Raw genomic sequence first — 112,811 nt, forward strand, 5'->3', positions numbered from 1 at the left:
CTTAACGGCTTCGATGAACCAGAAATCCTCCGTTGCTCAAACCCCAAATCTGTCCGGTAGGCGCTGACGTCAGACATGAAGATGAAGGGGGTCGATGTCATGTCATCGGGGCAGATCAAGGAACGCGCTTCAGTACTGCAAAGTAAGACACAGAAACCTGTGCGCTTCGAGATATCCGAGGGCACCTGTGCCTCTGTTCAGAAATGGATGAAAGATGAACTCATGATCCGTTCGGAATATCTTTGGCCTGGCAGAATCCACATCTCAACGCGTCAAAATGCGCGGATTGTTCGAGACTGGGTCTCATCGATCGGCGTTGAAGCAAGCACATACGGAATCCATTCAATGAGGCGCACAAAAGTCACCCAAATCTACAAGAAAACCGGCAAACTTAGATCGGTCCAGCTCTTGCTAGGCCCCGCCAAGATGGACAGTAAGGTCCGGTACCTCGGCGTCCAACTCGCGGGTACCTTGGCTATTGCCGAAGCCATTGAGACTAGTGCCAATAGGTTGCATTCGTAGGCGGCCCAGACTGGACGAGCGAAGGTGCGCATATTGATTCCACGTGTTTGATCCGGCTTTAAGAGTGGATTCCACTTACTCGAGTTCTCAGGTAATACGAAACTATGGATATCGTCGTCGTTACGACCATCATCACTTCTCTTTTTGTTGTAATCGGCGTGGCAGAACCGCTGGCCGCGCGAATGCGCCTGCCTTACAGCGTTATCCTCGCCGTCCTGGGGATAGTGATCGGGCTTGGAGCGACGTTCTTTCTCGACACAGACCTGACGGATGCATTGAACCCGGGGGCGCAGGCAATTATAGATCTGCCGATCCGGTCGGACGTCTTCCTCTATGTTTTCCTGCCTACGCTGCTCTTTCAGGCGACACTCGGCATGAACCTGCGCAGGATGCTGGATGACTGGATGCCCATCCTGATGATGGCCGTTGTGGCAGTGATTGTCGCGACCCTCTCTATTGGCTATGCGCTGAGTTGGGCAAGTGCGCTGCCGCTGGCCGCCTGCCTGTTGATCGGCGCCATTGTGTCAACAACGGATCCCTCGGCAGTTGTCAGTATATTCCGGTCGATTTCGGCACCGCGCAGGCTGTCACGAATAATCGAGGGCGAAAGCCTTCTTAACGATGCTGCTGCTGTGGCTCTGTTCGGGTTATTCATGAGCTTTGTCATGCTCGGAAGACCCAATCCATTGCTAAGTGAAGCCGTGGGGCAGTTTCCGCTGTTGATCGCAGGCGGAGCACTCACTGGTTGGCTCATGGCGCGCATGGCGGTTTGGACGATGGCTTTTGTCGACCGCTGGGAAATGGCGCAGATTTCCATTTCCATCGCGCTGCCATACCTTGCCTATATCGTTGCAGAACAAAGCGTTGGGGCTTCGGGTGTCATTGCGGTGGTGGCTGCGGGGCTTACGCTCAACCTCACAGGCCCTGGTCGTTTGTCACCGGTCGCCTGGACAAATCTGCAAGAGGTTTGGGACCTTCTGGCACACTGGGCCGGCGCGCTGATTTTTATTCTTGCCGCATTGCTGATACCGCGATTGCTGGAAGAGGTGCGACCGTCTGATTTTGGCTTGCTGGTTGTGGTGGTTTTGGCCGCCATGTTCGCGCGGGCGGCAATTCTGTTCGGGTTGTTACCATTGCTGACAGCAATTGGACTATCGCCCGCTGTTGAACGCCCCTATCGCACCGCAATACTGTGGGGTGGGCTGCGTGGTGCCGTGACGCTGGCTCTGGCTCTGGCAGTCACCGAAAGCACACACATCCCGCTTGAGACGAAGCGCCTGGTCGGCATTCTGGCCACTGGCTTTACCCTGTTTACACTGATTGTTCAGGGTACAACCTTGCGCATGGTGATCACAAAACTGGGGCTCGACAGGCTTTCGCCGCTTGATACCGCCCTGTCGCGTCAGGTGGTCGCCGTCGCCTTGCAATCGGTTCGCGAGGACGTGTCCCGCACAGCAGAAAACTATAACCTGACGCACGATATCGTCAGGAACGAAGCCAAACAGTTTAGTGAACGCCTAGACGAGGCGGTAAAGGCCGCCGAAGACAGTGCGCAGATCCTGGATCGTGACCGGGTCACGCTTGGTCTTATTGCGCTGGCCGGTGCAGAGCGGGACTCTGTTTTGGCCAGGATGCGGGAACGCACCATGTCATCGGTTCTGAGTGAGAAGATTCTGTCCGATGCGGATCGGCTCATTGAAGGCGCACGGACTGGCGGACGGATCGGCTATCAGCGCGCATCAAATCGGTCGGTCGTTTACGGCAGATCTTTTCGGATTGCCGTGTTTCTGCACAACCGGCTTCGAATTTCGTTCCCACTCACGCGTATCACAACGGACAGGTTCGAAAGATTGCTCATGCAACGTCTGATCCTGCAGGATCTAGATGGGTTCGTCCGCGGCCGCATCCGCCGGATCCATGGCCGCCGGGTTGCGGAATTGCTGGATGAAGTGTTGGCGCGTCGATCCGAGGCAGTTAAGACGGCGCTTGAAGGCCTGCGACTGCAATTTCCCGGTTATGCCGAAAAGTTAGAGCGACGATTCATCCAGCGAACCGCGCTGCGCCTTGAAGAACGTGAATACGCGGTCATGCGCGAAGACGGCCTTGTGGGCGAAGAACTTTATTCTGTGTTGATGCAGGAAGTGGCGACACGACGTACGTTATCTGAAGGACGTCCGAAATTGGACATCACTCTTAAAGGACGGGATCTGGTCCGGCAGTTCCCGCTATTTTCCGATCTCGACAAGTCTTCGCTTAGGAAACTCAGCCGGGCGCTGCGGACCCGATATGCGAACGCGGGTGATACCATCATTTCCAAAGACGAATTCGCCCAGAGTGTATTCTTCATTGCTTCCGGGGCGGTGGAAGTGGAACTCGGCCGGCACACCTCGCGGCTGGGTCGTGGCGAAATGTTCGGGCAATTGGCCATGTTATTGAAACGGCCGCGTCGCGTAAATGTGCGGGCATTGGCACCGTCGACGCTGCTTATGCTCGACGAGGCAAGTTTCCGACGCTTGCTGCGGCGAAGCAAGGCCATGCGAAACTCTGTCAAGATGAGCGCTGACAAGCGCATGATCGACCCCGCGGTGTTGGATCTGGATGAGGCCGAGGTATCCCCTGAAAAAGGGACCAAATCTTGAGAGGCTCTCAATTGGAAAGGAGCCGCGAAATCAAAAGTACTGGTTCACGGGCACCAGTCGGGTCCTGTTTTGTTGAACGTCTACTCCAGTCAGAGGTTTGTTCCCTCGAAAAACCCGTCACTACCCTCAACATCTTGTACAATCAGCGGCAGGTCGCAGCAAGGAGCGGAAATTGGCAACGGCCAATCACCGAAGACATAGAAAAATGGGCTTCGCCTACCCTGCCAAACCAGCTTGGCGCAGACCAGAGGCAATGTGTTCCCAATCCGACAAATTGCGCCACATCGGTTGAAAGCCACCGGCCAGAGCAATCAACGTGTTTTCCGGAACTGCCATCCCGCGGCTTGAAAACTCCTGATGGCGGTGTCGAACAAAGGCTTGCAACGAGGACTCCGCCTCTTTTTGTCGGCCCGAGTGCGCGTAGGCTGCCACTAGAAACGCAGCAGCCAATGAGTTCAGCCGTGCTTCGCCAATCAGCTTGCTGACAGCGTCATCATATCGACCCAAAAAGAAATATACCTGTCCGATAATCCAATCGAGAGAAGGCGGGTGCAGGGGGTCAAGTCGCATGGCCTCGACAACTATTCCATGGGCCTTTTCATGCTGCCCCAACAACAGAAACCCATATCCGCACCAAGCCATCGATTCCGCTTCATTTTCGATCAATGACAGTGTCTTTTGAAACTGCGTATCGGCCTGATCCCAGAGGTCCGCGCATAGGTACGCATATCCAAGTTGGTCTTGAATATAGACGTCCTTGTTGTCCAAAGCCGCGCCCTGACGCGCGATTTCCAATGCCTGGGAGGGGGCATCGGCGTCGGCAAGACCGAGCCAAAGGTCGACGACATAGGTGTCGGCCAGATACATATAGATCCGCGCGTAATTGGGATCGATGGCCAGCGCTTTTTCAAAATATCCCTTGGCTGTGGCGTTGTCGGCGGCGTTCAACCCATCTCTGAGTGCTTTCCCTCGAAGCAAGAGTTCGTATGCCTTCATCTTGTCTGTGGGCTTGTTCAAGACATTGTTGGCCACGTCGCTTTGGACCCGACCTGGAAGAACCGCGAGGACGCTTTGGGTCACCTCATCCTGAACCGCAAAGATGTCTTCCAGTTCGCGGTCATAACGCTCGGCCCAGATATGTTTTCCAGAGTCAGCCGCGATCAGCTGAGCCGAAATGCGCACTCTGTTTCCGACTTTTCGAACACTGCCTTCGACAAGGTATTGTACCCCTAACTTTGCCGCGATTTCACCAATCTCCAGATCTGAGTCCCGGAACCGAAACGACGAATTGCGCGCGACCACAAACAAGGTCCGAAAGCGGGACAATCCGGTAATGATGTCCTCGGAAATGCCGTCGCTGAAAAACTGTTGCTCGGCATTCCCGCTTACGTTTGAAAACGGTAAAACCGCGACTGAGGGCTTATCCCGTCCAGTTTGATTTGGCTCGTATTTCTCAGAACCTTCATGTGCCAAATGGTATATTTTGACGGGCTTTGTTATGTTTTTGAGGTGCTGGGCACCGCCATCTTCAAAGGTTTCTTCAATCAGGTTTCCCAGGCTTTCATAAACTATAGAAGAGATGCAAACACCGCCCACTTTTGCTGCGGCTTCCAGGCGCGACGCCAGATTGACACCGTGCCCATAGACATCGCCCTCATCAACAATCACGTCGCCCAGATGCACTCCGATGCGCAGTTTTATCGCTGAGTTTTGAACCGTCAGTTCTTTCTGGATCTCGATGGCACACCGAACAGCATCCACGACTGAGGGAAACTCAACCAATGTGCCATCCCCAATCAACTTGATCACCCGGCCTTTGTATTTGCTGACTTTGGGATCAAAAACACATTCGCGATGGGTCTTGAGGTGCATCAATGTGGCATCTTCGTCTTCGATCATCATCGAAGAGTATGCAACAACGTCAGCGGCGAGTATGGCGGCGAGTCTGCGTTCCAAAAATGACACCTTTGGTTGGGAGGTCATATTCAACTTTGGAAAAGATCATAACAACACCTTTCTGGGAACATCGCGCAAATACAGATTGCCGAGGTATTTAGCGGATGGAGTGGGTGGCTCTTGTTCCACTGGCGTCGCGATGCGCCATACTACAGTTGTCTTGGACTGCTCGGAAAGGAGCCACCCAATGACGGTTAAAACAGCTGGACTGGATCTGGCCAACGACGTGTTCCAGGTTCATGGATTATCGGCTGCTGGCTGCAAGATATTCAACAAGAAGATCAAGCGCCCGAAGCTGCTTGCGTTTTTCGAGACACTTCCGCGCTGTGTTGTCGGCATGGAAGCCTGCGGCTCCGCCCACTATTAGGGCCGTGAACTCAGCAGGCTGGGCCGTGACGTCCGCCTGATGCCAGCAGCCTATGTCAAACCCTATGTAAAGCGCGGCAAGACCGACGCCGCTGATGCCGATGCCCGGCGCCTGATGCGCATGCCGGGCGTCGGCCGTATTACCGCCTCCGCCATCGTGGCAACCATCGGGAATGCTAAGCAATTCAGGACCGGCCTCGACCTTGCAACCTGGCTGGGGCTGACCCCGCTCAACAAATCCAGCGGCGGAAAGGAAAAGTTAGGCAAGATCACTAAGAAAGGCGACCGATACATCCGAAAACTCCTGATCACCGGCATGACGTCACGGGCGCTGAAGGGCAGGAAGCATCCGGAGCGCCTGGATAATCTGGGTGATGCTGACAAAACAACAGGAATACCGGCAGCCGACCGCCTGACAAGGCCGACCTGCCCAGAGATGCAAGACGTTTGATGTGATGATGCGGACCTAAGTCAACCAAAGGCCAGGACACTCCGACCAACGTCGCGACCCAAACTGAGGTCATTTAGTGGCACTTTTTCCCTTGTATTGCCCAATGGCTTGCAGGCGCGGCGAATGTCGGCAAAGTCCGCGTGTCGGGAATTGAAGAGCCTCGTTGTGAGCGGCCTATTGGGTCGTTTCTCGCCTCTGCATGTTGCAATACTACCGTTTCATTGTGTTAGCTGGTTAATGGCATCGCTGATGGAACTTGTCAGTCGGTTCAATTCTGCGAAACATGCATTACAAGCATGCGCATATTTGACGCGCATATTTCATAGCGATACAGTGCGTGCATAGGGAGAGCAATACAATGAACGCTCAAACGCGAAAGCCCACGAATCTGTCGCTCGATAGCGCGTTACTGTCTGAGGCCAAAGCGCTGAAGGTAAATCTGTCCCGCGCGGCCGAGGAGGGCGTGCGCGCCGCAGTCATCGCAGCAAAGTCTGAGCGCTGGAAAGCCGAAAATGCTGCAGCACTCAGAAGTTCCAATTCATATGTTGAGCGGCATGGTCTTCCGCTGGAACGTTACAGGCAGTTCTGATGCCAAAATACGACGTCTACCCTAATCCATCCGGCGATGGCTACCTTCTGGATGTCCAGACCGACCTCCTAAGCGATCTGAATACGCGTGTTGTTGTGCCGCTGCTACCGAAGTCAAACGCACCAAGGCCAGCGGCACGTCTCAATCCGGTTTTTGACATTGATGGTGGTCCAGTCGTCATGGTCACACAATTCATGGCCGCAGTACCGGTTGGAATTCTAAAGTCCCAAGTATGCGACTTGAGTGACGAGTTCGATCAGATCACTGTCGCGGTCGATATGCTGATGCAGGGATTCTAGCATGGTATGACCTCAATGTTGGTCAGGTTCTCTGATCGTCACCGTTCAATTTCGAGGATGGCTGCAGTGAGCTGCACCAGGTTCAAATGCCTCATACTCGGTAAAGGACGGGGCCGCATTTGCGGTTTCTAGGAATTTAGCCTCGGTGAGTTAAGATTGTGGCAGTAGGTGTCGGTACTTAGCAACTCGTTTATCAGAGACCGCCAAAGCCGGTCGGAGAAGGAATTATCAAGGATGTTCAGTCAGTTTTGATCTGTAGCCTGGGGAATGCCGGACGTCCTTTCAAAGCCTTGTTTCATTGGAGTCAACGGTGAGTTTCCAAGAAAAAAATGGACTCAATAATCTCCTGATGTCATTTTGAGATTGTGGGCGGCATGTCTATTTTAGCACGTACTGGTTTTCCCAACCGGATTTTAGAGGGGGTATTGAGTGTGATGTGCCGCCCCACGAAACCCCAAAAACAGCGGTCAGCGTGCTCGGGTTTCTGCAGAGATTTATGATCTTCTAAAAAATTGAATCAGGAACAGGATACATGGCATGAGGCGAGTTTATTGCCGACTTCTTGGACATAGATGGCTAGTTCGTTTCGCCGGAGGCGCGTCTGTTCATCAGTGTGCGCGGTGTGGTGTCGCCGGTGATGCGTATGGCAATGAAGTTCGCTGAACTTACCGCTCGCTTCGCCTTATCCTACCATATTGTCCATTGCATGAGTTGAAGTTGTAGCCGGGGTGGATTCACAAACGAAGTGCAATTATGCCTTGATGTTGGTCAAAGAGAGTTAGTCCGAATTCGGGCCGACATTGGCCGCAGAGAAGTTAGCTGAGCATCACGGCTTCACGTGAGACATTGCGCAATTGGATGGTGGAAGATTGAAGCTGGCTATCTCGCAAGCAGCGCCGAACATTCCATCAACCGCGCCTGCAGCGGGAATGCTAAGGTGAGTTGATCCAGGTCGACGGCTCCGATCACCCGTTAGTTCGAGGATCGTGGCGACCCCTGCACCCTTCTCGTCTTCATGGATGGCGCGACCAGCACCTTGATGGAACTTTGCTTTGTGAAGTCAGAAAGCACCACCAGCTATTTCGATATGCTTGAAAGCTATCAGTATAAACATGGCCGCCCGGTGGCGTTTTACAGCGACAAACACGGTGTTCCGTGTGGCCAGAAAAGATGCCAAGGGCGGCGCTGGCATGACCCAGTTCGGCCGTGCGCTAAATGCGCTGAATATCGAGATCCTGTGTGCGAACAACTCTCAGGCCAATGGCCGGGTTGAACGCGCCAACCGCACGCTCCAGGATCGACTCGTCAAAGAGTTGAGGCTAGCCGGTTTGAAGTGCGCTGGGAAGGCCGGGCCCTGCCCTATCGGATCTTCGAAATGGACCAACGTGTCACCCACGCCGCAGTCACTGAGAACAAGCGGTTCGGGGCTGTGCTGGCGCATATCAAGGAGATGCAGGAACAAGCTCCCCAAAACCCAAAGTGAGGACAAATTCCGAAAAGATGGGTTACAGCCCAACGGCAGTAAGCCCGGTCAGCCACCGAGAACACGGGCCAGTAGAAGGACGGCACCAGAACCTGAGTTTGTGCAAAAATAGCAGCTGCGCAGAAGACAGCGCACCCTACAGGTAAGCTTGAAGCCAACGCCAATAACCTGATTGGCTCTGGCTTCTTCAAACTGACTGCATCTAAAATAGTAATAGAGCCACCACATCAGTCACTTCGTTTTTCCCTCTCACTTCAATAGAGTAAGGTGGAATTACGTCATTGATGTCACCGGCAATGCTGTCCCACAGCGCATCCAGATTGTGCCCATGCCAGTTTGGAGCAACAAGCGCAGCCAGCAGTATCGTAAATACGTCATCAAAACTTCCTCCGCACCTCATTCCTCCAAAGACTTTGGTTTTCCGGGGCAAACTGGATAGCAAGCAGACGCGATTTCGTAAAACAGCTGCAATATTCCCTGATCATGTCGCGTTGTCGCTTGACAGGATGGCTGCATGCGGCCTGATCAATTCAGTTCGCCGAATCTATGATGAAAACGTCAACGATTTCCGGACAAAACCTTATCGCGGTGGCCTAGCTCTGCCGCACGATCGTGAACCGCTTTCTGACTAAGCACAGGACAAACCTATGATCCAAGACAACCCTGCCCTCATCGAGGCCGTACGCGGCCGGTTCGCCCATGTCGGCACCTGTCCCTTTCAAGGCGAACGCATCTTTTTTGAGAATGCGGGCGGAGCACTGACATTGAAATCCGTCGCTGAAACCTCGGCTTTTTATGCAGCAATCCCGGACAATCCGGGGCGCATAAATCCTGCAGGTCAGGGAACCCAAGGCGTCATCAACAAGGCCAAAGACGACTTGGCCGTGTTCATGAACGCATCTTCTGGGCAGTTCTTCGCAGGTGAAAGCGGAACCGAGCTGCTGTTTCGCATGATCCGCACCGCGTGTCTGGTCGCCCCCAAAGGTGCAAAAGTGATAGGTTCATCAATCGAGCACCCGGCCACCCGAAGCGCAGCACGTCGCTGGGCTGAAATCGCCGCGCTGGAGTACGTTAATGTGCCCCACGACAACGACGCCGGATTGGTTACGGCCGAGGATTATTCTGCGCTGATAACGCCAGATGTCGCAGTGGCAACGATCCTGCATGCATCGCCCGTGACAGGCATGGGCATGGACGTAGCCGCGATTTCCGCGGCGATCCGTGCTGTGGCACCGGATTGTTTGATAATCGTCGACGGCATTCAGCATGCGGCCCACGGGCAACTGGACCTGGGCGCCTACAATGTCGATGGCTACGCGATTTCACCTTACAAAGTGTTTTCCCGCCACGGATACGGCATCGCCTGGATCTCCGACAAACTCAGCGCTTTGCCACATGACATGTTGATCGACGCACCCGCAACCGGGTGGGAGTTCGGGACCCGCGATACGGGATCGTATGCAACCGTATCAGACGTAGTAGCGTATTTTGACTGGCTCGGTGGCGAAGTTTCGGATGAGACCGAGCCGCGCAAACGGATCGAGGCTGCGGGCCGAGCCATTCACGCCTATGAAACCCACTTGACCGATACTGCTATCAACGGCACCGGCAATCTGCCAGGGCTGCGTGATATGGATCACGTGACCATTCTGGCAGGCGCCGATAACCCGGCACGCGAAGGGCTGGTGTCAATCGTGGTCGAGGGTCATGCATCCGAGGACGTGGTCGAGACACTGAATCAACAGGGCATTCGCACCCATACTCGAAAGGCTGACCACTATTCCGGCAACGTTCTTACACCGCTGGGCCTGTCGGATTGTATCCGCATTTCTTTTTGTCACTACAACACGGAACAAGAAATCGCGCGGTTGTTGGGGGCCATCAAAGTTATGGGCGAAAGCAGTTGACCAGATCCGATTTGGTCGTAGCAAACGGTTACATAGATGGCGGTTCTCAACCCAAACCTGCAACGGGCTTTTGCAGAGTTACGAAAAAAGCGTCGCGTTGTTCCGACACCGCGGCCGGAGTATTTCCGCATGCCGCGGCTTTTACGTTGTCCACCAGTTGCCGGTTCACGCCGTGACCCGTTGTCCCCAGATTGATTGCTTCGCGCCAAATCGCAGCATGCAAGAGATTGACCACGTATCCAGACACTTCTTTGTTGTCGTGCCTAGGTTTTCATAGAACGATTGAGCTGCCTCAATGACCTCGTAGGCGGTTTTGTCATTCCCCAGAACCCCGACCAGCGGCATCAGGTGCGGGGGTTCGAACAGGCACCCCAAAACAAAGCGGCGGGTTTTTTTTCAGCCCTGTTGCATCTATCCCAGCGTCAAACCCAAGGCTGGGCTGGCAACCAACGCATCCAGCGGGATCCAGATGATGTTGTCCTACAACCCTTCGGATTCTGACCCGCGCCCGATCCCTTGCCGGCCACCGGTAGCCAGCGCTCGCTTTCTTACCAATCGCATCAGCGTACACCCAACACAAGACGCGCTGACGTGTGGGTATCCAAAACAGGGACCGATATGTTGCAAGCCGCGCCTTTGCCTTTCAATGCGGCCCATTACCTTTCCGTCGCGGGCATCTCATGCTTCTTAAACTAGGTCTTTCCGCAGCGCAGTTGAGACGTCATTTTCATCGCCATCGAAACATCCTTGGTCAAAACTGTTGAAGCCAGATCATAGCGCCTGGCGTTGGCGATCCGACGAGCGTTTTTCGCCTCGCCAATGTGCGACGGGGTGACAAGAGGTCCGAACACCTCATTATACGCAATCTCCGCATTGTTGTCGGCATTCACTGCGACCGTCGGCGGGTAGAAGAATCTGGCCCGTTCGCCCAGCTCGCCGCCTATCGCGATTTCGGATCGTTTCAGCCACGGCATCAATATCGGCATCGACCCGTTGGCCCGCTCATAGTGCAGACAATCCGACAAACTGCGTGCCCGATCCAAACGGATATCCCAGCAATACAACGTGGGCGTTTTTTTGATGTATGTTTCGAACGCCCAGTTCAACCGGCTATGCGATATACCAGCCCTCATGCAAATCTCGGGCGATGGTATCGGATCTTCCAGATTAGTTTCCCTAGCCGGATTGGCCGCCCTGAGCTCGGCGGGAACCGATGTACCCAAATATTCGCCGAGGCGCTGCCGCCACAACATGAAACCCGGTTTTCATCAATCACCAACAGGTTTTCGACCACTTCAATAACCGAGTAAAACTCCTGAAAGCCATCAATATGTTCCTAGTGACCGGTCGCCCGCCGCGCATTCAGAAGTCCGGACCGCGCCGGCATGAATGCCCTCATGTCCAGCTTGTTAATACCACTACGATGTCGGCCACATCAACGTCACCGAAGACAACCCTTCTTTTCCCTGCACCATTGCTTGCGACACAATTGCCGCCTCTCTCGGCCAAGAAGCCTCTTGAAAACTAGGGCTTGCCATCCAATTTGTTGGTCGCGCGAAACAGATCGGCAAACACTATTGTAGCGGCCAGATCAGGCCGGACGAGACCGCAAAAATCACACGGGCAGTAAGGTCTGAGATGTTTGCCACCTGGTCTTCGCCTCAATTGCACTACGTAGAGATAAAGAGAGTATCACTTCAGTCAACGCGCAAGTCAGATGTCGATAAGCCATTGCCAAAACACCGATTGCGATCTTGGTCGGCGGTATATGGACAATCTGCAACGAGATGTATTTCCACTATTGGGACATCAGTCTAGGATGCGCGCAAATACTAGCCCATTCGAAACCTGCGCAACAAAAACGAGAAGCTTCGTTCGTGAATATTAAGAACCACATGGCAGCACAGCCAAGACGTGAAATGCAATCTGCGCGCAACCAGGGGATCACATTCCTGGCGCTTGCGTTTTTGTTCAGCATCTTCGTCAACTTGTTGATGTTGACCGGACCTTTGTTCATGTTGCAGGTCTATGATCGCGTTCTTGGGTCCCGAGCGGTCGAGACTTTGGCTGCGCTGTTTCTGCTGGTGGCACTTTTGTACGGCCTTATGGCCATGCTCGATTTCGCGCGGGGTCGAATCGTGGCGCGTTTCGGCGCACGGTTTCAATCGCAGTTGGACGAACGAGTCTTTGATGCGACCCTGCGCCGATCTCTACACCCGCGCGCGCGGGCTGCACCCGCAACAGCGTTGCGGGATCTGGAGTCCATCCAAAACCTGTGTTCTTCTCCAGTTCTGCTGGCCGTCATGGACATCCCTTGGACGCCTATCTTTATCGCGGCAATTTTTCTGTTCCATCCTCTTCTGGGCTGGCTGGCCGTTGGTGGTGGCTCGCTTTTAGTTGTGATCGCGTTGCTGAACCAAATACTGACTCGTCGCAAAGTCGCCTTGGCTCAATCAGCGTCGGCAAAAGCCAACATCTTTTCCGAACATGCCCGACAGGCAGCCGAGGTCGTACACTCGCAAGGCATGCAAGAGGACATCACGCGTAGATGGCAGCGTCAACGAACAGACGCCTTGCAACAAACAATCGCCGCCAGTGACTGGACCGGCAGCTTTACGTCAGTGACGAAATCGCTGCGGCTGTTTTTGCAATCTGCAATGCTGGCGCTTGGGGCTTTGCTTGTTCTGCGCAATGAATTGACCCCCGGCGCGATGATCGCAGGTTCGATCCTGCTGGGTCGTGCTTTGGCACCCGTCGAGCAGGTTGTTGGGCAATGGGCTGTCGTTGAACGCGCCCGAACGGCGTGGAACTCGTTGAGCCAGTTTCTGGATGCCACGCCGCCAGAAAAACAGCGCACCAAGTTGCCTGTGCCCCAAGCCCGGCTGACGGCCAAGGGTCTGACGGTCATCCCGCCTGGAGCGGATACTCCAACCCTCCGCAACGTCTCATTGAACCTCGAGCCCGGGCGGGCACTTGGTGTAATCGGAAAAAGCGGGTCAGGAAAGTCCACTTTGGCCAAGGCGCTTCTGGGTATTTGGCGTCCTGCAGCAGGCGAGATCCGTCTGGGAGGCGCAACGCTGGATCAGTACGATCCAACTGATCTGGGCCAACATATCGGATACCTTCCGCAAGAAGTTACGTTGTTCAACGGAACTGTCGCCGAAAACATCGCGCGTATGTCGGAAGACCCAAACCCGGAAGCCGTTGTAGCGGCCGCCAAAAAAGCCAATGCGCATGAGCTGATTCTGACGCTGGAAAAAGGCTACGATACCATTCTGGAAGGCAATGACAGTCAGCTGTCAGGCGGTCAGAAGCAGCGGATCGCGCTCTCGCGCGCGTTGTACGGAGACCCCGTTTTGTTGATTCTGGACGAACCGAACTCGGCGTTGGATGCCGATGGAACCGAGGCGCTGAACGCCGCTGTCCGCGATCTTAAGGCCGCAGGAAAGTCTACGATCATTATGACTCACCGTCCCCAAGCGATCTCGGAATGTGATGATCTTGCGGTGGTCGAACGGGGACAGGTTGTCAGATCCGGCCCAAGGGATGAGGTTTTGGGTGCAGTCGTTCAAAACGCCGGATCGATCAAGCGCAACCTCAGCAAGGCTGGCAACTGATGCAGGACAAAACAAATAGTCAGCGCCCCGTATGGCGCATAACCATCCCTGCCCTGGTCGGATTTACGGCCCTTGGCATCCTTGTTGGCGGTTTGGGTGTTTGGGCAGTCAACACGCGTTTGGCCGGGGCCATTATCTCTCAGGGCATTATCGAGGTCGAAAGCAACCGTCAGGTGATTGAACACCCCGACGGCGGCGTTGTTGGTGAGATTTATGTGCGCGATGGCGATGCCGTCACCAGCGGCGAGTTACTATTGCGATTGGATGATACGTTTCTGTCGTCCGAGAAAACCATTGTCGAAGCCCAGCTGTTCGAACTGCTGGCCCGCCGGGCACGTTTGGAAGTCGAGCGCGATGGCGCAAATGCCGAAGCTTTGGCCACCCGGTTGGCTGAGATTCAGCAACAGGAAAACATCGACCCTGATCTGATCGCCGGTCAGCAACGCCTGTTCGAGGCGCGATTGAATACATTGGACCAGCAAACTGAGCAACTGGGCAAACAGACCGTTCAAATCGAAAGCGAAATCGACGGTACCGAAGCGCAGCTTGTCTCGCTGCGGCGTCAGGTTGAATTGATCCAAACCGAACTGGACGATCAGCAAAGCTTGCTTCAGCGCGGCCTTACCCAGGCCAGCCGTGTTTCGGCCCTACAGCGTGAAGAGGCCAGCCTCACAGGGGATATCGGTCGGTTGGAAGCTGCCGCCGCGCGCCTAGGAGGCCAGATATCAGCGACCGAAATCTCGATCCTTGAGCTTGAAGCAACACGGCGAGAAGAAGCCATCACGACCCTGCGTGATATTCAGTCCCAGATTGCTGAATTGGCCGAGCGCCGTCTGTCGCTGGACACCCGCCTTTCGCGACTGGATATCCGCGCCCCAGTTTCGGGAACGGTGTACGGCAGTCAGGTCTTTGCGCTGCAGTCCGTGATCCAACCCGCGGAACCTATGATGTATCTGGTACCGCAGGATACGCCCTTGGTCGTCGCCGCGCGCGTCGATGCAATTCACGTGGACCAGTTGCATGTTGGTCAGCCCGTATTGTTGCGGTTTCCCGCGTTCAATCAGCGTGAAACGCCTGAAATTGACGGACAGGTTATGAATGTCTCGGCTGATACGTTTACCGACGAAAACACCGGCCAGACGTTCTATCGCGCCGAAGTCGTTCCACAAGACGGGCAAGTTGATCGTCTGAAAGGGCAGGAACTGCTGCCCGGTATGCCAGTGGAAACGTTGATCAAGACGGACGAACGTACGCCAATGTCTTATTTGGTCAAACCACTGGCAGATTACTTCAACCGGGCGTTCCGAGAGTGACCGCCCGATCGCACTAAGGCGCTTCGAGGTTGCCCAGCAGGATCGAGGTCATGTCGGTGACAATCACGCCATCCACAGCCACCACATTGGCCCCGGTATCATAAGAAACGTCGGTGCGCGTGATCCCTGAAAGGTCCGCGTCACTGTCGATGAAAACCCATTCCGGGCGAACGGCAGTCGGCTGTCCGACTGCCACTTGCAGAATCGACAATGCATCGAGCGCATTCACCGAACCATCCCGGTTGAAATCTGCCGCGATCAAATTCTCCGGCGAGGCTGGCCCCCATGTCGGGTCCAGACCGACCGAGATCCGCAAAACCTGCAGCGCGTCCAATGCGTTGATGTCCTTGCTCGCGGTAGAATAGGTCTTGATGACGTCGAATTCACCCTCGAAAGTGCCAGACGGTAAATTCAAATCGAACCGCCCATTGCTGTCTGCACGAGCACTGACTGTGGCTCCGCCATTTGGGGTGAAGCTGATTTCAGCGTCACTGAGGCTGGGGTTGGCGGTTTCTGAATTGATTGAGACATCCCCTAAAACCCCATCGGAACTGCCCGGCTCAAGCCCCCCGAAATCGCCGAAATCGACGGGAATGTGATCGGGGCCGCCAAAACCCTCGCCAAACACCTGAGCACTGGTCAGCGGACCACCAGTGGCGGAAATCACGTTTATCGTCTTGTTGAGGTACTCAATCCGGGCGCCCTGCGCCGTCGCGGTAAAGGTCAACTGTCCAGGCGTTCTGAGCAGCGGATAATCGAACATATCCAACCGGTCGATACCAGCCTGAAAGTCCGTGATCGTGGTGGTTTCCGCTCCGTATTGCATGACAAAGATGTCCGCACCCGACCCACCCGACATTGTGGTCGCGGCAGAACCGGCAATCAAAATGTCATCCCCGGCCCCAGCAATAAGGGTCGTTGGAAGAATATTACCGCTGAGCATATCGTTACCAGCTGTACCGTTAACTGTTCCCAAGCCACTACGCACGACACCCAGTTCTGCGACATCCACCGTTAGTTGGGTCAGCCCCGCATCCTGTTGCGAAGCGACCAGAATCTGTAGCTCATCACCGACCTGCGCGACGCTGAACGAACTCACATTCTGCAAACCGCTTTGAAGCGTATCGGCAAAACTGTCCAAATGCACCAACTGTCCACCGGGCGTCATGGCGAACAAGGTTATTCCATCATCGCCACCACCCGCGACAACGAACACATGCCCGTTGATCTCGACCACAGAAAGGTCCTGAACCGACTCGAACCGTGTGTGCAGCGAATCCAGGGCATGGTCGGTTGGAATTAGACGGCCATCGGCGGCTAATTCCATGACACTGAGGGAGTTACTTTCAGCCCCCGCGACCACCACCCAGGACTTGCCATATGCCTGTATCACTTCAACCGCTGTGGGCGTCGCGATTCCCAAAGTCGTCAGGGCCTCGCTGTTGTCTACCGCTGTTATGGCTGCGGTTCCCCCGTCAACCCTGTAAGTCGAGACAGTGTTGCTGGCGCCGTCGGTCGCAATAACAAAGTTGTCTGCGCCAATGCTCAATGACTGCATCGAATCAGATCGTGCCACGATCACGCCCGAGGACGTCAATGTGCCGTCCCCATTCACGGTATAGGTGACAATCCGCCCGGTATCTTCATGCGCCATCATCAGCAGATCGCCGGACCCGGTCGACAGTTTCACCAAGGCCGAAATGTCACCGCCGCCGGTCAATATCCCGGTTTCCCGCAAGGATCCAACGGTCCCATCCGGGTTCAAATCATACCCCACCAGCCCATTTGCCGTGTCGATATCCAATACGAGCTGATCACTGCCACCAAACGAAACCGGAGTCCCCGTGCGGCCCACCTGAAACGTGATCGAACCGCTGAAATACTCGGTATCGACCAGTTGCGGAACCGCGCCATCGACAAGCTTCCTAACAGCAACACCGCCGCCGGGGCCGGTCAAACTGTACAGATACGTGGTCCCGTTAAACGTTTTTAAAGCCGTATCACGGATACCTGAATCGAGCGCTGCGCTCCCTGTTGCAACCACGCTTTCGAACTGAAGCATCATACCAAATCACCCCACGCCAAACTTGGCAATGACTGCAGGATGATCCGATGCCCGGCCCGACACCAAAGCGGAATTGTGGTGAAAACGAGGAGTTCGGTTTCAGTTTGACACAATTTTTCCTGGTCCGACCGCATGAGTCACAAACGCGAAAGACTGATGAACAAAACCTGGCCCACCCAGGCGGACACAGACATCACATGTGAGGGTAAGATGACCAAAGAACATGATCCCAAAGCCAAAACTGCAGAACCCGGATCAGACAATGGTCGCAGGGACCACATTCGCCGGTGGATTGATGGCAAAATGCGACGCTGGGTTGGGCGCGGTATTGCCGGGGGGCTTGGTTCGACGCTCATGGCGCTACCCGCCTTGGCGCAGGCAACGATAGAAGAGCTTTACGCCTATCAGTTTGCAGAAACGATTCCCGGCGTACAGTCAGTGAAGCTGCTGAAAAACGGGGATGTTCTGCTGAAGATGATTGATGGCAGTACAATGATTGTCGCTGCGGAAAACGTTCAGGTTCTGGACAGTGGCGCGATCATGATCGCCGAAAATGCCGTGAGTGAAATTGCGCAATTCAGTCTGGCTGCCGAAGCAGGTGGTGCCGCTGCGGCGGGCGGCGGCATCAGTGGCGTCGGGGCTGCATTGGGCGGATTGGGCCTGGCGGGGGCCGCCGCTGCGGGGGCCGGCGGCGGCGGTGGTGGAGACGATGGTGATTTTCAACCCGCGCCGCCTGCACCGCCTCAGGTTTTGAACCTCGCGCAGGCACAATCCACAGCACTCAGCAGTACAGAGGCGAATATCAGGGTTCCGGATGGAACCGAAACAGTGGAACTTAGGATCGGGTCTTTGGTCAAGTCCGTGCCACTCAATCCCGATGGAAGTTGGAGCATTTCGCTGACAGCTGTTGAAGCGGCCGGTCTGCCACAAGGCGTTCAGAACGTCACGGTTCGTCACTTGGACAGCGGCGGGCGAGAACTTTCGGTAGAGACCGTATCTTACATCATCGATACAGTACCCCCTACTCTGACAATTTCCGGATTGTCGGACGGTGCGGTCATAAATGCGGCGGAAAGTGCAACGGATCTGACCGTCTCCGGAACGACAAACGCGGAAAACGGTCAAACCGTGACGGTCACTCTGAACGGCGGCACATACTCAGGCACCGTAGCCGACGGGCAATGGGTCGTCACCGTGCCTGCCAGTGATCTTGCCGCGTTGCCGGATGGGGAAACCATTGTGTTGACCGCAGATGTTTCAGATATGGCGGGGAACCCGGCAGCACAGATCAGTGACAGCATTGAGACAGACTTTACGGCACCGACCATAACTTTGGATCCTCTCCCCGTCGACAAAATCGAATTGGTCGACGTTCAGAACGATATGGAGCTGAGCGGATCGACAACAGCAGCTGATGGCCGGACAGTTATGGTCGAATTTGGGGGGCAATCCTATTCGACGACCGCCTCTGACGGTAGTTGGAGCGTCACTATTCCATCCGCTGATCTTGCAAATCTGCCCTCAGGTACTCCTGTGTCGGTAAGGGTCGTTGTCAGCGATGAAGCAGGAAACAGTTCGGTTCCGGCAACGGCCTCGGTTCCGGTGGATCTGACTGGCCCCGCAATTTCTATATCGCCCCTGTCGGTTGGGTCCGCCTTAAACACCGTAGACGTTGGTTCGGATTTAACGGTTTCGGGAATTACCGGGAACGTAGAAGACGGCCAGCAGGTAACAGTCATGTTGGACGGTCAGAGTTACACCGGCGCAGTATCCGACAACAGCTGGTCGGTGACCATCCCAGCGGCCGACCTTGGAGCATTGGCAGACGGGGGCACATTAACCATCACCGCAAATGTATCCAATACGGACGGGCTCGCAGCCAACCAGGCGAATGCACCCGTATCCAAGGATGTCACTGCCCCAACCTTGACCATCGACGGATACTCTGATGGTGCCGTCCTAAATGCCGCTGAGCGTGATACGGACCTGACAATCACGGGATCAACTGATGCAGAGGACGGACAGACCGTAACCGTATCGTTAAACGGCCAGGATTATACTGGTACCGTCTCTGGTGGCGTCTGGAGCGCGACTGTACCCGCGGCAGATTTGACGGCACTGTCCGATGGCGCAACAATCCCGGTGATTGCAGACGTGACAGATGCCGCCGGAAACCCAGCGCTGCAGGCAAGCGGCAGTTTTGACACTGATTTCTCACCTCATTCCATCACCATCACCAATTTGTCCGACGGCCCGGTCATGAACTTGGCGGAACGCGGCACGGATCTGACGGTCTCAGGCGCATCGGATGCCCCGGACGGCACCACCATCACCGTGGAAATCGTCAGGGCAGATGGCACTGTAGACCTGAGCAATACCACTACGGTCAGTGGCGGCACCTGGACGTTGGTTTCGCCGGCGGCCGGTCTAAATGGCCTGCAAGACGATGAAATTTACAGTGTGCATGCGTCGGTCTCAGACACGGCTGGAAACAGCGCCAGCGCGAGTGCTGGGTTTAGAACAGACTTCACAGCACCGACTGTGACGATCAACCCATTGGCTGTCGGATCGGTTCTGGATGTCTCCGAAAGGGGAGGCGATCTGTCCATCTCAGGGGCGACATCGGCGGAAGAGGGGCAAACAGTCACTGTCACGTTGGATGGCCAATCGTATACGGGTGCCGCTACTGGTGGCACTTGGTCGGTCACCGTACCCGCGGCAGATCTTTCCGGATTGGCGGACAGTACAAATTTCCCCATTTCGGCAACGGTCAGTGACCTGGCCGGCAATAGCGCCAGTCCAGCTACCACAACGCTCGCTACGGATTTCCGACCGCTGTTAGACCTGAATTCTATAGGGACGAACAACTCAGTTTCACTCGGCGACGCGCAGAGTTCTGGCATTGTTGTATCTGGAACATCCGTTGGCCTCGCCGCTGGCCAAGCGGTGAATGTAACACTCAACAATAACTCTGTCTGCACCGCTACTGTCGCAGCCGATGGCACCTGGTCGCTTGCAGTTCCGGCGTCAGATTTCACAGGTATTTCAGCAGGTGATGACCTGAACTTTCAGGCTCAGGCCACGGTTTCGGGCGGCCCTGATCCTTTACCGGCAACCGGTGAGGCGACTGCGCATGTACCGGGCGCATATGTCATTGCAGAAGCGGATCAGAGTGGTTCGACTATCACGTACCAAATCTTCGCAGACGCTGACCGCGACGTTTCCAGCGGGCTAGCGATGACGATCGAGTTGGGATTTGATCCGTCAGTTGTGACCTTCGACGCCGGATCCGATGTTGGGAACGGGGCTTTCGGTCTGTATCTGTCCAACCCGGTTGGGGGCTCCGTGGTCAACTTTGCAGGTGTCGCGACCAGCTTTACGGATCTGAACCAACCGTTGGTGACATTCACCATGACCGTTCAGGACCCCAGCAAACCGGTTGAACTGTCGCTTACCACCCCGGATGGGGGGCCGACGACCGTCGTATTCGGCACTGATGGAAATGACACTTTGGTCGCCAGCGATGTGGACAGCTTTGTTCGTGGTCAGGACGGCGACGACGCCATCAATGTCTCGGACGCGGGTCGCGACGTCGTTGTGTTCGAAGCCGCCCCTGCGGCCAACGGGGTAGACACGATCACGGGCTTTTCACTCGGAGCGGCAGCGGATGTGGCAGATGCGTTGATGTTCAATGGCCTCGATCACTCTACCTTGCGCGGCGATGGCACGGGCATTGAGACATTAAAAGTAGGCGGCGCGGTTGGTGCCAACACGGGCGTCATCGGCTTAACCACAGTTCTGGCCGACCTGTCGACCAATACAATTGAAACTGCAGTCGAAAGTTTGACGGGACTTCAGGCGGGTGACGAGATCTACGTACTCGCGACAGATGGAGACGATAGCGTTCTGGTCAGGGTCGACTATTCCTCCCCGACTGCAGCCACCGTTGAAACCATGGCGCAATTTTCGGGGTTAGACGATCTGAGCGGATTGAGCGCGGACAATATCCTGATCGCCGACCCGACCGGAGCAACGGCTTGATCAAAACATGGACTGCCGTTTTTCGACCGGCAGCCACTCCATACTCAAAGGATCAAACATGGCAGAGAACGGCCTGTTTCCAGTCACATATGAGCGGCACGGTGACAAATACTGGAAGCGTTTTTCATCTTACCACTTTGCGGAAACCCAGCAGGCTTGCTCAATTGTCGAGACAGAAATTCTGCTCGTCGCGGCCACGTATCCGGTAATGTTTCGCGAAACCGGGGGGGAAATTGAACCTATAGCACTATTGTCATTGAACCCCGACGCGCCAACCCCTTTTGTGTCCGACGATGGCCGATGGTTGGCCGCCTACATCCCGTCTGGGTTGCGGTGCCCGCCATTTCAAGCGGGTTTACCGAGTAAAACGGGTTGTGATCCGCAACTTCTGGTCGATGAATCTTCTGGTCTGGTCACCGATGCTCCGAAGGACGAACCGTTCTTTACCGATGCTGGTGAGTTGACCGCTGAACTTTCAAACGTCCTAAGATTTTTCCAAGCACGAGAGGCCTCGGCCAAGGACATAAGGTCCGTGTGTAACGTCATTCAAGGGATGGGTCTTTTCGAACAAATGGCAAGCTACGATAACGTCGCGCTGCCGGCAGGGTTTCTGGTCCTGGATGCCCGACGCTTGAAGGCTCTTTCGCAGGCAGAGAAACTCGCATTGTTCGATGTCGGTGCAATTCAATTGCTGCACGCCCATCAAGTATCACTTTCGCACATTTCTTGGTTGTTGCAGGCGCAAGAGCAGCTGACGAAGCCCAAACTTCAAAGCCAATATACCGAAAATTCAGACATTTCGCGTTTCCTCACCGCCATGGCACACGCGCAAAATGACGAATTTTTCATGGCTGGTGAGGTGTGAAAATGCCTCTGATCTCCTGCAACTCTGGCCTAAAGTATCTTGCCTGTTTGTGTATTCCTTTGATGGCGGCCTGCGCACCTCCACCCGACCTTACGGGCGTAGAGGTTTCTCTGTCAGCAGGTTCTGTCGGGGTTGGCGCGCAGCCCCCCCTTCCACGTCTGACGCAAAGCGAGTTTGGTCAACGGGTGCGGGCGGCTGTCGAAACCAACCCAAACCTCGCACAAAGCGCGACACGACTGGAAATCGCAGGCGCTGACGAAAATGCGGCCAAGGGTGCTTTTCTTCCTCGCGTATCAATGGGAATCAATGCGCGATCACAGCGTGTGAATTCCGATATTGCAGACTTCACCCCGTATCTGCGCGTTTCGCAACTCGTCTATGACGGAGGCGCTGCGTCGGGCGAACTGGCTGCGGCTCAGGCTCGCGTCCTCGAAAGCCGGGGCGGTCAACTGCAAACCGCTGCGGCGCTGGCCCTTGCCGCAATCGAAGCGTATGTTGTGGTCCTTGATCGACGCAAGATCCTGGAAATCTCAGCCCAGAATGTTGAGGTGCACGCCAAGATCGTGCGCCAGATCACCGAACGCAGCACGCAGGGCGTGGGCTCAAATGCAGACGTTTTGACCGCACGCTCGCGCATGGCAGACGCGCGAACGCAGCTTGCCGATGCAGAGGCTCGGACAGACAGGGCGGAGGCACAGTACCAGGAAGTCTTCGGACGCCCACCGGGGGCACTTACCGCTCCGGTCGCTGCGCCCAAATTGGCCAGAACGGATTCGCAAATCGTTTTGGACAGCCCACAAGTACGGCGTGCGAATGCCGCTTTGATCGCTGCAAAGGCCGAGCAAACTGCAGCCATTGCGCGGCGACAGCCAGGTGTAGAAATCGCGGCATTTGCAGATCGCGATGACAGCAATGATGCAAATTTCGGTGTCGACCTGTCCGTAAACTATGAACTGGACAGCACCGGTCAACGTAAGGCTGCCATAGCTGCTGCCCAAGCTCAGGTGAAAGAGGCCGAATTCGCCCGTGAGACGTTAATTCGAGAAATCCGCCGCGAGTTAGAGTTCATCCGGTCAGATCAGGACGCGGGAGCGGTTCGCCTGCAAGCGGCTCGTTTAGCTGCCCAGGCCAACGCCGAAAGCGTGGAAGCTGCGCGGGCCCAATTCACTATCGGCCGACGCAGCTTGGTCGAGATACTGGATGCACAGCGAGACTATGTGAACGCGCAGCAAAGGCTGATTTTGGCGGAACAAAGCTTCTTCCTCACAAACTACGCCGCCCTCAGCCTGACCGGGGACATTCTGGATTATCTCGGTATTTCAATTGCAAACACAGGTGAAGATTCATGGCCGCGTTGAACCCTTTGGCACCTAAACAAGAGCTTTCTCCGTTGGAAATTTGCCTGCGGCACGTCGCCTCGCATCTTGGTCGCTCAATCACGGTCGGGGCACTTCACGCTGCGCAATCCGGCACAACAGGTCATTTGAGCCAGCGAGATGCAATTGAGGTTGCCCGCCATGCCGGGTTGCAGGCGGGATTTGGGTCGCGAAGACTTGCGGATTTCGATGACACACTGGTCCCAGCAATTTTTCTGTTGGACGACAATAAAGCAGTTGTATTTCACGGGCGTACCAAGAGCGGCCGTTTTCTGATTTTCGACCCTGAGATGGGTGAAGGCATCGGTGAGGTTGAAGAAACAGTTTTAGGGAAAAGCTACACCGGCTACGCACTTTTGTTTCGGCGCAGCCACAATGAGGAAACACCAGGTCGAAACAGGACCGCATCCGGGCATTGGTTTTGGTCGGCCATGTTGGCAAACCGCTGGTCCTATGCGCAAGTGGTGCTTGCCGCAGCGGTAGCGAATTTTTTGGGTCTTTCCACATCCGTTTTCATCATGGTCGTCTATGACAGGGTTCTTCCGAATGAGGCGACGGAATCCCTTATCGCACTGACCGCAGGGGTTGGTCTTGCCCTTTCTTTCGATTTCGCCCTCAAACTCTTGCGCGCTGGCTTTATTGATCGGGCCGGGCAAAAGGCAGACATGTTTATGGGGCGGCGCGTTTTTGACCAGGTTTTGAACATCAAAATGAAATCGCGGACCGGATCGACCGGTGCTATGGCCAGCACGATCCGCGAATTTGAAACTCTGCGCGAGTTTTTTACATCGGCAACTCTGGTCGCACTCGTGGACCTGCCCTTCATCGCCCTCTTTTTACTGGTCATTCACCTCGTTGGTGGACCTCTGGCGCTGATACCTGCCCTTGCCGTTCCGATTGTTTTGATTGCGGGCCTGGCAGTGCAACCAATGTTATCGCGTTTGGCCGAAAAAAGTTTTGCGGACGGTCAGTCAAAACAATCCGTACTGGTCGAGACCGTTTCCGGTCTTGAAACCATCAAAACAACCGCAGCGGCAAAACAAATGCGGGCGCGATGGGAAGATGCTATCGAGCGGCAGTCCTCTCATGGAATCCGCAGCCGGACAGTTACCCAATTCGCATTGAACCTGACAGGATTCACGCAACAGGCGGCGCAGGTCCTGATTGTTTTCTTCGGCGTGTTCCTGATCACTGAAGGGCAGGCAAGTATGGGTGCGTTAATTGCGTCTGTAATGCTGACTGGACGCGCGCTGGCGCCACTGGGGCAGCTTGCCCAGACACTCACACGTGTGAACCAGGCGCGCAGCGCGTATCGCAATCTGAACGCTTTGATGCAGGCGGAAAATGAGCGGCCGGAAGGACGCAACTGGATCAGTCGACCACATGCAAAAGGCCGCATTTCTTTCAAAGATGTGCATTTTGCCTATCCTGAACAAGCCGATGATGCCCTTTCAGGTGTCTCATTCGACATAGAACCGGGTGAAAAAGTTGCCATTCTGGGCGCGATCGGATCCGGGAAAAGCACCATCGCGCGTTTGATGCTCGGTTTATTCGAGCCGAAGACCGGTTCGGTAATGCTGGATGGGGTCGATATCCGTCAGATTGACCCCGGCGACTTACGTCGCAATGTCGGTTCAGTTTTGCAGGACGTTTGGCTTTTTTCCGGCTCAATTCGCGAAAACATTGCCAGCGGTGCGATCCGGCCCATGGATCAAGATTTGATCAGAGCGGGCCACGTGGCCGGGGTTGAAGATTTTATCGCGCATTGCCCCAACGGCTATGACCAACAACTGGCAGAACGTGGCGAAGGAATATCGGGCGGCCAGCGTCAAGCCATCGCGCTGGCCCGCGCGCTGATTGGACGCCCACCAGTGTTGTTGTTGGATGAACCGACCAGTGCAATGGATGTGAAGACCGAAGCCGAGGTTATCAAGCGTCTGAAACAAGAAACCAAAGACACCACAATGGTTATCGTCACACATCGGACCAGCCTGCTTGATCTGGTCGACAGGGTCATTGTGGTCGAACGCGGCCGGGTCGGCGCAGACGGTCCAAAAAGCATGCTGACCCAGCGCGCGCGCGCAACAGGGAGGCATCTGAATGTCGCGGCATCCTGACCTTGCCATGATGGCAAGAGAAATGCGGGGGAAATCTCCGTTGGGGGGATCTCTCCTGTTGCTTGTTATCCTTGCCTGCCTCGTCTCCGCCGGGCTTTGGGCCTACATGACGGAACTCGACGACGTGACCCGCGTGGATGGCCGGATTGTGCCGTCGGCGGACGTGCAGCTGATTGAGGCAACAGAACCCGGAGTATTACAATACTTGCACGTCGCGGAAGGGCTGGTTGTCGACAAGGGAACGCTGTTAATGGAGTTCGACACAACGCAGATCGACAGTCAGTTGAGCCAGGAACAACAGCGCGCATTTGGATTGACGGCTCGTGCCCAACGATTGCAGGCAGAGATTGACGGCACCCAGCTTACTTTCTCAAAAAAGCTCATTGAAGGCGCGCCAGAAGTGGTCAAATCCGAAACTGCTTTGTATCAGGGCCGTCAGGCGGAACTGGCCGCTGAAATTGCCATTCTGGAGCGACAGCGTGAGCTGCGCCAGCGCGAATATGAGGAAGGGCTGGTAGACCAGGTGACAGCCGAAGAGACGCTTGGGATTCTGGCCGAAGAACGCGCCATCATTACCCCCTTGGTAGAAAAACGGATGGAGCCTGCGACAACGCTTTTGTCGCTGCGCCGCAGTTCCGCTGAATGGGAGGGTCGCAAGGTCCGTGCAATTGCAGTAACCAACAGGTTGAAAACCGGACTGGAAGAAATCGACGATCGTATTCAAGCCGCACATAGCAGGTTCCGGAGCGCAGCGCTCACCGACCTTGCGGTCTCGACAGCCGAACTCGCGGCACTTCGGCCGTCCTTACCGGCCTTGCAAGACCGCGCGGATCGCGCACAGATCAGATCACCCGTGCGTGGAATCATAAATCGCGTTCACCGGACAACGATTGGCAGTTTGGCACGCAGCGGTGAAGAACTGATCGAGATTGTTCCATTGGACGACAGGCTTCTGGTCGAGGCCTATGTTCGCCCCGAAGATATCGCGTTTCTACACGCAGGCCAGCCGGTTAAGGTGAAAATTACGGCCTATGATTTTGCGCGTTACGGCGCGCTGGACGGTGAGATCACCCGCATAGGCGCGAACACGGTGACAAGGCCTGAACGCAATGATGAAGAGGTCTTTGTCATCGAAATCCAGACACGTCACGCTATTTTGGACGCAAGCGGCGTAGCCGTCGAGATCATCCCGGGGATGATTGCGGAAGTGGATATCTTATCAGGCAAGAAAACGGTTCTAGACTACCTTTTGCAACCCGTAATCAAGATCAAAGATCGCGCCCTGCGTGAATAATCAAGCGCTGTGTGAAACGCAGGATCAGCGATTGTACCGCGAGTTTTTTGAGTGAACAAAGTCGGCTTCTTGGAGGGCACACCTATCCCGCAATCTCGGCCAACACCCGAAATCCGGTTGTTGAATTGCTAGGGTAACTGGCGTTTTAGAACTATGTTAGCAACTTCAATTGTAGTGGTTCCTATGTGATCTGACCGTTGGCTGTTTTTCCGGCAGTGTCTGTCCGGTCAAGTTTGGTACAGAAACTTTTCCTTCCAGATCTCTTGCCCTTGACCTTGATTTGGAATGGCGTTTGTGGGGTATGGCTGCTCCCGGTACGATTATGGCGGCCTTCGTTCGATTAATGTTCCATGCCCGGCACGATCAAGGGTCCGATTTCGATGACCAGCACCAAACAGATGCCTTTATGCAAAAAACAGTCGTTACGGCAGAATATCTGATACCTTGCTGAATCCCGTCAGATCGAAACCAAAGGAGATTGGATCTCTTGCTGTGTTTTTACTTTCGATCGTAAATTGCTTACCCGCCCGCATCGCAGACATCCACTCTGTTGAGACAGCGGAACGAGCAAAGCAGCCTTGAGCCTCGCAGGTCAGAAACTGCAGACGGGCGACTTCGACGTCATCGACCTTTGCGATCACCCCCTCGGAAAACAGAAGACCAAACGGCAAGGTCAGCACGGCTTCGGTCTCATCTTTCCTCGCAGGCTTCACGAACGCAACGGAGGTAAGCCTCTGGTTGTTTTCGGTCAAAACAATACTCTGGGACATTTCACAGACCAGTTCGGTTCCGTTGCCCGGATTTCCACAATTTACCGACCACGGGAGTGTGCCTTTCTCTTGCGCGGCAAGAGGGTGTGTCAAACCCAGTGAGATTCCTAGCGCGCCAAGCCAAATTTTCATACTGCCGTCCCTCATTGCTCAAAATTGTACCCCAAGGCCCAGACCAACCTGGAGAGCCTTGGTTGAGTCCCCGAACATATGGTCCAGGCTCAGATTGATAAAGCTGCTGTCATCCAACGCATACAGCCCCAATCGCGCCGAAACCAGCCCATGGGCGTCTCCGATAAAGCTGGTATTCGCAAACCCACCATCAGCCGCGCTTGCACCTGCAAAACCGGCGCTTACTGATACTGTGTCGTTCGACGAGATGATGGCGCCGGCGCGGAAGCTTACGCGTAGCTTTTGAGAGGCGCTGAGAATCTGTTCTGTCCCGATCTCAAGCGATGGGGTCAGGGAGTAGATCATCTCGCTATCATCCTGCAGGACGATCCCCGAAAGAGTTGCATCACCGTTGCTTTCTGTCGCCAGACGGGTGGCGTCAACAGCGATCTCGGGTCGCAGATAAGAACTGCCACCGGCAAATCTGTGATCATAGGCAAAACTCAACCGCAGGTTCTGCTGGTTCATCTTGTGCTTGATCGAACTGACGCCAACGGTGTTAACCACGTTTCCGTTGGGCAGCACACCACTGATCCCACCGGACCGGTCGGAGTCATAGTCTGACCAGCCGGCTGACAGCATGGCCGCGAACTCCCACGGGCCGGTGTATTTGGTCAGCGAAGCACCCAGATTGAACCGGTCACCGGTCGCATTGTACTGCGAACCATTCCGCAGGCTTATTTGGTCGTAACCCAACGCGAAACCGGCATAGAGCTCATCCCCAACCGGCAAACGGACACCGGCAGACAGGTTGGTATTGTTGATGTCCAACTCATCGTAGATACCAGTCTGCTCGCGGTCGTAGAAAGACCTTCCTCCGGAGAACCAGACACAATTGCGTGGATCGTCTCCGGCTTGGTAATCGGTAAACCGCTCGCAGTTATGCAGTGCGTTTGCGAATACCCGGGTGCCGTAGTAGGCATCAACTGCATCCGCAGCGTAGTCGGCCACAGTGAATGCACCGATTGCCGCGATGACATCAGCTTCGGAGGTCATGTTCCCGATCAGGGCGAACAACTCACCTTGCGCAGCGGAGCCCTGCCCATTCAGCACCTGGTTGATGTAGTCACCAACGGCCGCCTCGTTCGCGTTCATGTTCGCGGTCGAATAGTCCGGAGTTATCACCAGATCAATCGAACTGCCGTCCGATGTCGAGCCGTTCAAGCCAATCGAGTAATCCAACACTACTGTGTCCTGAATCGTTGTACCCGCATCCGCAGCTGTCCCATTCGGGTTGACGATGACTAGAGGTAACGCCCGTTGAAGCGTATTGAGCCGTGGTGTCAGTGTGCCGCCCATTGTGGCGTCACCGCTGACATTAACCAGATCGCTATTGCCACCCGATGCACCCGTGGTGAGGAAATATACGTCGAAGGTCGAGGATGCCGTCGCACCAAAGGCTAGGCTTCCCGTCAGGTTCGTGGTTTGGCTGACGTTACCGGTAAAGACAAAGTCACCCGACTTAACAGTCGGCGTCATGTCCGTATTCAGACCCCAGTTCGCCCCCAAAACAAAGTCGCCATTCACTTGCATCAACCCAGAAGCGCCCAGATTGATCGTGTCCAGCGCATAAAAGGCGCCCTGTTCCTCGACGGTCAGACCGTTGGTACCCGCGCCAAGGTCCAGATTGCCCAGTGCCTTACCCGCCAACGAAATCTGTTCATTGCCGTTTCCGCCGTTCACCAACTGGTTATTCCCGGCGAGAAGCACTGTGTCCTTGGACAAAGTCAGCGCGTTGTTCGCGCCGCCGTCCACAACGATTGATGCAATTGCGTCTGCTTGCCCGGTCCCGCCCATGACGACGCCATCGAAGCCAAGCGTGATTGCACCCGCTCCGTCGCGCCCTTCGGATTGGGCCAGAACGCCGATGCCGCCTTCGCCCACGGACAGGATATTGCCATTCAGCGCCATGTCGATGGTGCCACCGGCCCCAGCACCACCCGCAGATCCACGGAAAGCCGCATCCACCATGCCACCACCACCACCCAGTGACTGCGCCACAACACCAATCGCGTTTTCACCGGTGGTGACGATATTACCGTTTTGGGTGAACGTAATGTCGCCACCGTCACCACCATTAGCAGGCGAGAGATTCACTGTGATTTGGCTTGCATCCAAATCTGTAGAGACCAGACCGCCGCCGCCGCCTATGCTTTGGATTACGAAACCATGCGACCCAGAGCCGCTGGTGGTGATGCCCCCGATATTGGTAAGACCAACAGTTCCGCCGTCACCGGTTGAATCGTCTTGTGCACCCAAAGTTACATCCAAACGTCCTAGTCCAGCAACAACGACCTCACCGCCACCCGCACCAATGCTTTGAACACTCTGACCAAATGACCGATCACCCGTAGTGGTAATGTCTCCGGCCAGAGAGAGGTCGATATCACCGCCGTCATTGCGGAAACTTGGGTCGGAACCCAGGATCACCGAAGCAGCTTTGTTTGTATTCGCGGTGCCAGCGCTGTTCAGCACAAGCTTACCACCGCCGCCTCCGATAGACTGCGCTGCACCCGCCGAGGAAAATGCGCCGTCTGTGCCCACATCTCCGGTCCGGCTGCCGGTCACGTCGCCGCCACTGGCGTCATCCGTGTTAATCGCACCCAGACGTGCGGTGATGTCGATACCGTCACCGTCCTGAACATTGACGTTGTTCGCTGATATACCACCACCACCGCCAACGCTCTGCAGCATCAAGCCGGTCGAGCGGTCGCTTGTCGTCGCGATATTGCCTGTATGTGATTGCGCGACCTGACTGCCAGCCATGTCTGAAACTTCATCGCCACCCAAAGAGATGTCGCTGATATAGGAAGTGCCGGTTCCTCCAGCGCTGGCAGTTTCGGTGGTGAAATCGACTGATGTTTCGGAATTACCACCACCGCCATTCACGGACTGAGCGAAAATAGCCTCGCTACCTGTCCCATTCACAAGAATGTCCCCGGTCGAATTGACGGTAACGGTTCCAACGGACCCAGTGGCACCCTCACGCGCACCAAGCAATTGCGAAACCGTGTAGTCCAGCGCCGAGACAAGAGGGGATGACACCGAATATCCGGCATTTCCGCCGCCGCCTCCAACAGATTGCGCAAAGATGCCAAACCCGTTTTCTGCATTCACGACAATCGCGCCTGTATGGTTGACTGTGACGTCTCCGCCATCTGAGCCGTCCCCGCCCGATCCGCCGATGGCGATCTTCGAATAAGATTTGCCCGTCAAGGTGTTCTTGAGGTCATTTACATCCATCGCAACAGCCAACCCGCCATTGCCGCCACCGCCGCCAACGGATTGCGCCATGATGCCGTATGCACCCGCGCCATCAACCCGGATGTCACCACTGTTTGTTACGTCCACGTTGCCGGCGATGTTGCCGCTGCCTCCGGAACCGCCAATATTCAACTGCGCGGTCGGAGAACTGCTGCCGCCCGTCTTCAGTCGCAGCGTCCCAGTGATCGAACTTCCACCATTGCCACCACCACCACCGATGGATTGGGCGAAGATACCATGCGCGGCTTCACCAGTTGTCACGATCGTCCCTGCGTTGGTCACCAAGACGTTGCCGCCCGTGCCCCCAGTACCACCCGATCCGCCAAGACCGAATTGTAGTGCCCGCCGCGTGCTGGCCTCAGCCCCGCCATAGCGCCCGTCGACCGAGATCGTAGAGCCACCATTGCCGCCGCCGCCACCGACGGACTGCGCAAGGATGCCATGGCTCTCCTTACCGGTGGTGCGGATAGTGGCATCAGCTTCATTGACGACAGTTACGGTGCTGCCAGACCCGCCAGTACCACCCGTGCCACCAATCAGAATGGCATTTGTCGTTGCTCCGTCCGAGGACCGGCCCAGAATGATGTTGCGCACCTGTTGCGCATCGCCACCCCCGCCGCCGACGGACTGCGCGTAGATGCCAATGGACTTGTCGCCCGTCGTCTGGATTAGGTCCCGATTTGTGACGGAAACCGCTGCAGACACTGCTCCGGTTCCGCCAGTGCCACCAATGGACAGCGTCGCTGTGTTCCCGATGTCTTTGCGCAAGCTGATGATGCGGTTTTCAACCAAACCACCCATACCGCCACCACCGCCAACGGATTGAGCGAAGATGCCATGAGCCATCGTGCCCTCGGTCGTGATGATCCCATCGCTGACTACGGTCACGGTGTCCGAAGTCATGCCGTCGCCGCCTGTGCCGCCGATGTTAACCGAAATTGTCGTGCCGACCGTCGACGGATTGACCACGGCTTTGATGGTGTCGAGGTTCGATTGACCCGCCTGAACCATGCCGCCGGTGCCACCCGCGCCACCGATAGATTGCGCCATCAAACCGACGGAACGATCACCGAAAGTCGCAATTCGCGCGGTGTTGGACACGTCGACTTTGCCGCCTACACCACCTGTGCCTCCTGTGCCGCCAATGGAAAGCGCAACAGACGTACCCTTACCGGCTGAATTGCTGGCCTTGCCACCATTGCCACCGCCACCACCAACGGACTGGGCAAACACGGCGTGAGCATCCGTCCCCTCAGTAACGACTGTTCCGGCGACAACTGTCGTCACCTCGCCCGCTTCGCCACCAGTGCCTCCTTCAAGCCCGACTGACAAGCTGGCTTTGTTGCCCTTGCTGTCGCCGATCTTGGGCGTACCTATGCTGACTGATGTCGAGGACGAATTGCCGCCGCCGTTACCGATGGACTGGGCGAAGAAGCCGTATGAACGGTTACCAGCAGTGCGGACGATGCCATTCGAGCTTGCATAGACATCGCCACCGCTTCCGCCGGTACCACCGGTCCGACCGATTTGAATATTCACGTTGCCGCCATCTACAGATGTCGAGGCAGAGTTGTAGCCCGCATTGCCGCCGCCGCCGCCAACGGATTGGGCAAAAAGGCCATGAGAGTCCGCGCCGCTGGTCGTGATGTCCCCGGTATTGCGAACATCGACCGAACCGCCGATACCGCCCTCACCCGTACCGCCACCGACAGCCAGGCCAAAGCCCTTGTTGGTCGCGTCTGAGGCCAGTTCGTACGTCATACCAAGGTTCAAAGCCGCGTTGCCGCCGCCTCCACCAATGGATTGACCAAAGACCCCGTGGCTGCCGTCCTGCAGCGTAACGATGTCACCATAGTGATCGATATCCACGGTGCCGCCGTCCCCGGCCGTTCCAGCATCACCGCCTATGGCGATAACAGCCGACACGCCGGTTTTATTGCCGGAGGAGTCGGCAGGGTTCACCTTGCCCTCCAACTCATCGAGAACGGCGTTGTAGTTGGCAATTACCGAGTCATCGACGCCCGTGTTGGTGGGCGTTTTCCGGTCAGTTGAATCGCCGGTTCCGCCATTGCTCTTGCTTCCGGTGGTTTTACTGATGCCCACAACCGCGTTGATACCGGCATCACCGCCGCCGCCGCCAATGCTTGAGGCTTCGATCCCGTGCGAACCGGCACCGTCAGTCGTGATGGTACCCGCAGCCGCAGCCGCGGATCCACGCGCAACCGTGACATCGCCTGCATCGCCGCCGCCACCGCCAAAGCCGCCGATACCCATAGCAATTGGCGAGCTGTCTTTCGTGCCGACGAAGGTCGCATTAATCCCACCGGTGCCGCCGCCGCCGCCTATGCTTTGGGCAAAGATACCGCGCGCGTGATAGCCATTTGTCGAAATATTTCCAGATTGCGTAACTGAAACACCACCAGCGTCAGCACCGGTACCACCGTGGCCACCCAGACCGCCCACAATGCTCAGATCGGTTTTACCGTCGGAGTTGTTAGAGTCGCCATAATTCAGCTGCCCGGTCACGTTCAACGCGCCGTTACCACCACCGCCGGCGATGGACTGCGCCAAAACACCGTGCTTCCAGTTACCTGCCACCGAAACGGTGCCGGTATGGCCCACGGTCACATCACCCGAAACATTGCCGTCGCCGCCAAAGCCGCCGACGCCAAAGGTAACCGAAGGGATCTTGCCATCTTTGCTCAGCGCAATACCGCCCGAAACGTTCAGACCGCCGTTACCACCCCCGCCGCCAATGGACTGTGCCATCAAACCAGCTGAGCCATCCGTATCCGGTTTTTCTTCGTTGAAGACACCCATATCGATGAACAAACGTTCGAGCCCGAAGGACGAGGCCAGCTCTTCGGTGTCGTCGACAATCGTGTCGCCGAGGAAATCGCGCAGCTTGTCTTCAAATGTTGTCGTATCGGGAATAGAGATATCGTCCGGGTTGGTTGTGACTGTGATGTCAGCCTGCGACGTGACCGTGACGTCTCCTGCCTTGCCGCCGTCACCGGCGAAACCCCCAACACCAACAATCAACGAGCTGTCGGATACGATACCACCCGACACATTCAGGCCGCCATTGCCGCCACCGCCGCCAAGGGATTGGGCCAACAGACCGGATTGGCCGGTTCCGTGCGCCCTGATCGTGCTGCCTGCGCCGATATTCACATCGACATTCCCGGCATCACCGCCGCCGCCGCCGAACCCACCGACGCCCACGACCACCGCATAGGACTTGCTGCTGTCCGTTTGGCCCGCACCTGGCTTGCCGCTGATCGCGATACCGCCGGAGACATTGGTGCCGCCATTGCCACCGCCACCGCCCAGCGATTGCGCGATAATACCGCTGGCGCCTTTGCTTTGGTCGACGGCAAATGTGCCGTCGGGTTGCCTGACCATCGGAACGGCCTGAACATTGCCGGTGTAGTCCAGATCAACATTGCTGGCATCGCCACCCGATCCGCCAAAGCCGCCAACACCAGCCGCGACCGAAAAGATTGTGTCCGACCCCGAGGGCTTTGTCAGCGCCAGAGAGCCCGAAATATTCACGCCGCCTGTGCCGCCACCACCACCGAGGCTCTGCGCAAATACGCCATGTGACCCGTCGCCAGCCGTGACTACATCACTTTCCACATCCAGTGTTACCGCCCCGGCATCGCCGCCACCGCCGCCAAAGCCACCAAGCCCCAAAGCAACCGCCGCGCCGGATTTGCCTGTCAGGTTGACAGCACCCGAGACGTTGAGGCCGCCATTGCCGCCGCCGCCGCCAACGGATTGCGCCATGACACCGATGCTGTCCGCCCCTATTGTGACCACCGAGGTTGTGCCGCTGCTATCTGTGCTGGACCGCAGGGTGCTGATCACGTCACCGGCGTTACCGGCCCCGCCCCCGAAGCCACCCACGCCCAGACTGACCGAGCCGCCATTTTCCTGACTAATGCCCAACGAGGCCGAGATATTCGTGCCGCCATTGCCGCCACCGCCACCAAGGCTCTGTGTCAGAATACCTGTGCTGCGATCGCCGACGGTGCCAACACCGCCCGTAACAGTCGACTGAACCAGGGCACCGGCATTCGCGCCACCGCCACCAAAGCCGCCTACGCCGATACCTACGGCCGCATTGGCCGACCGAGACAGGGACAACGCGGCTGAAATGTTGGTGCCACCATTGCCGCCGCCGCCGCCAAGGCTTTGTGTCAGAATCCCGACCGAGTCGTCTCCTGTTGTTACAACACTGCCGGTGACTTGTTGCGTGACATTGTCTGCATTTCCGCCGTCACCTCCAAAGCCACCAACACCAATCCCGAGACCACCTGAATAGTTGCTGGCCACCGAAATCGCGCCGGAAATATTCGTGGCACCGTTGCCGCCGCCGCCGCCGAGGCTTTGGGCAATAATACCAGCCGAGCGTGTGCCCGAAGTGCTGACATTGCCCGAGAACGTATTGTCGACGGCCCCACTGGTACCGCCGCTACCGCCAAAGCCGCCCACTCCGATTCCTGCAGCACCGGACCCAGTGCGCGCAATGCTGAGCGCACCCGAGATGTTGACGCCGCCATTGCCACCGCCTCCGCCAACAGACTGAACCAGAACGCCGGTTGCGTTTTCACCGCTGGTGGTAACGTCGCCGGTAACCGAACCAGTGGCCGCACTTGCATTACCGCCGTCACCGCCGGATCCACCGATGCCAACGCCAATAGCACCGCCGCCGGTGCCCGAAATATTCACGGCCGCAGAGACATTCAGCCCTCCGTTACCACCGCCGCCCGCGGCGGACTGGACCAAAACACCGCCCGAATTGTCGCCGGCCGTTGTGACATCACCCACAACCGTGCCGTCGGCCGTATTGGCATCACCGCCACTACCCCCGCTGCCGCCAAGTCCGACAGACGCACCACCACTGCCGGTTCCGGCAACCGTGACTGTGGCAGAGACGTTCATGCCGCCGTTGCCGCCACCGCCGCCAAGGCTTTGAACTATGAAACCGCCGGACTCGTCCCCTTGCGTCGAAACGTTGCCGTTCAAAGAGGCCTCAGCCGTTCCTCCGTCGCCGCCCGTTCCAGATGCGCCGCCCAGACCAACGGATGCGCCACCCGATCCCGTACCTGCCGCGGCAACCGCGACTGAGATGTTCATTCCGCCATTACCACCTCCGCCGCCGACGGACTGCGCCAGCAAACCGGTCGAGGTTTCGCCCAACGTCACAAGGTTCCCGGTCACGTTTGCGGTTACCGCTGAGGCATCGCCGCCGCCGGTTCCCCGACCACCTAGCCCAACGGCTGCTGCGCCAGAACCTGTGCCCGCGCCGCCAACTGAAGCCGAGACATTGAAGCCGCCGTTACCGCCGCCGCCGCCGATGGATTGGGCAACAACCGCGCTCGATTGCGCGCCTTCGGTTTGCACACTGTTCGCAACGGTCAGACCAACGACACCGCCGGTGCCGCCGCTACCGCCAGACCCGCCCAGTCCGACACTGATCGCGCCTGACCCGGTGCCCGCACCTGCCAAGGCAGGTGAAATGTTAAAGCCACCATTGCCGCCGCCGCCACCAACGGACTGTGCCAGAATACCAACTGAAGCATCTCCCTTGGTCACTAAGTTGGCCGTTGTGCTCGCGGTTACCAGGCTGCCGTCGCCGCCGCCGCCGCCTGAACCTCCTAGCCCAACCGAAACTGAACCCGCTCCGACGCCTGCACCTGACAGGGTTGGCGAGACGTTAAAGCCGCCGTTACCGCCGCCACCGCCAAGGGACTGCGCCACAAAACCGCCAGAGGCAAAGCCGTCGGTCAGAATGGTACCGTTCGACGTCAGTGTCACGTTGCCGCCATTGCCGCCAGTGTCGCCTGACCCGCCGAGCCCGACGCTGACGGCTCCGCTACCAGTTCCTGCACCTGACAGAACCGGAGAAACATTGAACCCGCCATTGCCGCCGCCGCCGCCGATGGATTGCGCCACTACGCCCGAGGACTGATCACCACGGGTTTCGACCGAATTGTTCGAAGTTGCGATGACGGTGTTGCCATCTCCCCCGCCAGCACCATCGCCGCCAAGGCCAACCGAAACTCCGCCCCCGCCAACGCCAGATCCCTGGACCGAAGCACTGACGTTGAACCCGCCATTGCCGCCGCCGCCGCCGATGGATTGGGCCAGAAACGCCGTCGCCGAGTCGCCCTGAGTCAGGATTGTCCCGCCGGAGGTCAGAGTGACCGCGCCGCCATCGCCGCCTCCAGCTCCGTCGCCGCCAAGCCCCACGCTAACTGCACCGGACCCGACACCGGCGCCTGCGCCTGTGCCCGAGACGTTGAAGCCGCCATTGCCGCCGCCGCCGCCAATGGACTGAGCGACTACGCCGGACGACCTGTCCCCAGCCGTTACGATTGCATCCGTGGTTGTCAGATTTACCGTGCCACCAGTTGCACCTGTGCCGCCGCTGCCGCCCAGCCCAACTGAAACGGCACCGCTGCCCACACCCGCGCCCGCGAGTGAGGCGCTGACATTAAAGCCTCCATTACCGCCGCCGCCGCCGACGGATTGCGCCAGAACCGCTGTCGAATCCGCACCAGTCGTGCTGACAGTTCCGGTAACCCGACCAGTCACTGAACGACCGATCCCACCGCCGGACGCGTCGCCGCCCAAGCCAACCGTAACCGCGCCGCCACCAGCGCCTGCACCGGCTACCCCGGCGGTTACGTTGAAACCGCCATTGCCGCCACCGCCGCCGATAGATTGGAATACGACACCGCTGGAATTGTCGGAAAGCGTGGTCACGTTGCCCACGACCTGTCCTTCAACAATGCCGCCATTGCCACCTGTTGCACCGCCGCCGCCAAGTCCGACACCAATCGAACCAGCGCCTGCACCGCCAGCGGCCACACCGGCCGTCACGTTGAAACCGCCGTTACCACCGCCACCGCCGATGGACTGGATCACAACACCTGTCGAGCGCAGACCTTCGGTGCGGACATCACCGTTGACAAGAACACCGGTCACGCTGCCGCCGATACCGCCGCTGCCGCCTTCGCCGCCAAGCCCGACACCAACGGTTCCTGCACCGGCTCCGCCTGCGGCCAGACCCGCGGCGACACTGAAGCCGCCATTGCCGCCACCGCCGCCGATGGACTGAACTACAACAGCACCAGAGTCATCGCCCCGCGTTGTGACGTTTGCGTCAACCTGTGCGGTTACTGCGCCGCCGTCACCGCCACCGCCGGCTTTGCCGCCAAGGCCCACACTGACAGACCCAGCAGCCGCCCCGCCAATATCGGCGCTCGCGCCGACGCTGTAGCCGCCATTGCCGCCGCCGCCACCCACGGACTGTGCGACAACACCGCTGGAAAATGCTCCCCTGGTTTCGATGTTTGTCCCGCCTGCAATCAGGGTGACGTCGCCGCCGATCCCGGCACCGCCGCCATCTCCGCCAACACCCACGTTGATCCCAATTGCCGCCACGCCGCTTGCGCTGACACCGGCTGCAATACTGCCACCGCCATTGCCGCCGCCGCCGCCAACGGACTGTGCGATCAAAGCACTCGAACTGGTTCCCGTCGTTGTGATGTCAGCCTTGGTATAGACCTGCACATCGCCGCCGTCGCCGCCACTGCCAGCCTCACCGCCGATACCAACAGAGACATTGCCGGAAAACAGCGCCGAGGCACCACCGGTTGCCGCCACAGCCAAGCCGCCATTACCACCACCGCCGCCAACGGATTGAAACAGCATACCGGTCGAGCGGTTGCCGGTTGTGACAACGGTGCCTTCAAACCCCGCAGCCGTCGGAGAGCCACTGCCGTCAAACTGGCCGACCGTGACCGTGCCGCCTTTGCCACCCGTGCTACCATCGCCGCCGACACCAACTGCCAAAGAGCCCGAAACCGGGCCGCCAGACACTGCAACAGAAACCGCATATCCACCATTGCCGCCTCCGCCGCCAACGGATTGCAGCATGACGCCAATTGCATCGTCGCCACCGGTCTGCACAGATGCAGACCCGCTGCCGCTGATTGACACATCGCCGCCGTCGCCGCCACTGCCGGCCGAGCCACCAACCGAGACCGAAGCCGCTCCAAAGGCACCGACCGCTACTGAAACAGCGCCGCCGCCATTGCCGCCACCGCCGCCGACGGATTGTGCGAACACACCAGTGGAGCGATCGCCTGAGGTTTGAATTGCAGATGGCTGACTGCTGTCGGTGTTCGACAATGTGACGTTCACGTCGCCGCCCTTGCCTCCGGACCCGCCATCGCCGCCGATGGCAACGCCCACGAATGCGCCGACCGCTCCGGAAGAACCGCCATTGCCGCCACCACCGCCGATGGACTGGGCCAGAATGCCCATCGCATCGTCTCCGGTCGTGGTAATGATCCCGTCATTGACGATGGTCACAGTTGATCCAGCGCCACCGCCGCTGCCGTTTCCGCCAACGGATACCATTCCTGCGGACGAGCCACCGTCGCCGCCACCGCCGCCAATCGACTGAGCGATGATTCCGCGCGCGCCGTCGCCCCCGGTCTGGATTTGTCCGTAGTTACTGACGCTTACTGCAGCTCCTGTGCCTCCTCTTGACCCGGTGCCACCGATTGCGACCAACCCGTATGAGTTCGCACCCGTGCCACCACTGCCGCCAATAGATTGCGCCATGACCCCATCGGCACCTTTGCCTGAGGTCAGAATGCTGCCGCTGCCCTGAACCGTCACGCTAACGGCGCTGCCGCTGCCACCATTCGATCCGACCCCGCCCAGAGACAGCGAAACCAGGCCACCACCTGTTCCGCCAGACCCACCGCCGCCGCCAATGGACTGCGCCACAATCCCGCGCGAAAAGTCTCCCTGTGTCTCAATGGCGCCAGCATGGGAAACCGTGACCGTCCCGCCGTTACCGCCGTTGTCGGCACCGCCGATCAAGGACACCAATAGGTTGCCGCTGGTCCCTGCGGACCCACCCGAACCCCCAATCGACTGTGCATAAATCCCGTTCGCATAGTCGCCGGTTGTCAGAATGCTGCCGGTTGATGTGGTATTGACTGTCACAGCACCGCCGTTGCCGCCATAGCCGCCGTCACCTGAAGATCCTACCAGGCCCCACTGCGAGCCGCCATTTCCACCATTGTTCGAAACGCTCAGTGCATAGATACCATCTGCGGAATCTCCGGACGTCGAAATCTCACCTCTTTGCGTGACGGTCACGTTGCCGCCATCCGCTGAATGCCCGCCAGTACCACCGCCGGGGGCGGCGAACCCGCTGCCGCCATTCCCAGCCTCGCCACTTCGACTGAATGCGAAAATGCCATAATTGCCACTGCCCGAGGTTTGGATTGTGCTGCTGCTGGACTGTGTCGCGTTGACGGTGCCGCCCTTGCCGCCATCGCCGCCATCGCGTCCGTCCCAGAAGCTCAGGTAGGAATCACCACCGTTGCCACCATCGCCGCCGACGCTACCGATCTGCCACCCTATGTTGCTGGTGGCGTTGACATCACTGCTAAGGGTCTTTGTTTGCGTCGGACCAGTTGCGCCATTGCCGCCTGAGCTAGGCGGTACAACCAACGCGCCGTCACGGCCATTGCTCCCATCCTGACCATAGACAACTTGGTTCACGCCGTTCGGTCCCGACACATCTTCAGGTGGTGTCACCGCACCTGGAGTCCCAGAGCTGTTGAAATTGCTATTGTACTGCGACAGCGTCAATTGAGTGGACAAACCGGCCGTACCGGATGCTCCGGAATTGCTAATTTGAGCCGTTGTTCCTGAAATGGATACAATTTCGAATGCTAGCGGAGGATTGTCGGAATTGTAGATTGTGTCCCCGGCATCTTTGACTAGGAAAACGTATCCATCTGCTGTCTCTACAAATGCTGTTGTTCCGGCTGTGGGCGTCGAGGCCGGGTCGACAATCAGTGCGCTGACAGTGGTATCCATACCTGTCACCGGGTTGGCCACCGTGTCGCCTACTTTCGAGTCTGCCGTGGGCGCTGCGAATAAAGGTGTTGAAATTAAAGTATAAAAAGAAACAGCCAGCAGCAAACTTGACTTCTTGGACACCCTTGCACCCCACATACGACTTAGTCACAACACATGGGGGCAAACCGCGTTCGCGCAGAACGGCAACCTACAATTCGAATTTCCCCATCACATATCGGAATAAAATAAACACAAGATTAAGGCGATAATTCGAATTAAATTCGCTCTGTTGGAGTTACTCCGCGCTCATTGCCAAAATGCAACATTGAGTCTCAAATCATTACTAAAAATTTATCGGAAGTGTTTTGCACGCAAAAAACCCTTTCTGACACAATTCACGACGGAGATTCACTCTAAGAAATCAGCAGGGCAACTCGGTCGGTGCCGTCACGCTGACCGTCGTTTAGTTGCACATGTTGGCAATTGTGCATTGATGACTTCGATGAATTTTTCGTTAGTCTGCTACTTGCGCTATCGATTGCCTCGTTAGGACAACACTCACACGGTGTGGCTCTCTTTTTTGCTTCAATTCGAGCCTGCGTGAAGTAGAAGAGATGATACTACGCGTAACCAGCGCGCCCTTGCGATGTCTTGAATAATGAAGTTGTTATGAACCCCTCCGAACGCAATTATCGGATTTGGCGCGTGATCGGTCAGGCTGGAGCGTTGCGCTGGCCTAGGGTGATATCTGGCTTGAAACCCGCACTCGGGCCCTGACTCTCGGCCGGATGGGTAATGCCGATGCTCCGGCACTGGAAAACTACGAGATTCTGGATGTTGGTCTGGAAGACGGACCATTGACCGAACTTCTGCGGTCCAGGGGATTGATCGTAGCGGGACGTGAGGAATAGGCAGGCGTTTTGCCCGCCTAGTCAGACGAGGACGCGACATGGCTATTGCCGATGGATGGCGCGCAAACCCAGATCAACAACTGGAGGCACGACTATTATGAAAACAGGTCATATTCTTCGCTCGGAAACTTGACGCTGAACGTAATCGTGGCCCAACTAACCGAAACCCGAAAGGCCGCATGAATACCTGACCGGAAACCGGGAGAGGTCAAAGCCAACCGTGCACTAACTTTCAATTTGAACCGCTCAAGTGGCGCTGCTCCTTGCCAATTGAGCAAGCCGCAGAAACAGAGGGAGTCCGGGTGTGAACTGACTTTTTCATGCTATGTTGACGCCTCAATAAATTTGCACCCACCTACCGCGAACTCGCAGATAGCTTTCATCCAATCCCGTGGGGAAGTGGCAGCCTTTCAAGGAAATCACTCAGAAACCTGCTCGCGATTGATTAACATCAACAAGCACCAAGGCATGCGTTTACCTCTACCTCAGTCAAAAAACCGCGACACGACCGGAACAGCGCCCTGTCTTTTTGTGCGGCAAGTCGTCGTTTTGACCAGTGCTTACCATTCAACATCGCCCAAAAAAATATATCCGGCACCATAGATAGTTTTGATCAGGCGAGGGTTTTTGGGGTCTTCGCCCAGTTTGGTCCGCAACCTGGAAATTCTGACATCCATCGCACGATCAAAACTGTCGCCGGCAGCACCACCCAGAGCATCTTGCATCTGAGTGCGGCTGATCAATCGCTTGGGACTTTCCAGAAACAGCTTCAGAACTTCGCCCTCTGCATGGCTGAACGGAGTTTCGGCACCGGATCCGTCTTCTAGGATGTAGCGATCAAAGTAGGCCGTCCAGCCGTTGAAACGTGCCACGTCAGATTGTGCGGTCTGCGCCTTGGGGGATCGCAACCGCGCCCGAATGCGTGCCACAACTTCGGCCGGGTCGAACGGCTTGGTAATATAGTCATCCGCCCCCAGTTCCAGACCGGTGACGCGATCCTGTACCTGCGCACGACCAGAAATGATGATGACCGAAGCCCCCTGCTCCAATGCCAGCCGATGGACCAGTGCCAACCCATCTGTATCCGGCAGGGACAAATCAACCAGACATACGTCCGGCGTAACCCGTTTGAGCGACGCTTCGAATTCCCGCGCGCGCGCAAAGCTCTGGGTGCGAAACCCTGCTTCTTCAAGCGCGTCGGTCAGAATGCGCCGTATCTCGGGCTCATCATCGACAATGGTTACCAGCGGTTGGGTCATCAGGCAGCCTCGTCACGGATCAGGGCAGACAGTTGCGCCCGGGTGAAGGGTTTCCGCAGCACCGGCGCGCGTTTCAGCGCCTCGCGATACAACGGATCGGAATAAGGCAAGGATGTCATAAGGATACGGGGCAACGCGGGCTCCAGTTTTGCTAAAAGATCCAAACCCGTCTCCTGCCCTTCAAGGCGAATATCGGACAGCACCAAAGCAATGTCTTTGACATCTTTTGCCAGGGTGATGGCTTCGTCACAAGACGTCGCCTCAATCACTGCAAACCCGATGTCGACCAACATATCGCGGAACTGACTGCGCAGATCGTCGCTGTCTTCGACCAACAGAACCAACCCTTCCTGTACTGGCAGGGCTGCTCGGTACGGCAGTCGCAAAATGACCGATGCACCTGACGGAGTATTGCGCAAACTCAGGTCGCCGCCGGCCAGCTTGACGGTGTCGTAGACCATCGGCAGACCAAGACCCGACCCTTTGTCGCCTTTGGTTGTGAAAAACGGGTTCAACGCCTTTTCCAATGCATCTTTCGAAAACCCGGGGCCAGTGTCTGACACTGCGATTTCGGTCCATATCTCACCAATGGTATGGGCGCTGATTGTGATCTGGCCGGATTCTCCACAAGCATCCCGCGCGTTCAAAACCAGGTTCAGCAAGGCGTCCTGAACCATCCCGGGATCCAGCATCAGAGCTTTGTCCGGCAACGTATTAACCACCGACAAGCCGACCCCGCGCGGCAGGGATGGAGAGGCCAGAATGCGCAAATCCTCAAGCAATCCGCGCATGTCCGTCGCTTTGGGTTGAGGTGTCCGGTTACCCGTCATATCGGCGATGCGATTCAACAGTTGCCCACCCCTGCGCGCTGTCTGCTTGGTAGCGTCAATCAGCTCACGAGCATCTTCCGGCAAATCCATCTTTTCCAGCCTGGACTGCATGCCCAGAATAATGGTCAAAAGGTTCGAGAAATCATGCGCCAACCCGCTGGTCATTTGTGCGGCCATCGCGCGGCGACGGGTTTGTTGCAGCGCGACGCGCGCTTGCGTTTCCTCAGTGATGTCGACGGACATGATGTAAACACCACCTTCGCCATCAGGTGTGAAGGATACGCGAATGCGCCTGGAATCCTGATCCTCGGTAAATTCGAAAACAGAGGTTTCTCCGGCATAGGCCTTTTGCAGATGCGCCTGGACCCGTGTAAAAGCGGCAGAGCCCAAAGCCTTAGAAATATGCATACCCAAAATCTCGGACGGGCGACCTGGCATGACCGAGTTTAGCCGCCGGTTGGAGTAATCGTAGCAGCCTTTGGCGTCCAGATGTGCAATATGGGCCGGCATCATCTCGGTCGTCATACGGGTGCGCGCTTCGATCTCGGTCAATTGGCGTTTGGCTTCTTCCAAAGCCGAGTTTGTGGCCGCCAGTTTTCTGTTCGCTGCTGACAGCTCTTCAGCCCGGTCGAACAACTGACCAGAAAGCTCCTCGGAACGGGCGCGCAACAGCGCCTCAGCCTGTTTCGTATTGGTGATGTCTGTATAGACCGCCACCCATCCGCCTTTGGGCAAGGGGGCACCTTCAACCGAAATAACCTGACCATTGGCCCGAATGCGTTCGATGTAATGAGGTTCGAATGTCAGCGCCTGATTGACGCGCAGATCGACAGCCGCTTCGACATCATCGACATCGCCGTATTCGCCACTGGATGCGAGGTGCCGGATTGTGTCGCTGAACAAGGCGCCGGGCTGTACAAGATGGTCCGGCAGATCAAACATCGTCTGAAACGGTCGATTGCTGACCACCAGCCGAAGCTGGCTGTCATAAATTGACAGGGCCTGGCCGATCAGATTCAGACCAGCCGTCGTCATGGACTTTATCTGTTGCTCGGTTATTTCCAAATCCATCCTCCCCGCGACACATGCGTAACACTGGATCTGTTACAGGTGTAGAGGGCAAGAGCGCGACAGGTTGGAAAAACGGGTCGCACATATTTTGCGATCAATACCTGGATTTGGTCTTGGGACCATCCGCCGTAATGGAATCCAGAGACAGTGTATGATCCATATTTTGCATCCGATGGCGCAACATTTGTCTGGATAGGCGCATCAAGACCGACAAATATTCGGGATCATTCGCCTTGTTCCGCAATTCTCCACCATCCTGGTGATCAAACAGCATGGGCAGAAGGTCTGCAGCGAACTCGACCAGAGTGAAACGCTCATCCCTCAGGATGCCCAGACATGAATCGCTATTACCCGTACCCAAAACCTGCTGCCAGATCGTAGGTTGCTCTGGTTCGGCAAAATCCAACTCGCTGAAGGAATAGCTGCGCCAATCGTCAGGGATTTGCCCTTGCATCAGCGGCAGCAACGATCGACCGTCCATGGAATTTGGGATCGGCTGGCCGATCCAATCCAAAATAGTCGGCGTAATGTCGATGGATTCCGTCGGTACCGAGATCACCGACCCGGCATGCGATTGATTGTTGGGGTCCCTAATCATCAATGGCGTTTTATAGGCGGCGTCAAAGACCGCCATCTTGCCCCAGCTGTGTCGGTCGCCCAGCATCTCTCCGTGGTCCGCAGTAATGACAACCATCGTGTTGTCGTATTGGCCACTATCCTTCAGGAATTGGACGACACGCCCGATGTGATGGTCAACCTCGGTTGCGAGACCCAGATAAACCGCGCGCAGCGTTTGGATGTTTTCAAGCGTCGGCTCAACCCCTTCAAAGCCCAAAACAAAGTCACCGGCGGACGTATTGTCAATTGTCGGGCCAATAAACGGATGCATCGCCCGTTCATCCATCGGATCAGAGAACCCTGCGGGCCGAGGCAGGGTCGCTGGGTCATACATATCGTTGTAGGGTGCCGGGGCGACCAATGGCGGGTGTGGTCGAATATAGGTCAGATGGGCAAACCAGTCTTGACCAACATAAGGCGCCATGCTGCTCAAGAACACGTCCGTCAGAAAGGCTGTATCGCTGTCTTCAGCCCGGTACATCGCCGGGTCATTCAACCGGGGTTCACCCCCATCCGGCGCGACCGGCTTGTGAACATCCCAGTAATCCTCGAACGCATAGCCCTTTTGCATCAGATGTCCGCGCCAAGGATAGGATTCCTCCAACCGCATTTCGAGGACCTCATGAAACCCAGCCATTGGGTGTTCATAGGATTTCAGGATCGGATCGTTGTGGTCATGTACCCTAGGGTCGGCGGATGTATCCGTGTATCCAAACAGCATGGGCAGATAGCCGGCTTTGCGCATTTCGGTCGCGATGTTCGGGGTGTCATGCCGCAACGGGGTTCCATTGCGAACCGATCGGTGGTTCATCGCATATTGCCCGGTCAGGATTGACACACGCGATGGACCACAGGGGTTGGTCACCGAAAAATGCCGGTCAAACGTCACCGCCTCGTCCATGAATGCACGCAGGTTTGGCAGATCGACATGGGCCGCTAAAGCGCCGTTCAGACAGTCGGCGCGCAACTGATCTATGATGATGAACAAAACATTCTTAGCGTGCCGCATTTCGCTCTCCCTGATTCCACGTCAGTGGCGCCAGAGCGAACTCTGTCTTGGTTCGCAGAACCCCGCAACACCTGAGTCACGACCCATCGGATTTTCGCCCGGCGCGCCCATGCAACAGAAGCAACAGATTTATTTGAAATGATCTTGCGCCGGTCGGCCCAGTTGAGCGCAAAACCAACCACAACCACGACCTTCGTGTCTGGAGATGTCACTTAGACGCTATTGAGCGCCAATAAATACAACACAGTTCGCAAAAATCCGTTGCAGGTCAATGTCCTTTGCCATCACATACGCTCATGACGCAGCCAGTGATACAGTCGGACCGTGACGCCAACGGCGTTTACCTGCGGGTTTCGGGTGATTTGGTGACTCAATCCCTGGACACGGTCGAAAAAGCGTTTGAAGAGTTTAGCGCTGACAGAGACGAACTAACAGTCGATCTTTCGAAGGTCGGAGCACTGGATACCGGTGGCGCATGGCTGATTGCCGATGTTGCACGGCGCGCAAAGGCAAGTGGCGCGATCGTACATTATGAAGGGTTAAAGCCCGCCCATTCCGCTCTTTTAGAGACCGTGGCGGAAAACATTCCCGACGACCCCGGTGTGGCAACTGAAAAGCGCAGTTTTACCGACTGGGTCGCAAGTGTCGGGAAACGCACCGCCCAGGCCGGAAAAGACATGCTATCCCTGCTGGGCTTCCTGGGTCTGACGCTGCATCGCCTTGTCCGTACAATTCTAATGCCGCGCCGTCTGCGCAAAGCGGCCTTGGTCTCGCAAATGGAAGAGACCGGACTCAAGGCCATCCCGATCGTTGCCCTTATGGGGTTCCTGATCGGCGTCGTACTGGCCTTTCAGGGCGCAACCCAGCTAAAGCAGTTCGGCGCCGAGATTTTCGTGGTCGAATTGATTTCGATCTCAGTTTTGCGTGAGCTCGGCATTTTGCTGACAGCGATAATCGTTGCGGGGCGTTCAGGATCGGCTTTTACCGCCTCGATTGGCTCGATGAAGGTTCAGGAAGAGATCGACGCAATGCGCACGTTGGGTTTGGACCCAATCGAGGTGTTGGTGATCCCGCGTGTTGTTGCCCTGTTGATCATGCTGCCGATCCTTGGTTTCATCGCCGACCTTGCCGCCCTTATCGGCGGCGGATTGATGAGTTGGATTGACCTGGGTGTTAGCCCGGGCATGTTCGTCACACGCCTGAAAGAGAACACCGGTATTTGGCAATTCGCCATTGGCATGATCAAGGCCCCCTTCTTTGCTTTGGTCATCGGCGTAATTGCTTGTTGGCAGGCCATGCAGGTCAAGGGGTCTGCCCAATCCGTCGGGCAACGAACCACGGCTTCGGTTGTGCAATCCATCTTTCTGGTGATCGCTTTGGATGCTTTGTTCTCGATCTTCTTTTCGGTGATGGAGGTCTGAGTTGGACGGTACGACGCTGGAACAAACTTCTAAATCCGACGCTCAACGCGAAGCGGTTATCCGCGTTCGCAATCTTACAAACCAGTTCGGTCCGCAAGTTGTACATCAGAACCTAAATCTGGATGTGTGGCGTGGTGAAGTTTTGGGCATTGTCGGCGGATCAGGAACTGGCAAATCGGTTCTGCTGCGCACGATTGTGGGCTTGAACAGACCCGCGGCGGGCAGCATCGAAGTGCTGGGTGTCGACGTATTGAACGGCCCAGAGCAGGAACGCCGCCGGATCGAGCGCCGCTGGGGTGTTGCCTTTCAGGACGGGGCGCTGTTTTCGTCGCTGACGGTTTTGCAGAACGTGATGGCCCCACTGCGCGAACATACGGGGTTGAGCGAAAGCCTGATGTGCGCGCTTGGTAACCTGAAGATCAGCCTTGTCGGATTGCCACAGCTCAGTTGCGGTAAACTGCCTTCCGAATTGTCCGGCGGGATGCGCAAACGCGCCGCCCTTGCCCGCGCCTTGGCGTTGGACCCGGAAATTGTGTTTCTGGACGAGCCAACCGCGGGTCTCGACCCAATCGGCGCGGCTGCGTATGACGAGTTGATCGGCGAATTGCAGCATGCATTAGGCTTGACGGTCTTTATGGTCACGCATGACCTCGATAGTCTTTATGCCATTTGCGATAGGGTCGCAGTGCTCGCAGAAAAACGGGTTCTGGTTGAAGGTCCGATTGAAGAAATGACCAAAGTCGACCATCCTTGGGTTCAAGAGTATTTCACCGGCCCCCGGGCCCGCGCGGCGCAAGAGAAGGGGCAGGACAGGTAAAGGCTATGGAAACCCGGGCAAACTATATCCTGATCGGCGCGTTCACAATCGCGGGCATCCTTGGTGCCTTCGGGTTTTTCCTATGGCTCGCGAAATTCGAGGTGTCGCGCCAATACGCATATTATGACGTTCTGTTCGAAAACGTATCGGGCCTCTCCTCCGCCGGTGGCGTAAGTTTCAATGGCTTGCCCGTTGGTCAGGTGATCTCGTTGAATCTTGACGAGGACGATCCGTCAAAAGTGCGCGTGAAGATTGAAGTTGATGCCGACATACCCGTCACCGAAGATACCATCGCGCAGCTACAATCTCTGGGTGTTACAGGCGTCAGTTATGTTGAGCTGACGGGTGGCAAAAGCGGTGACAAACCCTTACCCGAAAACAGCGTTATCAAAAGCAAGCGCAGCGCGATTCAATCCTTGTTCGAAGGCGCCCCGAAAGTTCTGGATGAGGCGGTTACCCTGCTTGAGAGTCTGAATTCGGTCGTTGACGACAAGAACCGCCAATCCGTCAGCGAAATATTGGACAACCTGGCTTCTGCATCCGGTAGGCTGGACAAAACGCTGACAGATTTTGAAAGCTTGTCCACCGACCTTGGCGGCGCTGCCAAGCAACTGGGCAACTTTACGACGCGGCTTGATAAATTGGCCGACACAGCCGAAACCACCCTGACGACAGGGACAGACACACTCAAAAGCGTAAAAACTGCATCCGAGTCCGCAACGGAAACACTGAACAGCGCCAAGACAACAATTGAATCGGCCGATCGCATAATACAGGACGACGTGAAACCATTTATCGATCGAGCCTCAACATTGGCAGAACGCCTGACCGGCCTGTCCGACGAAGGCAGCGTTGCCTTGGCGACCGCGACCGAGACCTTTGTGAATGCAAACAAAACACTGGGGTCGATCACGGCAGCGATGGATACAGCAAACACCACATTGGCTTCTGCGGAACGCGCTTTTGACTCGGCCAATGAAGTCATCAACAAAGACGTCGGCGCAGTTATGGACGATATCCGCAATGCCGCCAATCAGGTCGCCACAACGGTATCCAACGTCACAAGCAAACTGGACGAAATTTCAACCGATATTCTCAGCGCATCGCAATCTGCATCCGAGTTGCTGGGCACCATCGACGGCATCGTTCAGGACAACCGACGGCAATTGTCCGACTTCCTCCGCGTCGGCCTGCCGCAATTCACACGTTTCGTAGAAGAGTCGCAACGATTGGTAATCAGCCTGGATCGGCTGGTGGACAAGGTCGAACGTGACCCGGCACGCTTCTTACTGGGAACCCAAGCTTCGGAGTTTCGCCAATGATCAGGCTGTTTCTTTTGGTTCTGGCGTTGGTGTCGCTGGGCGCATGCACCGGGTTGGGTACGCTGAGGCAGGCCTCCAAGCCAAACGACCTGTATCTTTTGACGCCGAAAAGCACCTTTTCGTCTTCGTTGCCGCGTGTGCAAAAACAAATCGTTGTACAGGAACCGACGGCTACGGCCGCGGTCAATACCGATCAGATCGCTGTTCAGCCAACCCCATTGCAGGTGCAATATCTACCGCGCGCCAGATGGGTTGACCGTGCACCGCTTATCGTACAGGCGCTGTTGGTCGAAAGCTATGAAAACAGCGGCAAGGTGGCCGCTGTTGGTCGCTCAACCGTGGGTCTGCGCGCCGATTATGTCATCGTTCCGGACCTGCGCGAATTTCAGGGGTTCGTCGTCAGCGATGTTGAGGGGACAAAAACCATTCGCGTCGAAGTGCGCATGAACATTAAGATCATTGATGAATTCGAAGACAAGATCATCGCGTCCAGTTCATTTCGGGAAGTTGTTGCCTCTGCTAGCGATGCGACGCCTGACCTTGTGAAAGCCTTTGACGATGCTTTGGGCAGGACCATGCGCGACGCCGTAGAGTGGAGCGTGCGCCGGATCAATACACATGCGGCCAACAACCAAAGATCGTATTGACAGGACACGGGCGCTGCACAACGCAGCGCCCCATTGCCCGCTGTTACCTTGACAACGTTTGCGCAAGCCGCATGAGCGTGGCGGCTTCGGCCCTATACCCAAAGGGATCTTCGCCACGCGCCGCATTTGCCAATCCGATCGCATCGTCGTAGGACCAGTTCCCCAGATACTCTGCACCGCGCAATAACTGCCCGAATCCGGCGACAGCATAGGAAAAGCGGACATCGTCTGTAGCCTCGCCCTGCGTCGCAGCAATGGGCTGTTCGATCAACTGGCTCTGGTCGGACCCCGGCGTTTTATAACGCAGTTTGAAAAACCCGATCTCTTCCGAACCATCGCGCACCGTTTGGGCACCATAGCGCAACGGGTCGTTCAGGATGGCGTCTGAACCAACAGGCGTGACCTCGTAAATCGCCGTGACCGAGTGGCCTGCGCCGATATCGCCGGCGTCCACTTTGTCATTGGTGAAATCTTCCCGACGCAACGCGCGCGTCTCGTATCCGATCAGGCGATATTCGGCGATTTGTGACGGGTTGAACTCGACCTGAATTTTGACGTCGTTTGCGATTGGGAACAACGCGCCGGTCAACTGGTCCACAAGGACTTTTTGGGCCTCGCTCAGCGTGTCGATATACGCGGCCTGACCGTTTCCGTTCTGGGCAAGTGCCTGCATCGTGGCATCGTCCAGATTACCCCGGCCAAAACCCAAAACACTCAGAAACGTACCGCTGTCTCGTTTTTTTGCTATGAAGTCTTTCAGCGCATCAGGATCAGACAAGCCGACATTGAAATCCCCATCCGTTGCCAGGATAACGCGTGTAACCTCACCGTCGGAATCCATGCTTTCGGCCACCTGATACGCCTGTTGCAACCCGGCCTGGCCTGCGGTTGAACCGCCTGCTTCCAACTGGTCGAGCGCGCCCAGGATTTTGTCTCGTTCCACGGCCGCAGTGGGTTCCAAAACCTGTCCGGCACTCCCTGCATAGGTCACGATCGAGACCTGGTCCTCATCTCGCAACTCTGACAGCATCAAACGGAACGATTGTTTTAACAGAGGTAGTTTGTTGGCATCATGCATCGATCCCGAGGTATCGATCAGAAAGACCAGATTAAGCGGTGGTCGATTCTCAATCTGCGGCAATGCCCCTTGGATACCGATATGCACAAGCTGAGTACCCTCATTCCAAGGGGTCGGCGTTACCGTGATCGTCGGCCGGAACGGCGCGTCCTCTTCTGGTGCGGGGTAGGAGTAAGGAAAATAATTTACCATCTCTTCGACACGGACGGCATCCTTGGGTGGAAGCTGACCGCGCATAAGAGAGGACCGGACGATCGAATATGAGGCCGTATCGACGTCAATTGAAAAGGTGGAAACAGGCTCTTCACTGGTGACTTTCAGAGGATTGGCTTCAGCGTTTGAAAACACCTCGGTATCCGGGAGGGGCAGAATTCCCACCTCTGGTTCAACCATCATATGAGTGGCATCGCCCGAAGTGACGCCAAGTCGCGCAGTGTTTTCAGCAACCAAGCCCGAAACGCCTTGCTGAGGGGCGGCCGCTTTGGATCGCACGGGCGCGGCATACTCTTCAACAACGACCGGGGCCTCAACGACGGGTTCTTCCAATGCGGCAGAATCTGCTTCGGGTGCGGGCGCAGGGCTTTCGCTGCGCGATAGTGGCTGCACAACGATGTCGCGGGATTGCGGCACGAACATAATCAGCGCAACAGCGGCAATTGCGGTTGTCGCGGTTAGGGCGCCGCGATGGGACAAAGCATTCAACATGGATTTCGCTCCTTCTGTCATGCGGGCCATTGGGCCTCGCTTAACAGTCGGACGCATCGCAGCATGCGATCCTTGGCTGTGTGCAAAATTTTTCTGAGCCCGTTTTAAGTTTTGCGCCCGCCGTTCGGCATCTGGTGCCGGCGTCGCAGCATCCATCAAGGCTTTGAAGTCATCAAGATCATCGGTCATTGTGCCAATTCCTCTTGTCGTAGGGCGCGCAGACGGTTGCGAATGTCGGACATGCGCCAGGACACGGTGCCTTCGGACACACCCAGAACTGCAGCAGCTTCGGCGTGTGTCATTTCATCCTCTAATGTCAGGGCCAGAGTATCTTGCAAATCGGGTGGCAGAGACCGCATGGCGCGCTGCAACCAATCCATTGCTTGGGCCGTCTCGGTCGCTTCTGCCCGTCGCAATTGCTCCACATCACCCCACCCTGCGGCAGCGCGACTGTGACTTGCTTGGCGACACCGAGCGTCCTCGGCCGCGTTGACGACAACGCGATAAAGCCAAGTCGTGAACTTGGCCTGCGCCCGAAAGCCTGCAATTTTGGTGGGCAGCGCCGCACAGATATCCTGTGTGAGATCCTCAGCCTGATCAGCCCTTCCGGTCAGGCGAAAAGCCAGACGAAAGACCCGGTCGTAATGGCGCTGCAACAGATTCGCAAACGCGTCAGCGTCCCCGTCCGCAGCGGCCCTGGCCAAGTCCTCATCCGATGTTTTCATACGCATCACACTGAGTATGACGGATCGAAAACGTCAATCCTTGGCCATATCACCAAAAAAATTAAAAGCGGTCCGCCGAGGCAAGTTTCCAATCGGCCGCGTAGTCGGACGGTATTGTGTCTGTCAACAAAACGCCCTCGTCGATAAGGGTATAGAGTTCGGCATAAGACCGTTCCCGCTCGTCTGCCGTACGGCGGCGGATATCTACCGGGTGAAGGTCCGACACCTTGTCTTTGCCCATAGCGCCCAAAAGTTCGCGGAAACTTTCCAATGTCGCATCGTGAAAGCGGTGTACGCGCTGGCGTTTTTGCGGAACATTGACCGCCCTGCCCCGTATCGGGTCCTGAGTGGCCACGCCGGACGGGCAGCGGTTCGTATTGCAATGCAGCGCCTGAATGCATCCTACGGCAAACATCATCGCGCGCGCCGCGTTGCACATATCTGCCCCCAGCGCGAATTTTTCGACCATATCGTAGCCGGTGGCTACCTTGCCTGAGCAGATGATCCGGATCTTGTCGCGTAAACCCACACCGCGCAGGCAGTTGTTGACGAAAATCAGCGCCTCGTTCAGCGGCATGCCCAACCGGTTGGTGAATTCGACCGGGGCAGCACCGGTACCGCCTTCGGCACCGTCAATTGTGATGAAGTCCGGCAGGATTCCTGTTTCCAGCATCGCCTTGCAAATCGCCATAAACTCGGACGGTCTACCAATACAAAGCTTAAATCCGATAGGTTTGCCGCCAGACATTTCCCGCAGATGTTGCACAAAATGGATCAGCCCTGTCGGACCTTCGAAGGCCGAGTGAATGGGCGGAGATATTACGTCCTGATGTTCGGGTACGCCGCGAATTTCGGCAATCTCCTGATCCACTTTTGCGGCAGGCAGCACCCCGCCATGCGAAGGTTTGGCCCCCTGCGACAGCTTGATTTCAATCGCTTTGACAACGTCCTTTTTTGCCTTTTCGGCAAACAGGTCCTTGTCAAAACCACCCTCGGGCGTGCGGCAGCCGAAATAGCCTGTTCCGATCTGCCAAATGATGTCGCCACCCTCGGCCAGATGGTGCGGGGACAGGCCGCCCTCACCCGTGTTATGCGCAAATCCGCCGTCCTTGGCGCCGCCGTTCAGTGCCCGGATCGCATTGGCGCTGAGCGCCCCAAAGCTCATGGCGGAGACGTTCAGCCGCGACGCACTGTATGGCTGCGTGCATTGCGGGCCACCCAGCATGATCCGTTCTTCGCTTTCATCCACATGCTTGGGCGCAAGCGAGTGGTTAGCACGATGATATCCGACTGACAGGACGTCGTATTGCGTACCAAAGGCCTGCGTATCCACCTGTCCTTTGGCCCGCGAGTAGACAAGTGATCGTACGATCCTATTGAAAGGGCGGCCGCTTTCGTTGGTTTCCACAAAATACTGCCGGATTTCCGGGCTGACGAACTCCAGCATATACCGGAAATGCCCCAGGACCGGATAGTTGTTCAGCACGTTGTCTTTGGTCGTCAGCATGTCGTAAAGGCCGATCACGGCATATGGAATGAGCACCACCAGCAACCAATGGGCGGGCGGCCAGAAAAAACCCCACAACAGGGTCAGCGGCAGACACACATATGCAATGAAGTAATAGAGTCTGCGTACAATCATTCGTGCTCTCCCAGGGTCGCGTGCTTTCCGGCCTGCGGTAGCAGCCGAGGTGTTCGCCAAACGTGGGGCAAATCGCTGTTAGATTGCAAGCGATTGTGCCCGCCTTCACGCAAACGGGCGAAGATGTGAAATGTAGTCCGGAAATTGGTCACGGTTGATCCGGGCAACGCCAGCTATTATGCCCGAGGAAACGGGATAGGGGCAGGACGGCAGGCTGTGACACAGAAACGAACGCATGTTCGGACCACGGCATTGATGTTCGGAGCCGTGTTCATTGGCGGCGCAGTTGGGTCGCTACTGCGCGAGTTGTTCTCGGTGAATATACCGGGTGCCGGTTTTCTGACGCAGACCTTTGGCATCAATATCGTGGCCTGTTTCATACTGGGGTGGCTTTATTCGGTGCGAAACCGCGTCCATGCCCATGTTCTGCATCTTGGTGCTGTCGGCTTTTGTGGTGGCCTGTCGACCTTTTCCTCATTTGTTGCGGAATTGGAGCGGTTAGCCTTGTCCAACATCTGGATCGCAGCCTCAGCCGCCGCGTTGGAAATCGTCGCGGGACTGGCAGCAGCCATTCTGGGTGAGGCTATCGGAAGACGCTTTTCTCCACCAAGGGCGACCGAATGAGCGAATTGTTCCTGCACGCGATGTTCGGATTGGGCGGCGGTTTAGGGGCCGTTTTGCGCCACTGGATCGCACTGCGGATTGTTCATGACCTGCCGTTTTCGACCCTGATCGTAAACGTTCTGGGTAGCCTGCTGCTGGGTTTGTGGATCGGATACCTCGGAGGATCAAATGAGATGGGCGAAGAACAAAGACGCCTTGTCTTTGGCTTTTGCGGAGGCTTCACAACCTTTTCCAGTTTCGCCTATCAATCGTTGGAGTTAAGGCGTGAGAGAACCATCGCGTTGGCTGCGGGCAATATACTGCTAAGCCTGGGTCTGTGCTGGGCGTCCCTGGCTTTTGGCCTGTTCCTGATGCGTTAATGTGCGGGCACTGACGCCTGCGTTCCCGGTTTCGGTGCCTTACAGAAGAGTAGCAGCGGAATGGTTGCTAATGCCAAAAGCCCAAGGTTGTTGAACACGGTCAGATACGAAATCAATTCAGCCTGCTGCGCGATTTCCTGCCCAAGAATGGCTGCCCCCTCTGCACTATCGGGCGTTAGGTTCAAGGGCGCAAGGTAGGCTTGCGCGGCCGGGTTATAGGGCGTCACGTTTTGGCTGAGAACAGCTGTGTTTGTCTGAAGCCCACGAACGACCCAAGTGCCCACCAGAGAAATACCAACCGATGACCCAAGCTGGCGGGTCACATTGAACAGGCCGGATGCTTCGTCCTGACGGGTCTTCGAGATGCTCTCGAAAGCCAGAATCGACATTGACACAAACACCAGCCCCATCCCCAGACCACTTACTGCTCCTGGCCATGCCAATTCCCAAAAACCTGCATCCATGTTGAGCCTGCCCATCATGAAATTGCTGACGGCCGTCAGAAACATGCCCAAACCAGCCAGAACGCGCGGGTCAAAACGCGTGACCAGAACTGCGCCGGTCAAGACCATCGACAGCCCTGCGGCGACGCCTCGCGGTATAAACAGATGTCCGGATGTGATGACCGGATAGTCCAGCAGATTCTGAACGAAAGTCGGCAGGATCGCGATACCTCCAAAAAGGGAAATCGCAAATCCGGCGATAACCAGATTACACAGCGCAAAATTGCGATCCGCGAAAAACCGCAAATCGACTACCGGTTTCTCGGTGGTCAGAACATGAATGATGAACCCAAGCGCGCCCAAAATCGACGCGATGACTGCAACCTGAATGACCCGTGATGACAGCCAGTCCTTGGTCTCTCCCTGATCCAGAACAAATTGCAGGCAGCCTATGCCAATGGCCAGAAGAGCAAGGCCTTTCCAATCGATGCGAACCTCTTCGGTTTCGTCATCCGGCAACTCTCCGGCCAACAAAAGCAACGCCATCGCGGCTACCGGCAGGTTCACGAAAAATACCATCCGCCACGAGAAGTATTCGGTCAGGATCGCCCCAACTGTGGGCCCCAACACCGGGGCGACGACGACTCCCAAACCGAAGACCGCCATCGCCTGCCCACGTTTTTCACGGGGATAGGCGTCGAATAGAATGGATTGGGACAACGGGATCAGAAACGCCCCGAACATGCCTTGGGCCAAGCGAAAGGCGACGATGGTCTCAAGGCTCCAGGACAGCCCACACATGACCGACATCGTCGCGAACCCGGTCACAGCGGTCAGGATCAGACGTCGACGGCCGACACGGCGGGCGACAAAGCCCGTCAGTGGCATGACCACAACGGCCGACACAATATAACTGGTCAGTATCCACGTGGCCTGATCGGTTGTTGCGCCGAACGCTGCCTGAATATGGGGCAGCGCGACATTGACGATTGTACTGTCGAGCACCTCAAGAATAGCGCTGAGGACAACAGCAACCACAATCACCGGATTGATGTGGCCTGCTGCCGGGGATGTCATTTTTGGGCCTGCGGTGTGGTATCCACGGTCACCTTGCTACTGCCACCCACCCGCAATGGGGCATCCGTAGGATCAAGTTCAACCCGCACCGGAAAGCGCCGCGTGACCTTAACCCAATTGCCACTGGCATTCTCGGATGGCAGAAGCGAGAATGTATCCCCCGACCCCCGCCCGATTGACGCAACTTTGCCCGTCAGGGTGACGCCCGGCATCATGTCGATCTTTACCGTGACCTGCTGACCCGGACGAATGCGCGGCAGTGATGTCTCTTTGAAATTGGCGTCCACCCACCAATCAGAGGACTCAACGATCGAAAACTGCGGCGCGTTAGCTGAAACCGACGATCCAGGCCTGAGGGTCAGGTTGGCGATCCACCCATCTGCCGATGCGAAAATCTTGGTCCAATTCTGATTGGCCTGTGCAATTTCCACTTGGGCTTGCGATGACAAAATATCATCCTGTTTTGCCGCTAGACCGCTTTGCAAGGCCAATAGAGCGGATTGGCTTGTGGTAAGCTGCGCCGCGGCGCGCGCAAATTCCGAACTGGTTTGATCCAGTGACGCCTGCGCCAGATCACCATCTGAAAACAGCGCCTTAGCACGTTCCAGATTGCTCTGAGCCGTATTGTAGGCCGACTGCGTGCTGTCGACCACCGCTTGTGCAGCCGCGATCTGTGTACTGTAAGACTGCGCCTGCTGCACCGCGCTGTCGAGGTTGGCCTTGGCCTGATCGACCGAAGCTTTGAATTGCGTATCGTCGATCGTGAACAGCAAGTCCCCGGTTTTGACCGGCTGGTTCTCAATCACAAGCACTTCGGCAACCTGACCGGTGACCTGTGGCGCCACGTAGATGATGTTCGCCCCCACATAGGCGTCATCGGTCGAAGGGTATCGTTCCTGATGGCGCCAGTACAACAGCAGCCCGATGGCAATTGCGCCCAAGATGACCACCGCGCCAACGACCTTAAGAGATTTCATGAACCAGCCCCCTTCATTTGGCTTGGCCGAACGTCACATTGGAAACGTGTGCATCCGAACCGCCAGATTACCCATGATCCAAACAGTTCCAAGAATGATGATCAGCAGCACCATCGTGGAAAACAGGATAAGGTCCAGATCTTCGCGGCTGCTGCGACGTCGATCGATGTGCAGGAAATAAACCAGCTGTACGATCAGCTGAGCCAATCCGAGCAGGCTGATTGCAAGGTAAACGCCCTTTGTCTCAATGCCGAAACGGTAAGCGATTCCAAATACTGCAAAGGTCAACAATAACGACCCACCATAACCGATTACATAGCGACGACGCTCGCGGCGATGCATTTCGCTGCGCTTATCCATAGGTCAGCCCTCCGAAATAAACGACAGTGATGATGCCAATCCAGATCAGGTCCAGAAAGTGCCAGAACAGCGCCAGCCGTACCACGCGAGACATCAGCAAATCGGTAAGGCCAAAAATTCGTAGCTGAATACCCAGCACGATCAACCAAATGCACCCGGCCGTGACGTGCAGACCGTGCAAGGGCACCAACCCATAGAATGCGGACAAAAACCCACTTCGCTGTGGGATACCGCCCTTTTCCGCCATCGCCATGAAGTCGCGGATCTCCAGAACCAGAAAACTGAGACCAAGAACCAGAGTCACGAAGAACCAGAATACGATCCGCCACCGCGGAAGGTTGTATTTGAGCGCAAGCATCGCCAGACCCACGGTAAGACTGCTGGTCAAAAGGATCAGCGTCTGGGCAAAGACGCTTTTCAGGTCGAACAATTCGTGCGGCCCCGGTCCGCCTGCCTGTGCGTCGATCATCGTGATGTAGATCGCGAACATCAGCCCGAAATAGACCAGATCGCTCATCAAAAAGACCCAAAACCCGAAGGTGACGACTTCGCTAGCTTTGTCGGCACTAGCGTGCCGCCGCCCAAGGTTCAGGCCGGGATAGCTGTGGGTAGGCGCGCGTTTCATGTCACGGCCTCCAGATCAGGGCGGGCCAACCCGCGATTTTCCGGGGCTGTTTCGTGATTGCGGTCAACAGGCGTAGAATTATGAACCAGATCCAACCAGGCTTCGTGCTGCTTACGTACCTCGTCTGCCGGAATGACCCGTTCTGTTTCGGCCTTGAACGTCCATGCGATAAAGGTCGCGAGCATAAAGATTGTCACCAGCGCCGCCAGCCACCAGATCCACCAGACCAGCGCAAACATCCAAACCCCGCTGAGCACGCAGAGACTGAAGCCTATGCCAGTGTTCAGCGGAACCGAGATATCCTCATAGGCATCAGGCGACGGGTACGCGTTGCCGCGCTCTTTCGCGGCAGCAAAATCGTCACGATCGGTCACATGGGGGATGATGGCAAAATTGTAGGAAGGCGGCGGGGCCGGGATAGACCATTCCAACGTATGCGCATCCCACGGATCACCGACCGGAACGCGTGCCTTTTCCCGATCACGGATACTGACCCACAGTTGCACGACCACCGACAGCAAAGCCGCCAATATGATCAGCGCGCCGACGACGGCTACAATCATGTACGGGTGGAAGCTGGGGTCCTCCCAACTGAATGACCTGCGTGGCATTCCCATCAGGCCGACGAAATACAGCGGCAGGAATGTCAGCATGAACCCGACGGTCCACAACGCAACCGAGACGCGGCCCCAGAATTCGTTCAGGCGGAACCCGAAAGCTTTGGGGAACCAATAGTTGTATCCGGCAAGCAGTCCGAACAGCACACCCGGCAACAGGACATTGTGGAAGTGGGCGACAAGAAACAGCGTGTTGTGGACCTGATAGTCCACTGTTGGGTTTGCGAGGATCACACCGGAAAGCCCGCCGATGACAAACAACATCAAGAAAGATAACCCGTAGAGCATCGGCACCGAAAACCGGATGCGCCCGCGGAACAGGGTAGCCATCCAGTCATAGACCTTCACGCCGGTCGGGATAGCGATCAGCATTGTCGCGATGCCAAAAACGGCATTGATCAGCGCGCTTTGACCCATGGTGAAGAAGTGGTGCAGCCAGACAGTGAATGACAACACCGCTATCGACATGGTGGCGATAACCAGCGAGTTGTAGCCATACAGGCGCTTGGCCGAGAATGTTGCGAAGACCTCAGAGTAGATACCGTAGGCCGGCAGAACCAGCAAATAGACTTCGGGATGACCAAACAGCCAGAACATATTGGCATAGTTCATCATGTTGCCGCCAAGGTCGTTGGTGAAAAAATGAAAGTCCAGATACCGGTCCGCTGCCAGCATCAGTGCGGCAACGCCCAGAGGCGGCATGGCAAAGACAATCAGGATCGAGCTACAGATGATTGTCCAGCAATACATCGGCAGCCGCATGAATTTCATGCCAGGTGCGCGCAACTTATAGATCGTGACCGCAAAATTGATGCCCGTCAGTGTGGTTCCGATGCCTGAAACGACAATGGCCCAGATCCAGTAGTCCGGACCGACACCAGGGTTGAACGCCGCACCAGTGTACGGCGGGTATGCTGTCCAGCCGCCAGTCGAAAACTCGCCCACCACAAGCGAGACCATCAGCATCATCCCGGCTGAGACGGTCAGCCCAAGGCTGATTTGGTTCATCACGGGGAAAGCCACATCGCGAGCGCCGATCATCAGCGGTATCAGGAAATTCGCAAGACCGAACACAAATGGTACGGCGACGAAGAAGATCATGATGGTCCCGTGAGTACTGAAGAGCTCGGCAAAATGCTCGGCCTCTAGAAACCCGTCGCCCGGCCCTGCCGCCTGCTGCGCACGCATTACCACGCCTTCCAACACACCGCGCGCCAGCATGACGATTGCAAAGACGATGTACATGATGCCGATCTTCTTGTGATCCGCACTGGTCAACCAATCGCGCCACAATGGTCCCCAAAGACGAAACCAAGTTAATGATCCGACGACGACGATGACACCGACGATCACTATCGCAGCAGCCGTGTTGGCGACAATCTCATTTGTGTTGGGATTCTGAATAAGCCCTGTGATCGGAAACGCGTCCCAATCCAAGCGGCCGAAGAAGCCAGAACCATTGGTGGTCATTGCTGCGCCTCCCGCCCGAATTCTACCGTCCCTGGCTGCTGGTCGGCGGTCAGAGCATTGTTGCCGTGATACCGATGCACAATTGAATGAAACAGGTTGCTGTCCTCCAGCGTGAAATACAACGCGTTATCTGGCATTTGCGCGGTTCCCAACGCGGCCTGCACCTCGTCCCGATCCGTCCGCATGGCCAAAATGCGATAGGTCTCGTCATTCAGCGCAATGCCGTTGCTGCGCACCTTGTCGACCCATTCGTTGAATTCCTCGACGGACATGGCAACGGTTTGGAACTTCTGTTTGGTGAACCCGCGCCCGTTATACTGGGTGTTCTCGCCCTGCATTGTTGCAGCTACATCCGAAACGACAAGCAATTCCGTAGTCATACCGGGCATTGCGTAAATCTGGCCTGCCAAAGCAGGGATCATGAAGGACTGCATCACAGTATCGGTCGTCAGCGTCATTGCGACCTGCTGTTTGACGGGGATGCCAAGCTCTCCGACGCTGGCGATGCCAAGATCGGGGTAGATGAACAGCCATTTCCAATCTAATCCGACGACCTGAACGTTCAGCGCAGGCATTTCGCCAAAGCGATCCGAATATGGATCCAATCGGTGGGTCGCTTTCCACAGATAGAAGGACAGCAGAGCAACGATCAGGACCGGCACGCCCCACATAACGAACTCCAACGGACCGGAGAAATCCCACTTGGGCCGGTATGTGGCTCCGCCTTCTTTGCGTCGCCGATACCGAATGGCAATCAGCGGCACCAAAACAAGAACCGGAACAACCGCCAACAGGATCAGGACAGTTGCGCGGAAAAGATGCACTTTTTGGACTGCAGCAATCGGACCTTGTGGGTCCATGAAACTGTCACTTGCACAAGCGGCTTGCGCCGTAGCAGAGAGAGCCACAGCGACAATCACAACTTGCATCGCCTTTGGTGACATTCGGAATAGGGCCACGCCTGATTGTCCTCCTAAAGCAATCTCTCGCGCCAACTATCAGCAGACAAATGAAATTTCTCAAGGCTTTTTCCCAAATAGGTCGGTGCTCTGCCACCGACCCTGATCAACGGTGGGAATAGGAGCAGACAAAACCACGGGACAACCGCTGTTGACTTGCGGCTTTGACCAAGCCAGACCTTAAGCGATGCGATGGATCATGTTCGTCCTGGGTCTTTGGTGCCTGTCCACAAGCGCAACCGCACAAGATCGTGCTGCGGTTGAAAAACAATTCCAGGCTTGGCTGCAAGAAACCATCTGGCCAAAGGCCAGAGCCAAGGGTGTTTCCAGGCGCACGATGCAGCAGGCCTTTGACGGTGTGACGCTGAACTGGAAATTGCCGGATCTGGTGCCTCCGGGGCAACCGAACAAAACCCCGAAACGGCAAAAACAGGCTGAATTTGGCTCCCCGGGTCGATACTTCAACGCGGGCTCCGTTCAGGGCGCGACATCCGTCGGGCGGCAGATGGCCCGGCGACACGCCGCAACCTTGGCGCGCGTCGAGGCCGAAACAGGCGTGCCCGCCCGCATCATTCTGGCCATCTGGGGTCGTGAGAGCGGCTATGGGCAAGTTCCCATTCGACACAACACCTTCCAGGTGCTGGGCACCAAAGGGTTCATGAGTACCCGCGCTGACTATTTTACCAAAGAGCTGATCGCGGCGCTGCAAATCGCCGAAGCGGGCGATGCACCGCCGGGCACAATGAAAAGCAGCTGGGCGGGCGCTTTGGGCCAACCGCAATTCATGCCCTCCAATTTCCTGACCTATGCGGCCGACGGGAACGCGGACGGGAAAGCTGACATTTGGACCTCAGCCGAAGATACAATTGCCTCTATCGGGAACTATCTGGCGCAGCATAGCTGGAGGGCCGGGCGCGATTGGGGGTTCGAAGTCGTTGTTCCTGACACCATATCCTGCGCGCTGGAAGGTCCTGACCAAGGCAGACCCATTCGGGACTGGGCCGCAATGGGAATTGCGCGCGTGTCAGGCAAGCCGTTTCCAAAACATGAACTGGCCGGAAAGGGGTATTTGATGATGCCCGCGGGGCGGAACGGCCCTGCCTTTGTCGTCACACCAAACTTCTATGTCCTCAAGGAATACAACAAAAGCGATCTTTATGCCTTGTTCGTTGGACATGTCGGAGACCGCATTCAATATGGCGTTGGCGATTTCACAGGACGCTGGGGCAAGATCGACGCCATGTACCGATCCGATATCGCTGCCATGCAGCGCACACTGGAACAACAAGGACACGACGTGGGCGGAGCAGATGGCCTACCGGGTTTCAAAACCCGTCGCTCGATCGGACGCTGGCAAGAATCGATCGGCCAGGCTCCGACCTGCTTTCCTGATGCGGGAATGAAGGCCAGCCTGGAACAGTAGCGATTCGCCCTGATCCAGATACCACTCAGCTGTTTGACCCGACGGAAACAACCAAACGAAAATCGGTACCCTTCACGAAAGTGTCACGAAGCCTCCGAGTTTCAACATAAAATTTCCACTGCACCCCCGTTTCCATTCACATTCCACCTCTGGTTGCCCAATTTTAAGGCAAAGGCTTTAACCTTTTTTGAAATAATGCCACGTTCGACATCAGTGAAAGGCGACTTTTGCAAACACGTTCCCGACTGCAAACCGAAAGACTGCGACGCGGTGTTCATTGCGATCTGAAAAAGCAAAATTCGAACCAGTCCCGGTCTCTTTCTGGGTCGGACAAACATGGTGGCCCTCAGCCATCCTGAAGGGATGCGCGTGGGTTGCTTGATAAAAAACGGGAGTTGAAAAACATGAACAAGTATATTCGTACATCTCTTGCGGGGCTATTGACCTCGACCATGATAACCGGTGCTGCATTTGCCGCCGGAACCCATCCGACTACCGGCGAAGCGTTGGCGGATGACCAGACCTTTACCTATCGTATTCTGGACGAACACAGCTCGGTCGATCCTCAAGTTGTTGAGGATGTTTCCGGCGCCGAGATCGTGCGTGACCTGTTCGAAGGCCTGATGAACCAGGACGAAGACGGCAATCTGGTCCCCGGTGTTGCCACCGGTTACACCACCAACGACTCTAAAGACGTTTACACCTTTACCCTGCGCGACGATGCGAAGTGGTCGAATGGTGATCCGGTAACCGCCAGCGATTTTGTTTTTGCCTGGAAACGTGCCGTCGATCCCGCCCTGTCCTCGCCCTATGCATGGTTCATGGAACTGATGTCGATCGAGAACGCATCTGAAATCATCGCAGGTGACAAGTCGGTTGACGATTTGGGCGTCAAAGCCATCGACGACCACACGCTTGAAGTGACGCTCAGCGCACCGCTGCCGTACTTCCCGCAAATGACCACGCATTCGACCACTTTCCCTGCCCCGCAGAAAGTTATCGAAGAGTTTGGCGACGCCTGGACCAAGCCTGAAAACATCGTATCGAACGGTGCATACGTCCTGACCGAGCATCTGCCGCAGGAACGTTCGGTTCGTGAGCGGAACGAAAACTACTGGGATAACGACAACACGATCATCGAAAAAGTCGTGGCACTGGTCATCAACGACGAAAACGTCGCGCTGACCCGTTATCTGGCAGGTGAGCTGGACCGCACAGAAGTTCCCGCAGGTCAGTTCCCACGCTTGCAAAAAGAGCACCCGGAGGAAGCAATCAGCTTCCCGCGCCTGTGTAACTATTATTACACGTTCAACCTGTCCGATGGTGGCCCCGAAGCCTTCAAGGACCCGAACGTCCGTCAGGCGCTGTCCCTGGCAGTTGATCGTAAGATCATCACCGAGAACATCATGGCAGGTGGGCAGCCGCAGGCTTATACCTTTGCCCCGGCAGCAACCGCTGGCTTTGACGTTCCAGACGTAGAAATGGCGTCGATGTCTCAGGCAGAGCGTGACGAACTGGCCAAGGAACTGCTAGCCGCAGCTGGTTATGGTCCCGACAACCCACTGAGCTTTGAGATGGTTTACAACACCTCGGAAGCGCACAAAAAAGTTGCCGTGGCCCTGAGCCAGATGTGGAAGCAAAAGCTGGGCGTCAATGCCGAGCTGGCCAACATGGAATGGAAGATCTTCCTGGAAGAACGCGGAAACCAGAACTTCGATCTGGCCCGTGGCGCATGGTGTGGCGACTATAACGAAGCGTCGACCTTCCTCGATCTGCTACAGTCGGATTCCGGCTATAACGACGGCAAGTACAACAACGCCCGCGTTGATGAACTGCTGTCCGAAGCCAAAACCTCTGACGATGCCGCTCCTCTCTACACCGAGGTCGAGCGTATCATCGCGCAAGAGACGCCCGTTATCCCTATCTATCACTATGCTGGCGTCTACATGATGGACAGCGATGTCGGTAACTGGCCGGTCAAAAACGTAGAGCAGAACTGGTATTCCAAGAACCTCTACAAAACCGCCGAATAATCTTCCTTAGACCAAGCTTTGCCCCGGAGTTCTTTCCGGGGCAAAGCCAATAATGGGGGCATGAAATGCTTGCCTATATCGTCCGGCGATTGCTGATCGCCGTCCCAACGATCCTTTTGCTGATCGTTGCAAGTTTCTTTCTGATGCACTTCGCGCCAGGTGGACCATTCACCTCGGAACGGCCACTGCCGCCCGCGGTGCTGGCCAATATCGAGGCGCGGTACGGTTTGGACCAACCGCTGTGGAAACAGTTGTGGGACTATCTGTACAACATCGTCGTGCATTTTGATTTCGGCCCGTCCTTTAAGTTCAAGGACCGGGACGTTAATGACATCATCGCGCAGGGTTTCCCGATCTCGTTGACCTACGGTTCGCTGTCCTTCCTGGTGGCAACAACCGTCGGAGTCGCGCTGGGGATTGCCGCGGCGATCAAGCACAACAGCTGGATCGACTATTTCGCTGTTGGCTTGGGTATCGCAGCGCAGGCGCTGCCGAACTTCATCATGGGTCCGATCCTGATCCTGACCTTCACCTTGTGGCTGGGATGGCTGCCGGGCGGTGGCTGGAATGGCGGCCAGTGGCCGTACCTGATCATGCCCGTTATCGCGCTTGCGACCTCATACATGGGGTCCATTGCGCGGATCACGCGGTCATCGATGCTTGAAGTTCTGAACTCGAACTTCATCCGCACGGCTCGCGCCAAGGGTCTGCCGACAAGAACCGTGATCTGGCGCCATGCACTGAAACCAACCTTGCTGCCCGTCGTGTCTTATCTGGGTCCGGTTTTCGTCTACGTACTGACGGGTTCGGTCTTTGTGGACATCTATTTTTCGACCGGTGGACTGGGGCAGGCCTATGTGGGGTCCGCGCTATCGCGTGATTACGCGGTGCTGTTGGGTGTCACGATCCTATATGGCGTCCTGACCGTACTCGTAAACCTGCTGACCGACCTGGCCTATGCCTGGTTCGATCCGAAAATCCGTTACTGAGGGGCTGGCAATGCTTGGTAAATCACAAAAAGCCGCCCACCTGGCCGAAGACATCACCGATTACACGGTCATTCAGGGGCGTTCACTCTGGCAAGACGCACGGATGCGTTTTGTTCGCAACAAAGCCGCCATGGCGAGCCTGTTCATTCTGGCGATGATCGTGTTGTTCACGATCATTGGCCCCTACTTTGCCGTTTGGAGCAACGAGGAAATCGACTGGAACGTCATGGGCGACGTACGCGGCATGGGAATGCCGTCCGCAGAGACTGGACATTTCTTCGGCGTCGACGATCTGGGGCGCGATCTATACAGCCGCATCATTCAGGCGACGACGACATCGCTGCTGGTGGGTCTGATCGGTGCCGCAACCGCCCTGATCGTCGGTACATGTTACGGTATTGCCGCAGGGTATATCGGTGGCCGCACCGATGGTGTGATGATGCGCTTCGTCGATATCCTGCTGGCCATTCCGGCAACTCTGGTCATCATCCTGTTGCTGGTTGTCGCGGGTCGATCATTCGTCATGCTGTTCATCGCACTTGGTGCGGTTGGTTGGCTGACGATGGCACGAATTGTCCGGGGGCAAACCCTGACCCTGAAGAACCGAGAGTTTATCGAGGCCGCACGTGCGGCTGGGGTCAGCGAATTCACCATCATGTATCGCCATATACTGCCCAACCTTCTTGGCGTGGTGATTGTGTATGCTTCGCTTCTGGTGCCAGAAATGATCCTGACCGAAAGTTTCATCTCGTTCCTCGGCCTTGGGATTTCCGAACCCTATACCTCTCTGGGTCGATTGATCGCCGAAGGGGCCGGGACGATGGGCTATGGCACGCTGTGGCAGTTGTTGTTCCCACTGACATTCTACGTCGCAATCATCATCACCATGTTCTTCATAGGTGATGGCTTGCGCGACGCTCTGGACCCGAAGGATCGCTGATATGAGCCTGTTTTCCGTAAAAGACCTGAGCGTCCAGTTCAACACCGCCGACGGTGTTGTAGAGGCCGTCAAAGGCATCAGTTTTGACATCAATCCAGGCGAATGCCTGGGCATCGTGGGCGAAAGTGGGTCCGGCAAAAGCCAGACATTCATGGCCGCGATGGGCCTGCTGCCACCTGCCGGGCAGGCAACCGGTTCCGCCATGCTGAACGGTCAGGAAATTCTGAACCTGCCGGTCAACAAGCTGAACCAGATCCGTGGCGACGATGTCGGCATGATCTTTCAGGATCCCCTGACCGCCCTGACCCCGCACCTGCGGATCGGTCAGCAGATGCGCGAAGTTCTGCAGGTTCACGAGGGGCTGCAAGGATCGGCTGCTCGGGCGCGCTGTCTTGAATGGCTCGAACGTGTGCGCATCCCTGAGGCTAAACGGCGTCTGGATCAGTATCCACATGAGCTGTCGGGCGGCATGCGCCAGCGGGTCATGATTGCAATGTCCATGTTGTGTAATCCAAAGCTGTTGATCGCGGATGAACCGACAACGGCGCTGGATGTGACCGTTCAGGCAGACATTCTGGACCTGATGGTACGCCTGCAAAAGGACGAAGGCACCGCGATTGCGCTGATTACCCATGACATGGGTGTCGTGGCCCGAATGTGCGATCGCGTTCAGGTCATGCGGCTGGGTCAATTCGTTGAGGCCGGCGAGACGCGTGAAATCTTCCGGGCGCCCAAACACGACTACACCAAGACTTTGCTGGCCGCGATGCCCCGCATCGACGCCGGTGACGCACCCAAGGCGCTGGAAAAAGTCGATGAGCCGCTGCTGAAAGTCGACGACGTCAAAGTGCACTTCCCAATCCACGTCTCGGGCGGTTTGTTCGGGCACAAAGTACCTTTGAAAGCCGTCGATGGTGTCAGTTTTGACATCCGCAAGGGCGAAACATTGGGAGTCGTGGGCGAGTCTGGTTGCGGAAAGTCCACTCTGGCACGGGCCGTCCTGCAGTTGATCGAACCCAGTGCGGGAAATGTCAGTTGGCTGGGTCATCCCATTGTTGGACTTAGGAGGTCCGAGTTGAACAAGTACCGCAAGGACTTGCAAATCGTGTTCCAGGACCCGCTGGCCAGCCTCGATCCGCGGATGACCATCTCGGCCTCAATTGCGGAACCGCTGAAGACCTATCGCCCTGACCTGACTGAGCGGGAGCGCAAGAAGCTGGTCGCCGAAATGATGGAACGGGTCGGCCTGAAGGCCAACATGATCAACCGCTATCCGCACGAGCTTTCGGGCGGTCAGAACCAGCGCGTCGGCATTGCACGGGCGATGATCAACAAACCCAAGCTGATCATCTGCGACGAAGCAGTGTCCGCGCTGGACGTGTCAATTCAGGCGCAGATCGTGGAATTGCTGCGCGAGTTGCAGCAGGAGTTCGGTCTGTCGATGATCTTCATCAGTCACGACCTGTCGGTTGTACGAGCGGTATCTAACCGGATCATGGTGCTGTATCTGGGCCGGATCGTGGAACTGGGCGACGGAGAAGTGATCTGTTCTGATCCGATCCACCCCTACACCAAATCGCTGATCTCGGCCGTGCCAATTCCGGACCCGGACGTGGAGCGCAGCCGCACGCGCCTGAAACTGCCGGGCGAACTGCCCTCACCGATGGATCCGAAAGCCGCGTTGCGTTTCCTCCCAAGTCGTTTGGCGGCCGGTGAGAATGACTATGTTCCTCTGTTGAGTGAAGTGAAGCCTAATCATTTTGTGGCCGAGCACGACCCGCTCGAGGCGATCATGGCAAAGGCATAAACCCGCCTGCTCCGAAGCAATTCACAGCCTTCGGGGCAGGTTCGTTTTTTGGGTGTTTCAGCGACTCAGTTTGTCTCCACATTGCATCCAATATGCACATTTTCATCCATTTTAACCCTAAACTGGCAACCTCTAAGGCTATGTCATAGCCAGCATGTGCAGAGCATTTTGACTTCCGATTTCAACGGTGGCACGATCTCTCCAAGTTGACCGACTTTGCCTAATTGCGTTGATTGTTCTAATCGCGCGCAATATGAGGTGGCGTCGACAAAACACTTTCATACGGACAAGACTTTTTGCTGAGAGGTAGCATGGCACGTAAGGTCACAAAGGCGATTTTTCCGGTTGCGGGTCTTGGTACTCGCTTTCTGCCCGCGACAAAATCGGTACCTAAGGAAATTATGACCCTGGTCGATCGCCCGCTGGTTCAATACGCAATCGACGAAGCTCGGGCGGCCGGGATTACCGAATTCATTTTTGTAACGTCCCGCGGAAAGTCAGCGCTTGAGGACTATTTTGACCACAACCAAATCCTTGAACAAACGCTTAAGGAAAAAGGCAAAGACGACCTGTTGGAAACGCTAAATGCGACCAACATGGAAAGCGGGGCTATCGCCTATATCCGGCAACACAAAGCTTTGGGTTTGGGTCACGCCGTGTGGTGCGCACGCCGCCTGATTGGAGACGAACCATTTGCGGTCATGCTGCCCGACGACGTCATCGCAGGGGAAAAGCCCTGCTTGCAGCAGATGATAGAAGCCTATGAGGAAACTGGCGGCAATATGGTTGCCACCATGGAAGTTCCCCCGGAAAAGACAAGCTCTTACGGCGTTTTGGATGTGGGCGATAACATCGGAACAGCGGTGCGCGCGCGCGGCATGGTCGAGAAACCGAAACCCGAGGAAGCACCGTCCAATCTGGCAGTAATCGGTCGTTACATTCTGCGCCCATCGGTTCTGTACAACCTTAATCAGAACAAGCTGGGCAGTGGCGGCGAGATTCAACTGACGGACGCAATCGCCGAAGACATCAGAAACGGTGTCCCGGTTTTCGGATACAAATTCGACGGCCAGCGGTTTGACTGCGGGTCCAAAGCGGGTTTCCTGCAGGCAACAGTCGCCTTTGCGCTGGCGCGCGATGACCTTCGAGAGGATTTGCAGAAATACCTGCACGACGTTGTCGCCACGGGTCAGGCAGCTCAGTAACCAGGGATGACGGCCTCGAAGACGAGGTAAACGGTATCGTTTAAAGGGCAAACTGCGGGCATTGCAGTTTGCCTTTTTCTTTCGGTGTGGATGAAAGGCCCAGGGGGCGATTGGACAGCCCTTCACTCAGCCAGAATATTGGCACGACATTAACCGAGCGTTCTTACCGGTCAGGTGGGATTCATGTGAGGCACGGCAGTCTGGCGCGCAACGCAATTGTCGATCCGACAACCAACGGAGAATGCCCTTTGTCCCAAAATTCGCCCAAATTGAACCTGCCATTCCTGCAACCTTCGCAAGCGCAAAAGCACATCACACATAACGAAGCCCTGAGACGCCTTGATCTGATCGTCCAGCTGAGTGTTGCGTCTACCAATGCCTCAACCCCGCCCGCAGTTCCGGCACAGGGTGAGCTTTATGCCCTTGGATCGACACCCATCGGCGATTGGTCGGATCATGCCGGAGACCTTGCAGCCTGGTTGGACAATGGCTGGCATTTTATGACCCCCAAATCCGGCTGGCGCGCGTGGGACCAAGAGAATAACCGTCTGACAATTTGGGACGGGTCAGCATGGATCGAACCCCCGACTACAACGCAGAACCTGCCAGGCATCGGAATCGCCACCGGGTACGACACGACCAACCGTCTGTCGGTGCGCGCTCCGGCAACCTTGCTAAGCCACGAAGGTGCCGGGCATCAACTGAAGATCAACAAGGCAAATGCCGATGAGACCGCATCCCTGTTGTTTCAATCCAATTGGACCGGGCATGCCGAAATGGGTCTGTCCGGCAGCACGGGCTTTTCCATCAAGGTCTCGCCGGATGGGAACAATTGGTTTGAGGCGTTGAGCTTTGATCCAGCGTCCGGGGTGGCCTCTGGCACGGCCGTGCAAAACAGCGCAGAGGACACAACAGCGGGCCGCCTGATGCGGGCTGACTATGGGTATGGGCCCGGAAATCTCTTAGGGGCGGTCACGCAAAGTGGCGGAACCCCGACCGGCGCTGTGATTGAGCGAGGAGCCACACCAAGTGGTGATTTCGTCCGGTTTGCTGATGGCACCCAGATTTGCACCGCTACACTGGATGCAACGACCTGCTCAAACACCGCAGGTGCACTGTTCGCAAGCTCGTCGGAAGCATGGGATTTTCCAGTTGCCTTCGCGGCCGGCACGAACCCGGCACTCAGCGGCAGCGGGGGCGCGATCAGCAGGTTCATGGGTTTTGATGAACCGTCCGAAACTCAGGTCGTGTACAAAGTTCTTTCGTCTGCTTCTGACGCGACGGTTTTACCACCAACGGCGATAGCTATTGGCCGCTGGTTCTGATCCGCCAGACTGCCCGGGTCTTTGTCCGGGCGGTCACTTCGCGCGAAGTTCTGCCTCGGCTTGCTCCAGAAACCAGGTATAGGTTTCGCGAATCCCGTCTTCGATCCCGATAGTCGCGCGCCATCCCATGTCGGCCAGCCGGGAAACATCCATCAGCTTCCGCATAGTACCGTCCGGCTTGCTGACGTCTTGCGTAATCCGCCCGGTGAACCCGGTGATCTTTGCCACCATCGCCGCCAGTTCCGCGATCGAGATATCTTCGCCACATCCCACGTTGATATGGCTCAGCATGGGTTGGGTATTTGCCTCATACGCAGCACGGGGCAGGTCCACTACGAACAAAGACGCCTCAGCCATGTCGTCAACATGCAGAAACTCGCGCCGGGGCTTACCTGTGCCCCAGATGACAACTTCGTCCAGCCCATCCCGCTGTGCCTCGTGAAATCGGCGGATCAGGGCGGGCAGAACGTGGCTGTTTTCAGGGTGAAAATTGTCACCAGGTCCGTACAGGTTTGTCGGCATCACGGAACGATAGTCCACGTCGTGCTGCCGATTGTAGCTTTCACACAGCTTGATACCGGCAATCTTTGCCACGGCGTAAGGTTCGTTTGTCGGCTCTAGCACACCGGTCAGCAGGGCATCTTCGCGCATTGGCTGCGGCACTGCTCGCGGATAGATGCAGGAACTGCCCAATTGCAGCAGGTTTTTGACTCCCGCAGCAAACGCCTGATGTATCACGTTACACTCAATCATCAGGTTTTTGTAAATGAAATCCGCTGGGTAGGTGTTGTTGGCGTGGATACCGCCGACTTTGGCCGCTGCAAGAATGACAACGTCCGGCCGCTCGGCCTGCATGAAATCGGCGACAGCGGCCTGATTGGTTAGATCAAGTTCCGCATGAGTCCGTGTCACAAGCTCCAGTGACTCACCTGATGCTTGGCGGTCTTGCAAGCGACGCAGGATTGCGCCTCCGACCATGCCGCGATGCCCGGCGACGTAAATCTTGCGCATGCCCCCGGCCTCAGCCATTTTCCAGTGTGACCGGCAATTCGTAACCATGCTGTTTCAGCAAGGCATGACGTTTGGCTGTCTTCAGGTCCTCGGTGATCATTTCAGCGCACATCTGCTGAACCGTCAGTTCCGGCTCCCAGCCCAGTTTGTTTTTGGCGTTCGATGGATCGCCAAGCAATGTTTCGACTTCTGCCGGGCGGAAATATTGCGGGTCGATGCGCATGATCACGTCACCAGGTTTCAATGCAGGTGCACTATCGCCTTCGACGGACTTGACAGTGGCAACTTCATCGACACCTGTGCCTGAGAATTCAAGCGTCACACCCAGTTCAGCGGCGGACCATTCGATGAACTGACGCACCGAATACTGTACACCCGTTGCAATAACGAAATCCTCGGGGGCGTCCTGTTGCAGCATCAACCATTGCATCCGGACGTAATCCTTGGCGTGCCCCCAGTCGCGCAGGCTGTCGATGTTGCCCATATACAGGCAGCTTTCCAGACCCTGGGCAATGTTGGACAAACCACGGGTGATCTTGCGCGTCACAAAGGTTTCGCCCCGGCGTGGGCTTTCATGATTGAAAAGGATGCCGTTGCAGGCATACATGCCATAGGCTTCGCGATAGTTGACGGTGATCCAATAGGAATACAGCTTGGCCACCGCGTAAGGTGAGCGTGGATAAAACGGCGTTGTTTCACGCTGGGGTGTTTCCTGGACCAACCCGTACAGCTCGGACGTAGACGCCTGGTAAAAGCGCGTGTTTTTCTCAAGACCCAAGAACCGGATCGCTTCAAGCAGGCGCAGAGTACCTATCGCATCGACATCTGCTGTATATTCCGGCGATTCAAAACTGACCGCCACGTGGGACTGCGCGCCAAGGTTATACACCTCGTCCGGCTGAACCTCTTGAATGATGCGCGTCAGGTTCGATGTGTCACTTAGGTCACCGTAATGGAGGTGCAGGCGCGGATTGGGCACATGCGGGTCCTGATATATGTGGTCAATACGCTGTGTGTTGAATGAAGACGCACGGCGCTTGATCCCGTGAACTTCGTACCCTTTTTCCAGCAGAAATTCGGCAAGATATGATCCGTCCTGCCCTGTAATACCAGTAACCAATGCTGTTTTTGTCATAGCCGAATTCCGAGAATATCTGATTTGCTTTTTTGCAGCCTCTGAAACAGCAATAACCTCCTGAATGCAACCCTGCGCCGCGGTCGGGCTTTGATTTCACATGAGTTGACCGACGCCTGCGCAAATAGTTTTAGGTCGACGCGTACAGAGGCACCGATCCCTTTGCGCCTTCCGAAAGCGCTTTGCTCTGATCGCTGCGAACCTTTTCATACAGCGCTAGCGCATCGGCAGAAAACAACTCGGTTGGTGGCTCAACGTGAACAAAGTTGCTTTGGCCGTCCTGCCCGCGCGCGAGCATGGCATAGTCTCGCTCTGCAACCAGCTGCTTGGCATTCGGGTTGAGATAACGGATAGCAAGACCAATTCGCCGGTCACCCGATTGATTGGGACCCGAACCGTGGATCGTCAGCCCGTGATGCAGGGACATCTGCCCTGGCGCCAATTCGATGTGGGTCTTGTCTTCCTCGGCGACATCCACTGCAACCTCTTGTCCGCGCGACAGAAGATTGGTGTCTGAATACGTATCGTTATGCGGAAGGATCGGGTTCTTGTGGCTGGCGCGCACAAAATCCATGCATCCACTTTCGACCGTTGCCGGCGAAAGCGCAATCCAGGCGGTGACCTGATCCGGGGTTTCGCCCATCCCCCAATAGGTCAAGTCCTGGTGCATCCCAACGGTGTGGGCGGTGTGGGGTTCTTTGACGAAGAACTCGGCGGACCAGACCATGATGTCCGGCCCTAGAACACCTTCGACCACATCCAGAACACGAGGATTCATCGCGACCTGCGCCGCCAGCGGCATCACCAGATGCGCATTGACCCGTTTGTAAGTGTTCAGCGGCAAGGGCAGGTCTGCGCCAAGCCATTCCCGCTCGATCCGCTCAAGCTCAGCACGGGTTGCGGCGGCCTCGTTTTCGGAAAAGATGGTTAGCGGGAAAAGAAACCCATCCTCCCAATATTTGTCGGATTGCGCCTGGCTAAGTGCGACGTCGCGCGTTGGGGTGCTTTCTGACATCTGGCATACCTTTTTGACAACTTGCTTTCCCAGAGTTTTTACCCTGCGCTGCCCGCAGGGCGCTTATCCTATCTGCGACGATAAGTTCAGCTTTGCCTTTGGGGCAAGTCACCTCGCGTTTCATTTCTGACACGCTTTCGTGCTTTCAATACGCCGGCCTGATCCACGCTGATCCGACCCCGTGATTGGATCGAGGGCACCCCCTGCCCCCCCGGATCAAAAGAGTCGCACGTACGCCAAATACCGTAGTTCCCATTTCAGCATCCCAGCTGTGCAAAGACACCTGTGCTGCCCGCATTCACCAACCCGCCACCATCGCCGCAGCGGATAACACGGGTGTTCGGGTCTATCATCTCGGGCTGATCGCTATAGGCGATCAAACCGCTTCCCAGCACCGTATACAGCCCGCTGGGCTGGGGTTCCGAGAAATAGCCTTGGACCTGAACAATGCCGACCGCACCGGAGAACAGCCCGAATTCCAGACGCTCGGCCTCGATCCCTTCGCGTGTTGACTGCCCGACGACCCGGACAAGATCACCCGCCGACAGATGTTGCGGCTCAAGCCCACTGACAACGCTTGCCCCGATCACAGTCCGGTCCTGGGTGTCAGACCCAAGATATGTGCCGGACAACCGCGCCTGATGCCCATTGCTTGTCAGTTTTTCAATGTGTGAAGCGCGCACTGACTGACCTTGCCACAATCCGCTGATAGCGACCCAATCGCCGACCTGAATGTCTGCACGCTGTTCAAACGCAACTTCGGTCCCAAGAACCGATATCCTGCCGTCCTGCACGCTGGACACTGGTCCGACCAGCGGCAGGACCTGACGGATGTGTTTTGCGTGCCACCCACCATTTTCCTGAGTTACAACAACCGCAACGGTATGACCCGGCTTCAACTCGCCCGCAGTGATCAGAGGAACCGAGTCGGCAACCGGCATGTGGCCATCGAACAAAATATGCTGCCCATTTACATGGATGCTGCCCAGATGGGTGATCGTGCCCACGATACCGGTGCCGATAATGCCACCTTCACGATCAGTTTCACCTTTGTCTTCGGCCTGAATCGGAGCAGGCAGCCAAGACACCATAAAAAACGCCGCGAGCACACGAAGAAACACACCCATGCCTACTCATCCTCTTTCGTGTTTTTACTTGGCGCATTTTGCGGCGAGGGCAGGACAAAAGCGCCCGCTGCAAATCGACCACTGTGATCGCCATTACTGTCTTTATCCTGCAGCTCGCGGGCCAAGGAATTGATCTCTTGCAGCAGCCTTTGCGCTCTGTCTGACGAGAGTAGACGCAACTCTTCAATCGATTCTGACGACAGATGAGAATACCGCACCGCACGGTCAAAATTGCGTAGGGCATCCGGTTCTGCCAGCAGGTTCTGTGTTGCCACTGCCAAATGCGCAGACAGCGTCGCCTCGTAGGCCGCCACTTGTTCAGCGCTGCCAGCAGAAGGAAGAAAGGCTTGGGACAATAGACGAAGATTGCCTTTTTCGACCAGTTCCACGTTCTTTTGGTCGATCAAGGTTTCCAGAACAGTACCTGGGGCCATGTCCACGCGCGCGCGCCGCACCAGATCATCAAATCCCGGTCCAGTCTCGTCGTCTTTACGGCTCAGAATCCGAGGCGCGCCCAATTCGTCCAGAAATTCGGGCGTCGTCGACCAAAAGCTGATAACCAGTGCCGCCGCATTACAACTGCGTTTCAAAGGGGCATCATCGTCGGTGTTGCGCAGCCTTTTGACATCCTTGCGATGCAGGCCCGTCAACAGGCTGGCGCGGCTGTCGCTTAGCTTTCCATCTGTGCTTTGCTCAGCTGCCGTCAGCAGGGCTAGTTTGAGCGCTTCGGTCGCGGTGCCAAGCGTGACCCCATGCGCAACCATTGCCTGCGCCAGTGGGACCAGCAACGCAGACAGGGCGGTTTCAAGAGGAGGTTTGGGATCATTCGACATTTGGGAACTCGTCACGGATTGGTAGTTGATAACATTTTCCTAGAATTAACGAATTCAACGCTTTCGTGTTCAAAATGTGATCGAATGTGATCTTTAATGGGAATTTTTCCCATTATCACTAAGGTGTGACCCCTTCTTGAACTGGAGAATGCCATGCACCTTATCGCAACCGATCCCCAGACAAACTACCCCCCCCTGTCTCAAACCGATTTAACCCGCACAAAAAAACCGGGTGCGTTGGACGCGCTCAGCCCCGAAGATCAAGAGCTGTTTCTATCCTTTGGTTGGGGCCCGCAGGTTCCACCACGCTATGCCACCATCGCCAACGCGCTGCGCCAGTCGTTGCGAGATCAACCCGATGCCACCGCGGTGGAATGCGCGGACCATAACCTTAGCTACCGGGCGCTGGACGAGGCCTCGAACCGATTGGCAAATGTCATGCGCGCCCATGGCGTGAAACGCGGCGACGCGGTGTGCCTGTTCCTGCATCGTTCGGTCGAGATGGTCGTAGGTATCGTCGCCGCCATAAAGCTTGGGGCCGCCTATATTCCGCAGCATGTTGGTGTCGCGCCGACGGAAGCATTACGCCATGTTGCGAAGGTAACTGGTGCAAAAATAATCCTCAGTCTAAGCGAACTGACAGACCAAATCCCCGTTGGATTGGATCAGACCCTGATCACAATTGATACGACGATGTTTGACCCGATGCTGGACGCACCGGCCCCCGGCCCTGCCTATCGGGCCAGCCCCGACGATTTGGCGATGATATTATTTACGTCCGGCACAACCGGCGTTCCAAATGGCGTACAGGTCAACCATCGGAACCTGGCCAATATCTTGCTGACCGCCCCCGGGGATCTGGGGATGCGACCGGGCTTGCGGGTCGGACAGATCCTGTCGATCTCATTCGACATGGCCGCGTGGGAGATCCTTGGCGCTTTGTCCAATGGCGCAACTTTGGTGATCCGTGGCAAATCGATTCAGGAAACGGCCGAGAAGGTGGATGTGCTGATCGCCACGCCTTCGATCCTGAATGCGCTGGACCAGACCCGCTGCACGCAGGTCAAAGCTGTCGCCGTAGCGGGCGAACCCTGCCCCCGCCCGCTGGCCGATCGCTGGTCAACCAAATGCACTTTCTACAATTCCTGTGGTCCGACCGAGACCACCATCATCAATACGGCCGAACCGCATCACCCCGACAAACCGGTTCTGTCGATCGGGCGCCCGACACCGAACAACACGGTCTATGTTCTGGACGACAACCTGCGCCCTTTGCCCATCGGCGAAAAGGGCGAGATGTGGGCTGGCGGCGATTGCGTCACAGCCGGTTACCTCGCCAACCCCAAACTGACAGCCGAGCGTTACCGACCCGACCCATTCCGGCCGGGACATATGATGTTCCGCACCCGTGATCTGGGACGCTGGACGAAGACCGGTGAGTTAGAACATTTCGGGCGCGTTGACGACCTAGTCAAAGTACGGGGTTTTCGGGTTGAGCTGGACGGCGTTACATCCGCGCTTGAGGCCTCGCCCTGCTGTCAGCAAGCGGTGACGTTGCAATATGACAGCCGCAATCTGGTCAGCTTTATCTCACCGTCGTCGGCCTGCCCCAAGCAGGCGGCGCAATCCGTCTCGGATCGCTTGCCATATTACTGCAGCCCCGCCGTTGTGGTCCCGATGGACACGCTGCCCCGCACTCCGCGCGGCAAGTTGGACAAGCGTCTACTGCTGGATCTCGCGCGCACCCATATCGCGACAACTGGTGCGGAGTTGAACTGATGACGACGCAGACGACAAATCTTGACACAGGTGGCCTGAACTGGCGGCGGGTGACCCGCCACCCGGCCCTGATGGAATACCGCCGCCTGGTAATGCTTGTTGCATTGGTGAATCTGGCCGTCTTTGGGTTTGGATTGCGCGATGGGACTTGGTTCGCTGAGAATGCATTCACGCTCGGTCCGATTGCGGATATGGCGCTGATCAACCTCAGTGTTGGCATCCTGATCCGACAACAGCGGGTGGTCAACGCCCTGTTCTGGCTGGCCACACGCATTCCCACATCATGGCCACTTTGGATCCGTTGGAGGGCCGGCAAGGTTTTCCACTTTGGCGGGTTGCATTCCGGCGGCACCGTCACTGGGACCATCTGGTTCGGCTTTCTTCTGTTTGCGATGATTTGGAACCGCTCCAACGGCGCCGCCGTGCCTTCAGACCTGACACTGGGCCTGAGCGCCACAATGATTGTCTTGATGACATTGATGGTGATTTCAGCCCTTGGCCCGATCCGCGCGCGGTTTCACAATGCGTTCGAGAAAACGCACCGCTTTATCGGCTGGACGGTTTTGGGATTGTTCTGGGCGCAAACGATCTCGATCACAAAGGACATGGGGGGCATGTTGTTGCACAGCCCGGCCTTCTGGATGCTCTGCCTGATCACCCTGTCGATCCTGTCCCCTTGGCTGACCCTGAAACGCGTGAATGTCCGGATCGAAAAGCCGTCGAACCATGCGGTGATTGCGCAGTTTGACTATGGAGATACTCCGTTCCCCGGCAGTTCGAACGCGATCAGCCACACCCCGTTTGGCGAGTATCACTCATTCGCCAATATCCCATCCCCGGACCAGCCGGGTTACCGATTGGCCATCAGCCGTGCGGGCGACTGGACCGGGCGTTTTATCGACAATCCGCCCAAGAAGGTTTGGGTCAAGGGTATCACCACATCAGGTGTCGCACGGATCGAAGTGTTGTTCAAAAAGGTGGTGTATGTGGGCACCGGTTCAGGCATCGGACCAATCCTGCCGCATCTGCTGGCCAAGGATGTGCCAAACCGTCTGATCTGGTCCACCCGCAGCCCGCGCAAAACCTATGGTGACGCGCTGGTGGATGAGATCGAGGCCAACACAGAGCAGCCTTTGATCTGGGACACCGACGAAGACGGCAAACCTAATCTGTCGGCCCTAGCCATGCAAGCCGTTCGCGACAGTGGGGCTGAGGCGGTCATCGTGATCTCGAACCAAAAGCTGACCCGCAAGGTAGTGCATGACATGGAAAGCCTTGGCATTCCCGCCTATGGCGCAATTTGGGATAGCTGATCATGTTTGAGACAATTGAAACCGAAACACGGGGGCGGGTCGCAACGATCCGCTTCAACCGTCCCGATCAGCTGAACGCGTTGAACACTCAACTCATGAACGAAGTCCTGGCCGCCGCGACCGCGTTCGACAAGGATCCCGGCATCGGCTGCTTGATCCTTATGGGCAGTGATCGTGCTTTTGCCGCCGGGGCAGATATCGGCGAGCTTGCGGTGCAAACCTACGCAACTATGCAAGCAAGTGACTACTTTGCCGAATGGGATAAGTTTGCAGCGCTTCGCCTGCCCAAGGTGGCGGCGGTCAGTGGCTATGCCTTGGGCGGTGGATGTGAAGTTGCGCTGATGTGTGACGTCATTCTGGCCTCGGGCACTGCCAAATTCGGCCAGCCCGAAATCAAAATCGGCTGCATTCCCGGCATTGGTGGCACGCAGCGGCTTACACGGCTGATCGGTCGTGCCAGAGCTATGGACATGATCCTGACCGGGCGCATGATCGACGCGTCAGAGGCCCTGCAGATGGGCTTGGTCAGTCGGGTTGTCACGCAGAATACCCTTTTGGACACAGCACAAGAGGTGGCCGAAACCATTGCAGATTACGCTGATGATATCGTCAATATGGCGCGCACCTGCGTAAACATGGCCGACCAGAGCACACTTGAATCGGGTTTGCGGTTCGAGCGGCAGATGTATCACGCGCTTTATGGATTGCCGGCCCAACAAGAAGGCATGAATGCCTTTCTGGAAAAGCGAAAGCCACAGTTCAGGCGCAGGACTCTGTGATCTTATCCCGCATCGTCAATCACCGCTCGGAAAACGAGCGGTGATATGACCAGTCTTATCGCTTCAGTGCGTTTTCCCAGCCGTGCTATACTCAAAGTCGGAAACCTTGCGGGCCATGGATTCAGAGTCCACAACCAGGTTCGCAAAGATCGTTTCGACCCATGACAAAGCGCCCGAAGTCAGCAAGAACGTCTCTGGGATGACGATCCATTCGCCGATCCACATACCACCCGAACGTTCGTGTTGATGGGTGGTGAATTCACCGATTTGCTCGGCCCGCTGTCGTCCAAGCCGGGCGACGGCCTCTCCGAATTCTGACGCGCGCTGGTTCTGTTTGTGCGCCATGGCCGAAGACGCGCCTTTACCGGCTTCATGCACCTCGGACCATTCGGAAATATCCGATGAGGACAACAGGTTTACATTATGCGAGATCTTGCAAAGCGTCGCACACAGCCCTCCCAGCGCAGTTACAACATCGGCAAGCCCGTCACGGGCGTTTTGCCAATGGGGTTCCACCATGTTCAGACCCAGGGTGGCTGCAACACCTTCCTTGATGCGATGCCCGGTCCCGTTTTCGTAACCGCGCAGATCGCCAACGGGGCCACCAATTTGGACATTCAGGCCGCGAACGCCTGCTTCTTCCAACGCTTGTGCCCGCCGCTGTAGTTCAACTTTCCAGACGGTCAGTTTAGTTTCGGCCCGAATGGGCAAGGCATGCTGTCCATTCGTGCGACCGATCATGATAGTATCACCAAGCTGATCGATGTGTTGCTCAATAGCGGTGGTCAGTCTTTGCAGTCCGGTCTGGATGTGCTCCAGACCGATCTTCATTTGCAGGGCCAGAGCGGTGTCCATAATGTCCTGCGTTGTCGCCCTATAGTGGACCTTTTCCGCATGGTCGCCGACCTGCCTTCGCAATTGTTCGACAAGACCAACGATCGGGCGCCCGACAAGCATCATGTCTTCGTGCAACCGCTCGGTATCCAGATTGCAGACTGACACCGCATCCAACGCATCTGCAGCCTCTTGCGGGATTAGGTTTTCCAACGCCTGGTGACGGGCCAGTGTCTGTTCAACCTTCAACCAGGCCGAGATCGTGGCGTGTTCCGACCAGACGGACCGCATATCGGCGCTGGAAAAGCAGTCGCGATAGAGGGAGTGCTCAAGCATCTTCTAATGCTCCCTTCGCGATCTTGCGCTCTTTCATGATCCCGCGGATACGGTAGGCAATTGCCCCTGCGCCGATGACCAGGAAGGCCAAAGCGATCGGACGTTCAACGAAGATCAGGGCGCCACCCTCCGACATCAGCAACGACTGACGGAATGTCTCTTCAGCACCTTTGGCCAGCACGAACGAAATGACAAATGCCGCAACGTTGAAGTCGTATTTCCGCATCAGCCATCCGGCAAAGCCCGCGCAAGTCATGACTGTGACGTCAAACATTGATCCACGTGCAGAATAAGCTGCGACAAACGCGGTCAGGAAGATCAGCGGGTACAGGACATTGGTCGGGATCTTCAGGATAATTCGCGCAACCTGAGTGGCACCGAAGTAACCGATCAGACCATAGGCCACGATACCCAACATCCCGCAGGCGAACAGTTTGTAGACCAGTTCTTTGTCGGTCAGGAACAGGGTTGGTCCGACCTGGATGCCGTGGATCAGGAAAACACCCAAAAGGATCGCACCAATTGTCGAACCCGGGATGCCCAGCGTCAGCAGCGGGGCCATCGACGGACCGGACACCGCGTTGTTTGCAGCTTCGGGTGCTGCGACACCTTCCAGCGCGCCCTTGCCCCACTTCTCGGGATTTTTGGCGCGGCGTTTGCCTTCACCGTATGAAATGAAGGCCGCAATAGCTGAACCCAGACCTGGCAGCACACCGATGCCTGCACCGATGAAGCCACCGCGGAACGCATGGGGCAAGCAAGGTTTGTACTCTTCCCATGTCAGGCTGTTGCCGTCTTCCGTGCTTTCATTTTCTTTGGTTTCACCGGTTGCCTTGCGGCGCGTTTCCAACTGGGCAAAGACCTCTCCCAAAACGAATACACCGATCATCAGGGGCACAAGGCCAATCCCGTTGGACAGGTCGAACGAGCCAAAGGTATAGCGCTCTTCGCTTGAGATTGGGTCCAATCCGACCATGGCGATCAAAATACCCATCAGGGCAGATGCCAATCCTTTGACGATTGAGCTGCCGATGACCGAACCGATGACCACGAAGGCTGCAAAGTAGATCGCAAAGGTTTCTGGCGGGCCAAGCTTCAGGGCAATAGCCGCAATGAAACCGACACCGACGACCAGCAGGATATCCCCCATGAGGTCACCGATGACTGATGATATGGTCGCGACCTTCATCGCCTTTCCAGCCTGCCCAGCGCGCGCAAGGGGATAACCGTCAATCTGTGTCGCGGCACTGGCCGCAGTGCCCGGCGTGTTGAACAGAATTGCCGCGATCGATCCGCCATAGCGACCGGATTTACCGATCACATACAGGAAGGCGAGCGCGAATAGTGGCGACATGTAAAAGGTGATGGGCAGCAGCATGGCAATCGCTGCCGATGCGGTCAGACCGGGCGTGGCCCCAACGACCATGCCCACAGCTGCGGCCAACACGATGGCAAACAGCAAACTGGGGTCGGTTATGACCGAAAGAAGTGCGGGAAAAATTTCCATGACGATTTACCCCTGTATCCAGCTGAGCAGGTCAAAGACCTCGCCATAGGGCGGGTACACACCAAGCAGCACAAAAAAGATGAGGTGGAAGATCAACGGGCACAGAACGACGGAAACCGCCAGACCGATCCAGCTGCGAACTCCGAAGAAGTACAAAACGACCGGCGCAGCGATCGCTGTTGGCAAAAGATAACCAAACCAGCGGAATGACTGCTGATAGATTAGGGCGATGATGAACAGACCGATGATCTGCAGGGTTGCGCCGTTATCCTGTTCCTGACCGGTATCGCCAGCCGGTTGACGGACGGCACCTAACAGTAACAGGCCGGAAAGAAACAGCAGTGCGATGGATGCTGAAAATGGTACGATGCCAGCCCAGGTATCCCCTGGCGAAGCTGCTGGCACTTGCCAGGCGCCCCAAATGGCAACGATGGAAATAAGGGCAAGCACAAGGCCTTCTGCATAGGCGCGCATATCGTTCCTCCCTGATTGCGTTAGATACAAAAAGGCCGGGGGAAGAATATCCACCCGGCCCCGAGGACTTTAGTTGGTCAGACTTTCGACCAGGGGAGCGGCGTCCTCTTTCATGGCGGACAGCGTTGCTTTGGCGTCCGCACCATTCTGATAGACCGGGCCTGTTCCGCGCGAGGCCAGCAGTTCGGCAAATTCGGGTTTCGCGGCGATCTGCTCCAGCGCAGTTTCCATCGCGGCAACGACCTCGGCCGGTGTGCCCTTCGGGGCGAACACGATCACCGGCGAAGAAACAGCGGCAAACGGGATGCCCAGCTCACCAAACGCAGGCACGTCCTTCATGATGCCATCACGTTCTTGGCTGTTGACCGCCAGGGCGCGAAGCTGCTCTTCAAACCCGGCCAGTTGCTGAACACCTAGGAAACCAAAGTCAGCCTGTTCACCGATCAGTGCCGCACGGGTCGGTCCGCCACCTTTGAACGGTACGTCCTGAGCTTCGATGTCGTTACTGGCCAGAAAGCCCATGCCGCCAACGTGGTGGAAGCCTCCGCGACCCGAATGGGCCCAACGCAGTTGACCGGGGTTGGCTTTGGCCGCGTCGATCACGTCCTGAACGGACTCGAACGGGCTGTTCAGCGGCACCATCAGCGACGTTTGCAGCTGACCGACCTGAGCAACAAACTCAAAGCTGTCCAGCGCATCTATATCGGTGTCACGTGTCATGGTCGACAACAGGAACGAACCGCCCGAAGTCATCATCAATGTATAGCCGTCAGGGCGTGCACCCACGACCGAGTTCGCACCATTCAGACCGCCCGAACCGGGCTTGTTCACGACGACAACTGGAACGTCCAGAATGCCTTCGGCTGCTGCCGAAATAGCGCGGGCATAAGCGTCTGTACCGCCGCCGGCTTTGTAAGGAACAACCAGGTTGATCGGACGTTTCGGCCAGTCGGCTGCGAAACTTGCTGTTGCTGTTGCAGTCACGGTTACTGCCGCCAGAACAGCAGTGAGAATTGTTCTACGCTTCATAGCATCCTCCCTAAGATGCGATCAAAATTAGCTTAAATTCAGTGTTAATAAAAATGCAAAGATGTTATCTTATCTTGCAAAATCGTAAAGAGTCCGCCTAATGAATATCAAAGCCCTTCGCGCCTTTCGTGCAACCCTTTCCGAAGGAACGCTCGTGGCCGCATCCGAAATCCTGCACCTGAGTCAGCCTGCAATCAGCCGACTGATTTCCGGGCTTGAGGCAGAATTGGGCCTGACCCTGTTTGACCGCAGTGGCCGCAACTTGACGCCGACACGTGAAGGTTTGGCGTTCTACCGTGAAGCGGGGCGTATCTTGGACAACCTTGATGAAGTGCCCCGCATCGCTGCAGAGATCAAAGCCGGACGTACAGAAACACTGCGCGTGGTCACGATGCCGCGTATCGCCCGGGCAATTTCGGCCCCCGCACTTGCGATGTTTTTGCAAGCCCACCCTGATACAAACGTAACCTTGGATATCCGGGCGCGGCGCGAAGCCAGCAAATGGCTTGCCGGACGTGAATATGACATCGGCATCGGGGCATTGCCGGTCGAGCATCCGGGCGTCAGGACAAAACCCCTGCTGCGGGTCCGGGCGCAGGCTGTTTTGCCTGTTGCGCATGCATTGTCTGATCGCAAGTCGGTAACCGCCACTGATCTCGCCCGCGAGCCGGTCATTCGACTGATGAACGGGCTTCTATTACGCGAACAGCTTGATGACATCTTCCGGTCTGCGGGCGTCAATCCCAGACATACCTGCGAAGTCGCGGCGTCCCAGCTTGCCTGTTCGCTTGTCGCGGAAGGCGCCGGTATAACCATTGCTGACGAGTTGGTCGCAGCACAGGAAACAAAAGAACGTCTGGCCCTGGTTCCGATCGCACCGGAGCGGTGGATGACCTTTGGCCTGCTGTACCCCGCGACGCAGGAGAAATCACAGGCGCTTCAGGATTTTGAGGATGTTCTTTTTTGGCAGGCGTCCGAGCTATGCAAGAACAGCCCAACATTAGCTCTTGCCTGACAGTCCATGTCAGGCGGATTCACGTCCATGTCCCATGCCCCGCCTAGGCCAAAGCAACGATTGCAACAGATCCGATGCTCAAGCATCTTGAAATCTCCGATCCACAATCATTCATCGGCTGCGCGAATTGCGTGGCGCAGCTGGCGGACACCAAAATGAAGAAGTTGAGCGCAATCGTTGCAGACTGCCGGGTCATCAATTTACCCGATAACAAAAGCAGGCGGCTTCATATGACCAACTTGATGAACAAGCACGGCATAAGTTTTTCATTTTCAGAAGGCAGCACCGGACAAAGCCATGCCTTAAACTGCGCCCGCGCCCACCTTGCAGCGTTTGAGTCAATCAAAACGCTCCCGGCATTGTTTCTGGAAGATGATGTCTCCGCGTTGACCGAAGACCTGACCATTTCCGAAATTCCAAAAGGTACGGACATTGTTTATTTGGGGGTTTCTCCCTTCGGCTGCTTTCCCTGGACACGTCGCTATGTTCAACGCTTCGGCCACCGCGCGCATTACAACCTTGCACTCGCTTCGACTGAGAACAGTAATTGGCTGAGGCTGCATTCTATGGCTGGCGCAATAGCTATTCTCTATATGTCACCAGCAGGTCTGGAGGCGTGGCGAAATTCCATGCGGGCAGCCATAAAACGGAGCAAGCCGTTTGATGTGTTCACTGCCTACAAGATGACGTCCCTGAACGTTTATGCACCTCACCGCCCCGTTTTTTACGAAGAACCCAGCCTGCAGCGCCCTCTTAAGAATGTTACACCTGATCAAAGGCTGCGATGGACAACAAAACCCTTGTCGCCAGTCAAAGAAGGAACAATCGTTACTGCGCCGACCAAAGGCGGGGCAATGCGCGTTCGGGCTGAAGTGTGCGGAGATAACCGTCTTGAATGGTCATTGCTTCAATGAGGTCGGAAAAGGGGTATTCTCAAGTTGCTGGCCACGCAATGTCAGTGTTGTTAGGTACGGTGCGCCTGCTGATACCACCTTCGACACAACGCCTAAACCCACAGATTGCAACCAAGTCCGAGTGCCAAAGCCTTGGCATGCCCCTTTGCAAGGAACCCAACGTCTTTTCAGTACAGCGTTGCAACCGATTGCAAATCTAACGCAATAAGGCGTAGTATTTTCCCATGAATTTGACTGAAAGCCATCCCCGAACCTATCGGTGCCAGCCATGAGTGTGACCCTCAAAGAAGTGGCCGCGCTGGCCGGTGTATCCCGCTCTGCCGTGTCGCGGACCTTTACGGAAGGCGCGTCCGTCTCACCAAAGACACGTAGCAAAGTGGAAAAGGCTGCAGCCGAACTGGGGTACAGCCCGAATGCCTTGGCTTCTTCGCTGACAACCGGACGCACCAAGTTGATCGGGTTGATTTCCAACAACTTCCACAACCCCATTTTTCTTGAGGTCTTTGACCAGTTCACCCGCGCCCTGCAGGAACGCGGCCTGCGTCCGCTGATTGTGAACCTGACCGATGAAACTGAGCCGACAAACTCGGTCCGGATGCTGCGGCAGTATTCTGTGGATGCTGCCATCGTCGCTTCATCTACCTTGCCCCCCAGCTTTGCCAAGGCGTTCCACGATGCAGGTGTTCCGGTTGTACACACTTTCGGTCGATCAGCGACGTCGCCAGAGGTACATGTTGTAGGCATCGACAATGTTGAATGTGGGCGCATGGCCGCGCGCGAACTGTCGTCGCGGGGGTATCGTCGAATCGGCTATCTGGGCGGCCCGAAAGATGCGACATCGTCGATGGATCGGTATCGCGGCTTCATGGAAGAACTTGAAAAGCACTCTGAACTCGAAGTGACGCATTGCTTCGCAGGCGCCTATTCATTTGAAGCCGGGCGAGAAGAAATGCTTCAGCAACTGGCGGATGGCCCTGCAGAAGGGTACTTTTGCGGCGACGATATTCTGTCCATAGGTGCCCTGTCCGCATTGTCCGATCACGGGCTGAAACCGGGCAAAGATATCGGCATCATCGGCCTGAACGACATGGAGATGTCGCGCTGGGAAAGCGTGGACCTGACGACGATTCATCAGCCGATCAAGCAAATCATTACCGCCTCCGTCGATCTGGTCGAAGAGATGCTGAAAGACCCCGAGCGTTACCCCGAGGCCCGTATTTTCCCCTGCCGTGTAATCGAGCGGGGCACACTGCGACCCCGACCCTGATCAGCGAAACATTGGCGGGCGCGCGTCCATCCATGCCCCGTCATTTTTCGCCGAAGCCACTGCGGCATGCACGGCTGCAATCGACCGCACTCCGTCGGCAGGTGTCGGCAGACCATCACGCGCCTCTCCGCGAATAGCATCGGCAAGATCGCAATAGATGTTGGCGACGGCCAGCGGGAACCCTTCGGGATGGGCGATCGCCACACGGGACAATCGTTGCGCATCATCGTGAAGACCGCCTTCGCCTTTTTCGATGATCTGCGTGCGGCTACCTACAGGCGTATAGATCAACTGATTGGGCTGCTCGGACGTCCAGCGAAGACCTCCGGTTTCGCCAAAGACCTGAATGTCAAACCCGTGCTGACGCCCAATTGCCACCGAAGAGGTCCACAAACGCCCGACAGCACCGCCTTCGGTCCGGAAGTTGACCATGGCGTCGTCCTCAAGTTCGCGGCTTGAAATGGTCGATGCCATATCGGCAGACAGGGACTTAACTTCATCGTCACTGATGAAGCTGGCCATGTGAAGCGCATGGATACCGCAATCTGCGAACTGGCCAGACACACCCGCCATCGCCGGATCATAGCGCCACCGCACCCGCGGGTTATCGGCGTCAGTCGCGTCACCATGGTGGCCATGGCTGAAATTCGTCACAACCAGGCGAACCTTGCCAATATCCCCGGCGCGAACCATCGCACGCGCCTGGCGCACCATCGGATAAGCAGAGTAGCAATAATTCACCGCACAAATCTTGTCCGAGGCCTCTGCAACGCGAACGATCTCTTCGCCCTCTTCCACGGTCATTGTCATTGGCTTTTCGCAAAGCACATTGAACCCGGCTTCAAGGAACGTTTTGGCAATCTCAAAATGGGTGGAGTTCGGAGTGGCGATGGTCACCAGATCAACCCGGTCGGGGCGGTCCTTTTCCCCGGCCAGCATTTCCTGCCAGTCGCCATAGGCGCGATCCGACGCCACTCCAAATCGTTGCGCATATTCTCGCCCAACATCGGGTCGGTGATCCAAAGCACCCGCAGCGAATTCGAACATCCCATCCGCCAACGCCCCCAACCGGTGTGCGGGTCCGATCTGACTGCCTTCACCACCACCAATCATGCCCCATTTCAGCTTTGCCATGGTTCTCGTCTCTCTTAGATGATCTCTTAGTTTTTGTGTTCAGACAGTGCTGACGTCCTGCCACTGCCGTTGCTCTGACGATTTCAGCGCGGCGGCAAGGACGCAGTTGACCTCATGCCCATCACGGAATGTGGGCCAAATCGTTTTGCCCGTATGAATGGCCTCAAGAAAATCTTTGGCCTCGATGATGATCTGGTCCTGATAACCTGTTCCATGACCGGGGCCCTGACAGAAAGGTTCATAATCGGGGTGCGCCGGACCCGTCAGGATCTTGGTGAAGCCCCTTTCTTCCTCTGGTCCTTCGCGCCGATAGAGCCACAGGGCGTTCTGATCTTCCTGATCGAACCGGATCGCGCCTTTGGTGCCTGTAATTTCATAGGCATAGCCCATCTTTCGTCCCGTCGCGATCCGGCTGACATAGATATTTCCCATCGCGCCGCTGGCAAAACGGCACATGATCTGCGCGTGGTCATCATTGGTGACAGTGCCGCCTGGGCGTTCACTATGAACCGTTTCGACTTCGGCCATAACCTCGACAATCGGACCGATCAGGGCCAAAGCACCGTTGACCATATGTGGGGCAAGATCCCCAATTGTACCGTTGGCCATTCCGGACGTTCGCCATGTAGCCGGAGCGTCGGGGTCGGCATAGAAGTCCTCAGTATGCTCGCCGCGAAACCAGGTTATGTCCCCCAATTCACCGTTGGCTATCAACTGACGGGCAAACTGTGTTGCGGGCGTTCTGACGTAGTTGAACCCGACCATATTGGTGACGCCCGTGGCTTCGGCCGCGGCAACCATTGCGCGCCCATCATCCAAAGAAGATCCGAGGGGTTTTTCGCACAACACAGGCTTGCCCAAGGCTAACGCGGCCTCTGCAATCTGTCTGTGCGTTGTTTGAGGCGAGGCAATCACGACAGCATCCACTGCCGGGTCATTGACCAGCATAGACCAATCCGAGGTCGCGCGACGAAAGCCGTAAGCCGCGCGGTATCGCTCGGCGCTTTCGGGCGTGGAGGCGCAGATCATCTCAAGTCGTGGCCGCAAGGCTGTGTTGAACACTGCGCCTACGGCTGACATCGCGACTGAATGAGCTTTGCCCATATAGCCACCGCCGATTATTCCAATTCCGATTTCAGGCATCTGCAACGGCTCCGAACAATGTATTTGCAACCGGTTGCAAAATCAGTATCGTGTGAATCGATTCAACGCAAGGACCAACGATCCTCGCCAGCCCATTTTTGCCGGAGGACATGACGTGAGCGCTTTGATAGACGGTATCAAAGGAAACCGGTTCGCGGTCTTTGGACGCGCGGGCATGGACCTGTATGCCGATCCCGTTGGTGTTAAAAGCGAAGACGCCGACACGTTTCACGCCGATCTGGGCGGTTCATCGGCAAATATCTGCGCGGGGCTGGTCAAATTGGGCAGCCAGGCATCCTTGATCACTTCGGTCTCAGATGATGCGGTTGGCCGCTTCTGTCTGAATAAACTTGCTCACTACGGTGTAGACACGTCCTATATCCGCGTCGTCGGTGGTGAATACCGCATGTCTCTGGCCGTTTACGAAAGCCGGATCGAAGAATTCCAGAACGTCATCTACCGCAACGGCGCAGTCGACTTTCAGGTGACCGAGGATGACATGGACAAGGTCGACTACGGCAAATTTTCAGCCGTGATATCTGCCGGAACGGTGTTTGCCGCTGAACCCTCGCGCAGCGCCACGTTTCGCGCGTTCGACAACGCCCGCAAGGCGGGGTTGCCGGTGATCTTTGACATAGACTACCGCCCCTACAGCTGGCCATCACCGGAGGTCGCCGCAGAAGTCCTGTCTCGCGCAGGCGAAGCAAGCGATCTAATCGTCGGCAATGACGAAGAATTTGGGTTCATGGCAGGCGACATCGACAAAGGCTTCGCCAAAGCCAAGGAGTTGGCGGCGAAACCGGGCCGGATCGTGATCTACAAGATGGGCGAAAAGGGCGCGGTCACTTTGCTCGATGATCAGGAAATCGAAACCGGCATCTATCCCGTCACAGCAGTCAAACCCAACGGTGCTGGCGACAGTTTCATGGCTGGCCTGCTGGCCTCGATCGCCGCTGGAAGCGAGCTTAAGGATGCGGCTATGCGCGGCTCAGCCTGCGCCTCAATCGTAGTGTCCAAGCCCGGCTGCGCTCCGGCCATGCCAACAACTCCGGAACTGGACGCATTTCTTGCCGCCCATCCCGGCCCAACGACATAGGAACCTCTCATGCACATCGCTCCCTATGACAATCAGAACAAACCGATCGTCGACGCCGATGATCCAACGGTTCCGCTGAATTACTTCAACATCGTCAAACTGAAAAAAGGCGAAGCGTTCGAGTATCAGGTGCCCGGTTATGAGACGTGTATCGTACCTGCCACGGGCAGTGTCGATGTCGATGTAGAAGGCGAGCAGTTCGCCAAGCTGGGCAAGCGGGGCGAAGACGTCTGGGATGGGGATCCGGAAGGCGTTTATGTGCCGGTCGGCGCTAAGGTCCAACTGGTCTGCGTGTCGGATGAAACCGAAATCTTCATAGCGGGCGCCAAGTACGACAAGGTACTGGTTCCGTTCGATGTGCGTGAACACGACCTTGTGCAATACGGCAGCGACGACACGAAAACTCATCGCAAAATTAAACACATCCTCGGCCAGAAACAGCACGACAAAGTGGGTCGTCTGCTGATCAGTGAGCTGTTCACCGTGGGTCAGGGCGGTTGGTCCGGCTTCCCCAGCCACAAGCATGACACGAACCGTCTGCCCGACGAGACGCGGCACGATGAGACCTACAATTTCCGTTTCAAACCCAACTGGGGATCGGGCCTTCAGATGTTGCAGCGTGAGGACAACGAACCGGGCGATGCGTACCACATCGTCGACGGCTCAACGATCTGCATCGACAAGGGGTACCACCCCTGCTGTGTTCTGCCGGGATACGAGATGTACTATTTCACCATCCTGGGCGGTCTGACTCAGCGTTCGCTGGTTCAGTACTTTCAACCAACCCATGCCTATCAGGTCGAGACCATTCCGGGCATCAAAGACATGATTGCCAAATTCAAATGACCCTCGCCACGCTCAAAGACGTCCTCACCCCCGCATACGAAAACGGCTACGCTGTTGGCGGGCTTGTTACGCTGGGATGGGAGGATATGCGCGCTTATGTAGCCGCAGCCGAGGCTGAAAATGCGCCGGTGATCCTACAAGCCGGCCCAAGCTGTCGCGAGCACACACCCCTGCCTGTTTTGGGTAAGATGTTTCGCTTCCTGGCGGAAAGTGCCTCGGTTCCGGTCGTGGCCCACCTGGATCACGGTTATACATTCGAGGACTGCAAGATCGCATTGGACAGCGGGTTCACGTCGTTGATGTTCGACGGATCGCGTAAGCCATTGCAGCAAAACATCGACGAAACAGCAGCCATTGCAGAAATGGCCCATGCGGCCGGTATTTCCTGCGAAGGTGAGATCGGCTTTGTCGGCTATTCCGGCGGCGAAGGATCGAACGGGACAGACCCAAACGAGGCCGCGCAGTTCGCTTGTGAAAGCGGCGTGGACGCAATGGCCATCTCAGTCGGAAACGTTCATCTGCAACAGAACAAAGAAGGTGGTTTGGATGAGGTCCGCATTGCCGAAATCGACGCTGCGACAAGTGTTCCGTTGGTCATTCATGGCGGCTCTGGCGTGCCTGTGGAACAACGCAGCCGGTTGGCGCGGGAAACGTCGATCTGCAAGTTCAATATCGGGACAGAACTGCGCATGGCATTTGGCAACGCGCTGCGCGAGGCAGTCAACCGAGACCCTGACAGATTTGACCGCGTGACGATCCTGAAAGAGACCCACGACCCGGTTGAGGCGGCAGCCCGCATGGTCATTCGGGCCTTTGGTGCCCCCGCACAAAGGTAGGCATGGGCGTTACGCGTCTCGCTCCATGATCCATTCAACTTCGGGGGCCGGAACAAAGCGCCACTTGCGCAGCGGTCCGGCCATAACGTTCAGATAATACATCTCGAACCCATAAGGTGCGCCGCATGGGTGATGACCGCGGGGCACGCAAACAACATCGCCATCGGAAACAGCCATAGTCTCATCTAACTGCCCATCATCGGTATAGACACGCTGAATCCCGAACCCATTCGCCGGGTTCAGACGGTGGTAGTAGGTCTCTTCCAGATAGGTGATCCGCGGAAAATCATCTTCATCGTGTCGATGGCTGGGATACGATGACCAATGCCCGTTTGGCGTAAACACTTCGGTCACCAGCAAGCTGTCAGCATAGTCCTCATTCTCCATCGCTATGTTGTTGATATAGCGCGTATTTACGCCCTTGCCGCGCTCGGTCAAAGTAATGCCTTCGGGGCCGATGCGTCGCGCAGAGTGACCACTCTTGCCCGGGGCTGTACACACTGCAATCACGCAATCCGTTTCGGCTGTGGCCGTCCATTCTGTGCCGTCCGGCAGATAAAGACAGTGCGGCGGCGTCTTCTCAAAAACGTTCATCCGATCGCCCAGAACACCCCAGTCCCGCTCAGCTCCGGCGATGCGGGCCTTGCCCTCGACCATGACCAGAATGACCTCGCGATCACCCGTTGCCTCGGCCACTGTATCGCCTGCCCGAAGGTGGTAAAGCCCAAACCCCACATAGCGCCACCCGGCACTGGCCGGAGTGATGTCATGCACTTTACCTCGACGCCCAAAGGGCTTTTTGAGTAGGTCAGCCATGTTTTCTTCTCCGTATTGGGCGAGTTTGACTAACCCGCCCTTATTGTCTCAGGCGGCTTGCCTTGATTGCAGTGCCGAGAACGTCTCGGCCAATTGTGTTTCGGTCCAGCCTTCAGACACAGCACGACGCAGAATATCGGCCTGACTTTCCGGGGCGTTGCCACCTACGGGCGGGTCCGTATCCAGATTGGTTGGGAAGGGATACCCCTCGGCTGTGGCAGCAATGGCCGCGTCCAATTCGGAAGCGACCAACGCGCCGCGCTGTTTCAACGCAACAAGCGATGGAAACACCACCTCGGACATAGACCGTCGGTCAACAACTTCCATTGCGCGGCCAAAGGCGGATGAGATTTGCAGCAGGTTCGCCATCCGGTCGATATCCGCACTGCGATTTTCACCAGCCGCATGGAACAGTGCCGGGTTGAAGAACACAGCATCCCCCTTGTCCAGCGCCAACTGGATATAGCAGTCTTCGAAATGCGCGCGGTGGCCCTCGTCATGAAACGCCAGGTAGCCCGGCGGATAGAGCTGTGAGAACGGCAGCAGTTTGGTTGGCCCGCTTTCGACCGGCATATCGCAATGGGCGACCGCCCCCTGCAACGTCAGTGATGCCGTGACCAGATGTGCATGTGCGGGGTAGCGCGCAGCACTTTCTGCGCTCTGAAATCCAAGGTGGTAATCCCTGTGCGCCTGCTGCGCTTTACCGCCTGGACGCACTTGATTGATCTGTGCCGTGACCTGATAGTTTGGCCCCAACCACGCCTCGCAGGCTGCAGCAACAGCCGTGTTCCCGAAATAGAGGGCAAAGCCCTCGGGGTCGCGCAGACATTGCTTTTGCAGGGCGTTCCAGATCCGATCATTGGCCCCGGACGCCGCAAAGTGGTCACCCTCTCCCGCGCCGCTTTGTCTTTCGTCAACTATGATCTGGCGAAAGACATCGGTTGCGCGGTCTATTACGGACGTATCGGCGAACGCACGTTTCAGAACGATCACGCCCGACGATTTGTCCAACACATGTCCCCACTCGGCCAGCAGAGCCTTGCGCTTACCTACGTTTTCCAGCGCAGGGCGCAACTCGTCCATGTCATAAACTGGAACGTTCTTTTCGATCGTGGTGGCGTACGGGACGACATCGGCTGTAAGGTTCTGCGAGGTCAACACCTTGAATTCATCCAGATCACAGGATTCCCGGTCGAAATAGCCGACAAAACCTAGCTGCTGATTTACCATGATCTTCTCCTTTTCATGGCTTCGGTGTTAACCCCGTAGGGAGATTTGTTACGACTGGACCTCCAATCCTGCCTGTCCACAGACGTCGAGAATGTGCTCGTAGCCTTTCTTGGAATATTCGTATGGCGGAGCCTTGGCCGGGTCCTGTTCGGCCTCCACAACGATCCATCCGTTGTAATCCAAGGATTTGAGCGCATTCGCCACGGCCTGAAAGTCGATACACCCGTCACCTGGTACGGTGAATGCTCCGGCGACGACCGCATCGAGAAAGCTGCGATCATTCTCCTTTACGTCCTGCACCACAGCCGGGCGGATATCTTTGAAATGCATTTGATGCACACGATCGCCCCAGCGTTTGAGGGTCGCCATCACATCGCCGCCGCCAAACAACAAGTGTCCTGTGTCAAAGCACAGGTTCACCTCCGGGCCCGAACCTTCCATCAACCAGTTCACGTCATCTTCGGTCTCGATGATGGTACCCATGTGATGGTGATAGGCCATCGGCATACCCTGGTCGGCCATCCATTTGGCAAGTTCGGTGATCTTGGCGGCATAGGCTAACACTTCGTCTTTAGATAGCTTGGACCGGTTGTTCACCGGCGTACCAGCCTGACCCTGCACGGTGTTCGAGCATTCCGCATAGACGATACACGGACTGTTCAGGGCCACGAATTGTTCAACCTGTTCCCGCACAGCCTCACGTTCCGCCTCGAAATCGTTGACCAGCGAGCTACCCGAGCACCACCCGCCACAGAGCGCGATGTCATTGCCTTCCAGATAGGCACGCAACCCTTCGGTATCGCTGGGCATCCGCTGACCACGCTCCACACCGGTGTATCCGATCTCACGCGCCTCTTTCAGCGCCTGTTCCATCGTATACGCCGCGGTCAGGTCCGGCAGGTCATCATTCTGCCAGGCGATCGGAGAAATCCCGATTTTCACGCTCATTTCGTATTTCTTTCCTTAATCGCCAGCTCATAAGCCGCGCGTTTTTCGTTCACTTCAGGACGGATGCTGACCTCAGGCACCGCCACTTCCCACCATGTACCGCCGAACTCGGTCGACGGATACGGATCGGTGTCGATGACCACCACGTAAGGCCCTTTGACTTCGCCACGTTTGGCCAGCGCGTCTTCCAGCTCGGCAATCGAAGTGACCTTGATCGAAGTCGCCCCCATCGCCGCCGCATGGGCCGCGAAATCGATAGCAGAGGGGGTCTCATGCACGGCATGATCCAGCAGATTGTTAAACTCGGCTCCACCTGTGCCCATCTGCAGACGGTTGATACAGCCAAAGCCGCGATTGTCGGTAATGACCACGGTGAACGAGATGCCCATCATCGCAGCCGAAGCCATTTCCGAGTTCGCCATCATGTAGGTGCCATCGCCGGTAAAGCAGATCACATCGCGATCCGGTTGCGCCATCTTGATGCCCATCGCACCAGCAATCTCATACCCCATGCAACTGAAACCATATTCCATGTGATAGGCACCCGGACGCGGGGCCTTCCACAGCTTGTGCAGTTCTCCGGGCATGGTGCCCGCCGCACACATGACGACAGTATCGTTGTTCGAGGCACGCTGGACCGCACCAACCACCTGCATATCGGTCGGTAACGCATTCCCATCGCCAGGGGCATCGGTCAGTTTGTCGACCTTGCCATACCAATCAGCCTTAAGCGTATCTGCCACAGGATCGGCACGGTGTCCTTGCAAAGCCGAACCCAGCTCCTCAAGCCCAACGCGCGCATCTGACTGCAGGGGCATCGCGCCGTGCTTTTCAGCATCATAGGCAGCGGTATTCAGGCAAATCATTTCGCGCTGTGGGTTCGAAAACAGACCCCACGAGCCGGTCGTGAAATCCTGCAGGCGAGAGCCAACTGCCAATACCAGATCAGCCTCAGCGCAGACCGAGTTTGCCGGTTCGCCACCGGTCACGCCCACGGGTCCAAGGTTCAGTGGATGATCCCATGCCAGGGCGGATTTGCCTGCTTGTGTCTCAGTGATCGGGATATTGTGCGTTTCCACAAAACTCTGCAACGCGTCCGTCGCGCCCGAATAGTGAACTCCGCCACCCGCCACGATAACCGGGCGCTTTGCCGCTTTGATGGCAGCGACGGCGCGGGCCAGTTCGCCTTCGTCGGGGCGAATGCGACGCTGATACCAGACGCGGGGCTCAAAGAAGCTTGCAGGATAGTCGTAGGCCTCGGCCTGAACATCCTGACAGAAGGCCAGTGTTGCCGGTCCGCAGTCGGCCGGGTCCGTCATCGTGCGGAAAGCCCTTGGCAGAGCGGTTAGCAGGTGCTCTGGCCTTGAGATGCGGTCGAAGTAACGGCTGACAGGTTTGAAACAGTCGTTCGCGCTGACCGTTCCGTCCCCAAAGCTCTCGATCTGCTGCAACACCGGATCAGGACCACGCGTCGCGAAGATGTCCCCGGGGATGATCAGCACCGGCAACCGGTTCACATGCGCCAAGGCGGCGGCTGTCACCATGTTGGTCGCGCCCGGCCCGATGGACGACGTCACCGCCATCGCGCGCGTGCGCCGCATCTGCTTCGCATACGCGATAGCACAATGCGCCATCGTCTGTTCGTTATGGCCGCGATAGGTCGGCAGGCTGTCTTTCACAGCATGCAGTGCCTCACCCAGGCCAGCCACGTTACCGTGGCCGAAAATAGCCCAGACACCTGCGATAAACGGCTCTCCGGCCTCATTCATCTGCGCGCCCAGGTAGCGAACCAGAGCTTGCGCTGCGGTCAGTCTGATAGTTTTGCCCATATTGATCCCTTTCAACACATGGCCACCCGGCCAGTCCGTTGAATACCAGTTTTCGAATGCTGGGTCTGCGCGGGACCGCGTCAGACCGTTCCGCCCAAAGACCCTTCCAGCTGGGCCAGTTCCTGACCACCTGCCATCAGGTCCTGTAGTTCTTCGGGCGAGATTTCGCCGCGTTTTGCGGTGCCCAGTGTTTGGCCACGGTTCAACACGGTAAAGCGATCGCCCACAGCCAGCGCGTGACGCACGTTGTGGCTGATGAAAACAACCCCCACACCCTGGCTGCGTACTTTGTCGATGGTCGCCAGAACGTTTGATGTCTGACGCACACCCAGTGCCGATGTCGGTTCGTCCAAAATCAGGATTTTGGCACCGAAATGCACGGCCCGTGCAATCGCAACCGTCTGACGTTCGCCCCCGGACAAAGTGCCGACGGCCTGATCTGGCCCACGCAGGTTGATGCCCATCTTGCGCATCTCTTCCATGGTGATTTCGTCGGCCAGCTTCTTATCGAAGAAGCTCATCCCAGCGACTTTGCGCGTGGGTTCGTTGCCCATGAAGAAGTTCCGGCTGACACTCATCAGCGGGATCATCGCCAAATGCTGGTGCACGGTTGCGATACCAGCTTCAATGGCATCGCGCGGGTCCTCGAAGTGCATAGGTTTGTCTTCGAAGATGATCTCACCTGCTGTCGGCTTGTGGACCCCGGACATTGTCTTGATGAAGGTCGATTTACCCGCACCATTGTCGCCTAGCAGACAGTGACACTCCCCTGGCTTCAGATCAAAGCTGACCCCAGCCAAAGCAATTACGGAACCGAAGTGCTTTTGGATGTCGATCATCTGGATGATCGGCTTTTTGTCCTGTGCATCACCGTGGTGGAATTTTGAATCTTCGGTCATCTCAGCGTTCTCCTGTGATGATGCGACGAATGTAGGTGTTCAGGATCACGGCACCCAGCAGGATCACACCCAGGAACACCCGGAACAGAGAGCTTTCGACCCCGGCAAAGAACAGCCCCTGCTGCACCACGCCAAAGATCAGCGCCCCAAGGGCCGCACCCAAAACCGAGCCGTATCCGCCGGTCAACAGCGCGCCGCCAATCACCACGGCGATGATGGCCTCGAATTCCTTCAGCAACCCGCGATCCGCACCGGCGGAACCGAATTCCATCACCTGACAGGTCGCAAAAACCGTCGCGCAGAAGGCGGTGAACATGAACATCAGAACTTTGACTCTGTTCACCGGAACGCCCGAGTTTCGCGCGGCCTCAGCGTCACCGCCAGAGGCGAAGATCCAGTTGCCAAACTTTGTTTTGGTCAGAAGCACATGGCCGAAGATGATAAGCGCGATGGCCCAAATAATCAGCATGGGGATACCGTCAACCACCGGCTGACCCTCGCGCGTGCCGCGTTCAAAAGTTCCGATTAGGTCATTATCACCCAACCAGACGAAAAAGCCCTGCCCTATCTTGCCGCCAAACACCGATGCCAGCCAATCGCCCTCGGCTACATCCCGAATGCCGCCAATGATTGTTTTCCGCTCGATTGTTTGCGGCAGAAAAATGGTAAAACCACGCAGAATAAACAGGAAGGCCAGTGTCACGATAAAGCTGGGCAATCCGGTGCGCACGACGATAAAGCCGTTCAGCGCCCCAATTGAGACGCAAAGTACAAAGGTCACCATGATGGCAATCCAGACCGGCCAGCTAAGAGTAACCGAGAAAATCGCGATCATCATGCCTGCGAACCCGATCATGGAGCCGACGGAAAGGTCAAACTCCCCCGCGATCATAAGCAAACAGGCACCAACTGCGATAATCATGAACTGCGCGGAAACCACGGACCAGTTCATCACGCCCTGGCTGGTGAACATGCCGCTGTCAAAAGCGAACAGCAGGAAAAACGTGAATACCGCGACTGTGCCAACCATTCCGCCCAATTCGGGGCGTATCAGGGCCTGGCGTAGAGGTGATATCTCTTTTACCCGCTCGTCACCACCGACTGCGGATTGCGCTGACTCAGCCATTGTTGCCTCCTTGGCGCGTTCGTCTGAATGCTTACATCAGGTGGTGCGGACACACGTCATGCGTCCGCACCGTCTTGAAGATCAGCGGTATTCGCCCGCGAACTCTTCGATCTTTTCCAACCCGTCAGCGGTCACAAAACCGGGGCCAGAGTTGATGTTGTTGCCCGGCAGAACGCCGTAACGGTGGTAGTTTGTCATCACGACAACTGGCAGGTAGGCCTGCAGGAAAGGCTGTTGGTCGATGCCCCACTGGATCACGCCGCTTTTGATGCCTTTGACGATTTCGCCACCCAGATCGAAGGTGCCGAAGTAGATGTCACCGGCCATGCCATTTTCTTCCAGTGCCAGAATGGTCGGGTCAGCCGAAGTCGGGCCAAGTGTCAAAACGGCGTCAGTGTCGGGGTTTGCCGACAGGTATGCCAGAACGCGGTTCTTGATCTCGGCCGGATCTTGTCCTGCGTCGATCATCTGCTCGCCCAGTTCGATGCCCAGACCGTCTGCAAAGCCCTGACAGCGTTCTTGGCTGGATGGCTGCACGATGTAGTGGTTCACGCACAGGAACGAGCTGATGCCATCGCCTTTGGCGCGCTGGCCAGCAGCCAATCCAGCGTCATATTCCGGCTGTCCGACATACATCAGCGCACCAACTTCGCGCGCCTTTTCCGGCGTGCCGGTGTTCATGATGATGACGTCGATACCGGAATCCACGGCGGCTTTGATCGGACCTTCCAGAATGTCCGGGTCGGCAAGCGTGGTGATGATACCATTGGGTCCCGAAGCGGCGGCTTGATCGATAATCCGCGCCATGTCGGCAAGGTCACCGGTGGGCGGGTTGCGATATTCAACCTCAACACCCATCTGATCGCCCGCCAGGGCAATACCGTTCTTGATGGTGTTCCACCAGCTGTCACTGTCCGGAGCATGGCTGACCAGAATATATTTCTCGCCTTCCGCCGCAACGCCTGTGGCGCCGGCAAATGCGACTGCGCTGGCCATCAGCACACCTTTTACGATTTTTTTCATTTCCATTCCTCCCAATAGAAAATTCAATCTTGGTGCCGGGTCCGCCCGGCCATTCGGCTAAACCGAATCTCGTCTGCTCCGATCGGTGATCGGGCTTCCTTCAGTTTCCGGATATCCGATCATTTTGCAACCGGTTTCAAAAAACTTCCTCCATCGCAACGGGCCTTTCGGACTGCGCCGAGCGCGTTGCGGCTTCGGCCATAGCCAACGCCGCGACACCATCCTCAAGTGTTACCGGCACGTCCAAGCCGGACTGAACGGCGCGCGTAAACGCATCCCATTCGGCGCGGTAAGCGGCCATGTAGCGTTCAAGAAAGAAGTATGTTGGCTTCGCTCCGGTCACGCCTTCAGCCGTTGATTTAACAATTGAGTTCTCAAGGACATTATGCGCCTGCAAAAGGCCCTTTGAGCCTAGCAGTTCGACCCGTTGATCATACCCGTATGCTGCCCGCCGCGAGTTCTTGATAACAGCGAGGCTTCCATCCAGGTAAGTCATTGTTACCACAGCCGTATCCACGTCACCGGCCTGCCCTATTTCCGGATCGACGACCGAGGTTCCCACGGCTGAAATGGTGACAGGAATTTGTCCCGTCAGGTAGTTGGCCATATCAAAATCATGGATCATCATGTCCCGGAACAACCCGCCTGATACCTTGACATAACTTACCGGAGGCGGCGCCGGATCAAACGACGTAATGGACAATAGTTCAGCTTTACCGACCTCGCCCGCATCATAGGCGGCTTTCAGCGTCTGGAAATTTGGGTCGAAGCGACGGTTGAAGCCAAGCATGACCGGTTGACCAGTCGCGCCCGCGGCTTTTTGGCAAATTTTTGCTCGCTCAAGGTTCAGATCGACGGGTTTTTCGCACAGGACCGCTTTGCCGGCCTGCGTTGCCGCTTCGATCAGATCGGAATGCGTATCGGTAGGCGTTGCGATCAGAACCGCATCAATGGTGGAATCACCGATAATCTCCTCAGAGCTTTGCACCCTGGCTCCGTACTCAGCAGCCAATCCTACAGCGGCATCATTCACCGCGTCTGAAATAGCTGTCAATTCGGTTTTGGGGTGTGCCGAAATCGCTTCCGCATGCACGCGACCAATACGTCCGGCCCCCAGCAATCCGATCTTCAACATACGGTCCCCCGAATCAATTCTCAGGTGACACAATCAATATTTTTGCAACCGGTTGCAACATTTAATTTCGACCGCCCTATTCTGCCTTGAAAGGCTCAAGGCTGTCTCGGAACTGTTCGATGAATTCCAGAGTCACCAGTGAAGGTTGCTTCAAAATTGGTCGAACAAGAGAAAGAGTATGCGGCAGAAATGGCTTGAACGGTCGATAGCTTAACCCGTGGGCTGCGTATTGGACGGCGTCCAGTTCGCTCACGACGGAAACGCCAACGCCTTTCACGGCCAATTCACATGCCGCCGTGAACTGCCTGACTTCAATATGGGAATTCAATTCCACATTGGCACTTTGAAACGCTTTTGAGAGCCGTCCAAAAAAGTCGCTGTCGCGTCGCGTGTGGATAATTTTGCTATTCACGAGGTCCGCCGGAGTAACCTCGGTGAGGTTTTCCAATTCACTTCCGGTGGGGAACACACAAACCGTCCGGACCTCGATATCCCAGCTTTCGACGGCGGGGTGACCGTTAAAGCTGTCTGTGATCCCGAAATCATACTGCTCGCCGATCATCCATTCGAGAATGCGCTCGGGTCTGTCAGGTTCGATCGTCAGGGTTACGCCGGGCCGATCTTTCAAGAATCTGGCGACAACGTCGGGCAAATGGCTGGTGGCAAATCCGGGCAAGCATGCAACACGGATGTGCCCTGCTTTACGCTGTGTGATGTCCTGGCTGACGTCAGAAATTTGCCTCATCAGTTCTAGAACGCGCTCGACGCTGGGCAAAAGATACCGCACTTCCTGCGTCGGCACCAACCGGCCTTCGCGGCGATCGAAAAGCTGAAACCCAAGTGACTTTTCAAGATCCGAAAGCAACCTGCTGACGGCTGGCTGGCTCACCCCCAGGTCAGCCGCTGCCGCCGTGACAGAGCCGTTGGTGGTGACAGCCATAAGGGCTTCTAACTGCCGAACCCTAAGAATTTGACTCATTACCGATCCCAATCTGCCGCCCTCGCCTCATAACACTATGTTATTTTTTTATCCAGTAAATTGGGCTTGAATTATATTTCTGTAACGTTAACGTCGTGAAATCGTCATGTGTGCCGTTTACCCGTTGCGGTCGGTATTCAACGAAGCATCGAACCTGATGCATGGGAGGAATCATGAAAAAGAATTTTCTCGGCGCTCTCGCCGTAACAACTGCATTGTCTCCAGTGGCGGCAATGGCACAAACCGAGGTCCAGTTCTGGCACGCCTTTACCGGCCGCCTTGGTGAGCTTGTCAAAGCCCAAGTGGAAGAATTCAACGCCAGTCAGGACGAGTATGTTGTGGTTGAAAGCCACAAGGGCAACTACTCGGAAACCCTGAACGCGGGGATCGCTGCCTTCCGCGCCGGTGAGCAGCCGCAAATCCTGATGGTATTCGAGGTCGGCACGGCAACGATGATGTCAGCCGAAGGTGCGATCCGGCCCGTCTACGAAGTGATGGCTGAAAGTGGCGCGTCTTTTGATCCCGACGCGTATATCGGTGCCGTCAAAGGATACTATACAACCACTGACGGGGACATGCTTTCGCTGCCCTTCAACTCATCCACGCCAGTTCTTTGGGTCAACCGAGACGCGTTCGAAGCGGCGGGCGTTGATCCAGACACGGATCTGTCCACGTGGGAAAAGGTTGGAGGCGTACTTGAACAGCTCAAGGCCGGGGGCGAAGACTGCCCGCTGGTCACCGCATGGCAAAGCTGGATCCATCTTGAAAACATGTCGGCCTATCACGACGTTCCGTTCGCGTCTCAGGACAACGGGTTTGCCGGTCTGGATACCGAGCTGATGCTGAACGGTCCAGCGCAGGTGGCACACCTGACCGCGATGGGTGACTGGGCCAAGGATGGCAAGTTCATCTACACCGGTCGCAGAAACGAAGGCGGGGCGAACTTCCGGTCAGGCGAATGCGCATTGTTCACTGAAAGTTCGGCAGGTTACGCGGGCATCAAGGCAGAGGCCGAATTCGACTTTGACGTCCGCCCGCTGCCCTACTGGGAAGCCGTCACAAGTGAGCCGCAGAACACCATAATCGGTGGCGCATCCCTTTGGGTAATGGAAGGTCATGACCCTGAGGAGTACAAGGGCGTCGGAGAGTTCCTGAGCTTCCTGTCATCGTCCGACGTGCAATCGGCCTGGCATCAGAACACCGGCTACCTTCCGATCACGGCCGAAGCGGGTGATGCGACACGTGCGGCAGGTTTTTATGACGAAAACCCCGGCACCGACATCGCTGTGATCCAGATGACCGCGAAAGAGCCGACCGCGAATTCCAAAGGTCTGCGTCTGGGGTCATTCGACCAGATCCGCGGTATCATCGACGAAGAGCTTGAGGCCGTCTGGGCCGGTGAGAAAACTGCTCAGGAAGCGATGGATAGCGCGAAGGAACGTGGTGACGCGCTGCTGCGCCGCTTCGAATCCGCCAATCAATAAGTCATAACTTCATGCGGGCCCTTCTCGGGCCCGCATAGTCATTCTCCAGTGGACTTTCAGGATGGAAAAACGCGTCACCTTTCGCGGCTGGCTATTGCCATTGGCGCTGATCGCCCCACAGGTCATCATTTCCGCCGTCTTCTTCTTTTATCCCGCCGGTCAGGCGGTGTGGCAGTCCCTGTTCATTCCCGACCCGTTCGGTCTGTCGTCGCAGTTTGTGGGGCTTGGCAACTTTGAGTTCCTGCTGAGCGACAAGTATTATCGCGCATCTTTCGTCACAACCGCCGTGTTTTCGACGCTTGTGACGCTCTGTTCAATGATTCCGGCGCTATTTCTGGCAGTTATCGCGGACAGGCTCATTAAAGGTTCGGGTGTTTATCGCACATTGCTGATCTGGCCCTATGCCGTGGCCCCCGCTGTGGCCGGTGTACTTTGGCTGTTCATGTTTAACACACGCGTTGGCGTGGTGGCGTGGTATCTCAGCCAGCTTGGCTATGACTGGAACCATGTCCTGAACGACACTGAAGCTATGGGGTTGGTTGTTGTCGCCTCGGCTTGGGGCCGCATCAGCTATAACTTCCTGTTTTTCTTTGCAGCGCTGCAATCCGTTCCCCGCTCGGTCATCGAAGCGGCGGCGATTGACGGCGCGCATTTCTGGCGCCGGTTCTTCACGATTGTGCTGCCGCTGCTGTCTCCGACTGCATTCTTCCTGCTGGTGGTGAATGTTGTCTATGCCTTCTTTGAGACCTTCGGGGTGATCCACACTATCACTGGCGGCGGCCCGCAACAGGCGACGACGATCCTAGTCTACAAGGTCTTCTCAGATGGGTTTGTTGGGCAGGATCTTGGGTCATCATCGGCACAATCTGTCATCTTGTTGATTGTTGTCGGCCTGCTGACCGTCATTCAGTTCAAATACGTGGAAAAGAGGGTGCATTACTGATGGCAGCCCAACAACACGGAATGGTCGAAAAACGCGGCGTAGGCATCTGGTTTACCCATGCATTCATGATCCTAGGCGTTTTGATCATCTTTTTCCCGATCTGGCTGGCCTTTGTGGCTTCGACCGTGACCCAGGCAGACATCGTCTCGCCACCAATGCCCGTGGTACCGGGTGATCAGTTCTGGGTGAACTACAAAGCGGCGCTGTTCTCAGGGGTAAACGTGCCCGTTGCGACGATGCTGTTCAACAGCCTGGTGATGGCAATTGGCATTGCGGTGGGCAAAATCATCATCTCGCTGCTGTCCGCTTTTGCGATTGTCTACTTCAAGTTTCCAGGCCGCACGACGTTTTTCTGGCTGATCTTCCTGACCCTGATGCTGCCGGTCGAGGTGCGCATCGTTCCAACCTTCGAGGTTGTGGCCGGGTTTGGCATGCTCAACAGTTACTACGGTCTGATCTTTCCCCTGATTGCCTCCGCCACGGCAACGTTTCTATTCCGTCAGTTCTTCCTGACCATCCCTGATGAACTGGCCGAAGCCGCCCGCGTGGATGGCGCGCGACCGATGCGGTTCTTCATCGACATTGTAGTGCCCATGAGTCGAACCAATATCGCGGCGCTGTTTGTGATCCTGTTTATCTACGGCTGGAACCAATACCTCTGGCCGCTGCTGATTACCACTGATCCAGAAATGAACACCATCGTGATGGGTATCAAACAGATGTTCCCATCGGGTGACGATTTTGCGCATTGGCCCACAATCATGGCGACCTCAATTCTGGCGATGATCCCGCCAGTCATCGTGGTGGTGTCGATGCAAAAGCTCTTTGTCCGCGGCCTTGTCGATAGCGAGAAATAAGAAATGGCAACAGTAACCCTAGAGAACGTCAAAAAGAGTTTTGGCCCGACGGATGTGATCCACGGTATTGATGTCAATATCGCAGACGGAGAGTTCATCGTGATCGTCGGCCCCTCGGGCTGCGGTAAATCCACGCTACTGCGAATGGTGGCAGGGCTGGAAACGGTTACGTCCGGGGAAATCCGGATCGGCGAGGAACGGGCCAACGACAAAGAGCCTATGGATCGGGACATCGCGATGGTGTTCCAGAACTATGCGCTCTACCCGCATATGTCCGTGCGTCAGAACATGGGTTACGGCCTGAAGATTGCCGGACTTCCCAAAGATCAGATCGATCAAAAGGTGACAGACGCGGCCAAGCTATTGCAGTTGGAACCTTTGCTGGATCGTAAGCCCAGACAACTGTCGGGCGGTCAACGCCAAAGAGTGGCCATGGGCCGTGCCATTGTCCGCGAACCAGCAGTCTTCCTGTTTGATGAGCCGCTCTCGAACCTTGATGCCAAACTGCGTGTTCAGATGCGTCTGGAAATCCGTGAGCTCCAGGAAAAGCTTGGAGTCACCTCCCTGTACGTTACGCACGACCAGGTCGAGGCCATGACAATGGCGGACAGGATGATCGTGATGAATGGCGGTATCGCCGAGCAGATTGGAACGCCACTGGAAGTTTACGAAACACCCAGAACTCTGTTCGCAGCGCAGTTTATTGGCAGCCCTGCGATGAATGTGTTTGATGCCCGACGTGAAAACGGGATGATCAAGATCGGAGAAATTGAGATCGGTGCATCCCAGGGGCCTGATATCGAGGTAAAATTGGGCATACGGCCAGAGCATCTGTTGTTGGATGAAAACGGTCCGCTGGAAGCTACGATTCAGATTGCGGAACCGTTGGGGGCAAACACACTATTGCATGGCCAACTCATAGGCTCTGGCAGCGCGATTACGATAAGCCTTCCGGGTGTTCACCCAATCGAAGGCCAGCATCCGAACATGCGGTTTTCGGTCGCCTCAGAGAATATGCACCTGTTTGACCATTCCACCGGTGAAAGGCTGCAAGGCTGATGACGTTTCCACAGGTTGAAGCCTTTCGGGGCGGTGAAAACCTGATCCGGGTTGTGGGTCATCGCGGCGCACGCGGCGTTCTGCCTGAAAACAGCATGATCGGCTTTGACTTTTCGCTGTCCATCGGCGTCCCGCTCCTGGAATTTGACGTCGTGCTTACGGCAGATGACGTTCCGGTCATAACCCACAACCACCGACTGCACGCACCGACATTTCGTGACGCCAATGGTCGATTTTTGGTGGGAGAAGAGCCAAAGGTTTCCTCGTTGACCGTCGAACAGATTCAGCAATTCGACATCGGGCGGTTGGACGGGCATTCGGCTTATGGTCGTCGCTTTCCAGACCAGGCCCAAATGGATGGTGTTCGTGTTCCAACGCTGATGAACCTGCTGGAATTGGTCGATGACCCAAAATACAGCGATGCCTGTCTGATGCTCGAACTAAAGTCAGATCCCGATCTGGCCCATGATACGCCCTACAGAGAGAATTTTGTCGGGCGGGTTCTTCAAGACGTTCGCGCCAAGAAATTGTCGTCGCGTGCGGTTCTGCACAGTTTTGACTGGACTCTATTGGAAGAATGTCAGCGACAGGCCCCCGATATGCCGTCTTCGTACCTGACGCAGCTTCCAGAGAACGCAGCCGATGTGGGCGAGGACTCATCAAAAACAGTTTGTCCGGACTTTCGTGGCCGTCGCGATGAAATTCCAAAGTTGGTCAAGGAAGCGGGTGGTGGGCTTTGGTGCCCGTACTTTGCAGATGTGACCGCAGAAAATGTTGATCATGCAAAATCGTTGGGCCTGTGTGTTGCAGTGTGGACCGTCAATGAACCCGACGACATAGACAGGATGATCAATCTTGGTGTGGATTCAATCGTGTCGGATTATCCCGGACGAGTTCAAAGACATCTTTCGGATTTCGGCATCAGTTGGAATGCCGCGCTATAGGACAGCCAGACATTGCATGAATTCAAACGGCACCGTCCTGTCCCGACATAAAAAACGGGCGTCCAATCCTCTCCCTAGACCTCACGCCATAGGAAAGATCAGGTCGAATTCGATTTGCGGTGCCGGCCAATCCAAAGGCCCCATTTCGGATCCGAATATGTCCGCCGCTGCTGATCCGCCCGAGCAAAAAGCTCTTTCACAACAGACGCATATTCCGGATCATCTGCCACGTTCACACGTTCATCAGGGTCATTCGCCAAATCATAGAGCGTATGTCCAAACCCATAATAGGTGGGCTGAATGCGGCGCATGAAGTTCCATCGGCGGGTTCGGATCGAGCGAGTTTCCTCCTGCTCCATGAAAATCTCATCGGCCCAATCGGCCGTATCCTGTTCAAGCAGAGGTCGCATCGTACGCGCGCGGCTTTCCCTCGCCCCAATAGTCTAGCGCCTGTCAAATAAAGCATCGTGGCAGTAATGTCCGTTTCCCCAACCAGATGATCGCAAACCTGTCCTCGGCGCGGCGCGTACGATGATTTGATGATCATCGGGATGTGGTTGGCCTCGCAATGCGTATGTGACGGCCAGCTAACTTCGCCATGACCCCAAAAGCCATGCTCACCCAACGCCATGCTATGATCGGACGTATAGATCACCAGCGTATCGTCGGTGAGGCTATGCGCCTCAGACGGACCTGTTCGGGTGCCTGTGACGTACAGCAAAGAAGATTTCAAACCGGAGATCTAAAGGGATAGCTCATTTGCGCACATGGCCCGCAAAGGTCAGCTCAAATGCTTCTCAACGGATCCGTCATTGTCCTGAACGCGACCGCATCTGGTGGTGGGCGGCAATGCGGCGGGATACATCTGTCGGATTGCCACAGGGATCAATTGCGCCAACTCTTGCGAAGTAACCACGATCCACATCCGCAAGCGTATCGCAAAACACCCGTGTCGATGAGGGCCGTTCAGCAAACTCCAACACCTGTTCGATACGTCCAAGCAGATTTTTCCGGTCCGTCGCAGGTTCGGCCGGGTTCGCGGCACCGCATTTGAAATGTACGGAGGCCTGCAGACCGCGTGCCGATGTGACCGCATTGATCTCGGCCAAGCCCGACGGCACATCCTGATCAGAACCAAGCCGGAAAACAGCCCCCGATATCCCCTTGTCCCGATGGGCGGCCAATGTGTCCAACATACCGGTATCAGATGCGGAAAAACCGTGGTTGATCACATGGTAGTACACTGATCCAGCTGCCAGATCATCTTTGGACCTCATCCGGGACAGATGAATCGGCAGCCCAGTGAACGCCTGCGCAACCGAAATTGCAGGTAGACAGTCTTCATACTTATCCCAATCGATGGTGATCTCCCAACCCGTAAGGACTCCGTACAACGATTTGGCCAACCCAACATCGGCCTCCGTCGGGGCACCAAAGCTGAACAAGGTCGGGCGGATACCCAAACCATGCAGCGCCCGCAGCCTGTCGACGCGATCGGGGCGTCGGATGTCGGACATGGGTACTCTGATATCGCGGACACCCATCTCAATCAGGGCCAGCAGCGGATAGTCATTTCGGGCCAGTTTGCGGTCAAACTCATCCAATCCGCCGGACGGGGCGATTTCGCTGATTTCAGCCCAGTTGGCCCGCAGGTCGAAACCGATGGATGGACGCATGTTTTCCAATGGGGTTGGCCCTGCCGGACATGCCAGTGCAGCCTCTTGTTCGGCCCCCTGCTCTGCCCCCTGCGTTCTGACGATCTGAACCGTATGCCCATTTTCGTAGATATTAACGACAAAGTAGCCAAGCTTTCCCCGGTCATCCCGACCATACTCGGTACCTTCCGGCGGCGCAGCGCGCAGCATTTCACTGTAGTCCTGCCGCACAAAACTGGTTGCGGGGGCAAGGTAATAGTCAGTCCCCAACACGCGGTCATACCAGAAGTTATGTGCATGACCGCAGAACATCAGATCCACTTTGTGCGTCTTGAGCAATCCAAGCAGCCACTCTCGGCCCGGAGGATCTGTGTTGTCGTAATGCGGAGCCTCATCTGGCGTGCAGATATAGGCCGGGTGATGATAGGCTAAGACAATGCGCCCCGTTGTCTGTTTCAAAGTGGTCTCAACCCATTGGCGTTGCTCTGCTTCCTCGGGCAGGCCCGAATTGAGCAGTTGGGCATTGAACATCACAAATGTGATGCCCTTATGTACAATGCTTTGGTATTGCGGCCCGAACTCCTGCGTCCAGGCCGCGATCATCGGCGGCGTGGTCGGGGCGGCAGGGGCACCCGATACGGGTGTATCCCCGATATCGTGGTTTCCCGGTGTGAAATAAATCGGCACCGAAAGGTCCGAGGCTATCCTGCGAAATGCGTCGGCGGCCTGACTGTATATCGGTCCGGATTCGGGAACGGGGTGCACCAGATCACCCAGATGCAGAACAAAGTCGATGTCACGTTGGTTGAGGTCGGACACCACGTGCCGGAACCTGCGATTTGCGCGCGCGTTTACAGGGAAGGGTGAATTGCAGCTGTCTTCATCGACATTGACATGTGTATCAGAGATCACGGCGAACGAAAAAACCCGCTCGCCATGATGTGTTTTTTGTGGAATGGCCATCACTCAGCCGCCTGTGGTCAAGACTGACGCCTTACCAGTGCGTGCCGCCTCGATCCGACTGCGGATCAGAACAAACACCGACAGTGCAGTCAGCCCCCAGAAGACAATACAGATCGCATTACGGAAGAAGATCGTCGGATCACCATCAGAGATCAAAAGCGATTGTCGGAAGTTGTCTTCAAGCAACGGCCCCAACACAAAGGCAATAAGGAAGGGCGCCACTGGAACATCCAGCTTAAGCATCAGATACCCGACCAGCCCCATCGACAACATGATGAAAACATCAAACAATGTGTTGTTCACCGCATAGGCGCCGTAGACACACAATACGAAAACGATGGGGTACAGGATTCTGTTCGGCACCGTAGCGACCCGGCTGAAGAACTTGATCGCCACCTTGCCGACCACAAACAGGTAGGCCGAGCTGAGCAGGATGCCCATGAACAAGGCGTAAATCATCGGCAGGTTCTGGTCGAACATCAGCGGACCAGGGCGCAAGCCGTGGATCATGAACGCACCCAGAACAACCGCCGTAATCACATCGCCCGGAACACCTAGCGCAAGCAACGGGATCATGGTTGCACCGGCAACCCCGTTGTTGCCCGCCTCAGCGGCGGCAATGCCCTCGATTTCGCCCTTACCGAAGTTTTCCGGGTTCTTCGAGTTCCGGCGCGCCTCGGAATAGGACAGGAACGCTGCTGGCGCACCCCCGATCCCGGGAATTGCGCCCAGGATGACACCAAAGATACTGCCGCGCACAACGGATTTCAGCACACGCTTGAACTCGGCAAAGGTCGCGCCGGTGCCCAATTCCTGCTTGGACGCTCCGGGCGGACGCGCACGTCGCGTCGCGCGGTCGATGATTTCGGGCAAGGCAAAAAGACCGATCAGAACCGGAATAAAGCTCAGGCCGCTCATCAGACGATAATCGCCAAAGACGAAACGTTCCGTGCCGTAGATTAAATCCAGACCGACAGTCGCCAAGATCAGGCCAAGCGACGCGGATACGATGCCTTTTGACAGGCTGGGACCTGATACACCGGCGATGATTGTCAGAGAAAAGACAATCAGCGTGAAGAATTCTGGCGGACCAAACCGCAGCGCGAAGCTGGCCAGAACGCCAGCAAACTGTCTGACGTCAGCGCCCATGGGACAGTTTAGGTCGATTTGATAAGAGAGGGTTTCTGGCTCATCGTAACTGCCAA

The 112,811-nt window shown here is 56.4% G+C and carries 80 protein-coding genes and 6 pseudogenes; 43 read left to right on the top strand and 43 right to left on the bottom strand.

Going from position 1 to position 112,811, the window contains the following annotated elements; genetic code table 11:
• Nucleotides 1–75: 75 nt before the first annotated feature.
• Nucleotides 76–522, top strand: a pseudogene (locus AC2FI8_RS17310) (tyrosine-type recombinase/integrase); the annotation flags it as partial.
• Nucleotides 523–626: 104 nt separating this feature from the next.
• Nucleotides 627–3,161: a cation:proton antiporter gene (locus tag AC2FI8_RS17315; RefSeq protein WP_496725004.1), complete on the top strand. Its 2,535-nt coding sequence runs from the start codon at nucleotides 627–629 to the stop codon at nucleotides 3,159–3,161.
• Between the two features lie 216 nt (nucleotides 3,162–3,377).
• Here AC2FI8_RS17315 and AC2FI8_RS17320 read toward each other — a convergent pair whose 3' ends face one another.
• On the bottom strand, nucleotides 3,378–5,117 hold the full coding sequence (locus tag AC2FI8_RS17320) for an adenylate/guanylate cyclase domain-containing protein (RefSeq protein WP_496780332.1): 1,740 nt from the start codon (nucleotides 5,115–5,117) through the stop codon (nucleotides 3,378–3,380).
• Nucleotides 5,118–5,304: 187 nt separating this feature from the next.
• On the opposite strand from AC2FI8_RS17320, the pseudogene AC2FI8_RS17325 reads away from it, so the two are divergent.
• The 5 genes and pseudogenes from AC2FI8_RS17325 to AC2FI8_RS17345 form a co-directional block, all read left to right on the top strand.
• Nucleotides 5,305–5,589 (top strand): annotated as a pseudogene (locus AC2FI8_RS17325) (IS110 family transposase); the annotation flags it as partial.
• A 6-nt stretch (nucleotides 5,590–5,595) separates the two neighbouring features.
• Nucleotides 5,596–5,808, top strand: a pseudogene (locus AC2FI8_RS17330) (transposase); the annotation flags it as partial.
• A gap of 484 nt (nucleotides 5,809–6,292) precedes the next feature.
• Entirely contained in the window at nucleotides 6,293–6,523 is a 231-nt protein-coding gene (locus tag AC2FI8_RS17335) for a type II toxin-antitoxin system CcdA family antitoxin (protein ID WP_496725008.1), read from the top strand.
• Nucleotides 6,523–6,822, top strand: a complete 300-nt coding sequence (locus AC2FI8_RS17340; protein WP_496780334.1) for a CcdB family protein — start codon at nucleotides 6,523–6,525, stop codon at nucleotides 6,820–6,822. The genes AC2FI8_RS17335 and AC2FI8_RS17340 overlap by 1 nt, the downstream gene beginning before the upstream one ends.
• Before the next feature lie 782 nt (nucleotides 6,823–7,604).
• Nucleotides 7,605–8,147, top strand: a pseudogene (locus AC2FI8_RS17345) (ISNCY family transposase); the annotation flags it as partial.
• A gap of 360 nt (nucleotides 8,148–8,507) precedes the next feature.
• On the opposite strand, the gene AC2FI8_RS17350 reads toward AC2FI8_RS17345, so the two are convergent.
• Nucleotides 8,508–8,705, bottom strand: coding sequence for a barstar family protein (locus AC2FI8_RS17350; protein ID WP_496780429.1), 198 nt, complete (start codon nucleotides 8,703–8,705; stop codon nucleotides 8,508–8,510).
• A gap of 247 nt (nucleotides 8,706–8,952) precedes the next feature.
• Here AC2FI8_RS17350 and AC2FI8_RS17355 point away from each other — a divergent pair, with 247 nt between their 5' ends.
• Entirely contained in the window at nucleotides 8,953–10,212 is a 1,260-nt protein-coding gene (locus tag AC2FI8_RS17355; RefSeq protein WP_496780336.1) for an aminotransferase class V-fold PLP-dependent enzyme, read from the top strand.
• Between the two features lie 165 nt (nucleotides 10,213–10,377).
• Here AC2FI8_RS17355 and AC2FI8_RS17360 read toward each other — a convergent pair.
• Both AC2FI8_RS17360 and AC2FI8_RS17365 read right to left on the bottom strand, forming a co-directional pair.
• Nucleotides 10,378–10,590: pseudogene (locus AC2FI8_RS17360) on the bottom strand (hypothetical protein); the annotation flags it as partial.
• Nucleotides 10,591–10,904: 314 nt separating this feature from the next.
• On the bottom strand, nucleotides 10,905–11,345 hold the full coding sequence (locus AC2FI8_RS17365; protein WP_496780338.1) for an aldehyde dehydrogenase family protein: 441 nt from the start codon (nucleotides 11,343–11,345) through the stop codon (nucleotides 10,905–10,907).
• 786 nt (nucleotides 11,346–12,131) lie between these two features.
• Between AC2FI8_RS17365 and AC2FI8_RS17370 the strand changes: the two genes are divergently transcribed.
• Together AC2FI8_RS17370 and AC2FI8_RS17375 are read left to right on the top strand one after the other, a co-directional pair.
• Nucleotides 12,132–13,829, top strand: coding sequence for a type I secretion system permease/ATPase (locus AC2FI8_RS17370; RefSeq protein WP_496769329.1), 1,698 nt, complete (start codon nucleotides 12,132–12,134; stop codon nucleotides 13,827–13,829).
• Entirely contained in the window at nucleotides 13,829–15,142 is a 1,314-nt protein-coding gene (locus AC2FI8_RS17375; protein WP_496769307.1) for an HlyD family type I secretion periplasmic adaptor subunit, read from the top strand. Before AC2FI8_RS17370 ends, AC2FI8_RS17375 begins: the two co-directional genes overlap by 1 nt.
• 13 nt (nucleotides 15,143–15,155) lie before the next feature.
• Here AC2FI8_RS17375 and AC2FI8_RS17380 read toward each other — a convergent pair whose 3' ends face one another.
• Nucleotides 15,156–17,207, bottom strand: a complete 2,052-nt coding sequence (locus tag AC2FI8_RS17380) for a dockerin type I domain-containing protein (protein ID WP_496769305.1) — start codon at nucleotides 17,205–17,207, stop codon at nucleotides 15,156–15,158.
• A gap of 210 nt (nucleotides 17,208–17,417) precedes the next feature.
• Between AC2FI8_RS17380 and AC2FI8_RS17385 the strand changes: the two genes are divergently transcribed.
• From AC2FI8_RS17385 to AC2FI8_RS17405, 5 genes are read left to right on the top strand one after another with little or no spacing between them, the layout of a single operon-like run.
• Nucleotides 17,418–21,248 (top strand): Ig-like domain-containing protein, encoded by a 3,831-nt coding sequence (locus tag AC2FI8_RS17385; RefSeq protein WP_496780340.1) that lies wholly within the window; start codon nucleotides 17,418–17,420, stop codon nucleotides 21,246–21,248.
• A gap of 58 nt (nucleotides 21,249–21,306) precedes the next feature.
• Nucleotides 21,307–22,113: a SapC family protein gene (locus AC2FI8_RS17390; RefSeq protein ID WP_496780342.1), complete on the top strand. Its 807-nt coding sequence runs from the start codon at nucleotides 21,307–21,309 to the stop codon at nucleotides 22,111–22,113.
• Nucleotides 22,114–22,115: 2 nt separating this feature from the next.
• On the top strand, nucleotides 22,116–23,471 hold the full coding sequence (locus tag AC2FI8_RS17395; RefSeq protein ID WP_496780344.1) for a TolC family protein: 1,356 nt from the start codon (nucleotides 22,116–22,118) through the stop codon (nucleotides 23,469–23,471).
• Nucleotides 23,459–25,606, top strand: coding sequence for a type I secretion system permease/ATPase (locus AC2FI8_RS17400; RefSeq protein WP_496780346.1), 2,148 nt, complete (start codon nucleotides 23,459–23,461; stop codon nucleotides 25,604–25,606). Before AC2FI8_RS17395 ends, AC2FI8_RS17400 begins: the two co-directional genes overlap by 13 nt.
• Nucleotides 25,590–26,900, top strand: a complete 1,311-nt coding sequence (locus tag AC2FI8_RS17405; RefSeq protein ID WP_496780348.1) for an HlyD family type I secretion periplasmic adaptor subunit — start codon at nucleotides 25,590–25,592, stop codon at nucleotides 26,898–26,900. Before AC2FI8_RS17400 ends, AC2FI8_RS17405 begins: the two co-directional genes overlap by 17 nt.
• A gap of 422 nt (nucleotides 26,901–27,322) precedes the next feature.
• Here AC2FI8_RS17405 and AC2FI8_RS17410 read toward each other — a convergent pair whose 3' ends face one another.
• Together AC2FI8_RS17410 and AC2FI8_RS17415 are read right to left on the bottom strand one after the other, a co-directional pair.
• Nucleotides 27,323–27,817, bottom strand: a complete 495-nt coding sequence (locus tag AC2FI8_RS17410; protein WP_496780350.1) for an invasion associated locus B family protein — start codon at nucleotides 27,815–27,817, stop codon at nucleotides 27,323–27,325.
• A 3-nt stretch (nucleotides 27,818–27,820) separates the two neighbouring features.
• Complete coding sequence (locus AC2FI8_RS17415) at nucleotides 27,821–41,023, bottom strand: hypothetical protein (RefSeq protein WP_496780352.1); 13,203 nt, start codon at nucleotides 41,021–41,023, stop codon at nucleotides 27,821–27,823.
• A 770-nt stretch (nucleotides 41,024–41,793) separates the two neighbouring features.
• Between AC2FI8_RS17415 and AC2FI8_RS17420 the strand changes: the two genes are divergently transcribed.
• Complete coding sequence (locus tag AC2FI8_RS17420) at nucleotides 41,794–41,916, top strand: hypothetical protein (RefSeq protein WP_496780354.1); 123 nt, start codon at nucleotides 41,794–41,796, stop codon at nucleotides 41,914–41,916.
• Nucleotides 41,917–42,476: 560 nt separating this feature from the next.
• Here the strand turns inward: AC2FI8_RS17420 and AC2FI8_RS17425 are convergent.
• The 3 genes from AC2FI8_RS17425 to AC2FI8_RS17435 form a co-directional block, all read right to left on the bottom strand.
• Nucleotides 42,477–43,175, bottom strand: a complete 699-nt coding sequence (locus AC2FI8_RS17425) for a response regulator transcription factor (RefSeq protein WP_496725040.1) — start codon at nucleotides 43,173–43,175, stop codon at nucleotides 42,477–42,479.
• Nucleotides 43,175–45,040 carry a PAS-domain containing protein gene (locus tag AC2FI8_RS17430; RefSeq protein ID WP_496780356.1) on the bottom strand — a complete coding sequence of 622 codons (1,866 nt, stop codon included), beginning with the start codon at nucleotides 45,038–45,040 and terminating at the stop codon, nucleotides 43,175–43,177. Before AC2FI8_RS17430 ends, AC2FI8_RS17425 begins: the two co-directional genes overlap by 1 nt.
• 130 nt (nucleotides 45,041–45,170) lie before the next feature.
• On the bottom strand, nucleotides 45,171–46,703 hold the full coding sequence (locus AC2FI8_RS17435) for a sulfatase-like hydrolase/transferase (protein ID WP_496780358.1): 1,533 nt from the start codon (nucleotides 46,701–46,703) through the stop codon (nucleotides 45,171–45,173).
• A 296-nt stretch (nucleotides 46,704–46,999) separates the two neighbouring features.
• Between AC2FI8_RS17435 and AC2FI8_RS17440 the strand changes: the two genes are divergently transcribed.
• From AC2FI8_RS17440 to AC2FI8_RS17455, 4 genes are read left to right on the top strand one after another with little or no spacing between them, the layout of a single operon-like run.
• Nucleotides 47,000–48,124 (top strand): ABC transporter permease, encoded by a 1,125-nt coding sequence (locus tag AC2FI8_RS17440; RefSeq protein WP_496780360.1) that lies wholly within the window; start codon nucleotides 47,000–47,002, stop codon nucleotides 48,122–48,124.
• A gap of 1 nt (nucleotide 48,125) precedes the next feature.
• The gene (locus AC2FI8_RS17445; RefSeq protein ID WP_496756085.1) at nucleotides 48,126–48,941 is read left to right on the top strand and encodes an ABC transporter ATP-binding protein; all 816 of its coding nucleotides are present in this window, start codon (nucleotides 48,126–48,128) and stop codon (nucleotides 48,939–48,941) included.
• 5 nt (nucleotides 48,942–48,946) lie between these two features.
• On the top strand, nucleotides 48,947–50,263 hold the full coding sequence (locus AC2FI8_RS17450; RefSeq protein ID WP_496780362.1) for an MlaD family protein: 1,317 nt from the start codon (nucleotides 48,947–48,949) through the stop codon (nucleotides 50,261–50,263).
• Nucleotides 50,260–50,910 (top strand): ABC-type transport auxiliary lipoprotein family protein, encoded by a 651-nt coding sequence (locus AC2FI8_RS17455; RefSeq protein ID WP_496740334.1) that lies wholly within the window; start codon nucleotides 50,260–50,262, stop codon nucleotides 50,908–50,910. The genes AC2FI8_RS17450 and AC2FI8_RS17455 overlap by 4 nt, the downstream gene beginning before the upstream one ends.
• A gap of 43 nt (nucleotides 50,911–50,953) precedes the next feature.
• On the opposite strand, the gene AC2FI8_RS17460 is transcribed toward AC2FI8_RS17455, so the two are convergent.
• The 3 genes from AC2FI8_RS17460 to AC2FI8_RS17470 all read right to left on the bottom strand — a co-directional run bounded on the left by AC2FI8_RS17460 (nucleotide 50,954) and on the right by AC2FI8_RS17470 (nucleotide 55,060).
• Nucleotides 50,954–52,849 carry a vWA domain-containing protein gene (locus tag AC2FI8_RS17460; RefSeq protein ID WP_496780430.1) on the bottom strand — a complete coding sequence of 632 codons (1,896 nt, stop codon included), beginning with the start codon at nucleotides 52,847–52,849 and terminating at the stop codon, nucleotides 50,954–50,956.
• A gap of 29 nt (nucleotides 52,850–52,878) precedes the next feature.
• Nucleotides 52,879–53,418 (bottom strand): RNA polymerase sigma factor, encoded by a 540-nt coding sequence (locus tag AC2FI8_RS17465; protein WP_496780364.1) that lies wholly within the window; start codon nucleotides 53,416–53,418, stop codon nucleotides 52,879–52,881.
• A 61-nt stretch (nucleotides 53,419–53,479) separates the two neighbouring features.
• Complete coding sequence (locus AC2FI8_RS17470) at nucleotides 53,480–55,060, bottom strand: FMN-binding glutamate synthase family protein (protein ID WP_496780366.1); 1,581 nt, start codon at nucleotides 55,058–55,060, stop codon at nucleotides 53,480–53,482.
• 216 nt (nucleotides 55,061–55,276) lie between these two features.
• On the opposite strand from AC2FI8_RS17470, the gene AC2FI8_RS17475 reads away from it, so the two are divergent.
• Together AC2FI8_RS17475 and AC2FI8_RS17480 are read left to right on the top strand one after the other, a co-directional pair.
• Nucleotides 55,277–55,684, top strand: a complete 408-nt coding sequence (locus AC2FI8_RS17475) for a fluoride efflux transporter FluC (protein ID WP_496769275.1) — start codon at nucleotides 55,277–55,279, stop codon at nucleotides 55,682–55,684.
• Nucleotides 55,681–56,043 (top strand): fluoride efflux transporter FluC, encoded by a 363-nt coding sequence (locus tag AC2FI8_RS17480; protein WP_496780368.1) that lies wholly within the window; start codon nucleotides 55,681–55,683, stop codon nucleotides 56,041–56,043. Before AC2FI8_RS17475 ends, AC2FI8_RS17480 begins: the two co-directional genes overlap by 4 nt.
• Here the strand turns inward: AC2FI8_RS17480 and AC2FI8_RS17485 are convergent.
• The 6 genes from AC2FI8_RS17485 to AC2FI8_RS17510 are packed head-to-tail and all read right to left on the bottom strand — an operon-like array spanning nucleotide 56,040 to nucleotide 62,571.
• A complete protein-coding gene (locus AC2FI8_RS17485) occupies nucleotides 56,040–57,563 on the bottom strand; it encodes a DHA2 family efflux MFS transporter permease subunit (RefSeq protein ID WP_496780370.1) in 1,524 nt (507 codons plus the stop codon). The two genes, AC2FI8_RS17480 and AC2FI8_RS17485, sit on opposite strands and share 4 nt — an antisense overlap.
• Entirely contained in the window at nucleotides 57,560–58,540 is a 981-nt protein-coding gene (locus AC2FI8_RS17490; protein ID WP_496780372.1) for an HlyD family secretion protein, read from the bottom strand. Before AC2FI8_RS17490 ends, AC2FI8_RS17485 begins: the two co-directional genes overlap by 4 nt.
• A gap of 33 nt (nucleotides 58,541–58,573) precedes the next feature.
• On the bottom strand, nucleotides 58,574–58,900 hold the full coding sequence (locus tag AC2FI8_RS17495) for a cytochrome o ubiquinol oxidase subunit IV (protein ID WP_058277205.1): 327 nt from the start codon (nucleotides 58,898–58,900) through the stop codon (nucleotides 58,574–58,576).
• Nucleotides 58,893–59,525 carry a cytochrome c oxidase subunit 3 gene (locus tag AC2FI8_RS17500; protein WP_496780374.1) on the bottom strand — a complete coding sequence of 211 codons (633 nt, stop codon included), beginning with the start codon at nucleotides 59,523–59,525 and terminating at the stop codon, nucleotides 58,893–58,895. Before AC2FI8_RS17500 ends, AC2FI8_RS17495 begins: the two co-directional genes overlap by 8 nt.
• Nucleotides 59,522–61,612: a cbb3-type cytochrome c oxidase subunit I gene (locus AC2FI8_RS17505; protein ID WP_496780376.1), complete on the bottom strand. Its 2,091-nt coding sequence runs from the start codon at nucleotides 61,610–61,612 to the stop codon at nucleotides 59,522–59,524. The genes AC2FI8_RS17500 and AC2FI8_RS17505 overlap by 4 nt, the downstream gene beginning before the upstream one ends.
• Nucleotides 61,609–62,571: a cytochrome ubiquinol oxidase subunit II gene (locus tag AC2FI8_RS17510; RefSeq protein ID WP_496780378.1), complete on the bottom strand. Its 963-nt coding sequence runs from the start codon at nucleotides 62,569–62,571 to the stop codon at nucleotides 61,609–61,611. Before AC2FI8_RS17510 ends, AC2FI8_RS17505 begins: the two co-directional genes overlap by 4 nt.
• A gap of 199 nt (nucleotides 62,572–62,770) precedes the next feature.
• Between AC2FI8_RS17510 and AC2FI8_RS17515 the strand changes: the two genes are divergently transcribed.
• The 7 genes from AC2FI8_RS17515 to AC2FI8_RS17545 all read left to right on the top strand — a co-directional run bounded on the left by AC2FI8_RS17515 (nucleotide 62,771) and on the right by AC2FI8_RS17545 (nucleotide 72,293).
• Entirely contained in the window at nucleotides 62,771–63,994 is a 1,224-nt protein-coding gene (locus AC2FI8_RS17515) for a lytic murein transglycosylase (RefSeq protein WP_496780380.1), read from the top strand.
• Nucleotides 63,995–64,398: 404 nt separating this feature from the next.
• Nucleotides 64,399–66,027, top strand: a complete 1,629-nt coding sequence (locus tag AC2FI8_RS17520) for a peptide ABC transporter substrate-binding protein (RefSeq protein WP_496780382.1) — start codon at nucleotides 64,399–64,401, stop codon at nucleotides 66,025–66,027.
• Between the two features lie 65 nt (nucleotides 66,028–66,092).
• Nucleotides 66,093–67,016, top strand: coding sequence for an oligopeptide ABC transporter permease OppB (oppB, locus tag AC2FI8_RS17525; RefSeq protein WP_058277210.1), 924 nt, complete (start codon nucleotides 66,093–66,095; stop codon nucleotides 67,014–67,016).
• A gap of 10 nt (nucleotides 67,017–67,026) precedes the next feature.
• Complete coding sequence (locus tag AC2FI8_RS17530; RefSeq protein WP_058274595.1) at nucleotides 67,027–67,956, top strand: ABC transporter permease subunit; 930 nt, start codon at nucleotides 67,027–67,029, stop codon at nucleotides 67,954–67,956.
• A gap of 1 nt (nucleotide 67,957) precedes the next feature.
• Nucleotides 67,958–69,763, top strand: a complete 1,806-nt coding sequence (locus tag AC2FI8_RS17535) for an ABC transporter ATP-binding protein (protein WP_282119485.1) — start codon at nucleotides 67,958–67,960, stop codon at nucleotides 69,761–69,763.
• 311 nt (nucleotides 69,764–70,074) lie between these two features.
• Complete coding sequence (gene galU / locus AC2FI8_RS17540) at nucleotides 70,075–70,968, top strand: UTP--glucose-1-phosphate uridylyltransferase GalU (RefSeq protein WP_282152118.1); 894 nt, start codon at nucleotides 70,075–70,077, stop codon at nucleotides 70,966–70,968.
• A 248-nt stretch (nucleotides 70,969–71,216) separates the two neighbouring features.
• On the top strand, nucleotides 71,217–72,293 hold the full coding sequence (locus AC2FI8_RS17545) for a DUF2793 domain-containing protein (RefSeq protein ID WP_496780384.1): 1,077 nt from the start codon (nucleotides 71,217–71,219) through the stop codon (nucleotides 72,291–72,293).
• A 33-nt stretch (nucleotides 72,294–72,326) separates the two neighbouring features.
• On the opposite strand, the gene fcl is transcribed toward AC2FI8_RS17545, so the two are convergent.
• The 5 genes from fcl to AC2FI8_RS17570 all read right to left on the bottom strand — a co-directional run bounded on the left by fcl (nucleotide 72,327) and on the right by AC2FI8_RS17570 (nucleotide 77,414).
• Complete coding sequence (gene fcl / locus AC2FI8_RS17550) at nucleotides 72,327–73,304, bottom strand: GDP-L-fucose synthase (protein WP_496780386.1); 978 nt, start codon at nucleotides 73,302–73,304, stop codon at nucleotides 72,327–72,329.
• Nucleotides 73,305–73,314: 10 nt separating this feature from the next.
• Complete coding sequence (gmd, locus tag AC2FI8_RS17555; protein WP_496769252.1) at nucleotides 73,315–74,439, bottom strand: GDP-mannose 4,6-dehydratase; 1,125 nt, start codon at nucleotides 74,437–74,439, stop codon at nucleotides 73,315–73,317.
• Between the two features lie 130 nt (nucleotides 74,440–74,569).
• Nucleotides 74,570–75,454, bottom strand: coding sequence for a phytanoyl-CoA dioxygenase family protein (locus AC2FI8_RS17560; RefSeq protein ID WP_496780387.1), 885 nt, complete (start codon nucleotides 75,452–75,454; stop codon nucleotides 74,570–74,572).
• A gap of 257 nt (nucleotides 75,455–75,711) precedes the next feature.
• On the bottom strand, nucleotides 75,712–76,581 hold the full coding sequence (locus AC2FI8_RS17565) for a DUF5666 domain-containing protein (RefSeq protein WP_496780389.1): 870 nt from the start codon (nucleotides 76,579–76,581) through the stop codon (nucleotides 75,712–75,714).
• A gap of 2 nt (nucleotides 76,582–76,583) precedes the next feature.
• A complete protein-coding gene (locus AC2FI8_RS17570) occupies nucleotides 76,584–77,414 on the bottom strand; it encodes a DUF6502 family protein (RefSeq protein WP_496780391.1) in 831 nt (276 codons plus the stop codon).
• A 153-nt stretch (nucleotides 77,415–77,567) separates the two neighbouring features.
• Here AC2FI8_RS17570 and AC2FI8_RS17575 point away from each other — a divergent pair, with 153 nt between their 5' ends.
• From AC2FI8_RS17575 to AC2FI8_RS17585, 3 genes are read left to right on the top strand one after another with little or no spacing between them, the layout of a single operon-like run.
• On the top strand, nucleotides 77,568–79,193 hold the full coding sequence (locus AC2FI8_RS17575) for an amino acid adenylation domain-containing protein (protein ID WP_496780393.1): 1,626 nt from the start codon (nucleotides 77,568–77,570) through the stop codon (nucleotides 79,191–79,193).
• A complete protein-coding gene (locus AC2FI8_RS17580; RefSeq protein ID WP_496780395.1) occupies nucleotides 79,193–80,506 on the top strand; it encodes a ferric reductase-like transmembrane domain-containing protein in 1,314 nt (437 codons plus the stop codon). Before AC2FI8_RS17575 ends, AC2FI8_RS17580 begins: the two co-directional genes overlap by 1 nt.
• Nucleotides 80,507–80,508: 2 nt before the next feature.
• Nucleotides 80,509–81,285, top strand: coding sequence for an enoyl-CoA hydratase-related protein (locus AC2FI8_RS17585; protein WP_496725091.1), 777 nt, complete (start codon nucleotides 80,509–80,511; stop codon nucleotides 81,283–81,285).
• 63 nt (nucleotides 81,286–81,348) lie between these two features.
• Here AC2FI8_RS17585 and AC2FI8_RS17590 read toward each other — a convergent pair whose 3' ends face one another.
• From AC2FI8_RS17590 to AC2FI8_RS17605, 4 genes are all read right to left on the bottom strand, one after another.
• On the bottom strand, nucleotides 81,349–82,455 hold the full coding sequence (locus tag AC2FI8_RS17590; protein WP_496780397.1) for a lyase family protein: 1,107 nt from the start codon (nucleotides 82,453–82,455) through the stop codon (nucleotides 81,349–81,351).
• Nucleotides 82,448–83,962 carry a tripartite tricarboxylate transporter permease gene (locus AC2FI8_RS17595; protein WP_496740357.1) on the bottom strand — a complete coding sequence of 505 codons (1,515 nt, stop codon included), beginning with the start codon at nucleotides 83,960–83,962 and terminating at the stop codon, nucleotides 82,448–82,450. The genes AC2FI8_RS17590 and AC2FI8_RS17595 overlap by 8 nt, the downstream gene beginning before the upstream one ends.
• A gap of 6 nt (nucleotides 83,963–83,968) precedes the next feature.
• A complete protein-coding gene (locus AC2FI8_RS17600; protein ID WP_109310957.1) occupies nucleotides 83,969–84,436 on the bottom strand; it encodes a tripartite tricarboxylate transporter TctB family protein in 468 nt (155 codons plus the stop codon).
• Nucleotides 84,437–84,505: 69 nt separating this feature from the next.
• Nucleotides 84,506–85,465 carry a tripartite tricarboxylate transporter substrate binding protein gene (locus AC2FI8_RS17605; protein WP_472725086.1) on the bottom strand — a complete coding sequence of 320 codons (960 nt, stop codon included), beginning with the start codon at nucleotides 85,463–85,465 and terminating at the stop codon, nucleotides 84,506–84,508.
• Between the two features lie 100 nt (nucleotides 85,466–85,565).
• Here AC2FI8_RS17605 and AC2FI8_RS17610 point away from each other — a divergent pair, with 100 nt between their 5' ends.
• The 3 genes from AC2FI8_RS17610 (at nucleotide 85,566) to AC2FI8_RS17620 (ending at nucleotide 88,661) form a co-directional block, all read left to right on the top strand.
• Nucleotides 85,566–86,480 carry a LysR family transcriptional regulator gene (locus AC2FI8_RS17610; protein WP_108859779.1) on the top strand — a complete coding sequence of 305 codons (915 nt, stop codon included), beginning with the start codon at nucleotides 85,566–85,568 and terminating at the stop codon, nucleotides 86,478–86,480.
• Nucleotides 86,481–86,554: 74 nt separating this feature from the next.
• Nucleotides 86,555–87,394, top strand: a complete 840-nt coding sequence (locus AC2FI8_RS17615; RefSeq protein WP_496780399.1) for a hypothetical protein — start codon at nucleotides 86,555–86,557, stop codon at nucleotides 87,392–87,394.
• A gap of 268 nt (nucleotides 87,395–87,662) precedes the next feature.
• Nucleotides 87,663–88,661: a LacI family DNA-binding transcriptional regulator gene (locus tag AC2FI8_RS17620; RefSeq protein ID WP_496780401.1), complete on the top strand. Its 999-nt coding sequence runs from the start codon at nucleotides 87,663–87,665 to the stop codon at nucleotides 88,659–88,661.
• Here AC2FI8_RS17620 and AC2FI8_RS17625 read toward each other — a convergent pair whose 3' ends face one another.
• Together AC2FI8_RS17625 and AC2FI8_RS17630 are read right to left on the bottom strand one after the other, a co-directional pair.
• Nucleotides 88,662–89,795, bottom strand: coding sequence for a Gfo/Idh/MocA family protein (locus AC2FI8_RS17625; protein ID WP_496780403.1), 1,134 nt, complete (start codon nucleotides 89,793–89,795; stop codon nucleotides 88,662–88,664).
• A 39-nt stretch (nucleotides 89,796–89,834) separates the two neighbouring features.
• Nucleotides 89,835–90,938 (bottom strand): Gfo/Idh/MocA family protein, encoded by a 1,104-nt coding sequence (locus AC2FI8_RS17630; protein WP_496780405.1) that lies wholly within the window; start codon nucleotides 90,936–90,938, stop codon nucleotides 89,835–89,837.
• Between the two features lie 115 nt (nucleotides 90,939–91,053).
• Here AC2FI8_RS17630 and iolC point away from each other — a divergent pair, with 115 nt between their 5' ends.
• Genes iolC through AC2FI8_RS17645 form a run of 3 tightly spaced genes read left to right on the top strand, consistent with a single transcriptional unit; the run spans nucleotide 91,054 to nucleotide 93,716 of the window.
• Nucleotides 91,054–92,034, top strand: a complete 981-nt coding sequence (gene iolC / locus AC2FI8_RS17635; protein ID WP_496780407.1) for a 5-dehydro-2-deoxygluconokinase — start codon at nucleotides 91,054–91,056, stop codon at nucleotides 92,032–92,034.
• A 9-nt stretch (nucleotides 92,035–92,043) separates the two neighbouring features.
• Nucleotides 92,044–92,880 carry a 5-deoxy-glucuronate isomerase gene (locus AC2FI8_RS17640; RefSeq protein WP_496740364.1) on the top strand — a complete coding sequence of 279 codons (837 nt, stop codon included), beginning with the start codon at nucleotides 92,044–92,046 and terminating at the stop codon, nucleotides 92,878–92,880.
• Nucleotides 92,877–93,716: a class II fructose-bisphosphate aldolase gene (locus AC2FI8_RS17645; protein WP_496780409.1), complete on the top strand. Its 840-nt coding sequence runs from the start codon at nucleotides 92,877–92,879 to the stop codon at nucleotides 93,714–93,716. Before AC2FI8_RS17640 ends, AC2FI8_RS17645 begins: the two co-directional genes overlap by 4 nt.
• 9 nt (nucleotides 93,717–93,725) lie before the next feature.
• Here AC2FI8_RS17645 and iolB read toward each other — a convergent pair whose 3' ends face one another.
• The 9 genes from iolB to AC2FI8_RS17690 form a co-directional block, all read right to left on the bottom strand.
• Nucleotides 93,726–94,532, bottom strand: a complete 807-nt coding sequence (gene iolB / locus AC2FI8_RS17650; protein WP_496780411.1) for a 5-deoxy-glucuronate isomerase — start codon at nucleotides 94,530–94,532, stop codon at nucleotides 93,726–93,728.
• Between the two features lie 48 nt (nucleotides 94,533–94,580).
• On the bottom strand, nucleotides 94,581–95,762 hold the full coding sequence (locus AC2FI8_RS17655) for a phytanoyl-CoA dioxygenase family protein (RefSeq protein ID WP_496780413.1): 1,182 nt from the start codon (nucleotides 95,760–95,762) through the stop codon (nucleotides 94,581–94,583).
• Nucleotides 95,763–95,810: 48 nt separating this feature from the next.
• Complete coding sequence (gene iolE, locus AC2FI8_RS17660) at nucleotides 95,811–96,710, bottom strand: myo-inosose-2 dehydratase (RefSeq protein WP_496780415.1); 900 nt, start codon at nucleotides 96,708–96,710, stop codon at nucleotides 95,811–95,813.
• On the bottom strand, nucleotides 96,707–98,539 hold the full coding sequence (gene iolD, locus AC2FI8_RS17665; RefSeq protein ID WP_496780417.1) for a 3D-(3,5/4)-trihydroxycyclohexane-1,2-dione acylhydrolase (decyclizing): 1,833 nt from the start codon (nucleotides 98,537–98,539) through the stop codon (nucleotides 96,707–96,709). Before iolD ends, iolE begins: the two co-directional genes overlap by 4 nt.
• Nucleotides 98,540–98,619: 80 nt before the next feature.
• Nucleotides 98,620–99,438 (bottom strand): ATP-binding cassette domain-containing protein, encoded by an 819-nt coding sequence (locus AC2FI8_RS17670; protein WP_496769223.1) that lies wholly within the window; start codon nucleotides 99,436–99,438, stop codon nucleotides 98,620–98,622.
• Between the two features lies 1 nt (nucleotide 99,439).
• A complete protein-coding gene (locus AC2FI8_RS17675; RefSeq protein WP_058274556.1) occupies nucleotides 99,440–100,564 on the bottom strand; it encodes an ABC transporter permease in 1,125 nt (374 codons plus the stop codon).
• A gap of 81 nt (nucleotides 100,565–100,645) precedes the next feature.
• Nucleotides 100,646–101,587: a sugar ABC transporter substrate-binding protein gene (locus AC2FI8_RS17680; protein ID WP_058277254.1), complete on the bottom strand. Its 942-nt coding sequence runs from the start codon at nucleotides 101,585–101,587 to the stop codon at nucleotides 100,646–100,648.
• 136 nt (nucleotides 101,588–101,723) lie between these two features.
• Nucleotides 101,724–102,722: an inositol 2-dehydrogenase gene (iolG, locus tag AC2FI8_RS17685; protein WP_496769220.1), complete on the bottom strand. Its 999-nt coding sequence runs from the start codon at nucleotides 102,720–102,722 to the stop codon at nucleotides 101,724–101,726.
• A 76-nt stretch (nucleotides 102,723–102,798) separates the two neighbouring features.
• Nucleotides 102,799–103,701: a LysR substrate-binding domain-containing protein gene (locus AC2FI8_RS17690; protein WP_496769218.1), complete on the bottom strand. Its 903-nt coding sequence runs from the start codon at nucleotides 103,699–103,701 to the stop codon at nucleotides 102,799–102,801.
• Nucleotides 103,702–103,874: 173 nt separating this feature from the next.
• Here AC2FI8_RS17690 and ugpB point away from each other — a divergent pair, with 173 nt between their 5' ends.
• The 5 genes from ugpB (at nucleotide 103,875) to AC2FI8_RS17715 (ending at nucleotide 108,988) form a co-directional block, all read left to right on the top strand.
• Nucleotides 103,875–105,185 (top strand): sn-glycerol-3-phosphate ABC transporter substrate-binding protein UgpB, encoded by a 1,311-nt coding sequence (gene ugpB, locus AC2FI8_RS17695; protein ID WP_496780419.1) that lies wholly within the window; start codon nucleotides 103,875–103,877, stop codon nucleotides 105,183–105,185.
• A 61-nt stretch (nucleotides 105,186–105,246) separates the two neighbouring features.
• A complete protein-coding gene (gene ugpA, locus AC2FI8_RS17700; protein ID WP_058274560.1) occupies nucleotides 105,247–106,128 on the top strand; it encodes a sn-glycerol-3-phosphate ABC transporter permease UgpA in 882 nt (293 codons plus the stop codon).
• 20 nt (nucleotides 106,129–106,148) lie between these two features.
• Nucleotides 106,149–106,985, top strand: a complete 837-nt coding sequence (ugpE, locus tag AC2FI8_RS17705) for a sn-glycerol-3-phosphate ABC transporter permease UgpE (protein ID WP_058274572.1) — start codon at nucleotides 106,149–106,151, stop codon at nucleotides 106,983–106,985.
• 3 nt (nucleotides 106,986–106,988) lie between these two features.
• On the top strand, nucleotides 106,989–108,044 hold the full coding sequence (gene ugpC / locus AC2FI8_RS17710) for a sn-glycerol-3-phosphate ABC transporter ATP-binding protein UgpC (RefSeq protein ID WP_496780421.1): 1,056 nt from the start codon (nucleotides 106,989–106,991) through the stop codon (nucleotides 108,042–108,044).
• The gene (locus tag AC2FI8_RS17715; RefSeq protein WP_496780423.1) at nucleotides 108,044–108,988 is read left to right on the top strand and encodes a glycerophosphodiester phosphodiesterase family protein; all 945 of its coding nucleotides are present in this window, start codon (nucleotides 108,044–108,046) and stop codon (nucleotides 108,986–108,988) included. Before ugpC ends, AC2FI8_RS17715 begins: the two co-directional genes overlap by 1 nt.
• Before the next feature lie 98 nt (nucleotides 108,989–109,086).
• Here the strand turns inward: AC2FI8_RS17715 and AC2FI8_RS17720 are convergent, their stop codons facing one another.
• The 4 genes and pseudogenes from AC2FI8_RS17720 to AC2FI8_RS17735 all read right to left on the bottom strand — a co-directional run.
• Nucleotides 109,087–109,398 (bottom strand): hypothetical protein, encoded by a 312-nt coding sequence (locus tag AC2FI8_RS17720; RefSeq protein WP_496780431.1) that lies wholly within the window; start codon nucleotides 109,396–109,398, stop codon nucleotides 109,087–109,089.
• A 50-nt stretch (nucleotides 109,399–109,448) separates the two neighbouring features.
• Nucleotides 109,449–109,721, bottom strand: a pseudogene (locus AC2FI8_RS17725) (sulfatase-like hydrolase/transferase); the annotation flags it as partial.
• Between the two features lie 76 nt (nucleotides 109,722–109,797).
• Nucleotides 109,798–111,606, bottom strand: a complete 1,809-nt coding sequence (locus AC2FI8_RS17730; RefSeq protein WP_496780425.1) for a metallophosphoesterase family protein — start codon at nucleotides 111,604–111,606, stop codon at nucleotides 109,798–109,800.
• Between the two features lie 3 nt (nucleotides 111,607–111,609).
• Nucleotides 111,610–112,811 (bottom strand): tripartite tricarboxylate transporter permease (locus AC2FI8_RS17735; protein ID WP_496780427.1); only part of this gene is annotated, 1,202 nt, incomplete at its 5' end.

The organism is Ruegeria sp. CDSB029 (genome assembly GCF_059611125.1).

Bases quoted from the DNA above. Each gene is read 5' to 3' on its own strand.
- AC2FI8_RS17315 (WP_496725004.1), top strand. From the start codon at position 627: ATGGATATCGTCGTCGTTACGACCATCATCACTTCTCTTTTTGTTGTA.
- AC2FI8_RS17335 (WP_496725008.1), top strand. From the start codon at position 6,293: ATGAACGCTCAAACGCGAAAGCCCACGAATCTGTCGCTCGATAGCGCG.
- AC2FI8_RS17340 (WP_496780334.1), top strand. From the start codon at position 6,523: ATGCCAAAATACGACGTCTACCCTAATCCATCCGGCGATGGCTACCTT.
- AC2FI8_RS17350 (WP_496780429.1), bottom strand. From the start codon at position 8,705: ATGAGGTGCGGAGGAAGTTTTGATGACGTATTTACGATACTGCTGGCT.
- AC2FI8_RS17355 (WP_496780336.1), top strand. From the start codon at position 8,953: ATGATCCAAGACAACCCTGCCCTCATCGAGGCCGTACGCGGCCGGTTC.
- AC2FI8_RS17365 (WP_496780338.1), bottom strand. From the start codon at position 11,345: ATGAGGGCTGGTATATCGCATAGCCGGTTGAACTGGGCGTTCGAAACA.
- AC2FI8_RS17370 (WP_496769329.1), top strand. From the start codon at position 12,132: ATGCAATCTGCGCGCAACCAGGGGATCACATTCCTGGCGCTTGCGTTT.
- AC2FI8_RS17375 (WP_496769307.1), top strand. From the start codon at position 13,829: ATGCAGGACAAAACAAATAGTCAGCGCCCCGTATGGCGCATAACCATC.
- AC2FI8_RS17380 (WP_496769305.1), bottom strand. From the start codon at position 17,207: ATGATGCTTCAGTTCGAAAGCGTGGTTGCAACAGGGAGCGCAGCGCTC.
- AC2FI8_RS17385 (WP_496780340.1), top strand. From the start codon at position 17,418: ATGACCAAAGAACATGATCCCAAAGCCAAAACTGCAGAACCCGGATCA.
- AC2FI8_RS17390 (WP_496780342.1), top strand. From the start codon at position 21,307: ATGGCAGAGAACGGCCTGTTTCCAGTCACATATGAGCGGCACGGTGAC.
- AC2FI8_RS17395 (WP_496780344.1), top strand. From the start codon at position 22,116: ATGCCTCTGATCTCCTGCAACTCTGGCCTAAAGTATCTTGCCTGTTTG.
- AC2FI8_RS17400 (WP_496780346.1), top strand. From the start codon at position 23,459: ATGGCCGCGTTGAACCCTTTGGCACCTAAACAAGAGCTTTCTCCGTTG.
- AC2FI8_RS17405 (WP_496780348.1), top strand. From the start codon at position 25,590: ATGTCGCGGCATCCTGACCTTGCCATGATGGCAAGAGAAATGCGGGGG.
- AC2FI8_RS17410 (WP_496780350.1), bottom strand. From the start codon at position 27,817: ATGAGGGACGGCAGTATGAAAATTTGGCTTGGCGCGCTAGGAATCTCA.
- AC2FI8_RS17415 (WP_496780352.1), bottom strand. From the start codon at position 41,023: ATGGATACCACTGTCAGCGCACTGATTGTCGACCCGGCCTCGACGCCC.
- AC2FI8_RS17420 (WP_496780354.1), top strand. From the start codon at position 41,794: ATGGGTAATGCCGATGCTCCGGCACTGGAAAACTACGAGATTCTGGAT.
- AC2FI8_RS17425 (WP_496725040.1), bottom strand. From the start codon at position 43,175: ATGACCCAACCGCTGGTAACCATTGTCGATGATGAGCCCGAGATACGG.
- AC2FI8_RS17430 (WP_496780356.1), bottom strand. From the start codon at position 45,040: ATGACGACGGCTGGTCTGAATCTGATCGGCCAGGCCCTGTCAATTTAT.
- AC2FI8_RS17435 (WP_496780358.1), bottom strand. From the start codon at position 46,703: ATGCGGCACGCTAAGAATGTTTTGTTCATCATCATAGATCAGTTGCGC.
- AC2FI8_RS17440 (WP_496780360.1), top strand. From the start codon at position 47,000: ATGACGCAGCCAGTGATACAGTCGGACCGTGACGCCAACGGCGTTTAC.
- AC2FI8_RS17450 (WP_496780362.1), top strand. From the start codon at position 48,947: ATGGAAACCCGGGCAAACTATATCCTGATCGGCGCGTTCACAATCGCG.
- AC2FI8_RS17455 (WP_496740334.1), top strand. From the start codon at position 50,260: ATGATCAGGCTGTTTCTTTTGGTTCTGGCGTTGGTGTCGCTGGGCGCA.
- AC2FI8_RS17460 (WP_496780430.1), bottom strand. From the start codon at position 52,849: ATGGATGCTGCGACGCCGGCACCAGATGCCGAACGGCGGGCGCAAAAC.
- AC2FI8_RS17465 (WP_496780364.1), bottom strand. From the start codon at position 53,418: ATGAAAACATCGGATGAGGACTTGGCCAGGGCCGCTGCGGACGGGGAC.
- AC2FI8_RS17470 (WP_496780366.1), bottom strand. From the start codon at position 55,060: ATGATTGTACGCAGACTCTATTACTTCATTGCATATGTGTGTCTGCCG.
- AC2FI8_RS17480 (WP_496780368.1), top strand. From the start codon at position 55,681: ATGAGCGAATTGTTCCTGCACGCGATGTTCGGATTGGGCGGCGGTTTA.
- AC2FI8_RS17485 (WP_496780370.1), bottom strand. From the start codon at position 57,563: ATGACATCCCCGGCAGCAGGCCACATCAATCCGGTGATTGTGGTTGCT.
- AC2FI8_RS17490 (WP_496780372.1), bottom strand. From the start codon at position 58,540: ATGAAATCTCTTAAGGTCGTTGGCGCGGTGGTCATCTTGGGCGCAATT.
- AC2FI8_RS17495 (WP_058277205.1), bottom strand. From the start codon at position 58,900: ATGGATAAGCGCAGCGAAATGCATCGCCGCGAGCGTCGTCGCTATGTA.
- AC2FI8_RS17500 (WP_496780374.1), bottom strand. From the start codon at position 59,525: ATGAAACGCGCGCCTACCCACAGCTATCCCGGCCTGAACCTTGGGCGG.
- AC2FI8_RS17505 (WP_496780376.1), bottom strand. From the start codon at position 61,612: ATGACCACCAATGGTTCTGGCTTCTTCGGCCGCTTGGATTGGGACGCG.
- AC2FI8_RS17515 (WP_496780380.1), top strand. From the start codon at position 62,771: ATGTTCGTCCTGGGTCTTTGGTGCCTGTCCACAAGCGCAACCGCACAA.
- AC2FI8_RS17520 (WP_496780382.1), top strand. From the start codon at position 64,399: ATGAACAAGTATATTCGTACATCTCTTGCGGGGCTATTGACCTCGACC.
- oppB (WP_058277210.1), top strand. From the start codon at position 66,093: ATGCTTGCCTATATCGTCCGGCGATTGCTGATCGCCGTCCCAACGATC.
- AC2FI8_RS17530 (WP_058274595.1), top strand. From the start codon at position 67,027: ATGCTTGGTAAATCACAAAAAGCCGCCCACCTGGCCGAAGACATCACC.
- AC2FI8_RS17535 (WP_282119485.1), top strand. From the start codon at position 67,958: ATGAGCCTGTTTTCCGTAAAAGACCTGAGCGTCCAGTTCAACACCGCC.
- galU (WP_282152118.1), top strand. From the start codon at position 70,075: ATGGCACGTAAGGTCACAAAGGCGATTTTTCCGGTTGCGGGTCTTGGT.
- fcl (WP_496780386.1), bottom strand. From the start codon at position 73,304: ATGCGCAAGATTTACGTCGCCGGGCATCGCGGCATGGTCGGAGGCGCA.
- gmd (WP_496769252.1), bottom strand. From the start codon at position 74,439: ATGACAAAAACAGCATTGGTTACTGGTATTACAGGGCAGGACGGATCA.
- AC2FI8_RS17560 (WP_496780387.1), bottom strand. From the start codon at position 75,454: ATGTCAGAAAGCACCCCAACGCGCGACGTCGCACTTAGCCAGGCGCAA.
- AC2FI8_RS17565 (WP_496780389.1), bottom strand. From the start codon at position 76,581: ATGGGTGTGTTTCTTCGTGTGCTCGCGGCGTTTTTTATGGTGTCTTGG.
- AC2FI8_RS17570 (WP_496780391.1), bottom strand. From the start codon at position 77,414: ATGTCGAATGATCCCAAACCTCCTCTTGAAACCGCCCTGTCTGCGTTG.
- AC2FI8_RS17575 (WP_496780393.1), top strand. From the start codon at position 77,568: ATGCACCTTATCGCAACCGATCCCCAGACAAACTACCCCCCCCTGTCT.
- AC2FI8_RS17580 (WP_496780395.1), top strand. From the start codon at position 79,193: ATGACGACGCAGACGACAAATCTTGACACAGGTGGCCTGAACTGGCGG.
- AC2FI8_RS17585 (WP_496725091.1), top strand. From the start codon at position 80,509: ATGTTTGAGACAATTGAAACCGAAACACGGGGGCGGGTCGCAACGATC.
- AC2FI8_RS17590 (WP_496780397.1), bottom strand. From the start codon at position 82,455: ATGCTTGAGCACTCCCTCTATCGCGACTGCTTTTCCAGCGCCGATATG.
- AC2FI8_RS17595 (WP_496740357.1), bottom strand. From the start codon at position 83,962: ATGGAAATTTTTCCCGCACTTCTTTCGGTCATAACCGACCCCAGTTTG.
- AC2FI8_RS17600 (WP_109310957.1), bottom strand. From the start codon at position 84,436: ATGCGCGCCTATGCAGAAGGCCTTGTGCTTGCCCTTATTTCCATCGTT.
- AC2FI8_RS17605 (WP_472725086.1), bottom strand. From the start codon at position 85,465: ATGAAGCGTAGAACAATTCTCACTGCTGTTCTGGCGGCAGTAACCGTG.
- AC2FI8_RS17610 (WP_108859779.1), top strand. From the start codon at position 85,566: ATGAATATCAAAGCCCTTCGCGCCTTTCGTGCAACCCTTTCCGAAGGA.
- AC2FI8_RS17615 (WP_496780399.1), top strand. From the start codon at position 86,555: ATGCTCAAGCATCTTGAAATCTCCGATCCACAATCATTCATCGGCTGC.
- AC2FI8_RS17620 (WP_496780401.1), top strand. From the start codon at position 87,663: ATGAGTGTGACCCTCAAAGAAGTGGCCGCGCTGGCCGGTGTATCCCGC.
- AC2FI8_RS17625 (WP_496780403.1), bottom strand. From the start codon at position 89,795: ATGGCAAAGCTGAAATGGGGCATGATTGGTGGTGGTGAAGGCAGTCAG.
- AC2FI8_RS17630 (WP_496780405.1), bottom strand. From the start codon at position 90,938: ATGCCTGAAATCGGAATTGGAATAATCGGCGGTGGCTATATGGGCAAA.
- AC2FI8_RS17640 (WP_496740364.1), top strand. From the start codon at position 92,044: ATGCACATCGCTCCCTATGACAATCAGAACAAACCGATCGTCGACGCC.
- AC2FI8_RS17645 (WP_496780409.1), top strand. From the start codon at position 92,877: ATGACCCTCGCCACGCTCAAAGACGTCCTCACCCCCGCATACGAAAAC.
- iolB (WP_496780411.1), bottom strand. From the start codon at position 94,532: ATGGCTGACCTACTCAAAAAGCCCTTTGGGCGTCGAGGTAAAGTGCAT.
- AC2FI8_RS17655 (WP_496780413.1), bottom strand. From the start codon at position 95,762: ATGGTAAATCAGCAGCTAGGTTTTGTCGGCTATTTCGACCGGGAATCC.
- iolE (WP_496780415.1), bottom strand. From the start codon at position 96,710: ATGAGCGTGAAAATCGGGATTTCTCCGATCGCCTGGCAGAATGATGAC.
- iolD (WP_496780417.1), bottom strand. From the start codon at position 98,539: ATGGGCAAAACTATCAGACTGACCGCAGCGCAAGCTCTGGTTCGCTAC.
- AC2FI8_RS17670 (WP_496769223.1), bottom strand. From the start codon at position 99,438: ATGACCGAAGATTCAAAATTCCACCACGGTGATGCACAGGACAAAAAG.
- AC2FI8_RS17675 (WP_058274556.1), bottom strand. From the start codon at position 100,564: ATGGCTGAGTCAGCGCAATCCGCAGTCGGTGGTGACGAGCGGGTAAAA.
- AC2FI8_RS17680 (WP_058277254.1), bottom strand. From the start codon at position 101,587: ATGAAAAAAATCGTAAAAGGTGTGCTGATGGCCAGCGCAGTCGCATTT.
- iolG (WP_496769220.1), bottom strand. From the start codon at position 102,722: ATGTTGAAGATCGGATTGCTGGGGGCCGGACGTATTGGTCGCGTGCAT.
- AC2FI8_RS17690 (WP_496769218.1), bottom strand. From the start codon at position 103,701: ATGAGTCAAATTCTTAGGGTTCGGCAGTTAGAAGCCCTTATGGCTGTC.
- ugpB (WP_496780419.1), top strand. From the start codon at position 103,875: ATGAAAAAGAATTTTCTCGGCGCTCTCGCCGTAACAACTGCATTGTCT.
- ugpA (WP_058274560.1), top strand. From the start codon at position 105,247: ATGGAAAAACGCGTCACCTTTCGCGGCTGGCTATTGCCATTGGCGCTG.
- ugpE (WP_058274572.1), top strand. From the start codon at position 106,149: ATGGTCGAAAAACGCGGCGTAGGCATCTGGTTTACCCATGCATTCATG.
- ugpC (WP_496780421.1), top strand. From the start codon at position 106,989: ATGGCAACAGTAACCCTAGAGAACGTCAAAAAGAGTTTTGGCCCGACG.
- AC2FI8_RS17715 (WP_496780423.1), top strand. From the start codon at position 108,044: ATGACGTTTCCACAGGTTGAAGCCTTTCGGGGCGGTGAAAACCTGATC.
- AC2FI8_RS17720 (WP_496780431.1), bottom strand. From the start codon at position 109,398: ATGCGACCTCTGCTTGAACAGGATACGGCCGATTGGGCCGATGAGATT.
- AC2FI8_RS17730 (WP_496780425.1), bottom strand. From the start codon at position 111,606: ATGGCCATTCCACAAAAAACACATCATGGCGAGCGGGTTTTTTCGTTC.